Below are 87,745 nucleotides of genomic sequence, written 5' to 3' on the forward strand. Positions count from 1 at the left end.
GCAGCCTGCGTGAAGACACGATCTGGCCGGCGCAAACCCTGGTGATGCGGGTAGCGGTCAGCGATGTTTGCCTCGTACAGCCGCCCAAGATTGAACACCGCGTACGTGCTCCCGAACGAGAACTGGCATGACGCTTCAGCCTGTTTCGGAAAACCTGCGGTACCACATGGCGCTAGACGGTTTGGTCTGGTGCCCAATGGTGATTGACGGAATATCGATAGAAGGGCTGGAATACGCCGCGCTCCATCATGGGACGCACTGGCAAGGTTACTGGATGAGGATGTCACCGGACAGTTGTTCAATACCTCATCGTCATGCTGGCGTAGAGTTATTGGTCGTATGGGAGGGAGAAATCGTTGATAGCGACGGCGCTCGGTTTCAGGCGGGGTCCAGTCTGCTGTACCCAGCAGGCTCGGAGCATTGGCTGAGCACCACCGGTGGAAGCGTGATGCTGGTCATCGAGTCGTTGCCGGCTCGTCTTGCAGGCTAATTCATCGCCGCGAGTTGCGGATCACTCACTTGAGTGAGCAACCATTGGCGAAAGCGATTAACGCTCTGCCGGTTCGGTAAACGACCATTAGGCTCCACCAGACAAAAGCGGGCGTCCGTCCGCAACACCGTGTCGACTGGCCGCACCAGCGTACCGTTCAGCAAATGATCATCCACAAGATTGGACCAGGCCAGCGCAATGCCCTGCCCTGCCAGGGCGGACTGGATCAGCATTGAGTAACTGTTGATATTGATGCGATTGCGTGGCTCGACCGGCTGCAGGCCGTTGCGTGTAAACCACTCCCGCCAACCGACCCAATCACTTTGTGGGTCTTCCAGCCAGAGCCAGGTCGCCTCGCCCAATTGATGAGGATTGCTCAATTGCGGGTTACGCGCCAGGTAGGCTGGGCTGCAGACAGGAAATATCTCCTCGGCGAACAAAGGCGTTGCCTTTGCATTGCTTGGTAGAGACCGGCAGTAGTAAAGCGCCAGATCGCAATCGAGCCGCGAGTACTCGTTAACGGAATCCGTGGCGATGATGCGCAAATCGATTTCGTCATTAAGATTTTTGAATACAGAAACACGCGGCAGCAACCAGAGCGAAGCCATCGCTGTGCTTGTCACGACGGTGACTTGCTGCGTGCCCTGCCAATGGCGAACACCCGCCGTGGCATGGGCAACTTTCTGCAGTGATTCTCGAACGAGCTCGCAGTAATCTTTTCCTGTTGTCGTCAGCACGATTTCCCGCGTCGTCCGACTGAAAAGAGGCTTGCCAAGGTAGTCTTCAAGCAAGCGTATCTGACGGCTGATCGCGCCTTGGGTGACATTCAGTTCCCGGGCGGCATGCGTAAAACTCAGATGACGGGCGGAGGCCTCAAAAGCCACAAGGCTATTGAGCGGGGGCAGAGGTTGCAGTTTCATCAGGTCATTTCATCGATTTATTGTTAGAGATGACTCGCGTTCAGACCGAGACGCGCAGACTGCCGGAGAATAGGTACATTCGGATCTTATTCCCAGCGCATTACGACGACCTGTCGCCCCGGACTTGCCGCATCTGTCGGTTTGACGCCTTCAAGCCAGGCGTGTGCCAGCTGTCTCCTTCACCATGCCCAGACCAATGAGCGTGGCACTGAGGCACAGCATCACATAGAAGGCAGGCGCATGGATGTCCCCCGTGAGGGTGATCAAGCCGGTAGCAAAAAACTGCGCAAAACCGCCAAATATCGATACTCCCAGGCAGTACACCAGTGACAAACCCGTAGCCCGGATTTCGCGGGGAAACAGCTCCGTCAGCATCACCACCGAAGGCACCGTAATCATGACCAGCAAAAACGTGGTGCTGATCGAGACCATCATCAGCGTGCTTAAAGTCGGGTAGTGAGTCATAAGCAAGAAAGCGGGATAGATCAGACAAAGCATAGGAAGACTGCCCAGCAGAACCGTGCGACGTCGGCCTATCCGATCACTCAATTTGCCTGCCCAAAGAGAAAGAAAAATCTGTACCAAAGCGCCAAGACAGGAGGCGCCAACACCGGCGTGTAGGGGCAAATGCAGCACCGCAACGGTGTAGTTGGTCATGTAGTCGAGGACGATGTAGCTGGTGGCGGTACCACCGATGGTCATCAGCACACCTGCAATCAATGCCCGGCGATGATGAGTAAATATCTGGCGCAGTGCCGGTTGCGGGGTTTCATCGGGCCTGGTCAGTACTGCCGTTTCCTGCAGATGGCGACGGATGTAAACGCCAACGGGCAATACCAGTAAGCCAACAAAAAATGGCACTCGCCAACCCCAGCTTTCCAACGAATCAGTACTCAAACCGGCACTCAAGCCGAGACTGACCAGTGACCCCATCAGAAAACTCAGACCCTGGCTGAAGAACTGCCAGCTGCCGTAGAAGCCTCGGTTATGATCCTCAGCATATTCCATCAGCATCGCTGTAGATGCGCCCACCTCTCCTCCGATAGCAAAGCCCTGTACCAGCCGAGCCGCAACAATCAAGAGCGGTGCGGCGATCCCTATTTGGGCATAGGTCGGCGTCAGCGCCAGCGCCGCCGATCCCACAGCCATCAGGCTTAATGTCAACAACATAGCGGGCTTACGACCGGCGCGGTCTGCGTAGGAGCCGATGATCAGCCCCCCGAGCGGACGCATGACGAACCCCAGTCCGAACGTCGCCAACGCCAGTAATAGCTGACCAAGCGCACTGTGAGCCGGGAAGTACTGACGACCGATCAATGTTGCGAAGAAACTGAAAACCGAGAATTCAAAAAACTCCAATGCCGATCCTACGGTGATAGCCGCTATGGCACGTACGCTGATAACGGCGCGGGTAGCACTGCCCTCGATCAACTGATGGGTCACGGTGGTAGGCATATCTATTCCTCTGCTCCGGCATATGTCTCACGGCAGGGCCGACTAATGGTTAGAGATCAAGCCAGAAAGGCTTCAACCAGACGAACCCAGTAACTGGCTCCCAGTCCGAGACATGCGTCGTTGAAATCGTACCCAGGGTTATGAACCATGCAGCCACCCTCCCCGTCTCCATTGCCGATTACCAGATAGCAACCCGGGCAATGCTCGAGCATCACGGCAAAATCTTCGCTTCCGGTCAGCGGCATGAGGTCGCTTATCAGCCCTTCGCTGCCAATCCAGTCCAGGGCAACTTGATGCGCGAATCGCGTACTCTGCTCATCATTCACCAAGGCCGGAAAGCGTTGCGTTTCGTCGACCTCAATAATTGCGGTCGCTCCAAAGCTCGCTGCCTGAGCCGTAGCTACGGCGGTAATGCGGTCAATCAAGTGGTCCCGCGTCTCAGGTCTGATGGCCCTGACACTCAGCTGCAACTGGCATTTATCCGGAAGAACGTTAGGGGCAATACCCGCGTGGAATGAGCCCACGGACACCACCGCGCAATCCAGTGGATCGACATTTCGCGCCACGATACTTTGCAGCGCCATGACAATCGCCGAGCCCGCCAACACGGTATCTATCGCCTTGTGAGGCATCGCCCCATGGCCGCCGATCCCCTGCACGGTGATCGTTACCGTGTCCGTGGAAGCCATGAACGGGCCTGAGCGAAAGCCGAACTTACCCGTGGGCAACCCTGGCATGTTGTGAAGTGCGAATACGGCGTCACACGGGAAGCGTTCAAACAGGCCATCCTCCAACATCTTTCTCGCACCACCATCTCCCTCTTCAGCAGGCTGAAAGATCAGTATCAACGTCCCGTCGAACCCTCGGCTTTGTATCAAGTGTTTCGCAGCTGCCAGCAGAATTGCGGTGTGACCGTCATGCCCACAGGCATGCATTTTCCCCTCGTGAAGGCTGGCATAGGGCAAGCCCGTCTGCTCAACGATGGGCAGTGCATCCATGTCTGCGCGAATCCCGATCACCTTCTGACCGGTACCCACTTGCAGGCGGCCCACCACACCCGTGCCTCCCATCCCTCGATGCACCTCATAGCCCCAATCCAGCAGTTTGCTTGCGATGAGATCACTGGTACCGAACTCCTCGAAGCTCAGCTCAGGGTTGGCATGAAGGTGACGGCGCAACGAAATCATTTCCTCTTCGATTGCCTGGATTCCGGATAACACGGCTGATTCAGTCATCATCTTTCCTTGTCGTTATTTACATGGGCGGGCATTCTGCGAGCCCGATCATAGGGAGCTGGTTTTCCCCCCGGCAGTCGCAAATTGGTTGGCCTGACAACCGTTGGTTGACAGTGACCATTAAGGAGAGACGCATGAAACTGCATCAACTGCAGGCATTGGTGGCGATCGCAGACTGCGGCAGCATGCGTGCCGCAGCCCGCCGGATGCAGGTGTCTCAGACCGCCGTCGCCAAGGCGGTGCGTGAGCTTGAAACGCAGGTGCACTTACCCCTTCTGGTTCGTAATGCCAGCGGAGTCACGCTTACCCAATATGGTCGATCGTTATTGCTGCACGCCAGGCAGATGCTCGGTCAGCTGGAACAGGCAGAACTGGAATTGGCGCACCTGCGCGGGCAAGCCGAAGGGCACTTGCGTCTGGGGATTTCGCCATGGATGGGAATGACGCTGCTGCCGGAAGTAACGCTATTGTTTCGACAAAAAATGCCACAGGTCAGACTCGAGATTTTCGAGGGACTGATGGCCGTGACACTGCCTAGGCTGCGTGACGGGACGATGGAGTTTGCGGTCGGGTTGGTATCAGGCCTGTTGCCCCAACCGGAATTCACAAGCAAGCAGCTTCTTTCCTACAAGATGACGGTAGTCGCTCGTCAGGGACATCCGAGACAACACTGCCGCTCGATAGAAGATCTATTGGATCAGGACTGGGTGGTGAATTATCCCGACGCCGATCATGACGCCTTCATGACCGAACTATTCTGGCAACACAACGCGCACATCGCCGTGGAACAGGTACAACGGGCACATTCACTGCAACTGATGCTATCGCTCATGGAGCATACGAACATGCTCAGCTATTGCCCCGAGCCAATGCTGACGGTGCCCATGTTCAAAGAACGCATCGTGAAACTTGATTTGGTCCAGACATTCGCGACGGACACCATCGGCATCGTTATGCCCCGTAACGCTCAGCTGGGAAGCGCCGCGCAGTGTTTTGTCGACTGTCTGCTGCAAGTCATAAGACGCCGGTCAAGGTCGTCCAAGCCCGAAGATCGAGACTTGTTTGATACGCTTCAATTATTGACCTGAATTGACGTTGCCCAGTCAGACTTTTCGCCGCTCCTAATGCTTCTACAACAGTGCTTTGGACCCGGTCAGTACCGCTAAACGTTACTAACCAAGATGTCAGATGGCGTGGACACTCGCCATCCATTGGATCCCCCACTTGAGATAACCTTATGACCCTTGGTTTTAACGATCGGGACAACATTAAGCCAGAGTGTGAACATGCTTGAATCGGAACTGAAGGCTTTCTACACGGTTGCCCAGCTGGGTAGCGTGACGCTTGCGGCCAAAAAACTAGGCCTGAGCCAGCCCACGGTGACCAATCAGATTCGTCAGCTGGAAAGTCAGTTTGCCGTGGAGCTTTTTTACCGTGGCGGCAGGCGTTTAACCCTCAGCGAAACCGGGATTCGCTTGCTGCCGCTCATCAAACCCATGATGTCGCAAAGCTCCAACATCGAGTTTTTTCTGAACAATGCGAGTAGCAAAGCCGGGACGCTGCGCATCGGCGCCACGGCGCCGTATTACATTCTGGATTTGGTAAAGGCGTTCCGCGAACGGCATGAATCGCACATCAGCCTGGAGTTGGGTAACTCACAGCAAATGATTGATGCACTGGATGAGTACCGGGTCGATCTGGTGACGTCATCTCAGCAACTGACAGATGCACGCCTCTTCTGCCTGCGATTGGGACAGGATCCGCTGGTACTGGTCGCCCATCGCAGCCATCCTCTGGCCAACCAGAGCCGCATTTCGCTGAACGCAATCGCCACTCACTGCGTGTTGATGCGAGAACAGGGATCTCACACCCGCCAGCTCACGGAGGACATGCTGACTCACGCGCAGATAAGACTCGGAAACGTCATCGAGATCGGCAGCCGAGAAGCCATCCGTGAAGCGGTGCTTCGCAACATCGGGGTGAGCATCATTGCGCGCCATGAAGTGCCGGACAGTCAGGAGCTGCGCATCGTGACGATTCATCAAGCCGCATTACTCGACGAGTTCCTGTACTGCCTTAAGGAGCGCCGGGCTGCGCGTCTGATTGACGACTTCCTGCAAGTCGCGCACAAACGCTTTGGTTAAGCTGCGGATTTGATCAAGACGATACCCAGTGTCACAGCGATGGCCGCAATCAACCGGCGGCGGCCAAAGGGTTCTTTGAATAGAAGCGCGGCAATCACGGCTCCGATGATGACGCTGCTTTCTCTCAGTGCAGCAATTTTCGCGACGTGATCCAGCGTCATCGCCCACAGCACCAGTGCATAGGCGGCGCAATACGTCAGCCCCCCAAATACCGATAATTGCCAATTTTCCCGCAGGTGGTGGCGCAAAGCCTGACGGTGAAGCCTGGCTGCGAACAGCGGGATGGGCACACTCAAAACCAGGGTGAAATACACCAGGTAGGAAAGCACTCCCTGCGAGCTTCGTACTCCCTGGGCATCGACCACCGTGTATAGCGCGACACACACGCCCGCGGCCAACGCATTCCGCGGCGCTTGCCATTCTTCGGTCACACGTAGCAGGCTCAGGACACCCAAGGACAGAATGGCCACGCCCACGATGCCCAGCGGCGACAACCCCTCCCCCAGCCAACAGGCAGCGAACACGACGACCAGCAACGGGGGTAATCCTCGCACCAACGGATACACCTGACCGAAGTCTCCGAAGTGATACGCACGAAGCAGGAAATACCGATAAAACAGGTTGATAACTGCAGAAAGCAGGATAAGGCCCCATATCGGCGGAGCGGGTAACGCGACAAAGGGTACGGCAATCAGCGCAACGACGAAAGCGACACTGTCGACCGTTGCCATCGAGGACAATCGGTCATTACTGGACTTGACCACCGCGTTCCAGCTGGCGTGCATGAACGCAGAGATCAAGACCAGCAGTGTGGCCAAGTTAGTATCGGACATGAGGTTGCTCGCTTTAGGGAGATCATCAGCATGCCGTCGACAGAACCATCAATCCAATCGGTTATAGCGCAACTCTGCATCAGTTAAACTTATGCTTGAGCTTATACACCGCGGGTAGAAATGAGCGTCTAGAGCGTTGCATACACCCGAGAACAGCCAAAATAGCTATGGATTCATAGCCATTTTTACGAAGCAGAACACCATATGCTCGAACAATAGTTGTTTAACAACCTATTGAATCAACAGAGATTTGTATTCTTCCGGGCAAGATTTCAAGTTTGCAATTGCACCCTGCCGAGGTTTTTTCCTGATTTGTATTTGCGGGTGATTTTTCCGCGTGATACATCAAATCCAAGCGATGTAACTCACGTACGGCAACGTTAGATTGCCTGCTTTCGCCCATTGCCTACCTGCCCGTCATTTGTTCATTCCGTTGTTTTACATCGGTACCACCATTGCTTTTGGTGGCTGGCATTGCGAAGGGAAACCTCATGGCTTCTACAATCAGTCAACTATCTACCGTGCCTCTCTCGGTTCAAGGCATTGGTAAATCTTACGGCAAATTGAACGTACTCAATGATGTCTCGCTTGAGGTCGAATCAGGCGAACTGGTATGTCTACTCGGCCCTTCAGGGTGCGGAAAAACTACGCTGTTGCGCATCATCGCTGGACTGGAAAAACAAGATGCAGGCCGTTTGATGATCGGCGCCCGGGATATTACTCAGGCTCATCCTCATGAGCGTGACTACGGGATCTTGTTTCAGTCCTACGCCCTGTTTCCCAATCTCACTGTTGCGCAAAATATTGGCTACGGCCTGAGCACCCGCAACCTCCTTCACTCTCAAATTCGGGAACGTGTCGAGGAAATGCTCGACCTCGTCGCCCTCACCTCCATTGCAGGCAAGTACCCCGGCCAGTTGTCTGGTGGACAACAACAACGTGTGGGCCTTGCAAGGGCTTTGGCACCTTCCCCTTCGTTGTTACTGCTTGATGAGCCAATGTCAGCCCTCGACGCCAAGGTGCGCGAACACTTGCGCCATGAACTGCGCGCCCTGCAGAGGAAGCTCGGTATCACCACCGTAATGGTCACCCATGATCAGGACGAAGCAATGGTGATGGCCGACCGAATCGCGGTCATGAATCAAGGCCGGATAGAGCAGTTCGACACCCCGGAGAATATCTATCGTTCGCCCGCCACTCCTTTTGTTGCCAACTTCATCGGCCACGCCAACTGGCTCGAATATCAAAGCCTGAGCGACGGCCAGGCTTATCTAGGATCATTTTCACTCAAACTCGACCCAAGCCCCGCCAGCGGGCCGGGTCGACTCTTTTGTAGGCCGGAGGCATTGCGCGTTGATAACCAGGCCCAAGCCTCTAACAGCATGGCAGCACAGGTCATTGAAAAGTTATTTCTTGGCAATCGCTACAGGCTTACCGTTGAACTGGATCAACTTCGCGGACAGCACCTTGTGGCCGAGATCAGCGCTGATCTCAACACAGTAGCTTTAAACAGCGAGCGAGTCTGGCTGACGTTTCCACCCCACAGCTTGCGAGCTTTTCCGGGAGCTTCGCGATGACCAGCATGCGGCTACCCCAATCACCGCAACTGCAGCCAAAACCGCAGGAAAATTCGTCCATGGCAGCGCGGCTGGACTTGTTATTCAGCCGAGGGGTCAAGTTGTTAATGGTGACATTTTTAATGGTCGGGCTTGCCCTGCCATTGATCGCCATGCTGAGTAAAGTCACGGATGTTCCAAACGGCCTCTCCGGCGTTTGGGAGATGCTCTCGAGTTCGCGATTTTTATGGCTGTTGGGTAATAGCATCAAGGTATCACTCAGCACCGTCGCGCTAGTTGTTCCCGCCGCGTACATATTCGCTTATGCCCTGCAACGCAGCTGGATACCGTGCAAGGCACTGCTGCGCAGCATTTCGCTGCTACCGCTGATGGCACCGTCGATGCTGTCGGCCATCGCACTGATTTACTTGTTCGGAAACCAGGGGCTGCTGAAATCGTGGTTCCCGGACGGTATCTACGGCTACAGCGGGATTGTCTTGGGTCAAGCGTTCTACAACTTCCCAATGGCCTTGATGATCCTCATTTCCGCATTGGGTTTAGCCGATGCACGTCTATACGACGCTTCAGTCAGTATGGGTGCGAGTCACTGGAAAACTTTTCTGAATGTCACGTGGCCCAGCACCCGTTATGCAGTGTTTGCCGCCAGTTGCCTGGTCTTCACCCAAACCGTGACCAACTTTGGTATTCCGGTTGTGATTGGCGGGGATTACCAAGTCTTGGCGATGGAGGCTTATAAGTCCGTTGTGGGCCAACAGAAGTTCTCCGAGGGCGCGCTGATTGGCAGCATCCTGTTGGTTCCAGCCCTTATCAGTTTTGCAGTCGACGCCTGGATGCGCCGCTTGCGTGGAGGCCAGGTAAGCAGTCAGGCAGCTACCTATGTGGCACCGGAAAATCGCCTTCGGGACTCGATACTTTTATTGGCAGCGGGCGTTGTTGCCATCGCTCTACTGAGCCTGGTGGTGGTCGCGGTTGGGGCTTCGCTGATCAATTTCTGGCCGTACGACCTGTCAATCTCACTTCGTCACTACGACTTTGAAACCAACGGCGATGTTGGCTGGCTGGCATACCGCAACAGCTTGTTGCTGGCCAGTCTGACGGCACTGATAGGTACCCCGGTGATTTTCACCTGCGCCTACCTTATGGAAAAAACCCGCAACGGTTGGCTTGATAATCTATTGCGGTTGCTATGCATGTTGCCGATGGCAGTGCCAGGTTTAGTCATGGGCTTGGGGTATGTGTTTTTCTTCAATCATCCTAGTAACCCGCTAAACGGAATGTACGGCGGCATCGCGTTAATGATCGTGTGCTGCATGATGCGCTTCCTGACGCCTGCACAGATGACGGCCACAACCGCCTTGCGTCAATTGAACGACGAGATTGAATATGCCTCGCTTTCTCTGAAGGTCCCGCTGGTCAGCACTTACCGGCGTGTGACGTTGCCTATTTGCCTACCGGCGCTGCTTGAGGTATTTCGCTACCTGTTCGTCTCGTCGATGACCTCCGTGTCTGCGCTGATTTTCCTCTACAGCCCGGACACCGTGCTCGCTGCAGTCGCGGTGCTCAACCTAGATGATGCCGGCAACATCGGAGCCGCCGCTGCACTGTCTTCGCTGATTCTTTTGACCTCGGCCCTTGTGTCACTGCTGCTTTATCTGCTCTCACGCGGCCTGATCAGGCATACCCAGCACTGGCGAACCGGACACGCTTGATCCCCTGTAATTCTTGTTGCCAACCTCCCACTCGAAGAGACCTACCATGATTAAATCCTGGACTACAGCCGTTGCCGCCGTACTTGGTTTTGGCATCGCCACCACCGCCTTCGCCAGCACCGAACTGACCGTCTACACGGCCATGGAAAACGAACAGCTTGCCGGCTACAAAAAAGCCTTTGAAGCTAAAAATCCCGATATTCAGATTAAGTGGGTGCGGGACTCTACCGGAATCATCACCGCCAAGCTGCTGGCGGAAAAGTCCAACCCGCGCGCGGATGTCATCTGGGGACTCTACGCGTCCAGTGTGGCCTTATTGGGAAAAGAGGGCATGCTCGAAGCTTATGCGCCCAAGGATGTGGATAAAGTCGATCCTCGTTTTCGGGATAAGCAAGTGCCGCCCCTGTGGGTCGGCAATGGGGTAGAGGCAACCGCTGTCTGTGTGAATACGGTGGAAGCCAAGAAACAGAACCTCCCCATCCCTTCGAGCTGGGAAGACCTGACCAAGCCGATTTACCAAGGCAAAATTGTCATGCCCAACCCCGCCTCCTCCGGCACTGGCTATTCGGCCGTGAATGCCTGGATACAAATCATGGGAGAACAGAAAGCCTGGGACTTCATGGACAAGCTACACGCCAATATCGGCCAATACACCCACTCAGGCTCCAAGCCCTGTACTCAAGCTGCAATGGGCGAGTACCCGATTGGCATTTCCCTGGACTTCCGCGCCATCACCCTGAAACGCCAGGGGGCGCCGCTGGACATCGTACTGCCCACCGAGGGACTCGGACTGGACATCAACGCTGTGGCGTTGATCAAAGGCAGCCACAACCTTGAAGCGGCGAAAAAGCTTGAAGACTTCGCAGTGAGTGAACAGGCTTTCCTGCTATATCAGCCCAATGCCGCAGCGCTCGCGCGTCCGGAATTCAACAGCAAGCTGGCGGAGATGCCTGCCGCCTACTATGACCGCTTGATCTCGGTTGACTTCGACAAGGCGGGTAGCCAGCGTGCAGGCGTGCTCGAGAAATGGCGCGCTCGTTACGATGGTAAATCAGAGCCAAAGAAATAAGCCCGCGACGGTCCTTTTGCAGCGGTGACCGACGCGGTCACCGCTGTACCTCACTTTGCGTCAGCGCTGGTATCGAGCGCCATGAAGGCCGCGATCAAGCGCGATTCGCCGCGTCGCTCCAAGCACCCTATCATGTGCCGGTTGGTCAGCCCGTCGCCAACAATGGGTACCGCGATTACACGTGGGTCGTGGCTGAGTTCGACCGATGAAACAATGCCAATCCCCAGATCAGCAGCCACTGCTTCAGTCACCGCTTCACGACTGTCCAGCTCAAGCAGCACATTGGGCTGGACCCCTGCAAGTTCACACGCCTGGTTAAATGTGCGTCGGGTTATCGAACCCGGCTCGCGCAATACCATGATCTGCTGATCCAGCTGGTTTAAGTCTATCCGCTTGCCCGCCAAGCGATGGCCGGCGGGGACGAGGGCGCAGATTTGAGAGGGTGTCATTTCCTGCAGGCGCAGGCCCTTGCGCGGTTCAACTTCAGTCATGACGGCTACATCGGCATGCTCAGACAACAGCGCTGCGAGGGTTTCGTGGGCATTCCCCAAACGCAGATTGACCACGACCCCGGGGTACTGGGCACGCAAATTGGCGATCATAGGCATCACTCGATGAGGACCGTCCGCCGCGACTTCCAGGCGTCCGGTCAGGAGTTGCCGATTGGACTCCAGCAATGCCTGCGCCTCCTCCACCAGTCCAAACATCGCCCGGGTGATAGCCGCCAGTTGGCTGCCTTCCTGAGTCAGTTCTACGCGCCTGGCTGTACGCCGCAACAATGTGATCTGGTAATGCTCCTCCAGCATCTTCACGTGTCCGGTTACCGCTGGCTGACTTATGAAGAGGCGTGCAGCCGCACGGGTGAAACTCCCTTCGCGGGCAACGGCATCAAATGCGCGTAGTTGAAACAGGTTCATATCTATCAGCCTTACTTATACCTCGGATAACAACAAACAATTTGCTTGATATCCAACGTGATTGCAACCTGTGCTCCGTACCTCTAGCCCACCGCCCGAGAAATTACTATGAGTACTGCTGCGCCGATCCTATTAACCCCCGGCCCCCTTACCACTTCAACCCGTACCCGTCAGGCGATGATGATGGATTGGGGCTCGTGGGACGGCGACTTCAATGAAATGACGGCCGATCTTCGTGAGCACTTGCTCTCGATCTTGAATGGCCAGGACACCCACTACTGCGTTCCGTTACAAGGCAGCGGCACGTTTGCGGTCGAAGCTGCCATCGGCACGCTCGTACCCCGCGACGGCAAAGTGCTGGTCTTGGTAAACGGTGCGTACGGACAGAGACTGGCAAAAATTTGCAGCGTGCTGGGCCGCGCATACAGCACATTCGAAACTGCTGAAGACCAGCCAACCACTGCTGACGATGTGGACAGACTTCTTGATGAGGATAGCGATATCACTCACGTCGCCTTGATCCACTGCGAAACCAGCACAGGAATCCTCAATCCTTTGCAGGGCATCTCACAGGTCGTAGCGAGACACGGCAAGCGGCTGATAATCGATGCGATGAGTTCGTTCGGGGCGCTGCCTATCGATGCGCGTGAAGTGCAATTTGATGCGCTGGTCGCCGCTTCCGGTAAATGTCTGGAAGGCGTTCCAGGCATGGGCTTTGTTTTCGCCAACAAGCAAACACTGGATCAAGCACAAGGGAACTCGCATTCTTTGGCAATGGATCTCTACGACCAAAATAGCTACATGTCCAAAACGGGCCAATGGCGCTTTACTCCCCCGACTCATGTCGTAGCCGCCCTTCACGAAGCGCTTCTGCAATACGCAGAAGAAGGCGGCCTACCCGCTCGTCATCGCCGCTACGCGCAGAACTGCAAAACGCTGCTTGATGGCATGAGCCAGCTGGGCTTGCGCAGTTTTATCCCGGCGCAGATTCAAGCGCCAATCATCGTCACCTTCCACGCGCCAGACAGCCCGAACTACCTGTTCAAAGACTTCTACGAACGCGTCAAAGCCAAGGGCTTCATTTTGTACCCGGGCAAGTTGACGCAAGTCGAAACGTTCCGCGTCGGCTGCATTGGTTGTGTTGACAGCCACGGCATGCAGGGTGCTGTGAACGCCATTGGCCAAGCGCTGCGTGATATGCAAGCCATCTGAATCCCCAAACCATCGGAATCCAACCATGAATTACAACAACCCAAGTAAAACCCAAGCTCTGATTCTTGACTGGGCAGGCACTGTCGTCGACTTTGGATCTTTTGCGCCGACCCAGATTTTCGTCGAGGCTTTCGCGGAGTTTGACGTCGAGGTTTCTATTGAAGAGGCACGCGGGCCCATGGGCATGGGCAAGTGGGATCACATTCGAACGTTATGCGACATACCGGCGGTCAGCGAACGCTACCGAAAGGCTTTCGGCCGCGCGCCAAATGACGACGATGTCACGGCAATCTATAACCGTTTCATGCCGCTGCAGATCGAGAAAATCGCTACTCACTCAGCGCTAATCCCCGGCGCGCTATCAACAATTGATGGCATGCGCAGACAAGGTCTGAAGATCGGATCCTGCTCCGGATATCCGGCAGTAGTCATGGCAAAGGTGGTCGAACTGGCTCGACGCAACGGTTATGTGGCCGACCACGTTGTTGCGACCGACGAGGTACCCAACGGTCGCCCTCATCCCGCCCAGGCTCTGGCGAATGTGATAGCCCTGGGCATCAATGATGTCGCCGCATGCGTCAAAGTCGACGATACAGTTCCTGGAATACTCGAGGGTCGTAGTGCGGGCATGTGGACCGTGGCGCTGGTTTGTTCGGGCAATGCGCTGGGTCTTACATACGAGGAATATAAAGCGTTGGCGGCAGAGGACCTTGCCAGTGAGCGCACACGTATTCACGGCCTTTTTGAAGGTGCTCGCCCTCACTATCTGATCGATACCATCAACGACCTTCCGGCCGTTATCTCGGACATTGACCGCCGCCTGGCGGCGGGTGAGATGCCGCAAGCCTCATGACCAATCAACAGCGTTTCATTAGCTAAATAGCCCTATGTTGAGAGCCGATGGAGTGAGCATCGGCTGGCTCATGTCACGAAGGCGCAGCTTTCAGCCTTTCAAAACCTGCTACAAATCTTGTGCCCCGGCGCTTTCAAGCACACCTGCTTATCGATCACTCGCCAGCTATCTTGGGTCCCCACATAGCTTCTCTAACGACGAAGTCGACAATCCTGAACATCGGGTTGCAGTCCTCTATCCGCCACGCTCACCCATATCGGCTGCGCCGATACAAACCTCGAATCAATCGATTTGAGCATCTCTGCCAACACACGGATCATGGCTTCATAAAACAACAACAAGAGGACGCCCCATGACCGCCCATTTTCATAATCCTGTCGCTACTTACTTTGGCAGTGGCAGCCTGAGCCAGATAACCGCACTTACCGCCAATCAAAAAGTCGCGCTGGTGACCTTCCCTGAAGCGCGAGGATTGGGTTTGATCAAACGGGTCGAAGACTTGCTCGGTGAGCACTTGGTCTACGTCTTCGAAGACGTGCAGCCCAATCCCGACGTTAGCCAGTTGCGTGACGTCTACGAAGACTTCTGGAAGCGAGCCGAGCACTGCGACGTCGTGTTCGCGCTGGGCGGTGGTAGTGCCATAGACACGGCCAAAGCTCTGATCGTGGGGACCGACTCGGGTCATTTCGATGAGTTGCTGGAGCTCCTGGCGCAGGGCACACCTTTTACTCCTGCCCGATACAAATCGCTTATCGCCGCCCCCACCACCGCTGGTACAGGTAGCGAAGTAACGCCATGGGCGACAATTTGGGATTCGCAGCAGAAGAAGAAATACTCGCTGCACCTGGAATGTACATGGCCCAAAGCTGCCATTGTCGATCCCGATCTGATGCTGACAGTGCCAGCCAGCGTCACAGTGTCAACCGGACTGGACGCACTGTCCCATGCATTGGAGTCGATCTGGAATGTGAACGCCAATCCGATTTCGGACACTTTTGCCGTCTCTGCTATCGAGGAGGTGTTTCTGTGCCTGCCCGGTCTGCGGCACAACCTGAGCAGCAAGGAACTGCGGTCGCGCATGGCGCTTGCCGCACTGAAGGCGGGCATGGCGTTTTCAAACACCAAGACTGCCCTCGCCCACTCGATCTCCTATGAAATGACGCTGCGCCACGGCTTGCCTCACGGTATCGCCTGTTCATTCTCCCTGCCATACGTACTGGGATTGGCGTGGGGTCGCGATCGCGAGCGGGACCGAGTGCTTCAACGCGTCTTCGGCTCTGACCTGGCTCAAGCCCAGAGCCAACTGCAGAATTTCCTGCAAAGCCTTGAAGTGAAGACCGAGTTCTCTGACTACGGAGTCAGCGATACCGAAGCCCGAGAAATGGTCGAATTTGCTCTGCAAGGTGCGCGGGGCAAGAATTTCATTGGCGCTCACGCTGCCTGAAGTGCCCTGCACAACGACTACGCTGGAACGATGTTCCAAATCGTTCTATTTCCTGCTGCACCGTAAAGAGTGCCGACTCGCTGGCTGACGCGTGCGAGAGCGAAACAAGAAAGGAAAAAACCATGAATCGTGCCGAAAGTCTCTCTGGTCTTGCAGTACCGATGTCGCGCTTTCGTATTGCCCAATGGCGGATGTTGTTGGCCGCCATGTTTTGCTACTTGTTCTTCTACACCGGCCGGCAGACTTTCGGCTTCGCCATTCCGGGTATCCAGGCCGAATTTGGCCTGAGCAAGGAAACCCTGGGCTGGGCATCGAGCGCTATGCTCTGGTCCTACGCCATCGGCCAAGCCATCAACGGCAATCTAGCTGACAAGTTCGGCGGACGACGCATCATGACTCTCGGCGCGGTGCTGTCTTGCGGCGCCAATTGGGTCACTAGTTTTGCAGGAGGTTTCGGCAGCCTGATCCTGCCATGGGGCATAAACGGTTATTTCCAGGCGCTGGGCTGGGCACCGGGCAGTCGACTGCTCTCCAATTGGTGGAGTGCGGGTGAGCGCGGCAAGATGTACGGCTTTTACGTCTTTGCTGCGGGGTGCGCCTCTGTCCTGTCCTACGTCACCTCAGTCGTCGTGCTCGAGGTGCTTCATCTGGAATGGCGCTGGATCTTCCGCCTCCCCGTCCTGCTGATGCTGGCCGGTGGAATCATTTTTTATTTGGTCGCCCGAGAAAAGCCTCAGGACATGGGCTTCAGCCCGTTGGCTGATACTGGTGTCGCCAACGCTGACGACAAACTCCACGAAGGCCATCACGAAAACGAAGAGACCTCAGCCCAGCGCTACAAGGCCGTTCTGAAAAACGTTCGCCTCATGATTGCGGCGGTGTCCCTGGGTTTCCAGAACGCCGCCCGCTACGGACTGATTGTCTGGGTTCCGGTCCATTTTTTGGGTGCCGACTGGCAGAAAGGCCAGAGCTTTATCGATCCAAAGTGGATCACTGTAGCGCTGCCAGTGGGCATGGCCGTCGGCGCCTTGAGCAATGGCTGGGTGTCGGACAAGCTGTTTGGTTCCAAACGTTATTTGGCGATCATGCTGTACATGTGCCTGGGTGCAATGACCAGCCTTTGGATGTGGAGCCTGCCAGCCCATAGTTCAGTCGGCCTCCTCGCGCTGTTTCTGTGCGGCTTCTTCGTGTACGGCCCTGCTTCCAGCTTTTGGGCGTTGTGCCCGGACCTCGTGGGCGCCAAGCGCGCTGGCACCGCCACTGGCATCATGAATTTTTCGTCGTACTTGTTCGCGGGCCTGGCAGAGCCACTGATCGGACGCATGCTGGACAGTACAGGCAATACGTCGCTGATCTTCATTGTGGTAACGATAAGCTGTCTGTGCAGCGCCTTCGTAGCATTGTTCGTGAGACGTTAAGGCACCCCGAATACAACTATAAAAAACCGACGATTCAGGAAACGAACGCATGTATCAGTATCACAAGTGGTTACGTTCCTTTCATGCCGTGGCCAAAACCGGGAGCTTCTCGCTGGCGGCGAATTACCTGAACGTCGGACAGCCCACCATCAGCGAACAGGTCAGCGGACTTGAGAAGCGCTTTTGCGTCGAGCTTTTTCATCGCCGGGGCCGGTTCGTGGAGTTAAGTGCAGCAGGGGTGAAACTGTACGAAATCACTCAGGGGGTTTTCGGCCAGGAGGACGAAGCGCTTCAGTTGCTTCAAAGCTTCAGCCAGCGCAAACACGGGATGTTGCGGATAGGCGCCGTATCACCTCCGATTGCCATGAGCCTGACCTACTCGCTCATGCAACAGTATCCGGATATCGATCTGGAAACATCATTCACAACCGAGGCCGAGACACTGGAGCGTTTGTACAACTTCGATATCGACATCGCAATCCTAGCGCTTTCGGAGTTCGATCACCGGCTCACGACTCAGCTGTATCGCACCTACCCGATTCTTGGCGTGGTGAGGGACGACCATCCCTGGACAACTCAGGACCAGGTGAGCATCCGCGAAATCAGCTCCCAGCGGGTGGTATTGCGGGAAAAAGCGTCGCGCACACGACAACTAGTCGAGGAAGCATGCCACAAGCGCGACATTCGCCTGGACTGCGTCATGCAACTGAACAGCCGCGAAGCAATTGTGCATGCAGTTGTGCAAGGCATCGGTGTCGGATTTGTCTCTGCCGTAGAGTACGCGGATCAACCCGGCACCAAGGCCGTTTCTTTTATCGAAGATCCTCTGCACATCAACTACTTCCTGTGCTGTCTGGGGGTGCGCCGCAATAGGCCGATCATCTCGGAGTTGTTCGATTCCTGCGCCCTGCTGGAAACAATCCAACTCTAAAAGCGCGACAACAATCAAGCACCATCGGCCTTTTTCTCATTCGAAGAAGCGGGCCACCTTTATCTAAAAAACAAGGAGAATCACATGGACTATCAATCCCCGGAACGCTTGCAAGCCGTTGTACTTGACTGGGCAGGCACGGTTGTCGATTTTGGCTCCTTCGCCCCAACGCAAATTTTCGTCGAAGCATTTGCCGAATTTGGCGTGGCGGTTTCGCTGGAAGAAGCGCGTGGTCCGATGGGCATGGGCAAATGGGACCATATCCGTACTCTGTGCAATCAGCCCGAAATCGCCAAGCGCTATCAAGCAGCCTTCGGACATTCGCCTAGTAATGACGATGTAACAGCGATATATAACCGTTTTATGCCGCTGCAGATCGAGAAAATTGCCGAGCACTCGGCGCTCATCCCGGGCGCACTTGAGGTGATCGCGAATCTGCGGGACAAGGGCGTGAAAATCGGCTCTTGCTCGGGCTATCCCGCCGTCGTGATGGCCAAGGTTGTAGAGCTGGCCGCCACTAACGGCTACATTGCCGATCACGTTGTCGCCACCGATCAAGTGCCTAACGGCCGTCCTTACCCGGCGCAGGCTCTGGCTAATGTAATAGCACTTGGCATTGACGATGTTGCGGCGTGCGTGAAAGTCGACGACACCTGGCCCGGCATTCTCGAAGGTCGCAAAGCGGGCATGTGGACGGTTGCACTGACATGCTCAGGAAATGCGCTTGGACTGTCTTACGACGACTTTAAAGCCCTGCCACCTGAACAACTGTTACGTGAACGCACGCGCATCTGCGAGATGTTCGAAGGGTCGCGCCCACACTATCTGATCGATACGATCGTTGATCTCCCCAACATCATTGAAGACATCAACGCACGTCTCGCACGAGGTGAAATGCCTCAAGCCTGCTGACCTGTCAGTGCGTGACCATGAAGTGTCCGTCTCACGGACACTTTTCCAGTTGCCGTTCTGCAATGTCCGCTTAGGGTCGATTTCAGCCGGTGGCGATGGGCAGAAAACGGCCAAGAGCTGCCCCTCGTAGAAGGCAGAGGCTGGCCAGAAGCGGTCATACAGGATCGCTTACGCCATGTGCCAACGACGCGCTTACCACAGACCCTGTCAGGCGCACGTTATTGGAGGGTGTCTCGCGGGGCTTCACGCCAGGTACGAGCAACGTCGATGGTCACCTAATAAGCCGATCAATTTAGCGTTCAAGCGATGGTGCGCATGGCATCGGAAAGATCTTTCTGACATTTGATCAACGCTGCCTTAATAGTGTCGATGTACTGCTCCATTCGCCAAACAGGCCCGACCACATCAATCGCGTATTGGCCCTGTGGCGTTTGCAAGCCAACGGCTATCGCCCCGACCCCAATCGTGTGCTCGTCAAAATCAAGGGCAAATCCACTGTTCCTGATCTCTTCAAGCTGCACCAGCAACTGCTTGAACGTGAGTGTCTTGGGCGTCAGCTGTTTGAGTTCGGTGCCGAGCATGTTTGTCACTGCCTTGTCCTGCATGGCAGCGAGCAGGATCTTGCCGCCCGCCGTCGCATAGATGCTCAGAAAGTTTCCCGCCACCGGGGCGACGCGCAGGGCATTGGGTGACACGACCGAGTGCAGGATCAACAACTCGGTACCGCTCGCACCGATTAGCACGGCCGTCTCACCGGTCGCCCGCGACAGCTCTTCCAGATACGGCCGAGCCTTTTGCGTGATATCGACATGGCTATGGGACGCCAGCCGCATCAATGCCGGGCCCAGGCAGACGCCGCCAGGTCCGTGCACTTCCAGCAGCTCTTCCTGAGCCAGCGCATCCACCATCCGCCGGTGCGGGCACCCAGCAGGAACACCAGAAAGCCCAGGCCGATTTGCAAGGCTGGCAAGCTTCACGCGACCGCGATGAAGCGTCCCGCGTTGCCGTGACCAAAACCCTGGATGTGCTCAAGGCGCAGCTGGAAGTGGCCAAAGCCGAACTGTCCAAGGATCAGGCGGCGTTGAATCAGGCCGACCTGAACGTTTCCTACACCAAAATCATTGCGCCGCAGGATGGCATGGTCGGTCAGCGTTCAGTGCGCGTCGGTGCCTATGTGTCACAAGGGCAACCGCTGATGGCCGTGGTGCCGCTGCATCAGGCCTTCGTGGTCGCCAACTTCCGTGAAACCCAACTGGCGCATATGGTCCCGCACCAGGAAGTGGAGCTGCACGTCGACAGCATTCCGGATCACAGTTTCAAAGGACACATAGAAAGTGTCGCGCCAGCCACTGGCGTGTCCTTCTCCGAGATCGCTCCGGACAACGCAACGGGTAACTTCACCAAGGTCGTGCAGCGCATCCCGGTGAAAATCATCTTCGAGCAGGATCAGGCTGACCTCGATCTGCTGCGCATTGGCATGTCGGTGGTCGCTACAATCGATACCACCAAGGGGCATTGAGATGAAGCGCACTCTATTGTTCCTGGTCATGGCCAGCCTGGGGGCCTGCTCCGTCGGCCCCGACTTTCAGGCGCCGCGCCCTGATCTTCCCGCAACCTGGCAAGGCTCAGTGCAACCCGACACGACCCTGGCAGGCAAAATCGACAGCCAGTGGTGGCAGCAGTTGGGAGACGCAGAGCTGACGGCACTGGTAGGGCGCGCAGCGGAGGCCAACCTTGACGTGCGCACGGCCAGCAACAGCCTTGAGCAAAGCAGGCTGATGCGTCAGGTCACCGGCAGTGAGCAGTTGCCGGGCATCAGTGCCAATGGCGCTTATAAACGTGCGCGCAACAGTTCGGTCGGCATCCTCGATGAGTCGAACCTGGAGGGCAAGGCGCCATTCGAGCTGTGGAGCAGCGCCGTTGACACCAGTTGGGAAGTCGACCTTTGGGGCCATGTGCGCCGCAGCGTCGAGGCCGCTGACGCCGACGTCGAGCTGACCCGTGCGCAACGTGACGGTGTGTTGCTGAGCATCAGCGCTGAAACCGCATCGGACTATATTCGTTTGCGCGGCGTACAGGCCAAGCTGGCAGTCGCCCGGCAAAACCTGGAAATCGCCCGGCAGAGTTATCAGCTGACCAAGACCCGTTTTGACAATGGCGTCACCACCAACCTCGACACGGCAAACTCGGCAGCGCAAGTGGCAACCATCGAAGCGGTGCTGCCCGTGCTCGGCGCGCGGCAGGAACGCTTGATAAACGCCTTGAGTTTCTTGCTGGGCGAGGCGCCTCGGGCGCTGCATGCAGAGCTGATCGAGCCCAAAGCCATTCCCAATCCCGCGCCTGATGTTCCGCTCGGCCTGCCGTCGGAGCTGGCCCAGCGCCGCCCGGACATCCAGCAAAGCGAAGCCGCGCTGCATCGCGCCACTGCCGCAATAGGTGTGGCACAAGCCGATTTCTACCCGCGCATCAGCCTGGGCGCGAGTATCGGATCGCAAGCTTTGGACGGTTCGAATTTCGGTAACTGGAATTCCCGCGCCTGGTCCTACGGCCCGAGCTTTTACCTGCCTATTTTCCAGGGTGGCCGCTTGACCGGCACTCTGGAACTGCGCAAGCGCCAAGAGCAGGAAGCGGCGATCAAGTATCAGCGCACCGTGCTGGGGGCCTGGCATGAAGTCGATAACGCGATGACAGACTACTCGGCTGAGAAACAGCATTACACGGCGCTGGACGAAGCCGTGCGCCAGAACACCATCGCTCTGAGCACGGCGCGGGATCGCTACAGCCAGGGGGCTGTGGATTTCATCAACGTGCTGGGCGTGCAGCGCGCGCTGCTGGCGACGCAGAGTGATCTGGTAGACAGCGCCACACAAGCGGCCCTTGACCGCGTGCAACTGTATCGAGCGCTGGGCGGTGGTTGGCCCAAGGGCTGAAACCGCTAGTCACACGCGACAGCCGACCAGACCAACGAAGGCACTTGAGCAGCAAATCGTTCAAGGCCATCCAGGCTTTCAGAATTTACCGGATATTCTCGCTGTAGAAGGCGGCGTGCCCGTCTTCATCCACGGCCAGCTCGCGGGGGCCGTTGGTGTCGCAGGCGGGCTATCCGCGGACGATGGCGCGCTTGCAGAAAAGGCAGCAACTGCTTTAACGGCAGGCGCGGCTCAAAAGAAACCTCTTCCCAAGCTAGACAGATTTGGTAGATGACGCCCACGTTGCCCACTTGGTGCTACGGTGATGGCTCCCTGGCAACCCATTTAAGATATCCATATGCAAACTAATTCGATAAATGATCACGAATTACGCGTCGCGTTGGTCACGGGATCCACTTCCGGTATCGGCGCGGCCATTGCACATGCACTTAGCCGGGCAGGCTATGCGGTGGTGATCCATTCGCGAAATTCGGCGGATACCGGACGCGCTATGGTTGCCCAAATGAAGCAGGCTATTTACGTGCAAGCTGATCTTGCTTTAGAAGCTGACAGGGTCAGGCTTATTGAAGAGGCGATCGCCGCGTGGGGGCAGCTCGACGTACTGGTCAATAACGCCGGTATTAGCAAAGTCATTCCCCACGGCGACCTTGCCTCGGCCAACTCGACGGTGTGGCACGAACTTCACGAGGTTAATGTCGTGGCACCGTTCCACCTGGTCGCTTTGGCCGAGTCGGCCTTGCGCGATGCCGCCCGTTACCGTCGAGCAGGTTGCGTCGTAAACATCAGTTCGCATGCCGGTATCCGTCCTAAAGGTGCATCGATTCCCTATGCGGTGAGCAAAGCTGCGCTTAATCACATGACCCGCTTGCTTGCCTTAGAGCTAGGGCCACAAATTCGCGTAAATGCGGTGGCGCCTGGCTTGGTTGACACGCCTCTGACCGCAGAGTGGACAGATGCCCAAGAGTTGTGGCGAACTCGCGCCCCCATGCGCAGGGCCGCTAGCCCGGACGACATCGCAAAAGCTGTTGTAATGCTGGTCGAGTCGGACTACTTGACTGGCGAGATACTCCTGTCAGACGGCGGCTTGAATCTGACCTAGGAATAACGTGCTCCGTTGAAGCCGACTGAGCATCAATCGCCTGATGTCAGCTTTGGGTCGAATGCGCCTCAAGAAAACCGTGATGCTCGCCGATAGCCTCTTTAAGAATGCCAGGGATCGAAGGCGTTTGACCCTGCCAGGCGATTGATCATGCAGCTGCTCCCCTTCCAAAGCCTGCGAACGAAATTCGCGGTCGTTGTCGCGCTCGCCGTGCTGGTCATCACCTGTATCTTCGGCAGTGTCATCGGCGCGTCGGCGATTTCCAGGCAAAAAGAGCAGAGCGGGCATCAGCTGGCGGAATACGCCGCCTCAATGATTGACCGTCTCGATCGTGACATGAATAGCCGCGCCAAGGAGCTTAGCGTGCTGAGCGCACTTGAGGCACTGCGCAACCCGCAGAACGTCGCAGAAGCCCGAAGCCTGCTCAACCACCTCAACGCTCAGTTCCCGAGCTATTCATGGATCGGCCTCACCGACGCCCAAGGCACGGTGGTCGCCTCGACTGGCCGTCTGCTTGAAGGGCTTAGCATCGCGCACCGGCCCGTGTTCATGGAGGGACAGGACAAGACGTTCGTAGGCGACGTGCATGAAGCAGTGATGCTCGCAAAGCTCTTGCCCAACCCATCGGGTGAAGCCATGAAGTTCGTCGATATCAGCATGCCGGTACGGGACAAGGCCGGAAACTTCATCGGCGTACTCGGTACTCACCTGTCTTGGCAGTGGGCGGCAGAAATAGGCCGAACCATGTTCGAGCCATTGAAGAAAAGTCTTCCGGGTGTGGAGTTTTTGGTCATTAGCAAAGACGGCATTGTCTTGCTCGGCCCAAAACAATTGATCGGCAAACCGAGCGAGGCCGGCATTGACCAAAACAGCAACATCCGCTGGACGGTCAGCGAGTGGCAGGATGGCAACACGTACGTGGTGGGGGCCGCCGAAAGCATGGGTATCGATGGTTACCCTGGGCTGGGCTGGACCGTTGTGACGCGTCAGCCCGCAAAAGTCGCTTTTGCCGAGGCAAACGAACTGCGCGCTGAAATCCTGCTGTGGGGCAGTCTATTGTCCATAGCCTTCGCCGTGCTGGGATGGTTCGTGGCAGGCGTCATCACTCGACCACTCAACCAGATCGCCGAGGCGGCCGCGAACCTCTCCGAGGGCGCTGACGTCGACATTCCGCTGGTAAAAGGCAGTCTGGAAGTTGAAAAGCTGAGCATGGTCATTCGGCATCTGGTCGAGAATCTGACGCAAAAGAAGGGTCAGTTGGCGCTCATCAAGGGCGTTGCCTATCGCGACACAGTAACGGGTTTGCCCAACCGTGCTGCGTTGGAAAACTACGTCAAGAGTCTACGAGAAGAACCCGGCCAGCACCCGGCCTTCGGCGTGCTATGCCTGGACCTCGATGGTTTCAAACCCGTGAACGATCGCTTTGGTCATGCTGTTGGGGATGCGCTTCTCCATTCAGTGGGCCTGCGTCTGTCAGCCACCGTGCGCGATGGCGATATTGCAGTCCGCCACGGCGGTGACGAGTTCGTTCTGCTGCTGCTATTGAAAGCAGGAGAGTCACTGGAAAATGTGCAGAGCGCTGCGCAGCGCATCATCAAAACGATTGCAGAACCGGTCACACTCGCGGGCGCGGTGATCAGGATTGGCTGTAGCATTGGTGGCGCAGTGTGGTCCGAGGGAGATTTTGCTAACGCCCTGGCACAGGCCGATGAAGCACTGTATCGGGCCAAACGGGCCGGCAAGTCCCAGGCGCAGTTTTATCCGGCTGGCGAAATGGCAAATGCCTTGACCAGCGAGACCAGAACCGAGGCACTTTAGAACCGCGCCTAGCGAGCGGACTATGGATTAGCGCGCTCACCGGTCAGGGGAAGCCAGGGCATAACGCCCTAGCGGACAGCAGATGTCATTTTTTCTTTTTCGGAGCCTTTTCAGCCTTGTCTGATTTCTTGGCCTTTTCTGGCTTGCTATCAGCTTTTTTTGCAGACTTCTTTGGCTCAGCATCTTTTTTCTTGTCTTTCTTCTCAGAAGACTTCGAAAGGGCCGAGGCCGCAGCTGATTTTTTGGCGGGTGAGGCTTTTTTATCTTTCAAATCCTTGCTCGCCTTCGAAGCTTCACCTTTGCTTTTCTTGTCGTCTTTAGCCACGTTATCCACCTCTCGGAGTGTGCCGGCATTGGCACATGGCCCGTGGGAATGCCCACAAGCTGATCATTAGGCGAATGCTTCCAAAAGCGGTTCAATCTTTTTGATGTGTCGAGTGAGGCTTTGGGCGTTCCGATATCGTTTCCCGGCTCAAGCAATGCCAACGCGAGCAGCAAAGTCAGTTCCCGATCACGGACTCAACTTCCGCTTTGCATTGCAACAACGCCGCCTTCAGTGTTTCGAGGCTTTCATGGAACCGCAGCGCTGGTACCGCGAGGGAAATGGCGTAGTGTTCTGCCAGACCGCTGCGCACGTAGACACCAATCCCGCAAACTCCCCTGGCGTGTTCTTCCTGATCAATCGCAAAACCCTGTGCTCGAGCTAAACGTACATCCTCGATGACAGCCGCTGCGTCGACGAGGGTCAAAGGCGTTCGACGCTCCAGCGGGTCGGTCAGCAGCTGCATCAGGAACTCATCGGAACATGCACTCAGCAGCATCTTTCCATGTGCGGTGCAGTGGATGGGAAAGGCTGTGCCCACAGGCGACACCACTCGTAACTCCTGATCCGACGCATATTGATCGACTGATATGGCATGAAGGCCACGGTAAACCGAGACGTCGACTGTCTCTCTGGTGCGCCGCCCAAGGCTTTCGACATACGGCCGGGCAATCGCGACAACGTCGGTATGCGCAGAGGCCGCCAACCGAACCAAGGCAGGTCCGAGCCGCACGCCATTACTGCCCGTCAGCACCATTTGCTGTGCCTCCAGGGCTGTGACGATTCGGTGAACCGTAGTGCGCGGTAGACCGGACGCTTTGGCAATCTGGCTCAAACTCATCCCTTGACGCTGGTTCTCCAGCGTCTTCAATACTGCGGCGGCCCGCGCAATCACCTGTTTGCCGCCGCTATCAACCTCAGACACCATCATTTACCCCCAGTGTTGTTCATCGATATCCCGTTGACAGCGTGATGATATCCCAAGACCATCTGTTCCGATTAACGGATATAAAATCCACTATACGGACCAGACCTCAATGCAAAAAATCTCCCCCGCAGGTTCTCTTACTCTGCTTGCCGTGGCGTGTCTGACCATAATGGTAGGGTGCGTAATCGTGCCTGGCCTTCCCACCATCGCTCGGCAATTGGGCGTCGAGCACGCCGCCAGCTGGTTGGTCACAGTGCCATCGCTGGGGGTCATCGTATTTGGCGTTTTCGCTGCAAAGCTTATAGAGCGCCTGGGTTTGCACACGGCGCTGTGCGTTGGATTGTTCAGTTACGGATTGCTGGGCGCCGCGGGTTTCATGCTACATGGCGCAATTGCCGTGTTCGCCGACCGCCTCGCGCTTGGGGGCGCTACAGCCCTGATCATGGCGGCCGGCACGGGCCTGATCTCCGAGTTTTATGAGGGTGACGCGCGGCTGGCCATGATTGCCAGGCAAGGCATGTCCATCGAACTGGGCGGTGTGATTTTCCTTTTCATTGGCGGGGTGCTGGCAAGCGCAGGATGGCAGTGGCCGTTTGCGCTATACCTCGTCGCGTGGCTATTTCTGGGCCTGGTCCTGTGGCTCGTACCTCGGCCTGCGCGCAATCATCAGCCAGAAGCAGTCGGCGAGCAGCAAAATCGCATGTCCACTGCGCTCAAAGTCGTGTTCAGCCTGGCGTTGCTGTCGATGATGGTGTTCTTTACCGCCGTGATCATGCTCCCATTGAGGCTGCATGATCTGAACCTCAGCGAAGCCCAGGTCGGGTACTTCCTGTCGTTCACTTCGCTGGTTGCCGTGGGCGCCGCTGCCCTCATGCCCAGAGCGGTACGCAAGCTGGCCGAACAGGCAACACTGGCCACTGCTTTTGGGTTTTACGCCCTGGCACATCTGGCGTTCGCGACCGCAGACGGATTGACGCTCATGGTCGAAGGCGGTCTGTGCCTGGGGATTGGATTCGGTCTGTCCATACCGCTGGTGAATCACATGACGATCGAACAAAGCCATCCGCAGCAGCGCGGCCGCAATCTGGCCTATTTGTCAGTGGCGATCTTTGGTGGCCAGTTCCTGTCTTCGTTTATGGAGTTCATGCCCGGAAATCAGTTAAGGGTATTTGGTTGTGCTTGCATCATCGCCCTGGGGGTGGCGTTGATGCTGTTGTTCGCCCACAAAAAACGCTGGATCAGACTCGCTGCCTGATGCGTTCTTTGTCCTCCAACAGCGGAACCTGAAACAACAGCAGCGCTCATAATCAAGGACAGCGCAACAGCCAGGCAGGTAATCCGCTGAGACCCAAGAATCTGTCCGATCACGACAGATTTTTTTTGAACCCGCCTGAAACCGGTTTCAGGCGGCCTGACTTACCGCTCAATGACCGGATATCGACCCATGATGAAACGTACCGTACCTCTTTCCCTTTCCACGCTGGGCCTTGCCTTGGGGTTGGCTTTCGCCGGTTCATCCGCGTCGGGAGAAACCCTGGACCGCAGCCTTATCCCTGTGGGCTCCTTAGAACAAGTCGCGGCCTTTGAAGGGCCCGGTCCTTCCGGGATAGCCGTTTCGCAAGACGGCAGAACCTTCGTTGGGTTTCCGCGCCATGCCATTGACCATCCCGGCATGACCCTGGCCGAACTGGTGGGCGGCAAACTGGTGCCCTATCCATCAAAGGACGTCAGCGAGCCCTCCTCACTGGGTGATGCTCAGCGGTTGATCTCGGTGCACGGCATGACCCTCGATAGCCAAGGGCGCTTATGGCTCATCGACGACGGCAAGCAGGCCGGGCATGAAGGCATCCAGCCGGGCGCCGCCAAGGTGGTGGGCATCGACCTGCAGACCAACAAAATCTTCGCCTCGGTGGTGCTCAAGGACGCTCTGCTGCAAGACAGCCACATGAATGATTTGCGCATTGACCTTACCCACGGCGCCCAGGGCACTGCCTACGTCGCCGACTCTTCATTCGGCGACAAGCCCGCCATGGTGGTAGTGGACCTGGCGAGCGGCAAGCAACGCCGGGTACTCAGTGCCGATCCCTCGATCGTGGCGCAGAAGGATTTCGTCACTCAACTCGATGGCGTGCCGATGCGCTATGAAGGCAGCAAGACAGTCTTCCCCCACGGTGGCGTGGACAGCCTTGCACTGACGCCCGACGGTTCGAGGCTTTACTACTCGCCCCTGACCAGCCGTCACTTGTGGAGCTTGCCGACGGCTTCTCTCTCAGACTTCAGCCTGAAGGATGCGCAGCTTGCGGCGCAGATCAAAGACGAAGGTGAAAAGGTCATGACCGACGGGATGGACATGGACCGTCAGGGACGCATTTACCTCACTGACGCCGAGCACCATCAGATCCTTCGACGCTGGCCCGACGGACGTCTGGAGGTGGTACTGCGCGACCCTCGTCTGGTGTGGCCTGACGGCATCTTTGTCACTGAGCACTACGTTTACGTCACCCTCGGTCAGTGGGATCGCCTGGGCAAAAATTTCGACACGCGCCGTCCGCCTTATCTGTTGGTTCGCAGCCCGATCGACTCCGTGCCGCAGCTCAATGCGCAGCCTGATTGACCGAATCTACGAACTCCACATCCCGGCACTGGTCTGCGTGATAACAGCCCGCTAGCATGAGCGCCCAAATTGGCCAGGCTTCCAATTGCTGCGCCATCTGCGAATAACCGTCTACACCGATATAAAGTTGGCTTACCAACACACGCTGATTTTTTGCAGGCCCTGCCTGGGCGACTTTTGAGGGATCGTCGCCTTGGCTAACCAACGACTTTGTTCAATCTGAATATGGGAAGCGTACATGGACACACAACCTCCTCAACTCAAGAAAAAAAAGAAACGAAAACACCGCCCCAGCGTGGCGATTGGGTTATGGATCATCAAGCGGCTGGAGAAATTCATCAGTCGCCATTCTGCCGTAGGCAATGCCCCTTTTCTGGATAACGCTTTGTTCCCCTGGACGCAGACACTTGAAGCCAAGTGGCCGGTCATCGTGGAAGAATTAAGTGACTTGCTTAAAGACAGGAACAGCATTCCTAACTTCCAAGACATTTCAAAAGACCAGCGCAGCCTGACCCAGGACGATAACTGGAAGACCTTTTTTCTGCATGGCTATGGCTACAAGATGGAAGCCAACTGCCTGAAATGCCCCCAAACCAGTCAACTGGTCGAGTCGATCCCGGGCATGTTCACTGCGTTCTTCTCAATCCTCAGCCCCGGAAAGCACATCCCTCCTCACCGCGGCCCATACAACGGTTTGCTGCGAACGCACCTGGGCCTGGTGATCCCGGAGCCACGGGAAAATTGCAGGATCATGGTCGGTGATGAGATCCGCCACTGGGAGGCGGGTCAGTGCCTTATTTTCGACGACACTTACCGCCATCAGGTCTGGAATGACACAGACGGCATTCGCGTCGTGCTGTTCCTCGACGTTCAGCGGCCGCTGGATCTTCCCGGACGCGTGCTCAATCGGATCGTGCTTAAATTGATTCAATGGTCGCCCTTCATTCAGGACGCGCGTAAAAACCACCGCGCCTGGGAGCAGGGTTTGCTCAAGTAAACTTAAAGATGATTGTTTCACTTGGCGTAAGACAGCTTTGCATAACGGTAGCTGGCTAACGAAATAGTCGAGTGGTAATTTCACCCCGTCGAATCCGCCGGTTCGATGATGCACACCAAGGTCGCCATCCCGTCTGAGATAACGGGACAGCGGCCTTTTTTATTGCGCGCAATTGTGCGAGCCCCACCGTTCATCGCCGATTACTCTTCTTTATAAAATTTTCCCGTGCACCGACGCGTCACAGATGAAGAGTTGGCAAACAGGCCAACACTTTTACCTTTCAGTTATTTGTGACGAAGAGGCTAACTATATGAATAAGAAAATAGGTTACGCGTTCGCGATGGCCGGATTAACTTGCGTGTTGTCACTGCCGGTAGTGGCGGCAACCAGTGCCAGCCCAAGCGATAACTCGGGTAGCAGCATGAGCAATTCATCATCGTCCTCGGACGCAAAATCATCCGATTCCGAAAAGTCTTCCGAGCCAAGTGGCACTAACGGTGCAAATACCAACGGCACCGCACTTCCAGGCTCAGGCGGTGAAGCCGGAAGCGGCGGAAATTCCAGCCCGGGCAACAAAACACCGTCTGGCGCTGGCTCGAGCTCAAAGAGCACGGGTGGCTAACCCTCCCCGCTGAATCTCTGGTTGCGGCAATTACACCGCTGCATCGGCCTGACCAGACCCGGGCTCTGCCAGTCCCGGGTCAGGTTTCACAGCCAGCCCCGCCTCACAACAACGTCGCCCCAGGCCACTGGGATTTTTCCACCAGCTCACGAACGACATCGCGGATTACCACTCGTACCGCCAATGCTGCGGGCGAGAGTTCGTCGTCAGGCAAGCTTGCCAATAGATTGCGACGTATCAAGTCTCGGTCATGGATTTGCACCACACACAGTCCCGAATCGACCGAACGCGCCGCCGCTGCGCCGGGCTGCAAAGTCGCTGCGATGCCGTGCCTGACAACGTCCATCAACGTCGCAAGCCCATCGATCTCCATGACGACGTTCATGTGCATGCCGGCGGCTTCAAAGGCATTGGCAAGCGTAGATCTCAAGCCGTGGCTGCTGCTGGGCAGTACAAGTGCAATGTCCCTGATCTGCGCAAGGCTGAGACTGTCTCCAGGCGGAACGCCGGGGAATCCTGGCGCATGGAGCAGCGTTACCGCCTCATCGAGTAATGGGATCAACGTCCATCGCCGGGCAATATCGGCCTGGAACAGCACGGCCAAGTCCAACTGCCGGGCGTTTAGCTGGCTGGCCAGATAGCCGGACAACATCTCGACCAGATGCAACTGAATATCAGGATAACGCGCACGCATCGCTGCGATCAGCGGTAAGGCCAGCACGCTGGCAGTGGTTGGCGCCAGACCGACGCTGACATAGCCGCGCATGCGTCCCCGTTGTGCGGCTTGTATTGCGGCATCGGCCTGACGCAGGGTCAATTGCGCGTGATGCAGAAAGGCCAAACCAGCAGCGGTCGGTGTGACACCGGTGGAGGTCCGGTTGAGCAGACGCGTGGCCAACTCGTCCTCAAGCTTGCTCATCTGTTGGCTTAACGCGGAGGTGCCAACATTGAGTTCAAGCGCTGCACGACCCAGGCTGGTCATCTCGACCACTTTGACGAAATAGCGAAGTTGACGCAGTTCCACAGCGCTTCCTTGAGTGGGATCAGCGGCCAGCTTCGGCGTTAACCACCTGACTTGCAAGCCATCACACCCTACGCGCGAAAAGCGATTCGCAGTCGCCACTGACCCTTTACTAAAACTAAAGCCCCCTCACCCGAAACCGTCTTTCGCCCCGCTCTGCGTGCCATTAACGTGAGCCCACCTATCCGCTGCAATCAAGTGCGCTGCGGTGAACCGAGGAGCAATGATGATTGATGTGTTGGTGATCGGCGGCGGTAACGCGGCACTGTGCGCAGCGTTGATGGCACGCGAAGCCGGCGCCAGTGTGATGCTGCTGGAAGGCTCACCCAAGGTTTGGCGCGGCGGCAACTCGCAGCACACCCGCAACCTGCGGTGCATGCACGATGCTCCTCAGGATGTGTTGATCCAAACGTATCCGGAAGAGGAATACTGGCAGGACTTGCTCAAGGTAACGGGCGGGCTGACCGATGAAAAACTGGCGCGCATCGCCATCCGCGCTTCATCCACCTGCCGCGACTGGATGCGCTCCCACGGCGTGCACTTTCAGCCGCCGCTGTCCGGCGCACTGCACGTAGCGCGCACCAACGCGTTTTTCATGGGCGGCGGCAAAGCCTTGATCAACGCCTACTTTCGCAGCGCCGAACGTCTGGGCATACACATTCGCTACGACGCGCAGGTCACTGATATCGAGCTTGATGACGGGCGTTTCATCGCCGCACATATCGGCGAGCGCGAGGTGAATGGACAGCATCTGCCCGCAGAACGAATTCAGGCACGCGCCTGCGTCATGGCCGCCGGGGGTTTCGAGTCTAACCGGGAGTGGTTGCGCGAAGCCTGGGGCCAGAACGAGCGCGGCGAATGGCCTTCGGACAATTTTCTGATTCGCGGTACGCGTTTCAATACCGGTGTCTTGCTGCGGCGCATGCAGGACCTGAGGGCCGACATCATCGGCGACCCGACCCAGGCGCACATGGTCGCCATCGACGCCCGCGCCCCGCTGTATGACGGCGGCATCTGTACGCGCATCGATTGCGTGTCGCTGGGTGTGGTGGTCAATCGCGATGGCGTGCGGTTCTACGATGAAGGCGAGGATTTCTGGCCCAAGCGATACGCCATCTGGGGTCGGTTGGTGGCCGGTCAACCCAATCAGCAGGCGTACTCGATCATCGATCAGCAAGCGATCGGCCGCTTCATGCCGCCGGTTTTCCCCGGGACCAAAGCCGACACGCTAGCAGAACTGGCGCGTCTGCTTGATCTTCCGCCAGCCACCTTCGTGAAAACCGTCGAGGACTACAACCGGGCGTGTCAGGTGGGCACGTTTGACCACACTGCGCTTGATGACTGCCACACCGAAGGGCTGACGCCGGCCAAGACTCACTGGGCGCGGCCATTGGTCAAACCACCGTTCTACGCCTACCCGCTCAAGCCCGGCGTGACCTTCACCTATCTGGGCCTTGCGACCGACGAAACCGCTGCCGTTCATTTTCAGGGCAAGCCCAGTCCCAACCTGTTCGTGGCCGGGGAAATGATGGCTGGCAACGTACTGGGCAAGGGTTATACCGCGGGCATCGGCATGGCCATCGGCACCGCGTTTGGCCGCATTGCCGGTGTGCAGGCTGCCGCCAGCGCCGGGTTCAGTCCTTCTTTTGCCAACACGGAAACTCGACATGCAACTGTTTGATCCTCAGGCACCCAGCGCTTTGATCCCGGTCCTCAATCTGCAGGAGAGCGAAGTCGAGCGGCAGATGACCATCTGCAATGCCTGCCGCTACTGCGAAGGGTTCTGCGCGGTTTTCCCCGCCATGACCCGACGTCTGGAATTCGGTCAGGCCGACATTCATTACCTGGCTAACCTTTGCCACAACTGCGGCGCCTGCCTGTCGGCGTGCCAATACGCAGCGCCCCATGAGTTTGCGGTCAATGTGCCCAAAGCCATGGCCAAGGTACGCCTGGAGACCTACGCCGAATACGCCTGGCCGCAAGCGCTGGGCAAACTTTATCAGCGCAACGGCCTGACCCTGGCGTTGGCGTCCGGTGGCGGTCTGGCGCTGTTTCTGTGCCTGACGCTGATGATCATGGGTAACCTGTTCACGGCAATGCCCGGCGGCAATTTCTACGGGATTTTCCCACACAACACGCTGGCCCTGATGTTCGGTGCGGTGTTTGGCTTCGCGGTGCTTTCCTTAGGCATCGGAGTCAGGCGTTTCTGGCGCAGTGTCTCGCCCGCCCAATCGCCGTTGCCGCTCAAAGCCAGCGCTGCGCTTGAGGCCACCGCAAATGTCGCGCAGCTCACCTATCTGGACGGCGGGCACGGCGAAGGCTGCAACAATGCCGATGACGAATTTACGCTGTGGCGTCGTCGTTTCCACCACTTCACGTTCTACGGTTTCATGCTGTGCTTTGCCGCCACCCTGACCGCCACGCTGTACCACTTCCTGCTGGACTGGTCAGCGCCCTACCCGGTTTTCAGCCTGCCGGTGATGCTCGGCATCTTTGGGGGCATTGGCCTGTTGGTCGGCCCGGCCGGATTGCTGTGGATGAACCTGCGCCGCAATCCAGAGCAAGGCGACGAAAAGCAGAAACCCATGGACCGTGGCTTTATCGCGCTGTTGCTGCTGGTCAGCGCCAGTGGCCTGGCTTTGCTCGCCTGGCGCGAGAGCCCTGCCTTGGGCCTGCTGCTCGCCATACATCTGGGCCTGGTGATGGGGTTTTTCCTGACCATGCCCTACAGCAAGTTCGCCCATGGCATTTTCCGTAGCGCCGCATTGCTTAAATACAGCATCGAAAAACGCCAGCCCAATCCGATCAACGCTGGCAGCGACTGACCCGCGCTGCACCGTTTCCCATTCATCCCGATAACAATAAAGAGTGCTGACCACGCCATGATGAACACAACCCCCGAACACTCGCGATCACGCGCCGCAAAGTTTGGCGCGATCATAAGAGTCACCAGCGGCAACTTTCTCGAACAGTTTGACTTCTTTCTGTTCGGGTTCTACGCCACCTATATCGCCCAGACGTTCTTCCCCGCCACCAGCGAGTTCGCCTCGTTGATGATGACCTTTGCGGTCTTCGGCTCGGGCTTTCTGATGCGTCCGCTGGGAGCCATCGTGCTCGGCGCTTACATCGATAAAGTGGGCCGTCGCAAAGGGTTGATCGTCACGCTGTCGATCATGGCCTGCGGCACGGTACTCATCGCATTGGTGCCGGGTTATGCCAGCATTGGCGTGGCGGCTCCGATACTGGTGTTGCTCGGCCGCTTGCTGCAGGGCTTTTCGGCAGGCGCTGAACTGGGCGGCGTTTCGGTGTATCTGGCAGAAATCGCAACCCCGGGCCGCACCGGCTTCTACACCAGTTGGCAGTCTGCCAGCCAGCAGATCGCGATCATCCTCGCCGCTGCGCTGGGCTACGGCATAAGCACCTACATGCAGGCCAGCGAAATCGCCGCGTGGGGCTGGCGCATCCCGTTTTTCATCGGCTGCATCATCATCCCGTTTATCTTCATGATCCGCCGTTCACTGCAGGAAACCGAGGCGTTCAAGGCGCGCGCCCATCACCCCAGCACCCGCGAAGTCTTTCGCTCCATGCGCGATAACTGGCGCACGGTATTGGCCGGCGGCTTGCTGGCCTCAATGACCACCACCACCTTTTACCTGATCACGGTCTACACGCCGACCTTCGGCAGGACAGTGCTGCACCTGAGCACCACGGACAGTCTGGTGGTGACGCTGTTTGTGGGACTGACCAACTTCATCTGGCTGCCCATTGGCGGCGCGCTGTCCGATCGCATCGGTCGGCGTCCCTTGCTGCTGGGCATTTCCATGCTGTGCATCCTGACCGCCTACCCCGCCATGCACTGGCTGGCCGCAGGGGCGAGTTTCGAGCGACTGCTGATAGTGCTGCTCTACTTCTCGTTTTTCTTCGGCGTCTACAACGGCGCCATGGTGCCGGCCCTCACCGAGGTCATGCCTCAGGAAGTGCGAGTGGTAGGGTTCTCGTTGGCGTTCAGCCTGGCGACTGCCGTGTTCGGCGGTTTTACCCCGGCAATGTCGACATTCCTGGTGCAGGCCACCGGTGACAAAGCTTCTCCGGCGTACTGGCTGATGTTTGCAGCGGTGTGTGGATTTTCGGCGACCCTGGTCCTCTATCGGCAACGTCGTTCAATGTCGGCCGAGGCTTTATAAAACAGCGCTCAGGTCAGGCGTTCACGTTGCCGGCTCGCACGCGCATCCAAGTGCGAGCCGGCAGTGCGTCAGATAGCCCAACATGGCGAACGAAAAAACTATTCACCCCATTGGACTTTTATCCTCAAGAGGCCTCAAACCCATGAGATAACCTTCTTACTTCCCTTCCCCCGCTAGCTGACTTCAGCTCAGGACTGACAATGACCTTTTTTATTTTCCTTCTAGCCTGTGGTGCCGCAGCGAGCACCGGCATCATTTTCAAACCTGGTCATTGGTACAACACCCTCGTCAAACCCGGCTTCACCCCTCCTAATTGGTTGTTTCCCGTCGCCTGGTCGATTATTTATCTGCTGCTTGCCTGGGCCGGGTATCGCTTGACGGTCTTGCCCGAGAGCCAAGTCCTGCTGGCGTTATGGGCTGCGCAGATTGCCCTCAACACGCTGTGGACCCCGGTGTTTTTCGGCGCACACCGTATTCGGACCAGTATGGTCATCCTTGGGCTGCTCTGGCTGGTTGTCGCGGTCATGGTGGTGATGGCGTTGCGTCTGGACGTCGTGACAGGCTTGATCCTGCTGCCTTATTTGCTGTGGCTGTCGGTGGCCGCCGCATTGAATTTCTCGATCGTGCGCAATAATCCAGCCTCGTGAGTTCCGCTTTGCACACTGAAGATAAACCCGGCTGCGACCATCTCCCGAATCTCACGGCTCGGGAGGTCTGTCAGGTATTGCGAGAGGTTACGTTCGAACGCAGCGCCATGAACGTAGCACCTCGTTCGCCCTTGGATGAGGCCGACACCGGCGCCGTGATCGCGGACGTCGATGGCTGGCGCATCACGATTTACAGCGAATCCGATAGCCTGGCTTACTGCGCAGCGTGCGTCAGTCCGCAGGGTCGGCGGTGGTCGTTCGAACCGGGTGATCGGCGTGATACAAACCCTGTCGCTCTGCTCTCAACCTGGGAGCACACGACACTGGATCGGCTGTTGAAATCACTGTGAATTGCTTCACTGGACTTGCCCAGTGCGTTAAACGCATGCCCTCGCCACCCTGCCGCGCGCCAAGGGCCGGGCAAGGCTGAGCAATCCCAGCAATGCCATCGCGGCGCCCACCCAAAGCGGCGCCCGCAACCCATAACCTGCATCGATCGCGGTACCGCCCGCCCAACTGCCCAACGCCAGGCCTGCGGTGATCACTGACGTGTGCAACGTATTGACCAGTGCGCCGGGCTCGGCAGCCCTCATCACCCGCGCCACCATGGCCGGGTTCAGCGCCACACCGGTGAAGCCGATTGCAATGAAACAGATCAGGTTCAGCCAGCGCTGCTCGCCCGCCAGAGCAAAGCCGGCCAAGGCCAACACCAGAAGGGCCAATCCCCAACCCAGCACAGGGAGGGTGTGACGATCGGCAACGCGGCCCACGAACATGTTGCCCAACAGATTCGCTACCCCATAGAGCGCAAGCAACGGCGCAACCTGGCTCGGCGCGATGCCGACCTCATGGATCAGAATCGGGGTGCAATAACTGAACGCGGCGAAGGTCGCGCCGATGATCAGGCCGCTAGTGAGATAGGCGGCCCAGAGGCTTCGGTTCTTCACGGTGTCCCACTGCCGACGCAACGCGGGCTCATTGGCAGCCTGCCCCACAGGCAAACGCGTTGCAGCGAGCGCGGTGCAGATCAGTGCAAGCGCGACCACCAGCCAGGAGCTCGCACGCCAGCCGAAATGCTGCTCCACCCATGCGGTCATGGGCACCCCGGCCACTGGCGATAACATAAGCCCGGCCAACACCACCGAGACTGCCCTGCCCCGGCTTTGCGGTGCTACGAGCCCGGCGCAGATCGTCATGCACAAACCGATGCAGGCCGCGCTCGCCACCCCCATCAGAATTCGCGCCACCACCAGCACGGTATAGGTTGGTGCAGCAGCGGCCAGAACGGCGGCTGCCACATAAAACGCCAGCAGCCCGACCAGTGCATGTTTGTTGCGCACTCCACGGGAAAGCAGCAGCACGGTAACGGGCGGACCGCCCAGCGCCATCCCCAGTGCGTAATAGGCAATGAGATTACCCACTTGCGCCAGACTCACCGAAAACGCATCGGCCAACGCGGGCATGATCCCGGCAACCATGAATTCAGCGGTGACCAACGAAAAGATCGTCGCCCCCAGCAGGTAAACGGTAGGCGGCAGTTTGGAGCGGCTGGTCATGAGCGTCTCAGTCAGAAAAGGCCCGCCACCGTAGGCAACGTTGACCGTGTAGTCAAATAACGGTTGAGCACAGGGTCATGTCGATGGGGCGTTCGACGTTCCCGAGCGGGGTCAAGCCAAGGGCGGCACGATCTGTGCTCGCGTTACATAACGGCCCTTTCGTTTATCAACCGGCCAATGAATGATCGATGAAGGAAGCATGATGCTGATTGCCCATTTATCTGACCCCCACATCCGCCCGCATGGCGCGCTGTATCAGGGCCTTGTCGATTCAAACGCCATGTTTGAGCGCGCTGTAGAACGCCTGAATTCGCTGCGACCGCGTCCCGATGTCGTCATCATCACGGGCGATCTGGTAGATGAGGGAATGGTCGCCGAATATGAGATGGCCAGTTCGCTGCTGGCGGCAATCAGTCAACCGCTGCTGATGATTCCCGGCAACCACGATGACCGGGCACTGTTGCGCGCGACATTTACCCAGGACATGCCGGGCCAGAGCGAAGCACCGTTGCACTTCATTGCCGCAGAGCTTGGGCAGGTGCGCATCATCGGCCTGGACATCACCGTCCCGGGCGAACATCACGGCGACATGGACGAAGCCGCGTGCGACTGGCTTGAGGCCGCACTGGCCAAGGAGCCGACTCGCCCTACCCTGATCATGCTGCACCAACCGCCATTTTTGAGCGGTATCCCTTACATCGACATCTACGCGTGCCGCAACGGCCAGCGGCTGGCCCGAATCATCGAGCGGTATCCCGCTGTCGAGCGAGTCGTGTGCGGGCACATCCACCGATCAATGCAACTGCGCTTCGGTGGCACCGTGCTCTGTACCGCGCCCAGCACCACCACCGCGATTGCGTTGCGCCTGGATGCAAACGCCGAAGAGGCTTCTTACCTGGAACCGCCTGCGCTGCTGTTGCACCACTGGAAACCCGATACCGGCCTGATTACCCACTGGGTGCCGATCGGGGATTTTCCGGGGCCGATGGCTTTTGCGTGAGTGTGGGCGTTTCGCTTCCAACGGTGCAGGCGGATTGCTGAATCCCGAAGCGTGCCGTTCAGCAGACGTCTGACTTACCTTGGCGCCCCGGTTCTGGCGCCAGTGCCGCAACGGCCTCGACCTCAATCAACATCCCATCCAGCGCCAGGCGAGGCACGGGAATAAGAGTGCAAACAGGTCTCATCGAGGCGCCCCAGGCTCGATCCATTTCCGCTACCCAATGGCGCAGTTTCTCCTCGGAATGATCGACGATCAGTAACGTCAGTTTGAACACCTGATCCAGATCAGCCCCTCTGGACTGCAACCCCGTCCTTACGTTGGCAAGCGCCTGTCTGGCTTGCTGCGAGAAATCGGCAGACAGCCGTCCTTCGCGATCATCCCCGCCTTGCCCTGCGAGGAATATTAGCCGGGCACGTGGATGCAACTCGGCCACATGAGAGTAACCATTGGCGGACGGATCGTACAAACCCTGGGGATTGGACAGCTGGAAAGCCGACTCGAATGACTGAGACATGCGCGGACTCCTCGGGAAAGAATGCGCAGTCTCATACCTCTACTTAAGTGCAGGTCAAGCGTGTTTTCAAACTTACACGCCACGCCCCAGAACGCTTTGCAGAAAGCTTCGTGTGCGACCCTCCTTAGGTGTGGTGAACAATTGCGCAGGGGGCGCTGCTTCGACAATGGCGCCTTTGTCCATCACCACGACGACATCCGCCACCTCTCGGGCAAAGCCCATTTCGTGGGTGACGATAATCATCGTCATGCCTTCTGCGGCCAGGGTTTTCATGACCTGCAATACTTCGCCCACCAATTCAGGGTCCAGCGCCGAGGTTGGCTCGTCGAACAGCATCACTTTCGGGTCCATGGCCAATGCCCGGGCAATCGCTACCCGTTGCTTCTGGCCGCCGGACAAGGTGCCGGGAAACACGCCCGCTTTGTGCGCCAGCCCGACCTTTTCCAGCAACCGCATGCCTTGCTCGTTCGCCTCATGGCGGGACGTGTTGCGCAGGGCCATGGGCGCCATCGTGATGTTGTCCAGCACGCTCAGGTGCGGAAATAGATTGAACGACTGAAACACCATGCCCACTTCACTGCGCAGCGCGTCCAGCTTGGCTTCGGACATCATGCGACCGTCTTCGACAACGGTATGACCACAGGCACGCAGCGTGCCGCCTTCAGCCGTTTCCAATCCGTTCATGCAGCGCAGGAACGTGCTCTTGCCCGAGCCACTGGGGCCGATGACCACGACCACCTGACTGGCTTCTACGGTGAAGTCGATGTTGTGCAGCACCTGATTGCTGCCGAAGGATTTGCTCAGATTCTTGATGTCGATAATCACGTCAGTCATCAGACTCTCCCGTCGGCGCGCAGCATTTTCTCAGTGCGGCGCAGGATCAATGTCGTGGTCCCGGTCAGCACCAGATAGATGAACGCAATGGCCAGATACACTTCCAGCGAGCGGTAGGAGACGCTGATGATTTTCTCGCCCTCGTGCATCACGTCAGCGATGGTCAGCAGCGACACCAGTGCCGAGTTTTTGATCAGCGCGATGAATTCGTTACCCAATGCAGGGATCATGCGCACGAAGGCTTGAGGCAACACCACTTTGCGCATCGCCATTTTGTACGGCAGGCCCAGGGAGCGAGCGGCCTCCATCTGGCCTTTTTCCACCGACTGGATCGAGCCGCGCACAATCTCCGAGACGTACGCTGCGCTGTAGATCCCCAAGCCGAAGATCCCGCACACGTATGCAGGCAACTGAATGCCGAAGTGCGGCAAGCCGAAGAACAGGATGAACAGCTGCACCAGCAACGGCGTGCCGCGCACCAGCGTCAGGTAAGTGGTGCAAAAGCCGTAAATCAACCTGTGCTTGGGATTCAGGCGGCCCAGCCCGATCAACAAGCCCAGCACGCAACCCAGTACCAGGGCGGCTGCGGTGATTTCGATGGTAATCAAGGTGCCGGAAGCAAGCGCGCGCCAACCGTCCCAGACCGGGGAGAAATCGAGGTCCATGGTGTACTCCGCTTATTCGTTGCGATGAAGAGTTACGGGCAGCACATTCGGTTTGCAGCGTCCGGCACCGTAGCGCCAGACGCTAGCAACCAGATCACTCTGCGCTGGTGCCGAACCATTTTTGCGTCAAGGCGGCGTATTCACCGTTGCTGCGCAGGGTTTGCAACGCCTTGTTCATCTGCTGTTGCAGCTCGGGTTCGCTCTTGCGCACTGCGAAACCATACAGCTCAGTGGTCAGGCCCTGATCGAGCACCCGCACTTTGGGCTGGGACTTGGCGTACTCGACGGCGGCCGGCCGACCGGTAACGGCGGCGTTGACGCGGCCAATGGTCAGCAGGTCAAACATCGCCTGGTTCTTCTCGACTTCAACGACTTCTACTGCCGGGTAGTTGTTTTTCAAGAAGTCGATGGACTTGGTGCCCACCTGTGCGGTGACTTTCTTGCCCGCCACCAGATCCGCCGGCACGTTGATGCTGGTGTCATCCTTGAGCGCCAGAACCGCCAGGCCACCCCGGTAGTAAGAGTCGGTGAAATTGACGACTTTGCTGCGCTCCTCGGTCATGTAGATCGCCGAGGCTGCGACGTCGAAGCGGTTGGATATCAGGCCGGGAATCAAGCCTTTAAAGCCGATGTCGACCCATTCCACTTTTTTGTTCATCTGCTTGCCAATCGCTTCAATCAGTTCGATGTCGAAGCCGGTGCGTTTACCGTCTTGAACAAACTCCATCGGCGGGAAAGTGGCATCGGTGCCCACACGAATCACATCATCGGCGGCCTGCGCTGAGGTGCCGATCAACGTAGCAAGAGCGAGCGCTGCAACAATAGGGCTGAACAACTTCAAAACTTTCATTACGTGTTCCTTCGGCAAGGGTAAGTCCTGAGTCGACTCAGGGCATTGATTGACCGGCAGGTTAGAAGCGATTGCATATACGGCTGGCTGCTTTTCTGGTGAGGCTGATCAACTCAGCCTCTCGTGGGCCAACGCGCAGTGACGGCGCCATCAAAGTGATGGTGCCCTCAAGTCTTTCATCTTGCGAAATCAACGGAACGCTCACGCCCCATACACCCAGGTCCACTTCACTGTCGCTGGTGGCGTAACCGCTCTTGCGGATCTCGGCGATTTCCTTTTCCAGCGCTGCACCCTCAAGCAAGGACCCTGCCTGGGTGGCGATCAAGTGTCGGCGGGTTTCTTGCGGCATGAACGCCAGCAGGCTCTTGGCCGAAGCGCCTTGCATCATCGGATGGGCGCGGCCTTTGGTGAATGAACACCTTAGAGAACTGCTGCTCTCTTGCATGGCAATGCACACCATTTGTCCATTGCTGTGGACGAGCAAGCCAACGCTTTCGCCCGTGCGTTCGACCAAGGCGGTGAGCTCGTCGCGGCTCTGGTTTATCAGGTTTGAGGTCTGGTCAAAGCCCCAGGCCAGTTGCACCCCGGTCGCGCCGGGCTCATAGAGACCGGTGGACATGTGCTCTTGCAGCAAGCCCCACTTCTTCAACGCCGCCAAGTGACGGTAAACCGTGCTGAGCGGCATACCGACCTGGGCAGCGATACGTTTGGCGCCTATGGGTTGGCCGGCCTTGGCCACACAGGCCAGAACCTGGAGAACCCGGTCGACGATGCTTTTGGTGACAGACTCATTCATGCCTGCACTATAAGAGACAATTCCCGACTTGAGATATTGATTCCCAGCCAGTGAGAAAGCCAAAGATCAACCCGCCGATTCAATGGGCAGTGCGTGCAACACGCGAGAACCGCCCCTTGCTTATTCACTGGCAGAGTTTCCGCTAAAGCGCTAATTTTCTGAACTATCAACCGTAAGCCTGTTCTAGACGCCTTCGCCTTCGGTGGGCAATTGCCGAAGGCTTACCTTTTTTGCCATTTTCGAAGAACGGGACGACGCATGTCTATCCAGCAAACACCGGGGCTAGTGCTGCCCGCGCGCGCCGCCGCCAAGATGGAAGCGGCCATGGCCGTAGGCGCCTTTGCCATCGGTACCGGCGAATTCGCGATCATGGGCCTGATGCCCGATATCGCCACCAACCTGCATTTGAGTGAACCCCAGGTCGGCCATGCGATCAGCGCCTATGCGCTGGGCGTGATGGTTGGCGCCCCCTTGCTGACCATCCTTGGCGCCAAGCTGCTGCGCAAACACATGTTGCTGCTTTTGATGGTCCTTTACGCCGTGGGCAACATCGCCACCGCTTTTACCCCAACCTTCGGCAGCCTGATAGCGTTCCGTTTCATCAGCGGCCTGCCCCACGGCGCTTATTTCGGGATTGCAGCCGTTGTCGCCTCCAGCATGGTGCCGGTCAATCAACGCGCTGGCGCCGTCGCCCGAGTGATGATGGGGCTGACGCTGGCGATGTTGCTGGGCAATCCAATCGCAACATTTCTGGGTCAATTCTGGGGCTGGCGCTCAGCGTTTGCGCTGGTGGGTTTGATCGCTCTTTGTACTCTCGCGCTGGTCTGGCGTTTCGTGCCGGACCGTAACGACGAACCGCGCAGCGATCCACGCAAGGAGCTGCGCGCCTTCACCAAACCGCAGGTATGGATGGCCTTGGCCATTGGCGCGATCGGTTTTGCCGGGATGTTTTGTGTGTTCAGCTATCTGGCGCCGACCATGCTGGAAGTGACCCGCGTGTCCCCGCAATGGATTCCGTTCGGCCTGGCCGCGTTTGGCGCGGGGGGTATTCTGGGCAATATCGCCGGCGGCAAGCTGTTTGACCGCATGCAATTTCGTGCAGTAGGCGTGCTGTTGGTGTGGTCGATGGCGGTGCTGCTGTTCTTCCCGTTCGCGGCAAGCTCACTGTGGGGCGTGCTGCTGGCCATGGGATTGGTGGGCACAATGGTCGCACTGGCCGCGCCGCTGCAGATCCGATTGATGGACATCGCCCATGAAGCACCCAGTCTTGCGGCGGCCTCCAACCATGCGGCGTTCAACCTGGCCAATGCATTGGGCCCATGGTTTGGCGGCATGGCAATCACCGCGGGGCTGGGATGGACCAGCACCGGGTACATTGGCGCATTCACGGCGCTCATCGGATTGGGGGTGTACCTGCTTGCCCGCAGAATGAAAGGCGGCGAGTAAGGCATTCGCCGGGTTATGCATTCGGTGCATGGCCCATACCGAACTGTCATAAGTTGGTTTTTTTACTACATGGTAATCTCGCCGCTTTATCATATTGGCGTTGATCGTTGTCTTCGATAATGGCCAGAATCAGGAATCGACATGCCCAAAATTTCCCACTGCACATTGCGCCGTAATTTTCGCGAATTGCTTGCTTCCAAAGCGTGTTTTGAAACTGCCTCTGTGTTCGATCCCATGTCTGCCCGCATCGCTGCGGACCTGGGGTTCGAGGTGGGTATCCTCGGCGGATCGGTAGCGTCTTTACAGGTATTGGCCGCCCCGGACTTTGCGCTCATTACCTTGAGTGAATTCGTAGAACAAGCGACCCGGATTGGCCGCGTGGCTCAACTGCCGTTCATTGCAGACGCCGACCATGGTTACGGCAACGCGCTGAACGTCATGCGTACGGTCGAAGAACTCGAGCGTGCCGGTGTCGCCGGGCTGACGATCGAAGACACCCTGCTCCCTGCGCAATTTGGTCGCAAATCAACGGACCTGATTTCCATCGAAGAAGGCATCGGCAAAGTCAAAGCAGCCCTTGAGGCGCGCGTCGATCCTGAACTGTCGATTATTGCGCGTACCAATGCTGCGGTGTTGCCGGTCAAGGACATTATCGAACGCACCCAGGCCTATGAAAAGGCAGGCGCGGACGGCATCTGCATCGTCGGCATCCAGGACTTCGACCATCTGGAGCAGATCTCCGAAAAGCTCAGCGTGCCATTAATGCTGGTGACTTACGGCAATCCAAAGCTCAGTGACAGCCAGCGTCTGGCGAATCTCGGCGTGCGGGTTGTCGTCAAGGGCCATGCGGCCTACTTCGCCGCTATTAAAGCGACTTATGACAGCCTGCGCGCCCAACGCCAGTTGACACAAAGCACTTCGAACCTGAGCGCCACCGAACTGACCCATACCTACACCCAGCCTGAAAGCTATGTGGCGTGGGCCAAGGAGTTCATGGACGTGAAAGAGTGAGCCTGCCGCCAGCCGCACTCAAGGTTCAGTCACACGAACCTTGAGCTTGCAGGTTGCTCCAGCTATAGCGCCGAACCCCGTGAACGCGATCCACCCGTGCGACGCCATGATGTGACAGACTCCAGCCCTCGCTCTCAGGAAGATAAACCATGTCGGCGCTCGATCGGTTACGCGTTCAAATGGAAGATGCCGACCCGGTGCTCAGTGCCCTGGACGAAGAGCTTGAGCGTATTGAGTTTGACCCGACACTGCCGGCCAGTGTCGATGCCGCCATTTTGAAAGTCGGTACAGTGGTCGACGCTCATCTTGCAAGTTTCAAGGCTAATCCCATCCTCGGTTCAATGGCCGAACAACTCAAGGCGCAGTACGTGGAAGGTATCCACGAACAAGTGGCTTATGCAAAAGACAGCGCCGTGCTTTAACGTCTTGGTTGAGCGCATCGAGCCTGACGAGGACGACCGCTCAGCGTGACTACCAGCGGTCGCCTCGCACAATAAATCCTCGCAAAACCCCCTGTCTCAGTCGCACTATCCGTTTGATTTTCAGCCGGCATCCCTAACGTTCGATAGAGGAGTTGATCATGACAATCAAGGTCGAGAAAGCTATGTGTGGCCAGGACTGGCTGGTAAAACTTGACGATTATCCCGTGACCTTTCGCAGCATGGTGGAGGCTGTGGCGTTCGCCGAGCAGCTGAAAGCCCGTATCGACGCACCCCATGAGCTTCCTGTTGCCTGAAAGCGCTGAGCAGATCTGAGGCGTTGTCACCTCAGATCTGTACCCCCTCGACACGGCCCCGCGCCGTCAGTACGGGCTGGCCGTAGGCCGGACGATCAGTTCGCTTACATCGACGTCATCGGGTTGCTCGACCGCGTAAGCGATTGCTCGAGCGACGGCCGTCGACGGGATTGAGATCTTGCGAAACTCGCGCATCTCGGCCCGTCCGCCCTCATCGGAAATGCTCTCCGCCAATTCCGATTCCGTGACTCCTGGCGATATGACAGTGACCCTGATGTCGCCCCCGACCTCTTGGCGTAACCCCTCCGAAATAGCGCGCACCGCATACTTGGTCGCACAGTAGACGGCCGCCGTGGGGCTGACGGCGTAGGCGCCAATCGAGGCGATATTGATGAAGTGTCCGGAATTCTGTTTCTGCATCAGCGGCAAGCCGGCCGCGATGCCGTGCAGCACGCCGCGAATGTTGACGTCGATCATCTGATCCCATTCCGCGACCTTCAACGCCTCAAGTTTGGACAAGGGCATGACCCCGGCGTTATTGATGATGACATCGACCCGGCCGTGATGACTGAGCGCCAGTTCCACAAGGCCCTGCACATCGTTAAGCCGGGTGACATCCACCGCCTGAAAGCGGGCATCTCCGCCGTCGGCGTTGATCTCCCTGCAGAGCACTTCAAGACGATCGGTGCGACGGGCACCGAGCACGACAGCAGCGCCCTTGCTGGCCAAAAGACGCGCCGTCGCCTCGCCAATGCCACTGCTGGCGCCCGTAATCACAATGACTTTTTTGGAGATATTCGACATGGTTCCAGTCCTTCACCTGAGAGCGGGTAATGCGAGCACGTTGTCTCGCTACCCGTTCAGATTAGGGAAAGCTGCTCGTCGCCCATTAGTCGAATCCTCGCGACAGATTGCCTGATCCTGCCGGGTGATCGATGCCCTCCGGGCAGAAGCAATTACGCAGCGCACCACGCACCGCTTTTGATTCTGGGCGGAGCCCGTAAGAGTCCGGCTTGCCGACGAACTGCCACGCAGCGGCAGCGACACGTGTGCATGCGGTGTAACAGTCAAGACTGCAGTCGTGACTCCACACGCCCTTTTCTTACCAAAAGGTTTGCCCGGTTGAACTCAGCGCAAGCCGAAACCCAACCTGCGCAATTCCTCCACCAAATCCTCACGGCCATGGAGATTGGTAACGCTGCCCAGACGATTGACGACTTGCTCTGACCAGTTGGCCGGTTTGTGCCCGGCTTGCTGATAGAACCCGCCGAGCAGCTCGTCGTAGCGCTCGATGGCAGGCAGTTCGTCCTGCACGGCGTAGGTTTCGTGATGCAGCACGGCGGCCTGGGGCAAACGCGGCTTTACCTGTGCCGGGCGTTCGGCGTCTGGGTAGCCCACGCACATCCCAAACACCGGATACACCTGAGCCGGCAGATTCAGCTCCTTCGCCACCCCTTCGATGTCATTGCGGATTGCACCAATGTAAACGCTCCCCAGGCCCATGGACTCCAGCGCCACCACGGCGTTCTGTGCAGCCAGTGCCGCATCGATCGTGCCCAGCAGCAGGCTTTCTATATAGGGCAGCGCTTGCAGCTCGACCCCTTCTCGCTCAGCCACCCGGCTGATTCTCGACAGATCGGCTAGCCACACCAGAAACAAAGGCGCCTGGCGAATGTAGGCCTGATTGCCCGCCAGTGCAGAAAGCCTTGCCTTGCGGCCTTCGTCCCGGACCGCAACCACGCTCCACACCTGCAGGTTCGAAGAGCTTGCCGCTGACTGCGCCGCCGCAACGAGCGCTTCCAGCGTGCCTTCTGGCAAGGGAGCATCGCTAAATGAACGCACACTTCGATGATCCAGCAGTTGATTCAGAACCGGACTCCAGTTGCCAGGCTCCTGCATGTCGATCTCCCCGTAACGGGAAGCCAGTCGTTGTTGCTTGATATCGGTCATGGGAATTCCTGAACGCGCGCGGCTAAATGAGGTGAGAACAACGTATCGAAGGGATGTGGTTGCACTCTTCTGCCGGCGATTAAAACAGAACTGCCGACCTTTTAGCGTGAACGTGTAGACGGCGTCGGGGAATTTCTCGAACATCGCCAGGGTCACACGGTATTAAGCCAGCCCTGCGTGGTTGCTGGACCTTTGTTGGTCATATCGCAACGCATAACCTCCCGAGACGATGTCCATGTTCAACGTGATCTACCATGGTTGACGATCCAGGCGCCAAGCCATCCATCGACCTGAGCCTGCTGGGGGGCAAATATTCGCCTGTGGCGCTTATCGAGCGTGAGCGCAAAGTGCTGGGCCGGATCGCCGCCGGCATGCCCCTGGCAGAAGTGCTGAACGATCTGCTGCTGGCAGTCGAGGCGCAAAGCAGTCACATGATGGCCTCTGTGCTGTTTTTGAGTGACGACGGGCAGTACATGCTGCACGGCGCAGCGCCCAGCTTGCCTGCAACGTACAACGAAGCGGTTCACGGCCTTGCGATCGGCGAAGGCATCGGGTCTTGCGGCACCGCTGCCGCGCGGGGCACCCCGGTTTACGTCAACGACATCGCGATCAGTCCCTTATGGGATGGCTACGCCCAACTTGCTCTCTCACACGGCCTTCGCGCGTGCTGGTCGATGCCGATCAAAGCCGCGGACGGGACCGTTCTGGGGACCTTTGCGGTTTACTACAGCGAGCCCCGCGCACCAACGCCGAGCGACATCGAAGCCATATCGCTCATCGCCCAGACCGCCGCGCTGGCCATTGAAAGGCACCGCTCAGACCAGCGATTGCGCCTGAGCCAGGACGAGCTTCGCGACCTCAACACAGAGCTTGAGCGCAAGGTCAATGAGCGCGCCACCGAGCGCAGCCGCACCTGGCTGCTGAGCCCTGACCTACTGTCAGTAATCAACGCCCAAGGTATGATCGAGGCGTCGAATCCGGCGTGGAGAATCGCGCTGGGCTGGTCCCCTAAAGAACTCCACACCACCGTCCTGTCCTTTGTTCACCCTGATGACCTGTCGGCCAGTGAGGCCGTGTTCACCCAAGCCGCCATGGGCCGCCCGGTCTCGCGTTTTCAAAATCGCTGCCGGCACCGTGACGGCAGCTACCGCTGGCTGGCGTGGGTGGTGGTCCTGGAAGACGGCAAGATTTATTGCAGCGCCCGAGACATCACGATGGAGAAAGAGCAGGCAACCAGCCTGGCCATTCGCACCCGTGAGCGAGATCGGGCGTGGGGGCTTTCCCAGGAACTGCTGGTTATCGCCTCCCCCAACGGCATGCTCGATGCTGTCAATGCCCGCTGGACCGAGCAACTGGGCTGGTCCGAGCGCGAGCTGATCGGGACGACTTTTTCCGATTACACCCATCCGGAAGATCTGTCGGCATCGATTACGGCGTTTGCAGGGATATTCGAGTCGCCACTGATCGTGCCCTACGAGTTTCGCTTGCGCCATAAAGATGGATCGTACAAGTGGTTCAGCTGGACCGGCTCGTTTCAGGATGGCCGGGTTTATGCAGCTGGCCGACACGTGACGTCCGAGAGGGAGCAGGCAGAAGCCTTGCGTCAGTCGCAAAAAATGGAAGCGGTCGGGCAATTGACCGGCGGCGTTGCCCACGACTTCAACAACTTGCTGACCGTCATCCGCTCCTCCACCGACCTCTTGATGCGCCCCGGCCTTACCGAAGAGCGTCGCCTACGATACGTGACGGCGATTTCCGAAACCGTTGATCGCGCCGCAAAACTGACTGGGCAACTGCTTGCGTTTGCTCGGCGGCAGGCACTTCAGCCAGAGGTGTTCAGCGTGTGTGAGAACGTGCGGGCCATCAGCGGCATGATGGACACACTCACCGGTTCACGCATTGTCACCCTGACCGACCTGTCCCAGGGCCCCTGCTACGTCAATGCCGACCCGAGTCAGTTTGATACTGCCCTGGTCAACATGGTCGCCAACGCTCGGGATGCAATGATGGGCGAAGGCGAACTCACCATTGCGGTGCGCAGTGTTGAGTCGATGCCGAGTATTCGAATGCATCCCGCCCTGGAGGGCCCGTTTGTAGCGGTGTCCATTACCGACACTGGCGCCGGCATCCCGGCTACGCAGCTGGAGCAGATTTTCGAACCCTTCTACACCACAAAAAATGTGGGTGAAGGCACGGGGCTCGGGCTCAGTCAGGTTTTCGGTTTTGCAAAACAGTCCGGCGGCGAGATCGCCGTCGCCAGCGAAATCGGCAAGGGCACCACATTCACCCTCTACCTGCCCCGTGTCACTGCAGAGGCTAAAAACTCGGCGGCTCATTCCCCTCCAGCGGCCTTGGAAGATGGACATGGCACCTGCGTGCTGGTCGTAGAAGACAACGTGGACGTGGGCACATTTGCCACGCAGGCCTTGGCCGAGCTGGGCTATGTGACGGTGTTGGCGTGCAGCCCCTTCGATGCGTTGGCCGAGTTGGAACGCGATGCCAGCCGATTTGATGTGGTGTTCTCCGATGTGGTCATGCCTGGCATGAGTGGCATTGACCTGGCCGGCCGCATCCGCGAACAGTACCCCGATCTGCCGGTTGTGCTTACGTCGGGCTACAGTCATGTGCTGGCGGAAAATGGCTCCGATGGGTTCGAGTTACTGCACAAGCCCTATTCTCTCGATCAGTTGTCTCGCATGTTGTTGAAGGTTTCCAAGCGCAAGTAACCTGGCGTGCTAACGGTTCTTCAGATTCACCAGCGCCCATTGCTCGGCGCTGGTGACTTTGATCCCCTGCTGCTGATTGAAGGTCTGCGCCTTGCCCCACGCCACGCCACGGCCCTGAGCGAAGACGGCCCGGTACTTGCGCATTGGGTCATCAGGCGAAAGCGCAAGATCCGCCTGCAACTGTTGCACGGTCCGCGCATGAGCCTTGAAGGGCTTGTGGGTGACGCGTTCGAGCAGCGCCGCCAGCTCGCCATAAGTCAGCGTATCGCCTGCGGTATACACCACCTGATTAACGATGTGCGGCTGGTGCAGCACAATGGCAGCGGTCAACTGGCCGATGTCTTCTGGCGTCGTCACCGTCACGGCCGTTTCCAGACTGCCTAATGCATTGACGCAGGCCCGCTCCAGGTCCACGACCCCGAAAGAAGGTTCGAACAGGAAGCTGGTGAACATCCCTGTGGAGATGATGATCCACCCCGTGCGTTGCTGAGCCCTTAGCCGGTCACGGACATCGAGTTGCTCATCGAACAGGTTCTGAGGGCTGCCGCGCCCGATCAGGTCGTAATCGACACCAAATTGCCACGGAACAAAACGCTTCACCCCGGCCTGCAACGCGGCATCGCACAGTTTGAGCTGAGTGCCCGGACCTGCGGCGAAGCCGACACAACTGATCACCGTGTCGAACCGTTCAAAGATTCGGGCCAGCGCCAAGACGTCCGCATTGACCAAATCAGCCGACTCGATAGCCACACCCCATTCCCGGATCTTGTCGATCTCGGCCTGTTTGCCCGGCGCTTGGGAATCGATGGTTTGCGCACGCAAAAGCACCGAAAGACTGACAGCGTGCTCGCTGGCTTGAGTGGCCAATCCCTGCAGTACAGCGAGGCCCAACTCACCGGCACCGAGCACCAGAATTCGCTGTTTGACGTTTGTGCGATCAGCTTGCATGGTCTCTCCTGGATAACGTTTTCAACTTCAGAGAGGAGATATTGTCATGCCCCTTGAGGCACAAGAAGTAGGCACACCGGTGATACCGCGCGGTCTGGATGCGCAGGAAGTAGTCCGCCGATCACAAGCCGCGTGCGCCGCTTTGAGCGAAGACGACGACGGCCTCAAGCGCGATATCCTCGGCCATTCGGGCAATCGCTGGTCCTTGGGCGTCGTGCACGCCCTGGGGGTGACGAGCCCCTTGCGACATGCCGAACTGCGCAGGCAGCTTACGGGCGTCACCCAGCGCATGCTCACTCATACGCTGCGCCAACTGGAACGTGACGGCCTGATCACCCGTCGCGATTTCAACGAGGTGCCGCCCAAAGTCGAATACGCCCTTACTGAGCTAGGCATGGGACTGCTGGTGCAAATGATCCCGCTATGGACGTGGGTCGTCGAAAACTCAGAAGCCTTCACAGCTGCGCGTAGGCGGTATGAGGAGCAGACAAACGACAGGCCATGAGTGGAGGCTGTCAGTCTTCGAGGAAAGCCAACAGCACCTCCTTACGTTTTTGATGCGATATAAAACTTACCTGCGTCGGCCTTAACGTGTTTAAGACGTAGCGGGATGAACATTAATCTCTCTCGAGAAAAACTTAATACGTGCTATCGTCAGCCTTATCCAACTTAAAGCTTACGCCGGTACGTATTATGGAAAGCTTCTTCCCCGTAACTTGCGCTGATAATCTCGGCAGAATCGGCCTTTTGGTCAAAGCGCAGCGACTGTCGATGGGCCTGCGCCAATCGGACCTGAGAAAAGCAATAGGTATCTCTGAACACACCCTTCGCAAAATCGAAAGCGGCTCGGAACGGGTCGACCTCCGATCTTTCATGCTCGTGCTCTGGCGACTGGGCCTTACAGAGCGGGTATTCACGTCGCTGGAGGGTATCGAAACCACTTCAGAAATTACCCGTCATACCGATGATGAGGCCACCTACCAGAGCATCGCATCAAAACGGGTGCGATTAGCCAAACCCAAGCCGGAGGCGTTCTGATGTCCCGGGCCTACATTTACATGGAGCACCCTGACACAGGAGCGGTGCTTACGCTTGGCCGGCTTACGCTGAATGGCAAGGTGGGTGAGTTTGTCTATGCCCCGGATCACGTGGAGCGCGGCGGCTGGGTGCCCGACCCCATCAATTACCCGTTGCGTGCCGAGGCATTTACCGGCATCGCAAAAAACCGCGGCATTCCGGGTTTTATCAACGACGCCATGCCGGACGGCTGGGGCGAGCGCCTGCTTCATCGCGCTTACGGCGAAGTGCTCGGCCCCATCGATTACTTGCTCAAGTCGCCCAACAACGACCGCATCGGCAACCTCATGGCGGGGACCGTCAGGGAGCCTGCTGAGGGTTTGGGACACGCCACAGTTCCGACGTTGAAAGGCCTGGCGAAATTCATCGAGGCCTGCGAGGCGGTATACGACAGCCAGCTCGATGAGGCATCCGTTACCACCCTCAACATTCGCCAGCAGCGATCCTCCCTCGGTGGCGCAAGGCCCAAACGCACCTTGCAAGACAACGGGATGCTGATCCTGGCCAAGCCCCGCGACCGATTCGACCAGTATGATCTGCCAGCGATTGAATTTGCCTGCATGACCTTCGCCGCATCCAAAGGCTTTAACGTCGCCAACACCGCCCTGCATGCGGAGAACCCAAGCACATTGCTGGTCGAGCGTTTTGATCGCACGCCACTTGCCGACGGCGCAAGGCGTATCCCGATGCTCAGCGCATTGACCTTGCTGGATTCAGAATGGAACGCCCAGTACCACCGTGACTGGGGGTATGCGTCAGTGGCCGATGAAATGCGCCGTCGTGGCGTTCCCGACCAGGACCTGCAAGAGCTGTTCAAGCGCATGTGCTACAACGCGTTGGTGGGCAACGGCGACGACCATCCGCGCAATCACGCGATTATCTGGATCGCCGGGCGATGGCGCCTTTCGCCGATGTATGACGTGCTGCCGATGCTTGATGAAGGACCCGCACAGACCTTGGCAATGGCAGTCGGAAAAGACGGCAATCGAATCAGCCGATCCAATCTGCTGAGCCACCACTCGCACTTTGCGCTGTCGCGCGACGAGGCAGAGAGCCTGATTGACGAAGTTGCGGGGTGGGAGCAAGAGCTGAAGGACCATTACGGGCAGTGGCTCAAGGGGCCGGAACTGAACATGGCCCATGACGCCGTCGTTTCAGTTCGCATGCGCAAGTAGTCGGTTGTTGTCACCCCCAACGATCGACTACCATGCCGCCGCCGGTCCCCAACGGGATTAATAGGGAATCCGTGATGCCCCAACGCATCAAACGGAACTGCCCCCGCAACTGTAGGTGCCGAGCCTGCTCCTCAACTGCCACTGGATTTGAATCCGGGAAGGCTGGAGCCGGCGATGACGCACCAGTCAGGAGACCTGCCGGCCACGTAATAAACACTAACCGGCGGGGTGTCCGGGAAGGACATCCTTGGGTCGCGCCTTTTTTCATACGGCAGACGGCTGCATCCATCGCAGCGTTCAAGTGTGTGTTTCCAGTCCGTACCCCTGCTCCGTGTACGGTTCAACTGGAGATTGCGACATGCCGTTGCTGCGCGCTGCCACCCTGCTCACTGCCCTGGCACTACCCGCCCTCGCCTGCGCCACCCCCACGCAGTACCCGCTGACGGTGCAGAACTGTGGCAGCACGCTGACGTTCGCCCATGCGCCTGCCCGCGCCGTGACCATTGGCCAGGCCGGCACTGAAATGCTCTACGCCATGGGCCTGGGTGACAAGGTGGTTGGCACGTCCCTGTGGTTCAACGACGTGCTGACCCAATACAAGGCGCAGAACGACAGTATCGAACGGCTCGCTGACAACGCCCCGAGTTTCGAATCGGTCACGGCCAAACGTCCTGACCTCGTCGCGGTGGAGCTGGAATGGATGGTCGGGCCCCAAGGCGCAGTGGGCACGCGCGAGCAGTTCCACGAGTTAAAAATCCCCACTTACCTGATGCCTTCCGATTGCGAAGCCAAGGACAATTCGGTCGGCGCCGACGGCACCCGGCTGGAAGCATTTCGCGTCGAGAGCATCTACAAAAGCATCAGCCAGTTGGCGGAAATCTTCGACGTCGAGGCGCGCGGTCAGCAGCTGAATGCTGAACTGCAAGCCAGTCTGGCAAGGTCCGTCGCGATGGCGCAGAACAACGCATTCAAGCACGCCAGCGCACTGGTCTGGTTCTCAAGCCCGGGCCTGGCGCTCGACCCTTACGTGGCCGGGCACAAGGGCGTCCCGGACTTCATGCTCAACACACTGGGAGTGCGCAACGTGGTCGATTCCGATGAAGAATGGCCCACCGTTGGCTGGGAAACCATCGCCAAAGCCAATCCTACTTTTCTGGTCATCGCCCGTATGGACCGCCGTCGTTTCCCGGCGGACGACTACCAGAAGAAACTGGAATTCCTGCGCAGCGACCCGGTGACACGCAATATGGACGCCGTGAAAAACAACCGCATCATCATCCTCGACGCCATGGCCATGCAGGCGAGCACCCGCACCTTCGACGGCCTGGACACACTGGCTAAAGCCATCAACAGTTACGACGCTACGAAATGACGACAGTGCTCACCCGTACGCTGTTGGCAGCAGTGATCTTGTTCGTCGCGCTGGTTGCAGGAGTCTCCATCGGCGAAACCAACATCGAGCCCGGTGTCATCTTCCAGGTGTTGGCCAATAAGCTTTGGGCTGCCGGTTACGTCCTTGATCCGATCGATGAAGGCATCGTCTGGAACTACCGCCTGACCCGCGCACTGGTGGCTGCGGCCTGCGGTATGGGACTGGCCACTTGCGGCGTGATTTTACAGTCGCTGTTGCGCAATCCCCTGGCCGACCCCTACTTGCTCGGCATCTCTGCCGGTGCCTCGACCGGTGCGGTGCTGGTGGCCTTGCTCGGCGTGGGCGCCGGCTTGATTTCTCTCTCGGTAGGCGCCTTTGCTGGCGCCCTCACGGCTTTTGCGGTGGTGGGGTTGCTGGCACGGGCCAGCGGTGCGTCGGGCGGGACGGGGCAGATCATTCTGGCGGGTATCGCCGGGTCGCAATTGTTCAATGCGCTGACGGCGTTTCTGATCACCAAGTCCGCCAGTGCCGAGCAGGCTCGGGGGATCATGTTCTGGTTGCTGGGTAATCTCAGCGGCGTGCGCTGGCCGTCCGTGTGGTTGACCGTTCCGACCGCGCTGGCCGGGCTGGTTGTTTGCCTGTGGCACCGGCGAGCACTGGACGCTTTCACCTTTGGCGCCGACTCAGCGGCGTCGCTGGGCATCCCTGTCCGGCGGGTGCAGATCTGGTTGATCAGCTGCGCGGCGCTGGTCACGGCGGTGATGGTGTCGATCGTCGGCTCCATCGGCTTTGTCGGACTGGTCATTCCCCATGCAGTTCGGCTGTTGACCGGCACTCAACATACCCGCCTGCTGCCCGCCAGTGCGCTGGCCGGCGCGGTGTTTCTGATCGCCGCCGATGTGCTTTCCCGAACCCTGATCAAGGGCCAGGTAATCCCGGTCGGAGTCATCACCGCATTGGTCGGCGCGCCGGTCTTTGCCTTGATCCTGATCGGTAGAAGGAGCCCACGATGACCTCCGCCATGCGTGTCGATAGCGAAATTGCGCTGAGCTGTTCAGGCCTGGGTTTTCGGGTTCGCGATGCCGATTTGCTTCGCAATATCGATCTGCAGGTCCGACGTGGCGAGACTCTCGGTGTGGTCGGCCCCAATGGTTCAGGCAAATCTACCCTGCTCAAACTGCTGGCCGGCTTGCGTGTTCCGAGCACAGGCGCTGTTCAGCTAAATGGCCAGCCCATCGCGGGCATGAGCCGCCGAAGCGTGGCGCAAACCCTCGCCGTGGTGGAGCAACATGCCGACACACTGGACGCGGTGAGTGTCTTCGATGCCGTAGCGCTAGGCCGAACGCCATGGTTGTCGGCGCTGAGCCCGTGGTCCGGGGACGACGATACGATCGTCGAGCAGGCGCTGGTCGATGTCGACGCCACGCACCTGAAACGTCGCAGCTGGCGCAGCTTGTCAGGAGGCGAACGGCAGCGCGTGCATATCGCCCGCGCCTTGGCCCAGCGCCCGCAAATTCTGGTACTGGACGAACCTGCGAACCATCTGGATATCCAGCATCAGTTGGCGATTCTGAAGGTCGTGCAGGCCTTGCCGGTGACGACCTTGATCGCGCTGCATGATCTGAATCAGGCATTGACCTGTGATCGATTGGCCGTGCTGGAACGGGGCCGACTGGTCGCCCTCGGCAAGCCGCTTGACGTGCTGACACCTCAGCGCCTGCTGGAGACATTCGGTGTTGCGGCGCACTACCTGACGGACCCGTTTGATGGCGCTCAGGTGCTGCGTTTTCGCTCGGTGTGAGGCGCAGCGATCCATCAGCCGGATCAGCCTGACAGTCGAATGGACTGGTTTTGCACCTGGCGCTCCAAATACACTAAGAACAATCAGCGGCAACGAACGCGACCTCTGTAGGAGCGAACTGGTTCGCGAGGCGCCCGGTCAGACACACCGCGTCAGCCCTATCGCAAACCAGTTGACTCAAACAGACATTCTGCGTCCGCCCCTCATCAACAACCGGTGCTCACCCCATGATCGAAGTCACAGAGGTCTCCATCGCGCAACTGCGTAATGCCCTTGAATCGGGCCAGACCACGGCTGTGGAGCTTGTGCAGGCGTACCTTGCGCGGATTGACGCCTACGATGGCCCAAACACCCCAACCGCGCTGAACGCCGTGGTGGTTCCCAATCCCGAAGCGCTCGCTGAGGCACAGGCTTCTGATGACCGTCGTGCCGCAGGCAAGCTTTTGGGACCGCTCGATGGCATTCCCTACACCGCCAAAGACAGCTATCTGGTGAAAGGACTGACTGCCGCGTCGGGCAGTCCTGCGTTCGCCAGCCTCATCGCCCAACGTGATGCCTTCACCATCGGCCGCCTTCGCTCCGGCGGCGCCATTTGCCTGGGCAAGACCAACATGCCGCCCATGGCCAACGGCGGCATGCAGCGCGGGGTCTATGGTCGGGCCGAGAGCCCGTACAACGCCGACTACCTCACAGCTCCCTTTGCCTCCGGGTCATCCAACGGCGCGGGCACTGCAACCGCTGCCAGCTTCGCCGCGTTCGGCATGGCCGAGGAAACCTGGTCAAGTGGTCGCGGCCCGGCGTCGAACAATGGATTGTGTGCTTACACCCCCTCGCGCGGGGTGATATCGGTGCGCGGCAATTGGCCGCTGACACCGACCATGGACGTGGTGGTGCCGTACGCCAGAACCATGGCCGATCTGCTCGAAGTGCTCGATGTGGTGGTCGCCGAAGACCCCGACACCCGCGGCGATCTCTGGCGCCTTCAGCCTTGGGTCCAGATCCCGAGCGTCGCCTCGGTACGCCCTGCTTCCTACGCCCAGTTGGCCGTCGATTCCAAGGCGTTGGTCGGCAAACGCTTTGGTGTGCCGCGTATGTACATCAACGCTGATCCTGAGGCCGGCACCGCCGAAAAACCCGGCATCGGCGGCCCCACCGGGCAACGCATCAACACCCGCGCCTCGGTGATCGATCTCTGGCAACAGGCCCGCAATGCCCTGCAAGCGGCCGGCGCCGAGGTGATCGAGGTCGATTTCCCTCTGGTCTCCAACTGCGAGGGCGACCGTCCGGGGGCGCCCACTGTGTTCACCCGTGGGCTGGTATCGAAAGAATTTCTGCACCACGAATTGTGGGATCTCTCGGCCTGGGCGTTCGATGACTTCCTGCGAGCCAATGACGACCCGGCATTGAACCAACTGGTGGATGTCGAAGGCGCGAAAATTTTCCCCCATGACCCCGGCACCCTGCCCAACCGTGAAGACGATCTGGCAGCAGGCATGGACGAATACGTGCGCATGGCCGAACGGGGCATTACGCCCTGGAACGAGATTCCCACGCTGGCAGACGGGCTGCGCGGGCTGGAACAGACGCGGCGTATTGATCTGGAAGACTGGATGGACGGCCTGGGCCTGGATGCAGTGCTGTTCCCCACCGTTGCCAACGTGGGCCCGGCCAACGCCGATGTCGATCTGCAGTCCGCCGACATCGCCTGGAGCAATGGCGTGTGGGTCGCCAACGGCAATCTCGCGATTCGGCATTTAGGCGTGCCGACCGTCACCGTGCCGATGGGTGTCATGGCAGACATCGGCATGCCCGTAGGTCTGACCTTCGCAGGCCGCGCCTACGACGACTCGAACCTGTTGCGCTATGGCGCAGCGTTTGAGTCTTGTGGCAAAAAGAGACTCGTCCCTCCTAGGACACCGCCGCTGCAAGGTGGCCCCGGCTAGAAAAACAGCTTTGCAGGAAAGCCTCGCGCCAACGAGATCAAAAGCGCTAGCTTCGATTTAAAGAGGTTACACAGATCCCGTTGGAGCGAGGCTTGCCCGCGAAGCTGGCGCCGCCGTCGAAAAGTCCTGCTTAAGCCAGATCGGTACGCTCAGGACTTTTCAATGACGCCTGCACCCCTGCCGAACTCAAGCAAAAGCTCGGCCGATAGCGACCTATATCGCTGAAAACGCGTCAGGGTTCACATTACTGCTATCTAAACTGTCCACCGGCCCTACTATGGAGGATTGCTGCGGCACTAAGTCGCAGCTGTGCTATCGAATTCGTCTGGATACAAAAACAGTCACTCACTGACTGGATACTGCTACCCCTAGAACCTGGAAGCCAAGCAGGCGCGTTTGCCGAGCGCTGATGAGTCCTCATTCCTAAAGGTATGCGATGAATCTCGACAAACCCAGCCACGAAAACGCTCCTTCCGGTGACAGCTTAGATATTGGTGTCCCGGAGGACGCCATTTGCTTCGGTCCGTTTGTCCTCATCCCCCAACAACATTTGCTGCTAAAAAACGGCGAACCTCTGCCCTTGGGCAGCCGCGCGATGCTGTTGTTGATCGCCATGGCCACCCGTCCCGGAGAACTGCTGGAGAAAACCGACCTGCTCGCGCTGGTCTGGCCCAAAGTAGTGGTCGAGGAATGCAACCTGCGTGCACAGGTTCTGACGCTGCGCCGCGCCTTGAGCGATAACGGCGAGCTGGACTGCATCGTCACCGTACCGGGTCGCGGCTATCGCTTCGTTGCCCCGATCAGTGCGCCATTGGTGCCTTCGCAACTGCCCATTCTCCCAGCCAGCGCTGAATTTCTTGGGCCTACAAGACAGGTGTTCGGCCGAGATGTGCTGTTGGAGTTTCTCGATACCCAGCTTGGCCGCCGCCGCTTCGTCACCATCACCGGGCATGCCGGCACGGGCAAAACCACCGTCGCGCTGGCCTTGGCCAATCGAATGATCGGCCAGTATCCCCAAGGCATCACGTTTGTCGACCTGGCGCCGGTCAATAGCGGTCAGCTGGTTCACGTCGTGATCGCCGCAGGCCTTGGGATCGACTGCACCACCGACGATCCGCTGCAAGTCATTGCCCAAAGCCTGGCCACCCGCCAGGCGTTGCTGATTCTGGACAACTGCGAGCATGTGCTTGAGGAAGCGGCGGCCGCCATCGAGGCGATCCTGCGCTACGCCCAACGCTGCGCCGTGCTGGTCACCAGCCGTGAACCGTTGCGTGCCGAGGGCGAATTCGTCCACGACCTGGCCCCTCTCCCATTCCCTCCAGAAACGGCGGATCTGAACGCGATACAAGCGCTGGAATTTCCTGCGATCGAGTTGTTGGTGGAGCGGATCGCGGCCCACGATCTGGGCTACGTCCTGACTGATCGCGACGTTCAGGCGGCCGCCGCCATCTGCCGCAAACTCGATGGCAATGCCTTGGCCATCGAAATCGCCGCCGCGCGAGTGCGGGCGTTCGGCATTGACCATCTGGTTGAGATGCTCGACGGCAGTTTCCGCCTGCAGATGACGGGTCGGCGCACTGCCCTGCCACGGCATCGCACTCTGAGCGCCGCGCTGGACTGGACCTACGCCATGCTGTCCGTCCATGAGCAGGCCATGCTGCGTCAGTTGTCTGTGTTCACTGGGTTGTTCACCTTGCGCGCGGTGCAGGCAGTGATTGATATCGATGATCAGGATTCGGCGCAGCTGATGGAAAGCCTGATGGACAAGTCGCTGGTGATCTCCCGCGAGCAGGGCTATGCCAAACGTTACCGCCTGCTGGAGACCACGCGGTTTTATGCCGCGCAGAAGCTCTCTCAACAAGGGGAAACCGACGCCACCGCGTTGCGTCATGCGCGCTGGATGCGTGATGAGTTGAAAGAGTCGGTGCAGGATCTGGTCAAAACACCACCGCCCATGTGGCTTGCGCGTTATGGCGCCGAAGTCGATAGCGTTCGTGCGGCGCTGGAATGGGCGTATTCCGCGAATGGCGATCGAGAGCTGGCGGTGGAACTGACGCTGGTCAGTGTTGCGCTCTGGTTGCGCCTGTCCCTGACCGGGGAATGTTATGACTGGGTCAAGCGCGGCCTGCAATCGACCTCCGACCGCACGCCGATCCAGCAGCGCCAGCGCATGTTGCTGCTGACTGCGTCGGCCAGCGTCATGGTGCTGGCCTTCGGTGGCGGCAAAAAGGTTCGAACGGCCTGGCGAAAGGTGAGCGAAGATGCCCGAGCGCTGGGTGACACCGAGCATCAACTGCGCGCCCTATGGGGGCTGTGGAACGATCACAGTTGCGGCAATCAATATCTCGCGGCGCTCGAACTGGCCGATCGGTATGTTGAATTAAGCAAACACTCGCGCCACAGCGAACGGCAGTTGCTGGGTTTGCGGATGCGCGCCAATGCGCAGTTTCACATGGGCCGCTTCGACGATGCGCGACGTTCGGTGGTGGAGGCGTTGAGTTCTCCACTGTCGGCGAACACGCATTTTATCGACCTGCATTTCGATCAACGCATTGCCGCACTTTCGCTCAAGGCGCAAATCCTGTTGTTGCAGGGCGACGTTGGCCCCGCGCTGTTGACCCTGGGGAAAAATGTCACTCAAGCCATCAGCCTCAATCATCCGGCCACGTTGTGGTACACGCTGTGTTTGAGCGCCATCCCGACGACGCTGCTGGTCGGGCATTTGCAGAAAACCCGTTCTTACCTGACCGTGCTGCAAGACAGCATGGAGGGCCACGATTTATATCTGTGGCGCCAGTTCACCCGCTGTTTCGAGCATATTTTGCTGATCCGTCAGGGTGCGGCCGAAGAAGGAGTGCCGCTGCTGGGCGAAGTGCTGGAGCAATTGCGCGAGCAAGGCGACAGCCCGCTGCACAGCCTGATTCACAGCGAATACGCTCAGGGCCTGGTGATGCTTGGGCTCGAGCACCGAGGGCTGGAAGTGATCGACGAAACCCTGCACACCGCACGCAGCCGCGAGGAGCGCTGGTTCATTCCGGAACTGCTGCGGATCAAGGCGCAGATCCTCCTCAAACACAGCAAACCGCCGTTGCCGCTGGTGCATCGGGTGCTGCAAGACGCACAGCATGAGGCCATCAGCCAAGGCGCGCATTTCTGGTCATCGCGCATCGCCGCGGATCTGGCCCGATTGCACGCGGCAGATTCACGAGCGCCTGACCTGGTGTGCTCGACCGGGATCTGAGGATGCGGTGTTCAGGTGAAACCGTTCAGGGCCGCTTCGCGCCCCATCGTCGGCAAGCCGGACGCCTACGCCCTTCGGGCAGAAGCCTTGGCAAGCCTCCGAGATCTTGTTGGAGCGAGGCTTGCCCGCGAAGCTGTCGCTCTGGTTTGTTTGACACAGCGCCAAGTTAATGCCTCAGTTTTACCTGACACTGCACGTCGTTATCTTCGCGGGCAAGCCTCGCTCCTACAGGTCTGGTCGAAGGCCAATGCAAAACCCGTGGGAGCGGACCTGTCCGCGAAGAGGTCCGTGAATTCGATACATCTCTGTCGCCCGAAACACCGCTTTCGCGAACAGGTTCGCTCCCACTTTGGATCTGAGGCGATGCCCAACCATCGGTCTGACCCAAACCCTGTAGGAGCGCGCTTGTCCGCGATTGCCGTGGGTCAGCAACAAGAAAGCAAACGCCGATTTTTAATCTTAAATCAACCGCGCAGCCACCAGCATGTCGGCCACGGCCTGGAAGGTGTTGTCCGGCACGGGGTCGCCGGGGACGGCGCGGCGGGCGATTTCTGCAGCGAGCTTGGGGTCCATGCCATGGGCGATACCCAAAGCAGCCGCTTGGGCCAGCATGGTCGGGGCGTCCTGCGGATCTGCCCGGCACACGACAATCGGCACCGGCGTCTCGCCGCGCACATAGCGCACGCCCACCACCCAACTGTCCGCGGTGCCGATCATCAATGACGCGCGCCCCAGCCCCAACTTGGTCGCCAGTGCCTGCATTTCCCGCCGCTGACGCTGGCGCTCGCTCTTGATCAGCGGGTCGCCATCGACATCCTTGCGCTCGCGCTTCTGCTCGCTGCGGGTCATTTTCATGTCCCGGCCAAACAGCCACCGCTGCATCAACACATCCACACCACCGACCAGCAAAAAAGCCGCCAGAACCGTCAGCATCAACGGCTTGAGCACCAGATAAAACGTCGATTCGATGCACCCCGATCCGCAGCGCGACGATTCCATCAACGCCTGCAACGCATGCCGTCCGACCACATAAAACGCCATCGCCAGCAACAACAGCTTGACCAGCCCCTTGAGAAACTCGACAAAACTGCGCATCGAGAAAATACGCTTGAAGCCTTCCGCCGGGTTGATGCGCTTGAAGTCCGGCTTGATCGGCTCCACCGAAAACACCACCCCGCGCATGGTCACGATGTTGGTCACAATCACCACGCCTACCGTGACCGCAACCACCGGCAAAGTAATGGTGATCACCAACTGTTCAGCGGTATCCAGCACCCTCGGCCATACCGTGTGGAACGGCTCGATGTAAATCAACGAGACCATATCCAGCAGCGCCACAACCTGCGCCTGCGCCCGAGGCAACAGGATCGAAATGCAAAGCGTACAGAACAGAATGACCATCCCCGACACCAGGTCCTGACTCTTGGCGACCTGGCCTTTCTGCCGCGCATCCCGAAGCTTCTTGTCCGTGGCTGGCTGGGATTTCTCTTCGCTGCTATCGCCCATGAGCGACCTGCGATAACGATGGCTTCATATCGAGCCCGCCAGGGTCTTGAGGAATTCCACGGTGCCACGAAACTCAGCCAATTGATCAAGCATCACCGGAATCAGAAAGCCGATGTAGATCACCATCAATACCGTGAAGAACAGGTTTTTCACCGGCAGCGACATGTCGAAAATATGCAGGCTGGGGGCCATGCGCGACAGATACGCGAGCATCAGATCGGTCACCAGCAAACAGATGATCAGCGGCGAGACCATGATCACGCCGACCCGCATGACCTGATCAAGAATCGACAGCACGGCCATCAATGCCGAGCTGGCGAACAGCGGCGTAAACGCGGTCACCGGCCATAACTGGTAGCTGTGGTAATAGCCGTCGACCATCATGATGAAGCCGCCGGACATGAAAAACAGCGCGATCAGCATCACCGTCAATAGTGTCGCCATGACACTGGATTCCCCGGACGACAGCGGGTCCACCAGTTGCGCCATGGTCGAGCCGCGCTGCAAATCGACCAACTCCCCCGCCACCTCGGCCGCCCAGAACGGGATGCCGAACAATAAGCCGATGAGCACGCCGATCAGCATCTCCTTGATCATCAAGCCGGCGAGAAAAAAGCTGCCGTGCTCGGGCAGTGCCGTGAAGGCGGAAAACACCGGCACGAACATCGGAATGGCGATGGCCACTGCCACACAGCCGCGAATCATCCCGGTCAGGCCGAGACGATTGAACGCCGGCGTAATGACCACCACACCCATGGCCCGGCTGGCCGCCAGCGCCGCAGAACTGATGACCGGGTACGCGACTTCAAGAAAGGCATTGGCGACGTTCGCGTCCATACCGGGTCAGCGCGTCCACAACGGGAAATTGTCCAGCACTTCGCTGCCAAGCTCCGCCACCTGGCTTGCCAGCAGCGGGCCGACGAACACGATCACCAGCAACACGGCCACCAGCTTCACCACTTGCGGCAAGGTCTGGTCCTGAATCTGCGTCAGCGCCTGCAACAAGCCGACGCTCAGGCCCACTATGATTGCCACACCCAATGCCGGTGCGGACAACAGCAGCACGGTCATCAGCGCCTTGTTCATCAACGAAAGAAAAACGTCCTGCCCCATGAGATCACCCGTAACTAAGAATCAGGCCATGCATCAAGCGCGACCAGCCGCTCAATGCAACGAAGAGGAATATCTTCAGCGGGATCGATATGAGCGTCGGCGAGACCATCGACATGCCCATCGCCATCAGCACGTTGGCCACCAGCAAGTCCACCACCAGAAACGGGATGTACAGCAGAAAGCCGATTTCGAACGCGCGTGTCAGCTCCGAGCTGACAAACGCCGGAACCAGCACCACAAGATCGTCGTCGCGCAGGTCGGCGCGGGCTTCCGGGGACCAGATCGTCTCGGTGGCCTGGACGAAAAACCCGCGCTCGCTTTCGTTGGCAAAACGCGCCAGATGCGCCTGTAACGGCGGCCTGAGCGCGTCGCCGAACTCCCTGAGCTGCTCGACGTTTTCGATATTCAGATCACGGCCTTCCACTTGCCGGTACATGTCGCCCATCAACGGCGTGGTCACGTACACCGACAGGATCAGCGCGATGCCGTACAGCACCAGATTGGGCGGCGTCTGTTGCACGCCCAACGCGTTGCGGATCAAAAACAGCACCACGGAAATCTTCATGAAGCCGGTCAGGGTCACCACCGCCAGCGGGATGAGCCCGATGGTGGCAACGACCAGAATGATTTCAATCAGATTGGGCTGATAGCCATTCATGCGGTGGCGAAGCTCAGCAGACGCACGCCCAGGCCGTCACCGATTTTCACCAACTGGCCCTGACCCACGCGCCGGCCGTTGACCATCAGGTCCACGCCGTCGTGCAACTGTGGCGACAGCTGCACCAGGCTGCCCGCCCCCAGCTCGCGCAACTGGGCCAGCGACAGTTCCACGCTGCCGACCTGGCACACCAGTTTGAGCGGCAATTCATCGAGCGTGGCATCCAGGTTGGCCCCGAGAGCGGTTTGGGTCATGGGAAGTTCCTTCGAAGGGTTTAGGGCGTTCGGTTTTTCAAGCAGCTTTAGGGTGTCGCCATTGAGATCGGCGCGGGCCTGGAGGCGATCGTCCAGCACCAGTCGCACCTGCTCGGCGGGCGAGTCGTCCAGCATCAACACGTCGCCCGGCCGCAAGCTGCGCAGCTCGGCCAGACTCAAATGCGCCTGGCCACGCTCCACCGTCAGCGGCAAGCGCAAGGCCGGCAGTGAATGGGCTGCAGGCGCAGTGTGCTGATCCAGTAGTTCGGCAACCCGTTTGGCGGCTTCGCCACTCAGGTGCAGCGGGATGACCGCCGCAGGACCTTGAGCGATCTGCACCTCCAGCATCAGGCTAAGGGCGGCCCCATTCGATTGCGTCGTGCGAGTCAGCTCGCAAACCTGCAACGGCTGCCCTGTCAGTTGCTCAAGCGGCTCGATAAACGGCAGTAACGCCAGCTCCAGCAGCATCGAGCCTGCCAACCCGTTTAGGTCCTGAACCGAGTAATGGGCCAACCCCAACTGTTCAAGCGCCTGGACGGGCAGTTGCAGGACGCACATTGCGCTGCCCAACTGCACATGAACGTCAAGCAATGGCTCCGTCGGCTTTCCAATACCCGCCCACTGCACACTGATCGGCTGGCCCGCAAACTCGCCGGTCCAGGGCTGTCGATTTCGATGCAGTCGGTTATGCAGCGCAGTCCATTGCTGGTCGTGGGCGTGCAGCCAGTCCAGCTCGGTTGAAGGCCAAGGCTCGGTCTCACGACAGGTCATGCGCCGCCTCCCGGCGCAGCAGCAGGGATCTCGTCTGCATCGTCCCGGTGCTCCCCGGCGCGCCGTTCGCTGTGCAGGCGATCCTCGAGCAGCGAGTCGCACGCCTCGGCCTGACGTTGCCGGGCCAGACGCGCCGCACGGAAAACCTCGCGCTCGCGCTCCTGGGACTCCAGGGTCTGAGCCGTTTGCTCGACGGAACCCTCCAACTGCCGCTGACTGTCCGCCAGCTCATTCAAATGCTCTTGTGCCGCGTGCCAGGCGTTAATGGAGAGCCCTTCGCTGAACGTGCCGTAGATTTTTTCGGCCTTTTGCGCAATGGCTTCGCGGTGCAGACGCAACTTCTCTTTGGCGTCATCCAAAGCATGGTTCGTGTCGCGGCAGCGTTGTTGCTGCGCCGCCAACTGGCTGGACGCACGCTGTTCGCGTAACTGCCGCAAGGCTTGCAGGCTGCGTAGGTCGTCGGTCTTCATGGAGCCTCCAGAATGTTCATGCCAACACCTTGCGCATGAGGTTCAGCGTTTGCGCCGCACTGCTCGGCTCGGTGGCCGCCTGACGCAAAAAACCCTCGATAGCATCATGCCGGGCAATCGCCTCGTCGGCCAATGGGTCGCTGCCGGCTGCGTATTCACCCACGCGGATGAGCATTTCGATTTCGTTACGCCGCGCCATCAGCTCGCGAATGCGCATGGCCAGACGGCGCTGTTCGTCGGTCGATACCTGATCCATCAAGCGGCTGCGGCTGCGCAATACGTCCACGGCCGGGAAGTAATTGCGCTGGGCCAATTCAGCGCTGAGCACGATGTGCCCGTCGAGGATCGAGCGCGCTTCTTCGGCCACCGGGTCCATGGACGCGTCGCCTTCGGTCAGCACGGTGTACAGCGCCGTGATGCTGCCGACAGCGCCGGGGCCCGCCCGCTCCAGCAGCCGTGGCAAGGCTGAGAAAAAGGACGGCGGATAACCGCGTCGGGTCGGAGGTTCGCCCACTGCCAGGCCTATTTCCCGTTGCGCACGGGCAAAACGCGTCAGGCTGTCCATCAACAACAGCACATTGCGCCCCTGATCCCGGTGATATTCCGCCAAAGCCGTAGCGACGAAGGCCGCTCGCACGCGCTCTGCGGCAGGGCGATCGGAGGTTGCAACCACCGCCACGGTGCGCGCACGGGCCTGGGCATCCAGCTGCACATCCAGCAGCTCACGCACCTCGCGACCGCGCTCGCCGATCAGGCCGATGACGATCACGTCGGCATCGGTGTGGCGCACGATGCTCGCCAGCAGCGAGGACTTGCCCACGCCCGGTTCACCGAAAATCCCCATGCGTTGCCCTTGGGCCAACGTCAGCAGGCCATCGATGGAGCGCACCCCAAGAGACATCGGCTTGACGATCAGTTGCCTGGAGAACGGTGCCGGCGGTTCGGCGTGCAGCGGATAACGCTGCAAAACAGCCAGTGGCGCGATGCCGTCGCCATCGAGAAAATCGCCCATGGGGCTGATCACCCTTCCCAATTGGGCATCGCCGACACTGACGCCGAGGGTTTCTCCGGTGGCAATGATTTCCGTGCGCGTGGACATCCCTTGCATCGAACCGATGGGCGACAGAATCGCCTCATCCTGCTCAAAGCCGATGACTTCTGCTGCCAGACTGCGACCGGTGCTCGGGTCGCGTAGTTGGCACAGCTCACCGATCCGCACCCCGGCGACACTGGCACGCAACAACACCCCGCGAATGCTGCGCACGGTGCCTTTCATTGGGCGCAGTCTCGCGTCGCCCAAACGCTCAGTGAGCCTGGGGACGATGGCGTGCAGATCGACGCTCACGGTTGCAACTCATCGGCAAATGGCAGCAGCGTACGGCGCAGATTGCTCAGTTGCGCCTCCAGCCCAAGCTCCACTGAACCGACCGGGCTGCTCAGGCGCGCTTGGCCTGATTGCAACTGATCGTCGGATTCAACGGTGATGGCCGGCAAGGTATCGGCTTCGTGTTTCAGGCGCCGGCGCACCGCTTCAACTTCCAGCCGAGGTACGAACAGGGTCAACGCCTGATCCTGTCGAAACGCCGTCAATGCCTTGCGCGTGCAACGGAGTAAGCGTTCGGCGTCGTCCATGTCATCCAACACTTCGCGCACGATGCCCAGCGACAGGTTGGCCAGCGAGGCTTCAAGGCCCGACAGCCAGGCATCGACTTTCAATGAGGTCTCGACCAGCAAGGCGCTGACTTCTTCGGCGCCTTGACGGCGCGCGCTTTGGAAGCCCTCTTCCCGGGCCTGTTCCAGCCAGCGGGCGCTGTCTTCACGGATCGACTGCGCGTGCGCTTCGGCTGCCTGCACAAAGGCATAACCGTCGATCCACAGATCGGCCTGTTCGGCGCGAATGATCCGTAATGCAGGGCGGTTCGGTAACTCGCTCATCAGGCCACCTGCTCGGCAAACTGATCAAAAGTCGTGGCGGCATGGCGCACGATGTCCAAGTCCATCGCCGTCTGCGGGACACTGGCCTGCGCGTTATTCGGTTGGGGCATTGGCAGGCGCAAACGCAGCCAGTCGCGCAGCGCCGCAGGCTGAGCTTGCAGCCAGGCGGCGACGCAACTGGCACCGTCCCGGTCAATGGCTTCGACCAAATCAGCCGGTTGGCGCAACAAATCGGCCGCCCCCGCCAGCGAGCGGTGAGCAAGCGCCAGGGCGAACACGTCAGCGCCCAGCAAGCCGCGCAATTGGTTCACCACATCACTGCGGATCTCGCGGCTCAAGGTCGCTGCGTGCCAGATCGCGCCACACACTCTGGGCAGGCGCTTGAAATCCCCCGGGGACAGCAACAACACTGGCAAATCCTGCTCTGTGGGCAACGGGATCTGAGCCAACGGTTGCAGGTGAAAATGCCCCATTAACAACTGCAACAATCGGTGTTGAAAACGCGAAGTGCCGTGCAGAGCTGCATGCTGCTGATCGGTCAATGTCCGCGGCCAGCATTCACGCAGGCGTCGCGCCTCGACAAACGCGAGAGGCTGTTCGAGCAGTGCTTGCCAAGCCTGTTGTCGCGCACTGAATCCGGCCGTCATGCCGCATCCTCCAACACATAAACAGATTGCGAACGACGGCGCTGCCAATGCTGCCAGCCGAGTACGCCCGCCAGACCGAAAGTGCTGAGCAGCAAGATGCCGAACATCAAACGCGCTTGAGCCACGTTGTCTTCGAGCATCCACAGCCCCAGAAAGCTCGCCAGACGTGGTTGAGCGTTAGCGCGATTGCTGGCGACCGCAGCCTTGATTGCGGTCACCGAGACGCCGTCGTAGCTCAGGCCGGAAATGCCGTTGGCCACCAGCGTCTTGATCTGCGGGATCAGCTGATTGATGTCGGTGGCCGGGTCATAGCGCACCAGCACCGAGGCTGACGAAGGCGAGATCACCCGCTTGAGCAAGTCGTTGTCTGGCAGCACCACATGCACCCGAGCGGAAATGATGCCGTCGATTTCCGAGACGCTGTGGGACAGCTCTTCGCTCAGGGCGTAGACCATTTGCGCCCGTTCCTGAACCGGCGAAGACACCAGGCCGTTGCTCTTGAACACCTGGCCCATGTTGGAAAACGACTGCCCCGGTAAACCTGCGTCATCGAGCAATGACATGGCCTCGGAAAAGCGTTTTTCGTCCACCACCACTGTCAGTTGGCCGTTGTCCTGCACCTTGCGGGACGCCGGTACGCCATCGCGCAGCAAGACGGCGACCATGGCATTGGCCTCGCGCTCGCCGAGGTTGGTGTACAGGTCGATGTCGCAGGCCTGCAACAACCCGGCGAAGGCAACGACAATCATCAAGCGCACGGCACGACAGCGGTTGGACATGGGTTATTGACCTTTCAATAGCGTGTTGGCGGAGCCGGAAATCTGGGTGGCGCCGCGCACGACCATCTGGGTTTCGATGGAGTAATCGAACATCTTGCCCAGCGAGTGGACGATCTGATCGACCTGCTGTTCGCCGACTTTTTTCGGCGGTTGCCCGGCGCTGGCAAGGTTCTGCGGCGCGGCCGGTTTTTCTGCCCCAGCCGCGGCCGGGGTGCTGGAAGGCCCGGACGCAGCGCCCGGCGGTGATCCGTTGGTGAGTACATCGGCGCGCTCGGAGAAACTGCGCGAGCGATCGATGAACCCGTTCAGGCGTTCCATGAGTCCTTCGCCGATCTGGTGGGGGCTGGCACCGTGGGGCATGCCCTTGGCGTTGTCAGCCATGTGTTCGAACAGGTTCTGAGAGCCCTGTAAACCTCCGGGCCCTCCCGATGGCGGCAGTGCCGCCGTCGCAGGTGCTGCAAGACTTGCGGTCATGGCGTTGGCCTATTCTTCGTCGTCTTCGGACGACTGGGCTTCGTTCAACATTTCCTGCGCCTTGGGCATGATGATGAACTGCCCGCCGATGGTGACGGCCTGGGTGATCAGGGTTTCGGTGAATTCGTCGTCGCTCATCTCGGTCTTGGATTTATCCACCGCCGCATTGAACTGCGCTTCCGGGTTGGCGGTGACGCTGGTGGTGCTGTCGATAGGGCTGACTGACATCGTATTGCTCCTTACCAGGGGTTTTTTGGGTGTTGGTTTTTGCTCGTGAAATTCAATTACTCGCTTCGGTGGTGACGACGCCGCCACGAAATACCCGCACTCCGCGCTCGCGGGCGACCGGTGCTGCGACCGGGCGTTGCTGGTGATCGACGTGTTGTTGAACCATGCTCAGATAGGCCGGAGGGCCAGAGACGAACAATTCGTCGCCATCGGGGCCGGCGCGGGTGGACATCTGCTTGCCGAACACATCCAGGCTGGTCAGATAATCCTCCAGCTGCTCCAGGTTTTGCCCTTGGGCCTTGAACAGCCGGGTGCTGGTTTCCGCATCGGCAGTCATGTAAAGAATGTTGCCGTCGAAGTACCAGCTCAGGCCGTTGGAGTCGCACAGCTGGCTCAGGAAATCTCCCGCCGTTTCGCCGCGCACGCTGCTGCGCGACTTGCCGCGAACCTTGTCCGACATGACCACGATCAGGCCCAGGTTATGGCCGAACTCTTCCAGTGCGGCGCGCACGTCCTGCTCGACCAGCACGTAGGCGTAAGGCTCGGCGAACCAGTCCGGGTCGTCGCTGGACGGCGCCTCTTCGGCGTGGACGCTCAGCGAGAAAAAGCTGCTCATCAGCACCCAGAATGAGAACCGCAGCCATCGACGGTTACGCATGACACCGGCCCTCCAGAATCGATGGTTGGGATATGACCGAGTTGAGAACAGTGCGCACATAACGGTCGCTATTAGGCTTCAAGTGGATAGAATGATTTTCCCGTCGGGTGAGGCATTTCGATTGATCAGCGGCTGCACCTGATCGAACAAATGCCCAGCCGTCCTCGACCAAAGAGCCTTGTCTATGCCCAGCCGTTTTGCCTCCACGTTGATGCTGCTTGCCGGCGTGACGCTTGCCTCCTGCGCCACCCAGCCCGCCTCCGACAGCAGCTACCAGCGCTTCATGCACCTGGCGGCGGATCTGGAAACCCGAGGCGACATGAGCACCGCTGCGGGGCTGTACGAGAAGGCCACTCAACAGCCCGAGGCGCAGATCGGGGCCTGGCTCAAACTGGGTGAAACCCGATTGGCCAGCAACGATGCCCGGGGTGCTGAGCGCGCCTACCAGCAAGCGCTGGAATTGAGCCCGAACAGCGCCGCTGCGTTGCTTGGCTTGGGCACCGCGCAACTGCGTCAGGGCAAACTGGATCGCGCGGTCACAGTACTGACCCAGGCCAGCGCTCAACCCAATCAGCCGCAAGCCTTCAACCGCCTCGGTATTGCGCAGATCTTGCGCGGCGATGCCGACGCGGCGCAGGCGGCGTTCAGTAAAAGCCTGGCCCTGGCACCCAACGACCTCGACACCCGCTGCAACCTGGCCTTGGCTTATGCCTTGGGCGACAAACCGCAACTGGCGCTGGACAACATCCACACGGTCAGTGAATCGGCCCGCGCCCTGCCCCGGCACCAGCGCAACGAGCTGCTGATCACCGTGCTCGCCGGCCGCGAAAAAGACATCAAGGCCCTGAGCCTGGAAGACATCCCGGATACCGAACGCAAAAAGCTGCTCACCGAAGCCCGCCGCATCAAGGCCATCAAGGACCCGCAAGCCCAAGCCCGGGAATTGGGGCTGGTCGATACCCACTGACCTCATGACCGCAGCGGATTCAAGCTCCCTCCCACGGTTGGTCGGTTTGAATCCCAACGCCACCCCCACAGGTTGGGTTTGAGCCCGCGCGAATGTGTTGCCGCTTGCAGTTTGCAGGAGCGCGCTTGCCCGCGATGATCTGAGCCTCATTGCCCCTCCTGCTTGTCAGCCTTGGCCTGCTGTTCGGACTGACGCCTGCGCAGTTCCTCGCGGTCATAGCCGTCGATGTAGACCTGCGCGGCGCGGCCGACGGGTGCGGCCATGGTTGGGCCGGTTTCTCGGCCCTGCATGAGGTCCGAACGCTGTTCCACCATTTGCAGCAACGTGAGGTTATTGGCGCAGCCGGGTGGCAGCAGCGGTACGTATTCATCCTCATCGGTACCGAACTGGTCCTCGGGCGAAGGCTTCAGGCATTCCAACGGGATCAATTCCACACGACCGTCGGCGCGGGTCACGCCCTGATAATCCGGCGAATAAGACGCAGGCTCCAGATGAGTCTTGCACCCGGTCAGCACTGCCAGCAAAACACCGGCGAGCAACAATGGTTCAGGCAAAAACCGGTTCGGGCGCAGCGATGACAATGCACGATTCATGGTTGCTCCTTGATCAGTTCATGTAGAAGCCGAACATGCCGCCGTTGCGCGGCCCCGCAGACGCGGTGGTGGCGCCTTTGGGATTGGCATCCAGCGGCGTGGCGAGGGTTCGGGCACGTACCGGCTGCACCAGATACGGCGTGATCAGAATCACCAGTTCGGTTTCGTTGCGCTGAAAACGCTTGGAGCGGAACAGATTGCCCAGGATTGGCATGTCGCCCAGCATTGGTACTTTCTCGACGTCCTGACTGCTCTCGCGCTGAAACAGACCGGCAATCGCGAAGGTCTGGCCGCTGCCGACTTCCACTCGCGTATCGGCACGCCGTACACGGAACGAAGGCACTTGATAACCGCCCACACTGACAGTGCTCGATCCCATCAAACTGCTGACTTCGGGACGCACTTGCAGGGCGATCCGGTCGTTGGGCAATACCGTCGGGCTGAACAACAGCGACACGCCGTATTGCTTGTACTCGATGCCCACCAGATCGCTGTTGACCGGCACTGGCACCGCGACTTCGCCCCCAGCCAGAAAGCTTGCAGTCTGGCCAGTCATCGCCGTGATATTCGGCTCGGCGAGAATTTCCAGGATGCCGTTGCTTTGCAGCGCTTCAAGCATCGCGTCGATGTTCACGTTGCCCGAGGCAAGGCCGGCGCTGATCACGTTGGAAGCACCGCTCGCCGCATCAGCCGCCAGCGCGCCACCGGTCAACAAGCCAAACGAGAACGTGCCGTTGTTGAACAGAGCGTTCCAGTTGACGCCGTAGCGCAACAGCTCAGAGCGCGACACCTCGGCGAAACGCACGCGGATGTTGACCTGGGCCGAGCCCTCGTACGATGCGCCATTGATCGCGGTCTTGAATTCCTGACCTTCGGTGCTGAGCAGAGCGTTCAAATCCGTGGCTTCACCGACGCTCTTGACCTTCCCCTTGGCGACGATCCGATTGCCGGCGCCACTGATTTGCGCGGTGCTACCCGGATTCAGGTCCTTCAAAGGCCGACTTAACGCCTGAGTGCCGCTGCTGACCGCCAGACTTAACGCGGCCAATTGCTCGCCATCGGGCCCCAGAGCGATGAGGCTGGTCTGACCCGGTGCTTTACCGAACACGTAAATCACGCCGGGAGACACCACCTGCAAATCGGCAATGCCGGGTTCAGCCACCAGCACCGAATCCACAGGCGCCTTGAAATTCAAAATGCGCCCTTCACCCGAGGCCAGGTCGATGGTGCCGGTGCTGCCTTTGGCGATGTTCTGGGCGCAGGCAATCGCGGGCAGCATCAACGCTGCAAGGGCAGCCATCCACAAGCCGACAACAGCTTGCGAGCGAAACAGCGGAAAACACGTCATGAGGCGGTCGCCATGGAGGTGATCGGGACGCCGCTGGCTGTGCGGCGATTGGTAATCTCGGTCAGGCTGATGGTGCCGACGGCTTGCAGGTTGTATTCACCGGCCAGTTCGCGGAACGACAGCACGGCCAGCTCCAGCTCACCGCGCACCACCAGACGGCGCATGCCGCGTCGCAACTCCGGATGCACCAGCAGCACGGTCTGGTCTTCATCCGGCAAACGTTCACAGGCCTGACGCAATTGGGTCAGCAGCGCGCGGTTGCTCTGTTCGGGCAATGAATCACGGTTGTTTTCCTGACGGCGCAGGCCGGAGCGCAGTTGTTCTTCCAGCGCCGGTGTCAGCACGAAGGCGCTGATGACTCGGTTGCGGTCGGCAAACTGGTGGCTGATCTGGCGGGCCAGCGCAGCACGCAGTTGTTCGGCCAGGCGCGGCGCATCGGCCTCGCGCCCGCCCCACTCCACCATCGCTTCGAGCAGTGCGCGTTGATTGCGGATCGACACCCCTTCGGCAACCAGGAGGCGCAAGGCTTCGGCGATGCGCTGCAACGGCACGATGCGCAGCACTTCCTTGACCAGCTCGCCGTAAGTGCCTTCCATGCGCTCTAGAATCCCGCGGGTTTCCTGAATGCCGAGGAAATCTGCGGCGTAGCGGCGCAGCGTTCGATCAACCACGGCGCGCAGGACTTCGTCGGTCAGCATGAAACCGATGCCGGCGTCCTGCAGGCTGTCCTGATGATGACGCTCGATCCACTGCGCGGGCCGACGGCTCAACGGCGAATCAGCTTCCAGCGCCGGGATGTCCAGCAACTGCGCGTGCACCGGATCGTCCTTGAGCAGCAGGCAATCGGCGGGCAGTTCTCCTTCGCTGACCGGAACGCCCTCCAGTTCGATGACGAAACGGTTGGCGGCCATGGACGCGTCCACATAGATATCGGGCACCGGTACTTCGATGCCCAGATCGCCGCGAATCTCGTGGCACAAGGCTTCGATTTTTTGCCGTAACGGATGCTCCGGCGCCGCTTGAGCCAGGGCCGAACCCAGGCTGAGCAGCAGGCGGCTGTCCAGCGGCTTGGCAAGGGTCTGGCTGTGTTCAGCCGGTTGCGCCTCGTAGTCAGCCACCTCAGTGACCTCTTCAGCAGGCAGCACTTCGGCCACCTGACCCCGGCGATACATGACGAACGCCGACACCCCGAAGATTGCTGCCAGGCCGATGAATACCAGCGCAGGAAAGCCCGGCAGTAAGGCTACGCCCAGCAAAATCAAAGCGGTCAAACCCAGCGCCATGTGACTGGCACCCAGTTGCTGCAAGATCTCCGTGCCCAGATTGCCGTCCACATTGTCGCTGTTGACGCGGGTGACCACGGTGCCCGCCGCCACCGAAATCAACAGCGCCGGAATCTGTGCGATCAGGCCGTCGCCCACTGTCAGCAGCGAGTAGGTGTGCACGGCATCGCCGAACGACATGTCGCGCTCAAGCATGCCGATCAGCATGCCGCCCAACAGGTTGACCGAGAGAATCACCAGTCCTGCAATGGCATCGCCTTTGACGAACTTCATGGCGCCGTCCATGGCGCCGAACATCTGGCTTTCGCGCTCTAGCCGGGAACGGCGACGGCGGGCTTCAGGCTGGTCGATGTCGCCGTTGCGCAGGTCGTTATCGATGCTCATCTGCTTGCCGGGCATGGCGTCCAGGGTAAAACGCGCCGCGACTTCGGCCACGCGCTCGGCGCCTTTGGTGATCACCACGAACTGCGCCACGGTGATGATCAGGAACACCACCAGCCCCACCACCACTTGGCCGGCAATCACGAAATCACCGAAGGCCTTGACGATGTGCCCGGCATTGCCGTCCAGCAAAATCAGGCGCGTGGTGGTGATCGACAGCGACAGGCGAAACAGCGTGCTCAGCAAAATCAACGGCGGCAACGCCGAGAATTCCACCGAATGGGAAATGTAAAACGCGACGATCAGGATCAGGATGCTCAGGGAGATATTCAGGCCGATCAGCGCGTCCACCAGCCAGGTCGGTAGCGGGATGATCATCATCACGATGGCCATCAGCATGAACGCGACAATGATCACATCACTGCGCTTTGCAGCCACCCGGGCCAGGGCGTTGAGGCGGTTCATGATCTGGATCATTGCGCGGCTCTCCGGGCGGTCAGGTAATGTTTGAAGCACTGCCGCGCTTCGTCTTTGCGAGCGGCGCCCCACAATGCGCGGCTGCGTAGCAGCAACACGCCTGGGGACTCGCCCTCTGCGTCGACCAACCGATCCAGTGCGCTCAAGGCTCGGTCCGGCTGTCCGCTGTCGGTGAAGGCCATCGCCAGATTGCGCAGCAGCATCGGGTCGCGAGGCGACAGCTGCACGGCAATCAGCAACATCACCAGCCCTCGTTGCGACTGGCCGCCCCGGCGATAAAGGTCGCCCATGCCCTTAAGCAGTTCTACGGCGTCCTGGTCTTCACGGCTTTGGATTTCCCGGGGCATCAGGCCTGCACCTCGGCGCGCTGCTGTTCGAGGGTGCGACGCATGTCGATTTCTTCGGTGATCAAGTCGTGGGCCAGCGCTTTTATTTCTGGCTCGGCGTCCAGATCGGGCAGCACGTTGTTCAGCACGTATTCCAGTATTTCCAGCGAGCGCGTGCTGCCAAACAACTCGGCGCTGATGCCACTGGCCGTCGAAGATTGCTCGACATCCCCACGCAACGAGCGACGGGCGAGCACTTCACGTTTGCTCAGTACCGCTTCAAACCGCGCACCCTGGCGCAGGTTGGCCGGCTGGACAGCATCGACCGCAGCGGTTTCCTCTGGCGTGGCTGGCAATAAGGGGCGCGGGTCGATTCTCATAGGGTGAAGGTGAACCTCTCTTCGCCCCGGGCGAGGATCACCTGGTTGTTCTCGATGCTCTGCAGCATCCAGTCATCGGCCAGCGCAGCGCCTGGGTACAAGCGCTTGCCGCTTTCATTGACCACGTAGGGGTTGGGGCCGAACCAGACTGCCTGGAAGCGCACGCGAGGTTTGGCGATTTCAGCGCGAGGCACGACATTGGGATGCAACACCACTTGCTGACCGAAGCGGGCGTCATAGGCTTGTTGCACGCCCATCCATTGGCCTTTTTTCGTCGGATCGTAGCTGCCTTGCACGCCAAGCTGACCATCGATTTCGCTGACCTTGATCTGATTCAGGTTGGCGGCTGCCAGTTGCTGCTCAAGCCAGCGCCTGGCTTGCTCGGCGCTTGCGATTTGAATGGTTTTGGCCGAATCCGGTGCGCTCACGTCGTCGCGATTGACGACGCCTGCGGGTGATGCCGGTTGACCGCGAAAGGCGAAGGCGCCGACGCAGAGAAACATCAGCAACAGCGCGATGATCCATTGTGTTTTTTGTCGCGAGAGCTGTCGCCAGAGCGGCACGGCGCGCTCGGCAGACGCCTGCGGTTCGGCCGGATCGCTCAATGTCAGGCGCGCCTGGCCGAGACGAATCTCCAACGGGAAGCGGGCACGATGACCGCTGCCCATGGGGATCTTGATTTCACGGGCATGACGACCGACGACAGTCACGTCGCCGCCGAGGGCCTCGACCGCCACCTGGCCGCTGGAAAAACGCAGGGCCAGGTGGCGCTCGGCAATGCCGGGGTCGCTGAGCAACAAATCAGCGTGCTCGGCACTGCCGATGATGTAGGTGGTTTTGTCCAGGGAAAGGCTAACTCCCTGATGCAGGCCTTGGGTGATGCAGAGCAACGGGATGCTGTTGCCTGGAGCCGATGTACCCGGCACCGAGGTCAGGGAAATCAGGGCTGTCATATCGAGTTACCCGAGTGGTGTGCGCAGGCAAAGGCGAGTTAGACGCCGAAGGGTTTCAGGTGAAAGGTGCGGCGTGAAAGGCCAGATATGCGAGCAGTCTTGCGACTGCCCGCACAACGACGTCAGTTCTGCGGACGTTGCTTGGTCGCGTCGAGCTCAGCCTTTTTGGCTGTGGTCAGTTCGGTGATCTTTGCCGACTTCTCGATAGCCATGTTGAATGTGGCTTCCATTTTAGCGATCGCTGCATCTGCGCCGCCGCCTGAGCTTGCTGGAGGGACTTCAGCCATTTTGAATCTCCTTACTTGGGGATGGGGGATGTCTTCAGCCGCGAAGCGGCGCACTCATACTTCATGCATCACAGTAAGCTCGGTTTATTACAAACTAATTTCGGCCTACGTTAAGCACGAAACAATAGTACGCAGAGCCAACTAATCGGCGCTGTGAAAACTTGTGAAATACAGAAAGACAAGTAACCACTCGCTGCCCGAATCACCGCGACATCATTTCGCCTCCATCCGTAAACGCTGCACCAAAACAACTTATTCATCTTTATTTTTATGCAATTTGAACTTTATTTTTATTAGCTGTCCGGTGCCGACATAATTCCAACGATCAGATGATCGACAACCTCCCTAATCCGTCATCTGGCTTGGAACCCTCTAACTCAAAGGCCTGCAGGTTGTGAAACGTTGTGAAAACGGCCTCTGAACACGCCAGTCGCCGTAACACTCTGGTAATGTTCCAGCCTGACCCGTCGCGCAGTTTGTTCCTGAGAAGTGGTTAGCACTCAACCTGAAGTGGCAATAACGCGGGTTTCAAACCCCTGGACTCCACTTACTTCCTGGCCGCTTCGTGGAACTAATGTGCGTATCGCGTCACACTTCTCACCTGCGACCGCACAAATGAAATGATCAATGAAAAACAATAATCCAGCTGTATTCATTGGCCCATCACAGTGTGGAGCATTACCAGAATTTTCCGTTGCAGCTGTATTAAGGAAATACCTGTATCCAGCCCCTCCGGGGTCATCACTTGAGATTCTTCGGCCCGCCTCCGCGCACTCGGTCGAACGGTTAAAACAGGAGTTCAATCCCATGTCGACCCGTCCTTTGAGCAGCACGCCTGATCCAAAACCTTTGACCCGCGGTGCGGTTGCGCCAAAGACACTGTTCACCAGTGTTCTGAAGAGCAGCGTGAAAAATGCCGATCAATACCGCCCTGCCAATCCTGATGAAAAGGCGCCGGAACTGAAGGATTACAGCTCCATCGAAGAGCCGGGAACAGTGGCCGCCGACACGGTGCGGTACGTGACTCAAAGTGGCGAACAGGTACTGGTCAGCAAATCCTCGAATCCGAAGATGTACAAGCAAGTGGTCGATGACCGCCCTGCCCTCCAGGCCATCAAGGAAAGCGTTGCCGAGGGTTACGAATTGGCGGCCAAGGATGCCGCCACTCCCGAGACACTGGGCGAGTACCAGTTCATCGGCCCGCCCGATGAAAAGGGTCCGGGCTTGATCCGCTACGTGACCCAGGACGGTAAGAAAGTGATCCTGGCCGAGCAGGACAATCCCGAGCTGTTCAAGCAAGTCTCAGCGGACTTCAAGGCCTTGTCCGGCATCAACGCCAGTGAAGCGGCCGGCTATCAGCGAGTCGGCGCCGATCAGGAACCACCCAAATTCGGCGAATACCAGATCATCGGTCCTGCCGAAGAAGTCGGCCCTGGCGTCGTCCGCTATGTCACCCAGGATGGGAACAAATATGTGGTTTCCCAGCGCGATAACCCTGAGTTGTTCAAGGCGGTTAACGATGCTTACGCAGGCCTGGTCGGCATGCGTGAAAGTGAAGCTGGCGGTTATCGTCGCGCCACCGACAACGAGGTGTGGCCGCCTGCTACAGGGACCACGGTCGGGGCGAAAGACGAGGTCGGCCCGGACCTGATTCGTTACGACAACGGCACTGAGAAAGTCATCGTCGCCCGTGACGACAACCCGAAGCTGTTCGATTACCTCACCTCACTGCGCGAAGTTATAGACGATCCGGCCAAGTCCGCTGACATCAATACCGCCGTCTCCGGTGGCGCGACATTGGCCGACCAAAGCACACCGATCCCCGAACTCAACGACTACAAGAACTTCGCCTGGACCGTCGGCCAGGAAGGCGAAACCCTGACCTATGAAAAACAGGACGGCAGCAAAGTGGTGGTCTCCAAAGACCTGACGCCTGAGTTGTTCAAAAGCGCCAGCACCGCCAATGAAACCTGGAGCCAGATCCACACCTCGGAGGCCGAGGGCTACAAGCTCGCCGGCCCCAATGACTTTCTCAAGAACACCGACATCACCTTCGGCTCCCCCGACGAGCTGGGTAACGGCCTGATTCGCTACGAGACCAGCGAAGGCAAGGTCATCGTCTCCAAGGAGTTGAGCCCGCAGCTCTACGACGACGTCGTCGCCAAGTGGGAAGCCTGGACCAAGACCGAGGTCGACAACACCCGTAGCGGTTCTAACTTGCCGCCCAAGGATGAGCTGGATGTGCTCAACCTGAACACTGGCGTGAAGGCCGACCCCGATGACGACAAATCCCCGGAACTGACGGTCAGCGAACTGGCCACCAAAGAGCTGCTCGACAGCTACCGCAAGGGCGTCAAGGACGGCTCGATTCCCAAGGACGACAATCGCGCCAAGCTTGTCCGCGCACTGGAGGCCCAGGCGGCGTACCAGAACGGTCGCGGGCTGACCGGGTACGAAGAAGACCAGGGCGCATTCGGCGGCACCTGGCGCGTATTCGATGACAAGCAGACCGAACTGTCGTCGGCAGACATGCACGACATCATCGATGGCGGCGCCTTGCAGGAGCAGATCAGCACCCTGTTTTCCGACCCCACTGTCACCGCCGATTACAAGGCGCAGATGGACAGCGCCATCGGTCACATTCCGAACAAGGACGAGATCAAACAGAAGCTGCTGGACCTGACCAACAACCCGGATTACGTCACCTACCTCAAGGACCTGCAGAAACAAGGCAAGGCCCATGAGGCGCAACAGGACTTGAGCGACACCCTTACCTCATTGTCGCTGTTCGACCCGGATGCCGCGACCAAAGCTGCGCAAAACATCCAGGCCGACGGCCTGACCAGCGACCTCAACGACCTGATCAGCGACCCGAGCAAGATCTCCGAGGAAAACACTGAGCTTGCCACCAAGGACATGTTCGGCCTGCTCAAAAGCGTGCTCAAGGGCGAGCTGCTCGACCTGCCTCGCCGTACGCAGGAAACCATCGAAAAATTCCTCGAAGAAGGCATGCAGGGCAAGGAGAAATCCTCGGCAGTCAGCAAGGCCATGCAAGAGCTGGGTGAGGTCTACAAAACCAACGGCAGCATTTCCGAAGCCGACATCAAGACCGCCCTTTCCAAGCCCTACGTACCAATCGCCGAGCGCGGCAAGCTGGGTGAAGTGTTCAGCGCCCTGAACACCAAGGGCATTCTCGGCTCGATGGGCGCCGGGGTTTCGCTGTTCTCAGGGATTTACCAGCTGGCCGGCAATGGCGGCAAGCTCGCCGAAACGCCGCTGCAACGCTTGGCCATCGCCAAGGACTTCCTCAGCTTTGCCGGTGCGGGCAGCCACTTCATCAAGCTCGGTGACGCCGTTGCAGACTTGGTCGGCAAAGGCGGCATGGTCGATTTCCTCGGCCTGGATAAAACCCTGCCCGAGATCTGGGGCAAGGAAGGCGTTCAATCGCCACTGGTTGAAGTGCGCGATCCCAAGCTGTCCGAAGCGATGAAAAACAAGATCAGCAGTGCGCTGGACATCACCCCCGATATCTCGGACATCCTGGGCGACGGCAAAGGGACGTTCGCCGATGCCGCCAAAGTGCAAGGCGGCATCACAGCACGGCTGGACGACGCGGTCACTGGCGCAGGCGCCGCCAAGCTCGGCGCAGGCAAAGCCGGCAAGATCGCAGGCTCTGTGATCAAGGTGCTGGGGCCTGCGACCGACGTGGTGGGCGGATTTGCCGACATCGTGCTGGGCGCTTTCACCATCAAGAGCGGCATCGAAACCGGCGACCCGCTGGCCAAGGCCGCCGGTGGATTGCAGATCGCCGCCGGCGCATTCGGCGCGTCGGCCGGAGTGCTGGGTGGCGCCGCGTTGATTGGGGCCGGCTCGGCAGCGGCGTTGACCGGTCCTTTCTTTCTGGTGGGCGTGGTGCTGGCGGTCATCGGCGGGATCATCGGCTTCTTCGTCGATCACAACAAAAAACAGAAGGCCAGCGAGAAGGAAAACGACTGGTATCGTGATCTCGCCGCCGACGGGCTGTTGCAAGACAACTGGGCCAACAAGGTCGAGTACCTGCACTACTCGATCCATGAATACAAAGAGCGCGAAGCCCCTGCGGACGACAGCCTGTTCCGTTTCCAGAGCGCCGAATGGGAACACTTCAACGAAACCCCGCAGAAAGACGGCTCTTCCAGCAATCGACTGGATGACGAACTGCACGTTGAATACGGAGAAGATAAACGCTAGCCGCAACCTTTTGAGCGCAGTTTTACACCCCTTGGCGGCTGGTTTCGCCAGGGGCTTTTGCCGTTATCATGGATAGCTATCTGATTGATTTAAATGGGAATTATTGCGTAGGCGTGTCATGCGCTGTTCACACATGGCGGTTTAACTTGGAGCACACTTTTTCATCCAAGGAGCCCTGCCATGTCTCTCACGATCACCGACCTGCCCAAGCTGCTCGCTGATGCCGTCAGCAACACCGCGCAAGGCCTTTGGGGCGACTCAGTCGAGCGCGCCAAAGCCAAAGAGGCAGGGATCGAATGGCAACGCCCCGAGGGCGATGATCGCTCGGCGCAACAGATCATCGACGACAGCCCGCTGCTCAAGAATCTCGGCAACCAGAGTGATGTGAAAGACATGCTCAGGGATCGCGTCGGCAATTTCGAGACCGACCCTGATGCGGCGTACCGCGCGACGCAGGTGCTCGAACACATCGAGCAACTGGACGAAAGCGGCAACCGCGTCGCGGGCAAGTATGTAAATAACGGCAAGGTGGACGGCTTTACCAGTCACAGCGAAGCCCGGCACGGCACCGAAGCGGGTCGTCTGCAGGATTTCGGCAAATACGGTTTCGACAATCTGCAGGGCGAACTCAAGCACATTGAAGCAGTGGGCGACGACCCGCTGTTGCGCGACAAGGCTCAGGCAGTGGGTATCGCGTGGGAGCGGCCGAGTGGTGACGAGCGATCGGCGCAGGACATTATCGACGCCAATCCCCTGCTCAAGAATCTGGGGAACCAGAGTGGCGTCAAAGACATGCTCAAAGAGCAAGTCGGGGATTTCGAGAATGATCCGGACGCCGCCTTTCGCGCCAGTCAGGTACTTGATCGTATCGTGGGTTATGACGCAGAAGGCAAGGCGCTCAGCGGTAACGATGTGGCGAATACCAGCGTCGACGGTTTCACCAAAAGCGGTGAAGCCAAGCACGGCACCGAGGCGGGCCGCTTACAGGACTTCGGCAAATACGGCTTTGATTCCTTGCCCAAGGCGCAGGCCAGCGAAGACATCGCCAGCTACAAGGATTTCCTCAAGGCCAAGCCCGATGCGGATGCAGGTTCTAAAGAGATAGCGCAGTACGCAGCGGTACTCGAGCAGCATTACGATGCGATCCGTGGCAAGACCGGCGCCGACGGCGCGCTGACAGAACAGAACATCAAGGACTACATCAGCGCCACCCCGCAGCTCAGTGGCGTTGAAAAAGAAGGCCTGGAGTTCTGGTCGCAACCGGGCGCGTTCAAGATGCTCGACACGGCCAGTAACCCGCTGGCCAACAACGCCGACGGCAAGGTAAACCAAAGCGACATCCAGAGCTGGCTGAAGAATACGGCGCCCGCCGATGCCACGGCCCTTACCGGGCTGTTGTCGAGCGTGATCTCGGGCAACGTGACCTCCAACGTCGACACCAGCAAACTGGGTGCGGATGTGTTCGAGCACCCTGAAAACTACACCGCCGAGCAAAAAGCTGCTGTCCTGCTGGATCTGCAAAACGCGCAGAAACTGGTGGTCGACGGAGCCACTGCCGGGATGTGGGGCGACGACTACGGCAAAGTGGCGATTGCCAACGGTTCCGGCGCCGTCTGGGAGCCGGAAAAGGTCTTGAAAGACATCACCGATCACATCGCCATCCTGCAGAACGACAAGCCCACGGCGGACTTCCTCAAGAGCAGCGGCGATGACGCGACCAAGGCGCTGTTCGAGTCCAGCCCGGGCCTCAAGGACGCCGTCAGCAAAACCTACGAGGACCAGATCAAGTCGGGCAAAGCGCTGGAACAGGCGTGGGATGCAGCCACCAAGGACGGCAAGACAAACCAGCCAGAAGCGCTGACCAATTTCTACGCCACGGCGCAAACCCTGCAAACCCTGCTCGGCATCGACAACGCCGCCGAGATTCAGAGCGCGGTGGGCAAGTCCTCCCACAGTGAAGAATTCAAGACCTACTACAAGGACTCGCTGGCTTCGGGCGAACGTCTGCGCGAGTTGCTCAAGACCGAAACGCCAGAGGCCGCCGCTGGTGCGTACAGCATGGAAGTGGCGCTCTACAACGCGACGCTGGACCCTGAGTTCACCGGGGCGCTGGACAAGCAGCTCAACGACAACTTCTCCAGCATCGTTCAGGAGAACGCTTTCAAAGGCGCCACCTTCGACGACCTGAAGGCCGCTTACGGCAAGGACGGTGGCGCAGAACTTGATGAAGACAAGGTGCGCAAACAGATCGAGCAAGTGCGTCAGGAATCGCCCGAACTGTTGATGAACGCCGACGGCACCATGGCCACCACCGATCAGATCCTGGCCGGTGTGCGCGGCAACTGGGATGCGTTCCGTCAGGGCATCAAAACCCTGGACGCCATGGCCAAACTCGACGCGTTCGATCCCAATGGCATCGGCTCTTATAGCGACGGCAAGGCTGCGTACAGCAGTGGCACGCTGCACGCCGTAAGCGGGATTTTCCTGGCCGGGGTGACCATTGCGCGCGGCGCACAAAGCGGCGGCAATCTGACTGACCGCAACATCGTTGACATCACCACCGGCTCGATCCAGACCGCCACCGTCCTCACCGAAGGCGGCACCAAGGCTTACAAGGAGTATCTGGACGACGCCATCAAAACCAGCGAACAAACGCTCGACGATATGAGGACCGGCAAGTTGCCCGGCGACTTGCTTGATCAGGTCAAGGACAACGTCAAGGACGATAAGAACGCGAAGATCATTGCCACCAAATTCGAAGACGCTGCCAAAGGTATTGGCGGCCTCGCGGGCATTGCTGCAGGCGCCTACGGTATTTTCGACGGTGTACAGGCGATTCGTCGCGGCGACAAGCTGACCGGCGGGTTCGGGATAACGGCCGGTTCATTGGGCGTACTGGCCGGCGCCGCCTCCACCGTCGAGGGCAGTCTGGGGCTGGTAGGTGCAAATCTGCCGCGCTTCATTCCGTTCATGGCCGGTGCTGCGGGCGTTCTCGGCGTATTGGGCGCGGGCGTGGCTGTGCTCGGCGCGATCATTCCGGGCCTGGTGAAAGAAGGTCAGCAGCAGGCCAAGGTCGACGACTTCGCCCAAGTGCTCGGCGGCTCCATCGAGCGCTATGGCATCGACGGCGTCAAGGACGGCACCATCAGCGACATCCCGACCAAGGACTGGCCGGGCGGTGAAGACTCGACGATCGCCTCCTGATCGGAGTCGCGGCCTGACAGAGGCAGTGCAACGGGGGCGGATCACGCCCCTGAGATCAAGTACAAAACCCGTGGGAGCGGACCTGTCCGCGAAGGGGGCATTACTGCCGACGCACTTCTGGTGCCTGACGCTCAGTCTTCGCGGACAGGTCCGCTCCCACCGGTTTCATACCCCATCATGTGATGATTCATTGAAGGGTCGCTTTTGATTCTGGCCGCAGCAGGCCGCGATGTGTTTAGGTTTTCGATTCTGGCCGAAGGCCGTGGTGCGTTTTGGTTTTTGATGCCGAATGCGGCCGTGATGTGTTTTGGATTTTGATTCTGGCCGAAGGCCGTAGGAGTCTGGCTTGCCGACGATTGGTTGCGCAGCAGTCATCAAACCACGCGACCGGGGTCTGTCTGCCCAAACCGAATACTCAGGTTTTACTGCCGCTGCGCAGCAGATCGCGTGCAAGCAACTCTCCTACGCCTTCGGCAGAAGCAGGCCGTGGTGTGTTTTGGTTTTTGATGCTGACCACAGGCCGTGGTGCGTTTTGGTTTTTGATGCCGAACGCCGCCGCGATGTGTTCAGGTTTTCGATTCTGGCCGAAGGCCGTAGGAGTCTGGCTTGCCGACGATTGGCTGCGCAGCAGTCATCAAACCTTGCGACCGAGGTCTGTCTGCCCAAACCGAATACACAGGTTTTACTGCCGCTGCGCAGCAGATCGCGTGCAAGCAACGCTCCTACGCCTTCGGCAGAAGCAGGCCGCGATGTGTTTAGGTTTTCGATTCTGGCCGAAGGCAGTAATGCGTTCAGATTTTCGATTCTGGCCGAAGGCCGTAGGAGTCTGGCTTGCCGACGATTGGCTGCGCAGCAGTCATCAAACCATGCGACCGAGGTCTGTCTGCCCAAACTGAATACACACGTTTTACTGCCGCTGCGCAGCAGATCGCGTGCAAGCAACGCTCCTACGCCCTTCGGGCAGAAGCGGATCGTCTTGGGCTACGCACGTCGATAAATTCACGAAAACACCCCCCTCGCCCTTTCGATCCCTATCAAGTGAAGGCACAATCCGCCTCCTTTTTCGGCGGGCATTGCTGGAGGCCTCGACATGATCAAAACGCCGTACTACCTCATCGACAAGCAAAAGCTTTTGCGCAACATGGAAAAGATCGCCTACATGCGCGAGCACTCCGGTGCAAAAGCCCTGCTGGCGCTCAAGTGTTTTGCCACCTGGTCGGTGTTCGACCTGATGCAGCAGTACATGGACGGCACCACGTCCTCGTCGCTTTATGAGCTGAAGCTGGGTCGCGAAAAGTTCGTCGGTGAAACCCACGCCTACAGCGTGGCCTGGGCCGACGACGAAATCGAGGACATGCTCGCCAACTGCGACAAGATCATTTTCAACTCCATCGGCCAGTTGCAGCGCTATTCCGAAGCCTGCGCCGGCACCGTGCGCGGCTTGCGGGTCAATCCGCAGGTCAGCAGTTCGGATTATCTGCTGGCCGATCCGGCGCGTCCGTTCAGCCGTCTGGGCGAGTGGGACCCGGAAAAGATCGAGCAGGTGCTGGGTGATATTTCCGGCTTCATGTTCCACAACAACTGCGAGAACGGCGACTTTGCCCTGTTCGACCAGATGCTGGGGACCATCGAAAAGCGCTTTGGCCATCTGCTGCACAAGGTCGAGTGGGTCAGCCTCGGTGGCGGCATTCACTTCACCGGTGACGACTATCCGCTGGACGCGTTTTGCGCGCGCTTGAAAGCCTTTTCGCAGAAATACGGCGTGCAGGTGTATCTGGAGCCCGGCGAAGCAGCGATCACCCAGAGCGCCTCGCTGGAAGTCACCGTGCTCGACACGCTGTACAACGGCAAGCACCTGGCCGTGGTCGACAGCTCCATCGA

General features: G+C 58.9%; 83 protein-coding genes and 1 riboswitch (1 of these 84 running past the window's edge). Of the genes, 44 read left to right on the plus strand and 39 right to left on the minus strand.

The window, feature by feature from the left end; translation table 11 throughout:
- Together ACWKWM_RS20930 and ACWKWM_RS20935 are read left to right on the plus strand one after the other, a co-directional pair.
- A protein-coding gene (locus tag ACWKWM_RS20930) for a BCCT family transporter (protein ID WP_483847963.1) crosses the window boundary here: on the plus strand, nt 1–131 show its 3' portion. The gene continues 1,540 nt to the left of window position 1, outside the view; 131 of the gene's 1,671 nt are visible here — the last part of the coding sequence; the start codon falls outside the window, past its left edge; the stop codon is at nt 129–131.
- Entirely contained in the window at nt 128–490 is a 363-nt protein-coding gene (locus ACWKWM_RS20935; protein WP_483847964.1) for a cupin domain-containing protein, read from the plus strand. Before ACWKWM_RS20930 ends, ACWKWM_RS20935 begins: the two co-directional genes overlap by 4 nt.
- Here ACWKWM_RS20935 and ACWKWM_RS20940 read toward each other — a convergent pair.
- From ACWKWM_RS20940 to ACWKWM_RS20950, 3 genes are all read right to left on the minus strand, one after another.
- The gene (locus ACWKWM_RS20940; RefSeq protein WP_483847965.1) at nt 487–1,410 is read right to left on the minus strand and encodes a LysR substrate-binding domain-containing protein; all 924 of its coding nucleotides are present in this window, start codon (nt 1,408–1,410) and stop codon (nt 487–489) included. The two genes, ACWKWM_RS20935 and ACWKWM_RS20940, sit on opposite strands and share 4 nt — an antisense overlap.
- Nucleotides 1,411–1,560: 150 nt before the next feature.
- Nucleotides 1,561–2,865, minus strand: coding sequence for an MFS transporter (locus ACWKWM_RS20945; RefSeq protein ID WP_483847966.1), 1,305 nt, complete (start codon nt 2,863–2,865; stop codon nt 1,561–1,563).
- 56 nt (nt 2,866–2,921) lie between these two features.
- On the minus strand, nt 2,922–4,100 hold the full coding sequence (locus tag ACWKWM_RS20950) for a M20 aminoacylase family protein (RefSeq protein ID WP_483847967.1): 1,179 nt from the start codon (nt 4,098–4,100) through the stop codon (nt 2,922–2,924).
- A gap of 134 nt (nt 4,101–4,234) precedes the next feature.
- On the opposite strand from ACWKWM_RS20950, the gene ACWKWM_RS20955 reads away from it, so the two are divergent.
- Entirely contained in the window at nt 4,235–5,188 is a 954-nt protein-coding gene (locus tag ACWKWM_RS20955) for a LysR family transcriptional regulator (protein ID WP_483847968.1), read from the plus strand.
- Between the two features lie 198 nt (nt 5,189–5,386).
- On the plus strand, nt 5,387–6,244 hold the full coding sequence (locus ACWKWM_RS20960; RefSeq protein ID WP_483847969.1) for a LysR substrate-binding domain-containing protein: 858 nt from the start codon (nt 5,387–5,389) through the stop codon (nt 6,242–6,244).
- Here the strand turns inward: ACWKWM_RS20960 and ACWKWM_RS20965 are convergent.
- Nucleotides 6,241–7,077 carry an EamA family transporter gene (locus ACWKWM_RS20965; protein ID WP_483847970.1) on the minus strand — a complete coding sequence of 279 codons (837 nt, stop codon included), beginning with the start codon at nt 7,075–7,077 and terminating at the stop codon, nt 6,241–6,243. The genes ACWKWM_RS20960 and ACWKWM_RS20965 overlap by 4 nt on opposite strands.
- 491 nt (nt 7,078–7,568) lie before the next feature.
- On the opposite strand from ACWKWM_RS20965, the gene ACWKWM_RS20970 reads away from it, so the two are divergent.
- From ACWKWM_RS20970 to ACWKWM_RS20980, 3 genes are read left to right on the plus strand one after another with little or no spacing between them, the layout of a single operon-like run.
- Nucleotides 7,569–8,654, plus strand: coding sequence for a putative 2-aminoethylphosphonate ABC transporter ATP-binding protein (locus ACWKWM_RS20970; RefSeq protein ID WP_483847971.1), 1,086 nt, complete (start codon nt 7,569–7,571; stop codon nt 8,652–8,654).
- A 5-nt stretch (nt 8,655–8,659) separates the two neighbouring features.
- Nucleotides 8,660–10,363, plus strand: a complete 1,704-nt coding sequence (locus ACWKWM_RS20975; protein WP_483848045.1) for a putative 2-aminoethylphosphonate ABC transporter permease subunit — start codon at nt 8,660–8,662, stop codon at nt 10,361–10,363.
- Between the two features lie 46 nt (nt 10,364–10,409).
- Nucleotides 10,410–11,432: a putative 2-aminoethylphosphonate ABC transporter substrate-binding protein gene (locus tag ACWKWM_RS20980; protein ID WP_483847972.1), complete on the plus strand. Its 1,023-nt coding sequence runs from the start codon at nt 10,410–10,412 to the stop codon at nt 11,430–11,432.
- Between the two features lie 50 nt (nt 11,433–11,482).
- On the opposite strand, the gene ACWKWM_RS20985 is transcribed toward ACWKWM_RS20980, so the two are convergent.
- A complete protein-coding gene (locus ACWKWM_RS20985; RefSeq protein ID WP_483847973.1) occupies nt 11,483–12,349 on the minus strand; it encodes a LysR substrate-binding domain-containing protein in 867 nt (288 codons plus the stop codon).
- 108 nt (nt 12,350–12,457) lie between these two features.
- Here ACWKWM_RS20985 and ACWKWM_RS20990 point away from each other — a divergent pair, with 108 nt between their 5' ends.
- From ACWKWM_RS20990 to phnX (ACWKWM_RS21015), 6 genes are all read left to right on the plus strand, one after another.
- Nucleotides 12,458–13,561 carry a 2-aminoethylphosphonate--pyruvate transaminase gene (locus tag ACWKWM_RS20990; protein WP_483847974.1) on the plus strand — a complete coding sequence of 368 codons (1,104 nt, stop codon included), beginning with the start codon at nt 12,458–12,460 and terminating at the stop codon, nt 13,559–13,561.
- A gap of 25 nt (nt 13,562–13,586) precedes the next feature.
- Nucleotides 13,587–14,414, plus strand: coding sequence for a phosphonoacetaldehyde hydrolase (gene phnX, locus ACWKWM_RS20995; RefSeq protein ID WP_483847975.1), 828 nt, complete (start codon nt 13,587–13,589; stop codon nt 14,412–14,414).
- Nucleotides 14,415–14,766: 352 nt separating this feature from the next.
- The gene (psrA, locus tag ACWKWM_RS21000; protein ID WP_483847976.1) at nt 14,767–15,858 is read left to right on the plus strand and encodes an iron-containing alcohol dehydrogenase PsrA; all 1,092 of its coding nucleotides are present in this window, start codon (nt 14,767–14,769) and stop codon (nt 15,856–15,858) included.
- Between the two features lie 122 nt (nt 15,859–15,980).
- Entirely contained in the window at nt 15,981–17,276 is a 1,296-nt protein-coding gene (locus ACWKWM_RS21005) for an MFS transporter (protein WP_483847977.1), read from the plus strand.
- A 49-nt stretch (nt 17,277–17,325) separates the two neighbouring features.
- The gene (locus ACWKWM_RS21010; RefSeq protein WP_483847978.1) at nt 17,326–18,207 is read left to right on the plus strand and encodes a LysR substrate-binding domain-containing protein; all 882 of its coding nucleotides are present in this window, start codon (nt 17,326–17,328) and stop codon (nt 18,205–18,207) included.
- Between the two features lie 84 nt (nt 18,208–18,291).
- The gene (gene phnX / locus ACWKWM_RS21015; RefSeq protein ID WP_483847979.1) at nt 18,292–19,119 is read left to right on the plus strand and encodes a phosphonoacetaldehyde hydrolase; all 828 of its coding nucleotides are present in this window, start codon (nt 18,292–18,294) and stop codon (nt 19,117–19,119) included.
- A 299-nt stretch (nt 19,120–19,418) separates the two neighbouring features.
- Here the strand turns inward: phnX (ACWKWM_RS21015) and ACWKWM_RS21020 are convergent, their stop codons facing one another.
- Complete coding sequence (locus tag ACWKWM_RS21020; protein ID WP_483847980.1) at nt 19,419–20,027, minus strand: IclR family transcriptional regulator; 609 nt, start codon at nt 20,025–20,027, stop codon at nt 19,419–19,421.
- A gap of 47 nt (nt 20,028–20,074) precedes the next feature.
- Between ACWKWM_RS21020 and ACWKWM_RS21025 the strand changes: the two genes are divergently transcribed.
- From ACWKWM_RS21025 to ACWKWM_RS21045, 5 genes are all read left to right on the plus strand, one after another.
- Entirely contained in the window at nt 20,075–20,638 is a 564-nt protein-coding gene (locus tag ACWKWM_RS21025) for a hypothetical protein (protein ID WP_483847981.1), read from the plus strand.
- 1 nt (nt 20,639) lies between these two features.
- Nucleotides 20,640–22,049 carry an efflux transporter outer membrane subunit gene (locus ACWKWM_RS21030; RefSeq protein WP_483847982.1) on the plus strand — a complete coding sequence of 470 codons (1,410 nt, stop codon included), beginning with the start codon at nt 20,640–20,642 and terminating at the stop codon, nt 22,047–22,049.
- Nucleotides 22,030–22,323, plus strand: coding sequence for a heme-binding protein (locus ACWKWM_RS21035; RefSeq protein ID WP_483847983.1), 294 nt, complete (start codon nt 22,030–22,032; stop codon nt 22,321–22,323). Before ACWKWM_RS21030 ends, ACWKWM_RS21035 begins: the two co-directional genes overlap by 20 nt.
- A gap of 63 nt (nt 22,324–22,386) precedes the next feature.
- Nucleotides 22,387–23,148, plus strand: a complete 762-nt coding sequence (locus ACWKWM_RS21040) for an SDR family NAD(P)-dependent oxidoreductase (RefSeq protein ID WP_483847984.1) — start codon at nt 22,387–22,389, stop codon at nt 23,146–23,148.
- Between the two features lie 150 nt (nt 23,149–23,298).
- Nucleotides 23,299–24,966: a GGDEF domain-containing protein gene (locus ACWKWM_RS21045; protein ID WP_483847985.1), complete on the plus strand. Its 1,668-nt coding sequence runs from the start codon at nt 23,299–23,301 to the stop codon at nt 24,964–24,966.
- A gap of 85 nt (nt 24,967–25,051) precedes the next feature.
- Here ACWKWM_RS21045 and ACWKWM_RS21050 read toward each other — a convergent pair whose 3' ends face one another.
- Complete coding sequence (locus ACWKWM_RS21050; protein ID WP_483847986.1) at nt 25,052–25,300, minus strand: hypothetical protein; 249 nt, start codon at nt 25,298–25,300, stop codon at nt 25,052–25,054.
- A gap of 166 nt (nt 25,301–25,466) precedes the next feature.
- Nucleotides 25,467–26,219 (minus strand): IclR family transcriptional regulator, encoded by a 753-nt coding sequence (locus tag ACWKWM_RS21055; RefSeq protein WP_483847987.1) that lies wholly within the window; start codon nt 26,217–26,219, stop codon nt 25,467–25,469.
- A 106-nt stretch (nt 26,220–26,325) separates the two neighbouring features.
- On the opposite strand from ACWKWM_RS21055, the gene ACWKWM_RS21060 reads away from it, so the two are divergent.
- The 3 genes from ACWKWM_RS21060 (at nt 26,326) to ACWKWM_RS21070 (ending at nt 29,827) form a co-directional block, all read left to right on the plus strand.
- Nucleotides 26,326–27,471, plus strand: a complete 1,146-nt coding sequence (locus ACWKWM_RS21060) for an MFS transporter (protein ID WP_483847988.1) — start codon at nt 26,326–26,328, stop codon at nt 27,469–27,471.
- Between the two features lie 189 nt (nt 27,472–27,660).
- Nucleotides 27,661–28,830, plus strand: a complete 1,170-nt coding sequence (locus ACWKWM_RS21065; RefSeq protein WP_483847989.1) for an SMP-30/gluconolactonase/LRE family protein — start codon at nt 27,661–27,663, stop codon at nt 28,828–28,830.
- A 238-nt stretch (nt 28,831–29,068) separates the two neighbouring features.
- The gene (locus ACWKWM_RS21070) at nt 29,069–29,827 is read left to right on the plus strand and encodes an aspartyl/asparaginyl beta-hydroxylase domain-containing protein (RefSeq protein ID WP_483847990.1); all 759 of its coding nucleotides are present in this window, start codon (nt 29,069–29,071) and stop codon (nt 29,825–29,827) included.
- 327 nt (nt 29,828–30,154) lie between these two features.
- Here the strand turns inward: ACWKWM_RS21070 and ACWKWM_RS21075 are convergent, their stop codons facing one another.
- Entirely contained in the window at nt 30,155–30,439 is a 285-nt protein-coding gene (locus ACWKWM_RS21075; RefSeq protein ID WP_483847991.1) for a hypothetical protein, read from the minus strand.
- Between the two features lie 113 nt (nt 30,440–30,552).
- Nucleotides 30,553–31,473: a LysR family transcriptional regulator gene (locus ACWKWM_RS21080; protein WP_483847992.1), complete on the minus strand. Its 921-nt coding sequence runs from the start codon at nt 31,471–31,473 to the stop codon at nt 30,553–30,555.
- Nucleotides 31,474–31,696: 223 nt separating this feature from the next.
- On the opposite strand from ACWKWM_RS21080, the gene tcuA reads away from it, so the two are divergent.
- From tcuA to ACWKWM_RS21105, 5 genes are all read left to right on the plus strand, one after another.
- Nucleotides 31,697–33,151 (plus strand): FAD-dependent tricarballylate dehydrogenase TcuA, encoded by a 1,455-nt coding sequence (gene tcuA / locus ACWKWM_RS21085; protein WP_483847993.1) that lies wholly within the window; start codon nt 31,697–31,699, stop codon nt 33,149–33,151.
- On the plus strand, nt 33,138–34,295 hold the full coding sequence (gene tcuB, locus ACWKWM_RS21090) for a tricarballylate utilization 4Fe-4S protein TcuB (RefSeq protein WP_483847994.1): 1,158 nt from the start codon (nt 33,138–33,140) through the stop codon (nt 34,293–34,295). The genes tcuA and tcuB overlap by 14 nt, the downstream gene beginning before the upstream one ends.
- Nucleotides 34,296–34,352: 57 nt before the next feature.
- Nucleotides 34,353–35,654, plus strand: coding sequence for a tricarballylate/proton symporter TcuC (gene tcuC, locus ACWKWM_RS21095; RefSeq protein ID WP_483847995.1), 1,302 nt, complete (start codon nt 34,353–34,355; stop codon nt 35,652–35,654).
- A gap of 200 nt (nt 35,655–35,854) precedes the next feature.
- A complete protein-coding gene (gene tspO, locus ACWKWM_RS21100; protein ID WP_483847996.1) occupies nt 35,855–36,301 on the plus strand; it encodes a tryptophan-rich sensory protein TspO in 447 nt (148 codons plus the stop codon).
- The gene (locus tag ACWKWM_RS21105; protein WP_483847997.1) at nt 36,298–36,651 is read left to right on the plus strand and encodes a DUF7693 family protein; all 354 of its coding nucleotides are present in this window, start codon (nt 36,298–36,300) and stop codon (nt 36,649–36,651) included. The genes tspO and ACWKWM_RS21105 overlap by 4 nt, the downstream gene beginning before the upstream one ends.
- Nucleotides 36,652–36,678: 27 nt before the next feature.
- Here ACWKWM_RS21105 and ACWKWM_RS21110 read toward each other — a convergent pair whose 3' ends face one another.
- The gene (locus ACWKWM_RS21110; protein WP_483847998.1) at nt 36,679–37,857 is read right to left on the minus strand and encodes an MFS transporter; all 1,179 of its coding nucleotides are present in this window, start codon (nt 37,855–37,857) and stop codon (nt 36,679–36,681) included.
- 199 nt (nt 37,858–38,056) lie between these two features.
- Here ACWKWM_RS21110 and ACWKWM_RS21115 point away from each other — a divergent pair, with 199 nt between their 5' ends.
- Nucleotides 38,057–38,857, plus strand: a complete 801-nt coding sequence (locus ACWKWM_RS21115) for a phosphodiesterase (RefSeq protein ID WP_483847999.1) — start codon at nt 38,057–38,059, stop codon at nt 38,855–38,857.
- Nucleotides 38,858–38,915: 58 nt separating this feature from the next.
- Here ACWKWM_RS21115 and ACWKWM_RS21120 read toward each other — a convergent pair whose 3' ends face one another.
- From ACWKWM_RS21120 to ACWKWM_RS21140, 5 genes are all read right to left on the minus strand, one after another.
- Nucleotides 38,916–39,371: a RidA family protein gene (locus ACWKWM_RS21120; protein ID WP_483848000.1), complete on the minus strand. Its 456-nt coding sequence runs from the start codon at nt 39,369–39,371 to the stop codon at nt 38,916–38,918.
- 72 nt (nt 39,372–39,443) lie between these two features.
- Nucleotides 39,444–40,205, minus strand: coding sequence for an amino acid ABC transporter ATP-binding protein (locus ACWKWM_RS21125; RefSeq protein WP_483848001.1), 762 nt, complete (start codon nt 40,203–40,205; stop codon nt 39,444–39,446).
- Entirely contained in the window at nt 40,205–40,870 is a 666-nt protein-coding gene (locus ACWKWM_RS21130) for an amino acid ABC transporter permease (RefSeq protein ID WP_483848002.1), read from the minus strand. The genes ACWKWM_RS21125 and ACWKWM_RS21130 overlap by 1 nt, the downstream gene beginning before the upstream one ends.
- 94 nt (nt 40,871–40,964) lie before the next feature.
- A complete protein-coding gene (locus ACWKWM_RS21135; protein ID WP_483848003.1) occupies nt 40,965–41,720 on the minus strand; it encodes a transporter substrate-binding domain-containing protein in 756 nt (251 codons plus the stop codon).
- Nucleotides 41,721–41,781: 61 nt separating this feature from the next.
- The gene (locus ACWKWM_RS21140) at nt 41,782–42,516 is read right to left on the minus strand and encodes an IclR family transcriptional regulator (protein ID WP_483848004.1); all 735 of its coding nucleotides are present in this window, start codon (nt 42,514–42,516) and stop codon (nt 41,782–41,784) included.
- Between the two features lie 258 nt (nt 42,517–42,774).
- Here ACWKWM_RS21140 and ACWKWM_RS21145 point away from each other — a divergent pair, with 258 nt between their 5' ends.
- The 4 genes from ACWKWM_RS21145 (at nt 42,775) to ACWKWM_RS21160 (ending at nt 45,709) form a co-directional block, all read left to right on the plus strand.
- Nucleotides 42,775–43,962 carry an MFS transporter gene (locus ACWKWM_RS21145; protein ID WP_483848005.1) on the plus strand — a complete coding sequence of 396 codons (1,188 nt, stop codon included), beginning with the start codon at nt 42,775–42,777 and terminating at the stop codon, nt 43,960–43,962.
- A gap of 141 nt (nt 43,963–44,103) precedes the next feature.
- The gene (locus ACWKWM_RS21150; RefSeq protein ID WP_483848006.1) at nt 44,104–44,973 is read left to right on the plus strand and encodes an isocitrate lyase/PEP mutase family protein; all 870 of its coding nucleotides are present in this window, start codon (nt 44,104–44,106) and stop codon (nt 44,971–44,973) included.
- Between the two features lie 149 nt (nt 44,974–45,122).
- Complete coding sequence (locus ACWKWM_RS21155; RefSeq protein ID WP_483848007.1) at nt 45,123–45,395, plus strand: hypothetical protein; 273 nt, start codon at nt 45,123–45,125, stop codon at nt 45,393–45,395.
- A 158-nt stretch (nt 45,396–45,553) separates the two neighbouring features.
- The gene (locus tag ACWKWM_RS21160; RefSeq protein ID WP_483848008.1) at nt 45,554–45,709 is read left to right on the plus strand and encodes a hypothetical protein; all 156 of its coding nucleotides are present in this window, start codon (nt 45,554–45,556) and stop codon (nt 45,707–45,709) included.
- 66 nt (nt 45,710–45,775) lie between these two features.
- On the opposite strand, the gene ACWKWM_RS21165 is transcribed toward ACWKWM_RS21160, so the two are convergent.
- Together ACWKWM_RS21165 and ACWKWM_RS21170 are read right to left on the minus strand one after the other, a co-directional pair.
- Entirely contained in the window at nt 45,776–46,513 is a 738-nt protein-coding gene (locus ACWKWM_RS21165; protein ID WP_483848009.1) for an SDR family oxidoreductase, read from the minus strand.
- A gap of 324 nt (nt 46,514–46,837) precedes the next feature.
- Entirely contained in the window at nt 46,838–47,659 is an 822-nt protein-coding gene (locus tag ACWKWM_RS21170; RefSeq protein ID WP_483848010.1) for an NADPH-dependent oxidoreductase, read from the minus strand.
- Nucleotides 47,660–47,913: 254 nt separating this feature from the next.
- Here ACWKWM_RS21170 and ACWKWM_RS21175 point away from each other — a divergent pair, with 254 nt between their 5' ends.
- On the plus strand, nt 47,914–50,385 hold the full coding sequence (locus tag ACWKWM_RS21175) for a PAS domain-containing protein (protein WP_483848011.1): 2,472 nt from the start codon (nt 47,914–47,916) through the stop codon (nt 50,383–50,385).
- A 9-nt stretch (nt 50,386–50,394) separates the two neighbouring features.
- On the opposite strand, the gene ACWKWM_RS21180 is transcribed toward ACWKWM_RS21175, so the two are convergent.
- On the minus strand, nt 50,395–51,333 hold the full coding sequence (locus ACWKWM_RS21180) for an aromatic alcohol reductase (protein WP_483848012.1): 939 nt from the start codon (nt 51,331–51,333) through the stop codon (nt 50,395–50,397).
- 46 nt (nt 51,334–51,379) lie between these two features.
- Between ACWKWM_RS21180 and ACWKWM_RS21185 the strand changes: the two genes are divergently transcribed.
- The 8 genes from ACWKWM_RS21185 to ACWKWM_RS21220 all read left to right on the plus strand — a co-directional run bounded on the left by ACWKWM_RS21185 (nt 51,380) and on the right by ACWKWM_RS21220 (nt 61,942).
- The gene (locus ACWKWM_RS21185; RefSeq protein WP_483848013.1) at nt 51,380–51,838 is read left to right on the plus strand and encodes a winged helix-turn-helix transcriptional regulator; all 459 of its coding nucleotides are present in this window, start codon (nt 51,380–51,382) and stop codon (nt 51,836–51,838) included.
- A gap of 188 nt (nt 51,839–52,026) precedes the next feature.
- Nucleotides 52,027–52,371, plus strand: coding sequence for a helix-turn-helix domain-containing protein (locus ACWKWM_RS21190; protein ID WP_483848014.1), 345 nt, complete (start codon nt 52,027–52,029; stop codon nt 52,369–52,371).
- A complete protein-coding gene (locus ACWKWM_RS21195) occupies nt 52,371–53,585 on the plus strand; it encodes a type II toxin-antitoxin system HipA family toxin (RefSeq protein WP_483848015.1) in 1,215 nt (404 codons plus the stop codon). The genes ACWKWM_RS21190 and ACWKWM_RS21195 overlap by 1 nt, the downstream gene beginning before the upstream one ends.
- A 25-nt stretch (nt 53,586–53,610) precedes the next feature.
- Nucleotides 53,611–53,802: riboswitch (cobalamin riboswitch) on the plus strand.
- 141 nt (nt 53,803–53,943) lie between these two features.
- On the plus strand, nt 53,944–54,957 hold the full coding sequence (locus tag ACWKWM_RS21200) for an ABC transporter substrate-binding protein (RefSeq protein WP_483848016.1): 1,014 nt from the start codon (nt 53,944–53,946) through the stop codon (nt 54,955–54,957).
- Complete coding sequence (locus tag ACWKWM_RS21205; RefSeq protein ID WP_483848017.1) at nt 54,954–55,970, plus strand: FecCD family ABC transporter permease; 1,017 nt, start codon at nt 54,954–54,956, stop codon at nt 55,968–55,970. The genes ACWKWM_RS21200 and ACWKWM_RS21205 overlap by 4 nt, the downstream gene beginning before the upstream one ends.
- Nucleotides 55,967–56,758: an ABC transporter ATP-binding protein gene (locus ACWKWM_RS21210; protein WP_483848018.1), complete on the plus strand. Its 792-nt coding sequence runs from the start codon at nt 55,967–55,969 to the stop codon at nt 56,756–56,758. The genes ACWKWM_RS21205 and ACWKWM_RS21210 overlap by 4 nt, the downstream gene beginning before the upstream one ends.
- 227 nt (nt 56,759–56,985) lie before the next feature.
- Entirely contained in the window at nt 56,986–58,701 is a 1,716-nt protein-coding gene (locus ACWKWM_RS21215) for an amidase (protein ID WP_483848019.1), read from the plus strand.
- Nucleotides 58,702–59,137: 436 nt separating this feature from the next.
- On the plus strand, nt 59,138–61,942 hold the full coding sequence (locus ACWKWM_RS21220; RefSeq protein ID WP_483848020.1) for an ATP-binding protein: 2,805 nt from the start codon (nt 59,138–59,140) through the stop codon (nt 61,940–61,942).
- Nucleotides 61,943–62,401: 459 nt separating this feature from the next.
- On the opposite strand, the gene ACWKWM_RS21225 is transcribed toward ACWKWM_RS21220, so the two are convergent.
- Genes ACWKWM_RS21225 through ACWKWM_RS21285 form a run of 13 tightly spaced genes read right to left on the minus strand, consistent with a single transcriptional unit; the run spans nt 62,402 to nt 71,393 of the window.
- On the minus strand, nt 62,402–63,448 hold the full coding sequence (locus ACWKWM_RS21225) for an EscU/YscU/HrcU family type III secretion system export apparatus switch protein (protein WP_483848021.1): 1,047 nt from the start codon (nt 63,446–63,448) through the stop codon (nt 62,402–62,404).
- A 24-nt stretch (nt 63,449–63,472) separates the two neighbouring features.
- Nucleotides 63,473–64,285: a type III secretion system export apparatus subunit SctT gene (gene sctT, locus ACWKWM_RS21230; protein WP_483848022.1), complete on the minus strand. Its 813-nt coding sequence runs from the start codon at nt 64,283–64,285 to the stop codon at nt 63,473–63,475.
- A 6-nt stretch (nt 64,286–64,291) separates the two neighbouring features.
- Nucleotides 64,292–64,561, minus strand: coding sequence for a type III secretion system export apparatus subunit SctS (gene sctS / locus ACWKWM_RS21235; RefSeq protein ID WP_483848023.1), 270 nt, complete (start codon nt 64,559–64,561; stop codon nt 64,292–64,294).
- 4 nt (nt 64,562–64,565) lie between these two features.
- The gene (sctR, locus tag ACWKWM_RS21240) at nt 64,566–65,219 is read right to left on the minus strand and encodes a type III secretion system export apparatus subunit SctR (protein ID WP_268800041.1); all 654 of its coding nucleotides are present in this window, start codon (nt 65,217–65,219) and stop codon (nt 64,566–64,568) included.
- On the minus strand, nt 65,216–66,244 hold the full coding sequence (sctQ, locus tag ACWKWM_RS21245; RefSeq protein ID WP_483848024.1) for a type III secretion system cytoplasmic ring protein SctQ: 1,029 nt from the start codon (nt 66,242–66,244) through the stop codon (nt 65,216–65,218). The genes sctR and sctQ overlap by 4 nt, the downstream gene beginning before the upstream one ends.
- Entirely contained in the window at nt 66,241–66,714 is a 474-nt protein-coding gene (locus ACWKWM_RS21250; RefSeq protein WP_483848025.1) for a hypothetical protein, read from the minus strand. Before ACWKWM_RS21250 ends, sctQ begins: the two co-directional genes overlap by 4 nt.
- Nucleotides 66,715–66,730: 16 nt before the next feature.
- Nucleotides 66,731–68,059, minus strand: a complete 1,329-nt coding sequence (locus ACWKWM_RS21255) for a FliI/YscN family ATPase (RefSeq protein ID WP_483848026.1) — start codon at nt 68,057–68,059, stop codon at nt 66,731–66,733.
- Complete coding sequence (locus ACWKWM_RS21260; RefSeq protein WP_483848027.1) at nt 68,056–68,649, minus strand: FliH/SctL family protein; 594 nt, start codon at nt 68,647–68,649, stop codon at nt 68,056–68,058. Before ACWKWM_RS21260 ends, ACWKWM_RS21255 begins: the two co-directional genes overlap by 4 nt.
- The gene (locus tag ACWKWM_RS21265; RefSeq protein WP_483848028.1) at nt 68,649–69,296 is read right to left on the minus strand and encodes a type III secretion protein; all 648 of its coding nucleotides are present in this window, start codon (nt 69,294–69,296) and stop codon (nt 68,649–68,651) included. Before ACWKWM_RS21265 ends, ACWKWM_RS21260 begins: the two co-directional genes overlap by 1 nt.
- Nucleotides 69,293–70,075, minus strand: coding sequence for a type III secretion system inner membrane ring lipoprotein SctJ (gene sctJ, locus ACWKWM_RS21270; protein WP_483848029.1), 783 nt, complete (start codon nt 70,073–70,075; stop codon nt 69,293–69,295). Before sctJ ends, ACWKWM_RS21265 begins: the two co-directional genes overlap by 4 nt.
- A gap of 3 nt (nt 70,076–70,078) precedes the next feature.
- Nucleotides 70,079–70,549, minus strand: a complete 471-nt coding sequence (locus ACWKWM_RS21275; protein ID WP_483848030.1) for a hypothetical protein — start codon at nt 70,547–70,549, stop codon at nt 70,079–70,081.
- Between the two features lie 9 nt (nt 70,550–70,558).
- The gene (locus ACWKWM_RS21280; protein ID WP_483848031.1) at nt 70,559–70,777 is read right to left on the minus strand and encodes a hypothetical protein; all 219 of its coding nucleotides are present in this window, start codon (nt 70,775–70,777) and stop codon (nt 70,559–70,561) included.
- A gap of 52 nt (nt 70,778–70,829) precedes the next feature.
- On the minus strand, nt 70,830–71,393 hold the full coding sequence (locus tag ACWKWM_RS21285) for a type III secretion protein (protein ID WP_483848046.1): 564 nt from the start codon (nt 71,391–71,393) through the stop codon (nt 70,830–70,832).
- Between the two features lie 226 nt (nt 71,394–71,619).
- Between ACWKWM_RS21285 and ACWKWM_RS21290 the strand changes: the two genes are divergently transcribed.
- Entirely contained in the window at nt 71,620–72,402 is a 783-nt protein-coding gene (locus ACWKWM_RS21290) for a tetratricopeptide repeat protein (protein ID WP_483848032.1), read from the plus strand.
- 146 nt (nt 72,403–72,548) lie between these two features.
- On the opposite strand, the gene ACWKWM_RS21295 is transcribed toward ACWKWM_RS21290, so the two are convergent.
- From ACWKWM_RS21295 to ACWKWM_RS21325, 7 genes are all read right to left on the minus strand, one after another.
- Nucleotides 72,549–72,995, minus strand: coding sequence for a hypothetical protein (locus tag ACWKWM_RS21295; RefSeq protein ID WP_483848033.1), 447 nt, complete (start codon nt 72,993–72,995; stop codon nt 72,549–72,551).
- Nucleotides 72,996–73,008: 13 nt separating this feature from the next.
- Nucleotides 73,009–74,295 (minus strand): type II and III secretion system protein family protein, encoded by a 1,287-nt coding sequence (locus tag ACWKWM_RS21300; RefSeq protein WP_483848047.1) that lies wholly within the window; start codon nt 74,293–74,295, stop codon nt 73,009–73,011.
- Nucleotides 74,296–74,339: 44 nt separating this feature from the next.
- Nucleotides 74,340–76,481 (minus strand): type III secretion system export apparatus subunit SctV, encoded by a 2,142-nt coding sequence (sctV, locus tag ACWKWM_RS21305; RefSeq protein ID WP_483848048.1) that lies wholly within the window; start codon nt 76,479–76,481, stop codon nt 74,340–74,342.
- A complete protein-coding gene (gene sctY / locus ACWKWM_RS21310; protein ID WP_483848034.1) occupies nt 76,481–76,831 on the minus strand; it encodes a type III secretion apparatus assembly chaperone SctY in 351 nt (116 codons plus the stop codon). Before sctY ends, sctV begins: the two co-directional genes overlap by 1 nt.
- Nucleotides 76,831–77,190: a hypothetical protein gene (locus ACWKWM_RS21315; RefSeq protein ID WP_483848035.1), complete on the minus strand. Its 360-nt coding sequence runs from the start codon at nt 77,188–77,190 to the stop codon at nt 76,831–76,833. Before ACWKWM_RS21315 ends, sctY begins: the two co-directional genes overlap by 1 nt.
- Nucleotides 77,187–78,143 (minus strand): SctD/MshK family protein, encoded by a 957-nt coding sequence (locus tag ACWKWM_RS21320; RefSeq protein ID WP_483848036.1) that lies wholly within the window; start codon nt 78,141–78,143, stop codon nt 77,187–77,189. Before ACWKWM_RS21320 ends, ACWKWM_RS21315 begins: the two co-directional genes overlap by 4 nt.
- A 122-nt stretch (nt 78,144–78,265) precedes the next feature.
- Nucleotides 78,266–78,430 (minus strand): hypothetical protein, encoded by a 165-nt coding sequence (locus tag ACWKWM_RS21325; RefSeq protein ID WP_268800027.1) that lies wholly within the window; start codon nt 78,428–78,430, stop codon nt 78,266–78,268.
- 807 nt (nt 78,431–79,237) lie between these two features.
- Here ACWKWM_RS21325 and ACWKWM_RS21330 point away from each other — a divergent pair.
- The 3 genes from ACWKWM_RS21330 to ACWKWM_RS21340 all read left to right on the plus strand — a co-directional run.
- Nucleotides 79,238–82,660, plus strand: coding sequence for a hypothetical protein (locus tag ACWKWM_RS21330; protein WP_483848037.1), 3,423 nt, complete (start codon nt 79,238–79,240; stop codon nt 82,658–82,660).
- Between the two features lie 180 nt (nt 82,661–82,840).
- Nucleotides 82,841–85,864: a type III effector HrpK domain-containing protein gene (locus ACWKWM_RS21335; protein ID WP_483848038.1), complete on the plus strand. Its 3,024-nt coding sequence runs from the start codon at nt 82,841–82,843 to the stop codon at nt 85,862–85,864.
- Nucleotides 85,865–86,954: 1,090 nt separating this feature from the next.
- Nucleotides 86,955–87,745, plus strand: a 791-nt coding sequence (locus ACWKWM_RS21340) for a type III PLP-dependent enzyme domain-containing protein (RefSeq protein ID WP_483848039.1), incomplete at its 3' end; no start/stop codon positions are given.

The sequence above is a fragment of the Pseudomonas rosaeacicularis genome (genome assembly GCF_057128745.1).

Excerpts from the sequence above, each read along its gene's own strand:
- ACWKWM_RS20935 (WP_483847964.1), top strand. The coding sequence starts at position 128 with ATGACGCTTCAGCCTGTTTCGGAAAACCTGCGGTACCACATGGCGCTA.
- ACWKWM_RS20940 (WP_483847965.1), bottom strand. The coding sequence starts at position 1,410 with ATGAAACTGCAACCTCTGCCCCCGCTCAATAGCCTTGTGGCTTTTGAG.
- ACWKWM_RS20945 (WP_483847966.1), bottom strand. The coding sequence starts at position 2,865 with ATGCCTACCACCGTGACCCATCAGTTGATCGAGGGCAGTGCTACCCGC.
- ACWKWM_RS20950 (WP_483847967.1), bottom strand. The coding sequence starts at position 4,100 with ATGACTGAATCAGCCGTGTTATCCGGAATCCAGGCAATCGAAGAGGAA.
- ACWKWM_RS20955 (WP_483847968.1), top strand. The coding sequence starts at position 4,235 with ATGAAACTGCATCAACTGCAGGCATTGGTGGCGATCGCAGACTGCGGC.
- ACWKWM_RS20960 (WP_483847969.1), top strand. The coding sequence starts at position 5,387 with ATGCTTGAATCGGAACTGAAGGCTTTCTACACGGTTGCCCAGCTGGGT.
- ACWKWM_RS20965 (WP_483847970.1), bottom strand. The coding sequence starts at position 7,077 with ATGTCCGATACTAACTTGGCCACACTGCTGGTCTTGATCTCTGCGTTC.
- ACWKWM_RS20970 (WP_483847971.1), top strand. The coding sequence starts at position 7,569 with ATGGCTTCTACAATCAGTCAACTATCTACCGTGCCTCTCTCGGTTCAA.
- ACWKWM_RS20975 (WP_483848045.1), top strand. The coding sequence starts at position 8,660 with ATGCGGCTACCCCAATCACCGCAACTGCAGCCAAAACCGCAGGAAAAT.
- ACWKWM_RS20980 (WP_483847972.1), top strand. The coding sequence starts at position 10,410 with ATGATTAAATCCTGGACTACAGCCGTTGCCGCCGTACTTGGTTTTGGC.
- ACWKWM_RS20985 (WP_483847973.1), bottom strand. The coding sequence starts at position 12,349 with ATGAACCTGTTTCAACTACGCGCATTTGATGCCGTTGCCCGCGAAGGG.
- ACWKWM_RS20990 (WP_483847974.1), top strand. The coding sequence starts at position 12,458 with ATGAGTACTGCTGCGCCGATCCTATTAACCCCCGGCCCCCTTACCACT.
- phnX (WP_483847975.1), top strand. The coding sequence starts at position 13,587 with ATGAATTACAACAACCCAAGTAAAACCCAAGCTCTGATTCTTGACTGG.
- psrA (WP_483847976.1), top strand. The coding sequence starts at position 14,767 with ATGACCGCCCATTTTCATAATCCTGTCGCTACTTACTTTGGCAGTGGC.
- ACWKWM_RS21005 (WP_483847977.1), top strand. The coding sequence starts at position 15,981 with ATGAATCGTGCCGAAAGTCTCTCTGGTCTTGCAGTACCGATGTCGCGC.
- ACWKWM_RS21010 (WP_483847978.1), top strand. The coding sequence starts at position 17,326 with ATGTATCAGTATCACAAGTGGTTACGTTCCTTTCATGCCGTGGCCAAA.
- phnX (WP_483847979.1), top strand. The coding sequence starts at position 18,292 with ATGGACTATCAATCCCCGGAACGCTTGCAAGCCGTTGTACTTGACTGG.
- ACWKWM_RS21020 (WP_483847980.1), bottom strand. The coding sequence starts at position 20,027 with ATGGTGGATGCGCTGGCTCAGGAAGAGCTGCTGGAAGTGCACGGACCT.
- ACWKWM_RS21030 (WP_483847982.1), top strand. The coding sequence starts at position 20,640 with ATGAAGCGCACTCTATTGTTCCTGGTCATGGCCAGCCTGGGGGCCTGC.
- ACWKWM_RS21040 (WP_483847984.1), top strand. The coding sequence starts at position 22,387 with ATGCAAACTAATTCGATAAATGATCACGAATTACGCGTCGCGTTGGTC.
- ACWKWM_RS21045 (WP_483847985.1), top strand. The coding sequence starts at position 23,299 with ATGCAGCTGCTCCCCTTCCAAAGCCTGCGAACGAAATTCGCGGTCGTT.
- ACWKWM_RS21055 (WP_483847987.1), bottom strand. The coding sequence starts at position 26,219 with ATGATGGTGTCTGAGGTTGATAGCGGCGGCAAACAGGTGATTGCGCGG.
- ACWKWM_RS21060 (WP_483847988.1), top strand. The coding sequence starts at position 26,326 with ATGCAAAAAATCTCCCCCGCAGGTTCTCTTACTCTGCTTGCCGTGGCG.
- ACWKWM_RS21065 (WP_483847989.1), top strand. The coding sequence starts at position 27,661 with ATGATGAAACGTACCGTACCTCTTTCCCTTTCCACGCTGGGCCTTGCC.
- ACWKWM_RS21070 (WP_483847990.1), top strand. The coding sequence starts at position 29,069 with ATGGACACACAACCTCCTCAACTCAAGAAAAAAAAGAAACGAAAACAC.
- tcuA (WP_483847993.1), top strand. The coding sequence starts at position 31,697 with ATGATTGATGTGTTGGTGATCGGCGGCGGTAACGCGGCACTGTGCGCA.
- tcuB (WP_483847994.1), top strand. The coding sequence starts at position 33,138 with ATGCAACTGTTTGATCCTCAGGCACCCAGCGCTTTGATCCCGGTCCTC.
- tcuC (WP_483847995.1), top strand. The coding sequence starts at position 34,353 with ATGATGAACACAACCCCCGAACACTCGCGATCACGCGCCGCAAAGTTT.
- tspO (WP_483847996.1), top strand. The coding sequence starts at position 35,855 with ATGACCTTTTTTATTTTCCTTCTAGCCTGTGGTGCCGCAGCGAGCACC.
- ACWKWM_RS21110 (WP_483847998.1), bottom strand. The coding sequence starts at position 37,857 with ATGACCAGCCGCTCCAAACTGCCGCCTACCGTTTACCTGCTGGGGGCG.
- ACWKWM_RS21115 (WP_483847999.1), top strand. The coding sequence starts at position 38,057 with ATGATGCTGATTGCCCATTTATCTGACCCCCACATCCGCCCGCATGGC.
- ACWKWM_RS21120 (WP_483848000.1), bottom strand. The coding sequence starts at position 39,371 with ATGTCTCAGTCATTCGAGTCGGCTTTCCAGCTGTCCAATCCCCAGGGT.
- ACWKWM_RS21125 (WP_483848001.1), bottom strand. The coding sequence starts at position 40,205 with ATGACTGACGTGATTATCGACATCAAGAATCTGAGCAAATCCTTCGGC.
- ACWKWM_RS21130 (WP_483848002.1), bottom strand. The coding sequence starts at position 40,870 with ATGGACCTCGATTTCTCCCCGGTCTGGGACGGTTGGCGCGCGCTTGCT.
- ACWKWM_RS21135 (WP_483848003.1), bottom strand. The coding sequence starts at position 41,720 with ATGAAAGTTTTGAAGTTGTTCAGCCCTATTGTTGCAGCGCTCGCTCTT.
- ACWKWM_RS21140 (WP_483848004.1), bottom strand. The coding sequence starts at position 42,516 with ATGAATGAGTCTGTCACCAAAAGCATCGTCGACCGGGTTCTCCAGGTT.
- ACWKWM_RS21145 (WP_483848005.1), top strand. The coding sequence starts at position 42,775 with ATGTCTATCCAGCAAACACCGGGGCTAGTGCTGCCCGCGCGCGCCGCC.
- ACWKWM_RS21150 (WP_483848006.1), top strand. The coding sequence starts at position 44,104 with ATGCCCAAAATTTCCCACTGCACATTGCGCCGTAATTTTCGCGAATTG.
- ACWKWM_RS21155 (WP_483848007.1), top strand. The coding sequence starts at position 45,123 with ATGTCGGCGCTCGATCGGTTACGCGTTCAAATGGAAGATGCCGACCCG.
- ACWKWM_RS21160 (WP_483848008.1), top strand. The coding sequence starts at position 45,554 with ATGACAATCAAGGTCGAGAAAGCTATGTGTGGCCAGGACTGGCTGGTA.
- ACWKWM_RS21165 (WP_483848009.1), bottom strand. The coding sequence starts at position 46,513 with ATGTCGAATATCTCCAAAAAAGTCATTGTGATTACGGGCGCCAGCAGT.
- ACWKWM_RS21170 (WP_483848010.1), bottom strand. The coding sequence starts at position 47,659 with ATGACCGATATCAAGCAACAACGACTGGCTTCCCGTTACGGGGAGATC.
- ACWKWM_RS21175 (WP_483848011.1), top strand. The coding sequence starts at position 47,914 with ATGGTTGACGATCCAGGCGCCAAGCCATCCATCGACCTGAGCCTGCTG.
- ACWKWM_RS21180 (WP_483848012.1), bottom strand. The coding sequence starts at position 51,333 with ATGCAAGCTGATCGCACAAACGTCAAACAGCGAATTCTGGTGCTCGGT.
- ACWKWM_RS21185 (WP_483848013.1), top strand. The coding sequence starts at position 51,380 with ATGCCCCTTGAGGCACAAGAAGTAGGCACACCGGTGATACCGCGCGGT.
- ACWKWM_RS21190 (WP_483848014.1), top strand. The coding sequence starts at position 52,027 with ATGGAAAGCTTCTTCCCCGTAACTTGCGCTGATAATCTCGGCAGAATC.
- ACWKWM_RS21195 (WP_483848015.1), top strand. The coding sequence starts at position 52,371 with ATGTCCCGGGCCTACATTTACATGGAGCACCCTGACACAGGAGCGGTG.
- ACWKWM_RS21200 (WP_483848016.1), top strand. The coding sequence starts at position 53,944 with ATGCCGTTGCTGCGCGCTGCCACCCTGCTCACTGCCCTGGCACTACCC.
- ACWKWM_RS21205 (WP_483848017.1), top strand. The coding sequence starts at position 54,954 with ATGACGACAGTGCTCACCCGTACGCTGTTGGCAGCAGTGATCTTGTTC.
- ACWKWM_RS21210 (WP_483848018.1), top strand. The coding sequence starts at position 55,967 with ATGACCTCCGCCATGCGTGTCGATAGCGAAATTGCGCTGAGCTGTTCA.
- ACWKWM_RS21215 (WP_483848019.1), top strand. The coding sequence starts at position 56,986 with ATGATCGAAGTCACAGAGGTCTCCATCGCGCAACTGCGTAATGCCCTT.
- ACWKWM_RS21220 (WP_483848020.1), top strand. The coding sequence starts at position 59,138 with ATGAATCTCGACAAACCCAGCCACGAAAACGCTCCTTCCGGTGACAGC.
- ACWKWM_RS21225 (WP_483848021.1), bottom strand. The coding sequence starts at position 63,448 with ATGGGCGATAGCAGCGAAGAGAAATCCCAGCCAGCCACGGACAAGAAG.
- sctT (WP_483848022.1), bottom strand. The coding sequence starts at position 64,285 with ATGGACGCGAACGTCGCCAATGCCTTTCTTGAAGTCGCGTACCCGGTC.
- sctS (WP_483848023.1), bottom strand. The coding sequence starts at position 64,561 with ATGGGGCAGGACGTTTTTCTTTCGTTGATGAACAAGGCGCTGATGACC.
- sctR (WP_268800041.1), bottom strand. The coding sequence starts at position 65,219 with ATGAATGGCTATCAGCCCAATCTGATTGAAATCATTCTGGTCGTTGCC.
- sctQ (WP_483848024.1), bottom strand. The coding sequence starts at position 66,244 with ATGACCTGTCGTGAGACCGAGCCTTGGCCTTCAACCGAGCTGGACTGG.
- ACWKWM_RS21250 (WP_483848025.1), bottom strand. The coding sequence starts at position 66,714 with ATGAAGACCGACGACCTACGCAGCCTGCAAGCCTTGCGGCAGTTACGC.
- ACWKWM_RS21260 (WP_483848027.1), bottom strand. The coding sequence starts at position 68,649 with ATGAGCGAGTTACCGAACCGCCCTGCATTACGGATCATTCGCGCCGAA.
- ACWKWM_RS21265 (WP_483848028.1), bottom strand. The coding sequence starts at position 69,296 with ATGACGGCCGGATTCAGTGCGCGACAACAGGCTTGGCAAGCACTGCTC.
- sctJ (WP_483848029.1), bottom strand. The coding sequence starts at position 70,075 with ATGTCCAACCGCTGTCGTGCCGTGCGCTTGATGATTGTCGTTGCCTTC.
- ACWKWM_RS21275 (WP_483848030.1), bottom strand. The coding sequence starts at position 70,549 with ATGACCGCAAGTCTTGCAGCACCTGCGACGGCGGCACTGCCGCCATCG.
- ACWKWM_RS21280 (WP_483848031.1), bottom strand. The coding sequence starts at position 70,777 with ATGTCAGTCAGCCCTATCGACAGCACCACCAGCGTCACCGCCAACCCG.
- ACWKWM_RS21285 (WP_483848046.1), bottom strand. The coding sequence starts at position 71,393 with ATGAGCAGCTTTTTCTCGCTGAGCGTCCACGCCGAAGAGGCGCCGTCC.
- ACWKWM_RS21290 (WP_483848032.1), top strand. The coding sequence starts at position 71,620 with ATGCCCAGCCGTTTTGCCTCCACGTTGATGCTGCTTGCCGGCGTGACG.
- ACWKWM_RS21295 (WP_483848033.1), bottom strand. The coding sequence starts at position 72,995 with ATGAATCGTGCATTGTCATCGCTGCGCCCGAACCGGTTTTTGCCTGAA.
- ACWKWM_RS21300 (WP_483848047.1), bottom strand. The coding sequence starts at position 74,295 with ATGGCTGCCCTTGCAGCGTTGATGCTGCCCGCGATTGCCTGCGCCCAG.
- sctY (WP_483848034.1), bottom strand. The coding sequence starts at position 76,831 with ATGCCCCGGGAAATCCAAAGCCGTGAAGACCAGGACGCCGTAGAACTG.
- ACWKWM_RS21315 (WP_483848035.1), bottom strand. The coding sequence starts at position 77,190 with ATGAGAATCGACCCGCGCCCCTTATTGCCAGCCACGCCAGAGGAAACC.
- ACWKWM_RS21320 (WP_483848036.1), bottom strand. The coding sequence starts at position 78,143 with ATGACAGCCCTGATTTCCCTGACCTCGGTGCCGGGTACATCGGCTCCA.
- ACWKWM_RS21325 (WP_268800027.1), bottom strand. The coding sequence starts at position 78,430 with ATGGCTGAAGTCCCTCCAGCAAGCTCAGGCGGCGGCGCAGATGCAGCG.
- ACWKWM_RS21330 (WP_483848037.1), top strand. The coding sequence starts at position 79,238 with ATGTCGACCCGTCCTTTGAGCAGCACGCCTGATCCAAAACCTTTGACC.
- ACWKWM_RS21335 (WP_483848038.1), top strand. The coding sequence starts at position 82,841 with ATGTCTCTCACGATCACCGACCTGCCCAAGCTGCTCGCTGATGCCGTC.